Annotated in this window: 90 protein-coding genes and 1 pseudogene (2 of these 91 running past the window's edge); 46 read left to right on the forward strand and 45 right to left on the reverse strand. The window is 72.8% G+C overall.

The window, feature by feature from the left end:
* From ACFY9V_RS00865 to ACFY9V_RS00880, 4 genes are all read left to right on the forward strand, one after another.
* Positions 1 to 667: the 3' portion of a trypsin-like serine peptidase gene (locus ACFY9V_RS00865; protein ID WP_391158427.1), read on the forward strand. It extends 335 nt beyond the left edge of the window; the window shows 667 of its 1,002 coding nt (coding positions 336–1,002); its start codon lies off the left edge, out of view; it ends in the stop codon at positions 665 to 667.
* 249 nt (positions 668 to 916) lie between these two features.
* The gene (locus ACFY9V_RS00870) at positions 917 to 2,599 is read left to right on the forward strand and encodes an esterase-like activity of phytase family protein (protein ID WP_391158430.1); all 1,683 of its coding nucleotides are present in this window, start codon (positions 917 to 919) and stop codon (positions 2,597 to 2,599) included.
* Between the two features lie 294 nt (positions 2,600 to 2,893).
* Positions 2,894 to 3,268 carry a hypothetical protein gene (locus ACFY9V_RS00875; protein WP_391041696.1) on the forward strand — a complete coding sequence of 125 codons (375 nt, stop codon included), beginning with the start codon at positions 2,894 to 2,896 and terminating at the stop codon, positions 3,266 to 3,268.
* Positions 3,269 to 3,323: 55 nt separating this feature from the next.
* Positions 3,324 to 7,397: a hypothetical protein gene (locus ACFY9V_RS00880; RefSeq protein ID WP_391158433.1), complete on the forward strand. Its 4,074-nt coding sequence runs from the start codon at positions 3,324 to 3,326 to the stop codon at positions 7,395 to 7,397.
* Between the two features lie 27 nt (positions 7,398 to 7,424).
* Here ACFY9V_RS00880 and cas6e read toward each other — a convergent pair whose 3' ends face one another.
* Genes cas6e through ACFY9V_RS00905 form a run of 5 tightly spaced genes read right to left on the reverse strand, consistent with a single transcriptional unit; the run spans position 7,425 to position 12,523 of the window.
* Entirely contained in the window at positions 7,425 to 8,144 is a 720-nt protein-coding gene (gene cas6e, locus ACFY9V_RS00885) for a type I-E CRISPR-associated protein Cas6/Cse3/CasE (RefSeq protein WP_391041700.1), read from the reverse strand.
* Positions 8,141 to 8,989 carry a type I-E CRISPR-associated protein Cas5/CasD gene (gene cas5e, locus ACFY9V_RS00890; RefSeq protein ID WP_391158435.1) on the reverse strand — a complete coding sequence of 283 codons (849 nt, stop codon included), beginning with the start codon at positions 8,987 to 8,989 and terminating at the stop codon, positions 8,141 to 8,143. The genes cas6e and cas5e overlap by 4 nt, the downstream gene beginning before the upstream one ends.
* The gene (locus tag ACFY9V_RS00895; RefSeq protein WP_391158437.1) at positions 8,986 to 10,407 is read right to left on the reverse strand and encodes a type I-E CRISPR-associated protein Cas7/Cse4/CasC; all 1,422 of its coding nucleotides are present in this window, start codon (positions 10,405 to 10,407) and stop codon (positions 8,986 to 8,988) included. Before ACFY9V_RS00895 ends, cas5e begins: the two co-directional genes overlap by 4 nt.
* On the reverse strand, positions 10,404 to 11,015 hold the full coding sequence (gene casB, locus ACFY9V_RS00900; RefSeq protein ID WP_391158439.1) for a type I-E CRISPR-associated protein Cse2/CasB: 612 nt from the start codon (positions 11,013 to 11,015) through the stop codon (positions 10,404 to 10,406). The genes ACFY9V_RS00895 and casB overlap by 4 nt, the downstream gene beginning before the upstream one ends.
* Entirely contained in the window at positions 11,012 to 12,523 is a 1,512-nt protein-coding gene (locus ACFY9V_RS00905; protein ID WP_391158441.1) for a type I-E CRISPR-associated protein Cse1/CasA, read from the reverse strand. Before ACFY9V_RS00905 ends, casB begins: the two co-directional genes overlap by 4 nt.
* Before the next feature lie 150 nt (positions 12,524 to 12,673).
* Between ACFY9V_RS00905 and ACFY9V_RS00910 the strand changes: the two genes are divergently transcribed.
* On the forward strand, positions 12,674 to 13,525 hold the full coding sequence (locus ACFY9V_RS00910) for an HD domain-containing protein (protein WP_391158443.1): 852 nt from the start codon (positions 12,674 to 12,676) through the stop codon (positions 13,523 to 13,525).
* A 16-nt stretch (positions 13,526 to 13,541) separates the two neighbouring features.
* On the opposite strand, the gene ACFY9V_RS00915 is transcribed toward ACFY9V_RS00910, so the two are convergent.
* Both ACFY9V_RS00915 and ACFY9V_RS00920 read right to left on the reverse strand, forming a co-directional pair.
* Entirely contained in the window at positions 13,542 to 18,089 is a 4,548-nt protein-coding gene (locus ACFY9V_RS00915) for an AAA family ATPase (protein ID WP_391158446.1), read from the reverse strand.
* Positions 18,086 to 18,952 carry an alpha/beta fold hydrolase gene (locus ACFY9V_RS00920; protein WP_391158449.1) on the reverse strand — a complete coding sequence of 289 codons (867 nt, stop codon included), beginning with the start codon at positions 18,950 to 18,952 and terminating at the stop codon, positions 18,086 to 18,088. The genes ACFY9V_RS00915 and ACFY9V_RS00920 overlap by 4 nt, the downstream gene beginning before the upstream one ends.
* Positions 18,953 to 19,176: 224 nt before the next feature.
* On the opposite strand from ACFY9V_RS00920, the gene ACFY9V_RS00925 reads away from it, so the two are divergent.
* A complete protein-coding gene (locus ACFY9V_RS00925) occupies positions 19,177 to 20,142 on the forward strand; it encodes a DUF1152 domain-containing protein (RefSeq protein WP_355339939.1) in 966 nt (321 codons plus the stop codon).
* A gap of 169 nt (positions 20,143 to 20,311) precedes the next feature.
* On the opposite strand, the gene ACFY9V_RS00930 is transcribed toward ACFY9V_RS00925, so the two are convergent.
* From ACFY9V_RS00930 to ACFY9V_RS00940, 3 genes are all read right to left on the reverse strand, one after another.
* Entirely contained in the window at positions 20,312 to 20,743 is a 432-nt protein-coding gene (locus tag ACFY9V_RS00930) for a VOC family protein (protein ID WP_355339936.1), read from the reverse strand.
* A 100-nt stretch (positions 20,744 to 20,843) separates the two neighbouring features.
* Positions 20,844 to 21,836, reverse strand: coding sequence for a hypothetical protein (locus ACFY9V_RS00935; RefSeq protein ID WP_391158453.1), 993 nt, complete (start codon positions 21,834 to 21,836; stop codon positions 20,844 to 20,846).
* A gap of 254 nt (positions 21,837 to 22,090) precedes the next feature.
* On the reverse strand, positions 22,091 to 23,656 hold the full coding sequence (locus ACFY9V_RS00940; protein ID WP_391158455.1) for an MFS transporter: 1,566 nt from the start codon (positions 23,654 to 23,656) through the stop codon (positions 22,091 to 22,093).
* Positions 23,657 to 24,030: 374 nt separating this feature from the next.
* On the opposite strand from ACFY9V_RS00940, the gene ACFY9V_RS00945 reads away from it, so the two are divergent.
* The 3 genes from ACFY9V_RS00945 (at position 24,031) to ACFY9V_RS00955 (ending at position 26,651) form a co-directional block, all read left to right on the forward strand.
* The gene (locus ACFY9V_RS00945; RefSeq protein ID WP_391159533.1) at positions 24,031 to 24,681 is read left to right on the forward strand and encodes a TetR family transcriptional regulator; all 651 of its coding nucleotides are present in this window, start codon (positions 24,031 to 24,033) and stop codon (positions 24,679 to 24,681) included.
* 184 nt (positions 24,682 to 24,865) lie between these two features.
* Positions 24,866 to 25,792 carry a cysteine/serine endopeptidase inhibitor gene (locus tag ACFY9V_RS00950; protein WP_391158457.1) on the forward strand — a complete coding sequence of 309 codons (927 nt, stop codon included), beginning with the start codon at positions 24,866 to 24,868 and terminating at the stop codon, positions 25,790 to 25,792.
* A 268-nt stretch (positions 25,793 to 26,060) separates the two neighbouring features.
* Entirely contained in the window at positions 26,061 to 26,651 is a 591-nt protein-coding gene (locus ACFY9V_RS00955) for an exonuclease domain-containing protein (protein WP_391158460.1), read from the forward strand.
* A gap of 24 nt (positions 26,652 to 26,675) precedes the next feature.
* Here ACFY9V_RS00955 and ACFY9V_RS00960 read toward each other — a convergent pair whose 3' ends face one another.
* Both ACFY9V_RS00960 and ACFY9V_RS00965 read right to left on the reverse strand, forming a co-directional pair.
* Positions 26,676 to 27,794: a DNA glycosylase AlkZ-like family protein gene (locus tag ACFY9V_RS00960; protein WP_391158462.1), complete on the reverse strand. Its 1,119-nt coding sequence runs from the start codon at positions 27,792 to 27,794 to the stop codon at positions 26,676 to 26,678.
* A 9-nt stretch (positions 27,795 to 27,803) separates the two neighbouring features.
* Positions 27,804 to 28,226 carry a VOC family protein gene (locus ACFY9V_RS00965; protein WP_391158465.1) on the reverse strand — a complete coding sequence of 141 codons (423 nt, stop codon included), beginning with the start codon at positions 28,224 to 28,226 and terminating at the stop codon, positions 27,804 to 27,806.
* 120 nt (positions 28,227 to 28,346) lie between these two features.
* Between ACFY9V_RS00965 and ACFY9V_RS00970 the strand changes: the two genes are divergently transcribed.
* The 7 genes from ACFY9V_RS00970 (at position 28,347) to ACFY9V_RS01000 (ending at position 38,986) form a co-directional block, all read left to right on the forward strand.
* Positions 28,347 to 29,420 (forward strand): WYL domain-containing protein, encoded by a 1,074-nt coding sequence (locus ACFY9V_RS00970; RefSeq protein WP_391158467.1) that lies wholly within the window; start codon positions 28,347 to 28,349, stop codon positions 29,418 to 29,420.
* A 379-nt stretch (positions 29,421 to 29,799) separates the two neighbouring features.
* A complete protein-coding gene (locus ACFY9V_RS00975) occupies positions 29,800 to 30,399 on the forward strand; it encodes a hypothetical protein (RefSeq protein WP_391158469.1) in 600 nt (199 codons plus the stop codon).
* Complete coding sequence (locus tag ACFY9V_RS00980; protein ID WP_391158472.1) at positions 30,396 to 31,088, forward strand: Fic family protein; 693 nt, start codon at positions 30,396 to 30,398, stop codon at positions 31,086 to 31,088. The genes ACFY9V_RS00975 and ACFY9V_RS00980 overlap by 4 nt, the downstream gene beginning before the upstream one ends.
* A 318-nt stretch (positions 31,089 to 31,406) precedes the next feature.
* The gene (locus tag ACFY9V_RS00985; RefSeq protein ID WP_391158475.1) at positions 31,407 to 35,510 is read left to right on the forward strand and encodes a Pls/PosA family non-ribosomal peptide synthetase; all 4,104 of its coding nucleotides are present in this window, start codon (positions 31,407 to 31,409) and stop codon (positions 35,508 to 35,510) included.
* A 133-nt stretch (positions 35,511 to 35,643) separates the two neighbouring features.
* Entirely contained in the window at positions 35,644 to 36,999 is a 1,356-nt protein-coding gene (locus ACFY9V_RS00990) for a M1 family metallopeptidase (RefSeq protein ID WP_355339903.1), read from the forward strand.
* Between the two features lie 102 nt (positions 37,000 to 37,101).
* Positions 37,102 to 38,058, forward strand: coding sequence for an IS481 family transposase (locus tag ACFY9V_RS00995; RefSeq protein ID WP_391158477.1), 957 nt, complete (start codon positions 37,102 to 37,104; stop codon positions 38,056 to 38,058).
* A 115-nt stretch (positions 38,059 to 38,173) separates the two neighbouring features.
* The gene (locus ACFY9V_RS01000; RefSeq protein ID WP_391158478.1) at positions 38,174 to 38,986 is read left to right on the forward strand and encodes a maleylpyruvate isomerase family mycothiol-dependent enzyme; all 813 of its coding nucleotides are present in this window, start codon (positions 38,174 to 38,176) and stop codon (positions 38,984 to 38,986) included.
* A gap of 60 nt (positions 38,987 to 39,046) precedes the next feature.
* Here ACFY9V_RS01000 and ACFY9V_RS01005 read toward each other — a convergent pair whose 3' ends face one another.
* Together ACFY9V_RS01005 and ACFY9V_RS01010 are read right to left on the reverse strand one after the other, a co-directional pair.
* Complete coding sequence (locus tag ACFY9V_RS01005) at positions 39,047 to 39,754, reverse strand: response regulator (protein ID WP_391158480.1); 708 nt, start codon at positions 39,752 to 39,754, stop codon at positions 39,047 to 39,049.
* The gene (locus ACFY9V_RS01010; RefSeq protein WP_391158483.1) at positions 39,751 to 41,178 is read right to left on the reverse strand and encodes a histidine kinase; all 1,428 of its coding nucleotides are present in this window, start codon (positions 41,176 to 41,178) and stop codon (positions 39,751 to 39,753) included. The genes ACFY9V_RS01005 and ACFY9V_RS01010 overlap by 4 nt, the downstream gene beginning before the upstream one ends.
* Before the next feature lie 154 nt (positions 41,179 to 41,332).
* On the opposite strand from ACFY9V_RS01010, the gene ACFY9V_RS01015 reads away from it, so the two are divergent.
* Together ACFY9V_RS01015 and ACFY9V_RS01020 are read left to right on the forward strand one after the other, a co-directional pair.
* Positions 41,333 to 42,274 carry an ATP-binding cassette domain-containing protein gene (locus tag ACFY9V_RS01015; protein WP_391158486.1) on the forward strand — a complete coding sequence of 314 codons (942 nt, stop codon included), beginning with the start codon at positions 41,333 to 41,335 and terminating at the stop codon, positions 42,272 to 42,274.
* Positions 42,271 to 43,086: an ABC transporter permease gene (locus ACFY9V_RS01020; RefSeq protein WP_391041743.1), complete on the forward strand. Its 816-nt coding sequence runs from the start codon at positions 42,271 to 42,273 to the stop codon at positions 43,084 to 43,086. Before ACFY9V_RS01015 ends, ACFY9V_RS01020 begins: the two co-directional genes overlap by 4 nt.
* A 1,185-nt stretch (positions 43,087 to 44,271) precedes the next feature.
* Here ACFY9V_RS01020 and ACFY9V_RS01025 read toward each other — a convergent pair.
* Together ACFY9V_RS01025 and ACFY9V_RS01030 are read right to left on the reverse strand one after the other, a co-directional pair.
* Positions 44,272 to 44,781: a GNAT family N-acetyltransferase gene (locus ACFY9V_RS01025; protein ID WP_391158488.1), complete on the reverse strand. Its 510-nt coding sequence runs from the start codon at positions 44,779 to 44,781 to the stop codon at positions 44,272 to 44,274.
* 540 nt (positions 44,782 to 45,321) lie between these two features.
* The gene (locus tag ACFY9V_RS01030; protein ID WP_391158490.1) at positions 45,322 to 45,840 is read right to left on the reverse strand and encodes an ATP-binding protein; all 519 of its coding nucleotides are present in this window, start codon (positions 45,838 to 45,840) and stop codon (positions 45,322 to 45,324) included.
* Positions 45,841 to 46,069: 229 nt separating this feature from the next.
* On the opposite strand from ACFY9V_RS01030, the gene ACFY9V_RS01035 reads away from it, so the two are divergent.
* From ACFY9V_RS01035 to ACFY9V_RS01045, 3 genes are read left to right on the forward strand one after another with little or no spacing between them, the layout of a single operon-like run.
* Complete coding sequence (locus tag ACFY9V_RS01035; RefSeq protein ID WP_355339879.1) at positions 46,070 to 46,882, forward strand: helix-turn-helix transcriptional regulator; 813 nt, start codon at positions 46,070 to 46,072, stop codon at positions 46,880 to 46,882.
* A gap of 2 nt (positions 46,883 to 46,884) precedes the next feature.
* Positions 46,885 to 47,106: a DUF397 domain-containing protein gene (locus tag ACFY9V_RS01040; RefSeq protein WP_391158492.1), complete on the forward strand. Its 222-nt coding sequence runs from the start codon at positions 46,885 to 46,887 to the stop codon at positions 47,104 to 47,106.
* Between the two features lie 20 nt (positions 47,107 to 47,126).
* Positions 47,127 to 47,348 (forward strand): DUF397 domain-containing protein, encoded by a 222-nt coding sequence (locus tag ACFY9V_RS01045; protein WP_391158493.1) that lies wholly within the window; start codon positions 47,127 to 47,129, stop codon positions 47,346 to 47,348.
* Between the two features lie 39 nt (positions 47,349 to 47,387).
* Here ACFY9V_RS01045 and ACFY9V_RS01050 read toward each other — a convergent pair whose 3' ends face one another.
* Positions 47,388 to 47,966, reverse strand: coding sequence for a WHG domain-containing protein (locus ACFY9V_RS01050; protein WP_391041751.1), 579 nt, complete (start codon positions 47,964 to 47,966; stop codon positions 47,388 to 47,390).
* 97 nt (positions 47,967 to 48,063) lie between these two features.
* On the opposite strand from ACFY9V_RS01050, the gene ACFY9V_RS01055 reads away from it, so the two are divergent.
* Positions 48,064 to 48,510, forward strand: coding sequence for a DUF1772 domain-containing protein (locus tag ACFY9V_RS01055; protein WP_355339867.1), 447 nt, complete (start codon positions 48,064 to 48,066; stop codon positions 48,508 to 48,510).
* Positions 48,511 to 48,559: 49 nt separating this feature from the next.
* Here ACFY9V_RS01055 and ACFY9V_RS01060 read toward each other — a convergent pair whose 3' ends face one another.
* A complete protein-coding gene (locus tag ACFY9V_RS01060) occupies positions 48,560 to 48,970 on the reverse strand; it encodes a winged helix-turn-helix transcriptional regulator (RefSeq protein ID WP_391158496.1) in 411 nt (136 codons plus the stop codon).
* A 105-nt stretch (positions 48,971 to 49,075) separates the two neighbouring features.
* Between ACFY9V_RS01060 and ACFY9V_RS01065 the strand changes: the two genes are divergently transcribed.
* Entirely contained in the window at positions 49,076 to 49,927 is an 852-nt protein-coding gene (locus tag ACFY9V_RS01065; protein ID WP_391158499.1) for an NAD(P)H-binding protein, read from the forward strand.
* A gap of 15 nt (positions 49,928 to 49,942) precedes the next feature.
* Here the strand turns inward: ACFY9V_RS01065 and ACFY9V_RS01070 are convergent, their stop codons facing one another.
* Together ACFY9V_RS01070 and ACFY9V_RS01075 are read right to left on the reverse strand one after the other, a co-directional pair.
* Positions 49,943 to 50,749: a cytidylate kinase family protein gene (locus tag ACFY9V_RS01070; protein ID WP_391158500.1), complete on the reverse strand. Its 807-nt coding sequence runs from the start codon at positions 50,747 to 50,749 to the stop codon at positions 49,943 to 49,945.
* Between the two features lie 44 nt (positions 50,750 to 50,793).
* A complete protein-coding gene (locus ACFY9V_RS01075; protein ID WP_391041758.1) occupies positions 50,794 to 51,234 on the reverse strand; it encodes a VOC family protein in 441 nt (146 codons plus the stop codon).
* A gap of 269 nt (positions 51,235 to 51,503) precedes the next feature.
* Between ACFY9V_RS01075 and ACFY9V_RS01080 the strand changes: the two genes are divergently transcribed.
* Entirely contained in the window at positions 51,504 to 52,172 is a 669-nt protein-coding gene (locus tag ACFY9V_RS01080; RefSeq protein ID WP_391159535.1) for an SUMF1/EgtB/PvdO family nonheme iron enzyme, read from the forward strand.
* 514 nt (positions 52,173 to 52,686) lie between these two features.
* Here the strand turns inward: ACFY9V_RS01080 and ACFY9V_RS01085 are convergent.
* Complete coding sequence (locus ACFY9V_RS01085; protein ID WP_355339855.1) at positions 52,687 to 53,322, reverse strand: TetR/AcrR family transcriptional regulator; 636 nt, start codon at positions 53,320 to 53,322, stop codon at positions 52,687 to 52,689.
* Positions 53,323 to 53,444: 122 nt separating this feature from the next.
* On the opposite strand from ACFY9V_RS01085, the gene ACFY9V_RS01090 reads away from it, so the two are divergent.
* A complete protein-coding gene (locus ACFY9V_RS01090) occupies positions 53,445 to 54,110 on the forward strand; it encodes a redoxin domain-containing protein (protein WP_391158503.1) in 666 nt (221 codons plus the stop codon).
* 496 nt (positions 54,111 to 54,606) lie between these two features.
* Here the strand turns inward: ACFY9V_RS01090 and ACFY9V_RS01095 are convergent, their stop codons facing one another.
* Complete coding sequence (locus tag ACFY9V_RS01095; protein ID WP_391158507.1) at positions 54,607 to 57,162, reverse strand: lamin tail domain-containing protein; 2,556 nt, start codon at positions 57,160 to 57,162, stop codon at positions 54,607 to 54,609.
* On the opposite strand from ACFY9V_RS01095, the gene ACFY9V_RS01100 reads away from it, so the two are divergent.
* Both ACFY9V_RS01100 and ACFY9V_RS01105 read left to right on the forward strand, forming a co-directional pair.
* Positions 57,101 to 57,508, forward strand: a complete 408-nt coding sequence (locus ACFY9V_RS01100) for a hypothetical protein (protein ID WP_391159593.1) — start codon at positions 57,101 to 57,103, stop codon at positions 57,506 to 57,508. The two genes, ACFY9V_RS01095 and ACFY9V_RS01100, sit on opposite strands and share 62 nt — an antisense overlap.
* Positions 57,509 to 57,562: 54 nt before the next feature.
* The gene (locus ACFY9V_RS01105) at positions 57,563 to 58,696 is read left to right on the forward strand and encodes an N-acetylmuramoyl-L-alanine amidase (protein WP_355339846.1); all 1,134 of its coding nucleotides are present in this window, start codon (positions 57,563 to 57,565) and stop codon (positions 58,694 to 58,696) included.
* A 100-nt stretch (positions 58,697 to 58,796) separates the two neighbouring features.
* On the opposite strand, the gene ACFY9V_RS01110 is transcribed toward ACFY9V_RS01105, so the two are convergent.
* A complete protein-coding gene (locus ACFY9V_RS01110; protein ID WP_391158508.1) occupies positions 58,797 to 59,666 on the reverse strand; it encodes a hypothetical protein in 870 nt (289 codons plus the stop codon).
* 340 nt (positions 59,667 to 60,006) lie between these two features.
* Between ACFY9V_RS01110 and ACFY9V_RS01115 the strand changes: the two genes are divergently transcribed.
* The gene (locus tag ACFY9V_RS01115; RefSeq protein ID WP_391158510.1) at positions 60,007 to 63,498 is read left to right on the forward strand and encodes a phosphodiester glycosidase family protein; all 3,492 of its coding nucleotides are present in this window, start codon (positions 60,007 to 60,009) and stop codon (positions 63,496 to 63,498) included.
* 76 nt (positions 63,499 to 63,574) lie between these two features.
* On the opposite strand, the gene ACFY9V_RS01120 is transcribed toward ACFY9V_RS01115, so the two are convergent.
* Positions 63,575 to 63,895, reverse strand: a complete 321-nt coding sequence (locus tag ACFY9V_RS01120; RefSeq protein ID WP_391158514.1) for an SCO0607 family lipoprotein — start codon at positions 63,893 to 63,895, stop codon at positions 63,575 to 63,577.
* A 158-nt stretch (positions 63,896 to 64,053) separates the two neighbouring features.
* Between ACFY9V_RS01120 and ACFY9V_RS01125 the strand changes: the two genes are divergently transcribed.
* Positions 64,054 to 65,157 carry an LLM class flavin-dependent oxidoreductase gene (locus ACFY9V_RS01125; RefSeq protein ID WP_391158517.1) on the forward strand — a complete coding sequence of 368 codons (1,104 nt, stop codon included), beginning with the start codon at positions 64,054 to 64,056 and terminating at the stop codon, positions 65,155 to 65,157.
* 188 nt (positions 65,158 to 65,345) lie between these two features.
* On the opposite strand, the gene ACFY9V_RS01130 is transcribed toward ACFY9V_RS01125, so the two are convergent.
* The gene (locus ACFY9V_RS01130) at positions 65,346 to 66,050 is read right to left on the reverse strand and encodes an N-acetylmuramoyl-L-alanine amidase (RefSeq protein ID WP_391158520.1); all 705 of its coding nucleotides are present in this window, start codon (positions 66,048 to 66,050) and stop codon (positions 65,346 to 65,348) included.
* Between the two features lie 340 nt (positions 66,051 to 66,390).
* Here ACFY9V_RS01130 and ACFY9V_RS01135 point away from each other — a divergent pair, with 340 nt between their 5' ends.
* Positions 66,391 to 69,462: a glycosyl hydrolase gene (locus tag ACFY9V_RS01135; RefSeq protein WP_391158523.1), complete on the forward strand. Its 3,072-nt coding sequence runs from the start codon at positions 66,391 to 66,393 to the stop codon at positions 69,460 to 69,462.
* Between the two features lie 18 nt (positions 69,463 to 69,480).
* On the opposite strand, the gene ACFY9V_RS01140 is transcribed toward ACFY9V_RS01135, so the two are convergent.
* Together ACFY9V_RS01140 and ACFY9V_RS01145 are read right to left on the reverse strand one after the other, a co-directional pair.
* A complete protein-coding gene (locus tag ACFY9V_RS01140; protein WP_391158526.1) occupies positions 69,481 to 70,329 on the reverse strand; it encodes a hypothetical protein in 849 nt (282 codons plus the stop codon).
* Between the two features lie 34 nt (positions 70,330 to 70,363).
* Complete coding sequence (locus tag ACFY9V_RS01145; protein WP_391158529.1) at positions 70,364 to 72,187, reverse strand: protein kinase; 1,824 nt, start codon at positions 72,185 to 72,187, stop codon at positions 70,364 to 70,366.
* 427 nt (positions 72,188 to 72,614) lie between these two features.
* Here ACFY9V_RS01145 and ACFY9V_RS01150 point away from each other — a divergent pair, with 427 nt between their 5' ends.
* Positions 72,615 to 73,181 carry a Uma2 family endonuclease gene (locus ACFY9V_RS01150; protein ID WP_391159537.1) on the forward strand — a complete coding sequence of 189 codons (567 nt, stop codon included), beginning with the start codon at positions 72,615 to 72,617 and terminating at the stop codon, positions 73,179 to 73,181.
* A 15-nt stretch (positions 73,182 to 73,196) separates the two neighbouring features.
* Here ACFY9V_RS01150 and ACFY9V_RS01155 read toward each other — a convergent pair whose 3' ends face one another.
* Positions 73,197 to 73,733, reverse strand: a complete 537-nt coding sequence (locus tag ACFY9V_RS01155; RefSeq protein ID WP_391158532.1) for an NUDIX domain-containing protein — start codon at positions 73,731 to 73,733, stop codon at positions 73,197 to 73,199.
* Positions 73,734 to 73,792: 59 nt separating this feature from the next.
* Positions 73,793 to 75,127: a transcriptional regulator gene (locus tag ACFY9V_RS01160; RefSeq protein WP_391158535.1), complete on the reverse strand. Its 1,335-nt coding sequence runs from the start codon at positions 75,125 to 75,127 to the stop codon at positions 73,793 to 73,795.
* A gap of 299 nt (positions 75,128 to 75,426) precedes the next feature.
* On the opposite strand from ACFY9V_RS01160, the gene ACFY9V_RS01165 reads away from it, so the two are divergent.
* From ACFY9V_RS01165 to ACFY9V_RS01175, 3 genes are all read left to right on the forward strand, one after another.
* A complete protein-coding gene (locus ACFY9V_RS01165) occupies positions 75,427 to 75,954 on the forward strand; it encodes an ATP-binding protein (RefSeq protein WP_391158537.1) in 528 nt (175 codons plus the stop codon).
* A 198-nt stretch (positions 75,955 to 76,152) separates the two neighbouring features.
* A complete protein-coding gene (locus ACFY9V_RS01170) occupies positions 76,153 to 76,404 on the forward strand; it encodes a hypothetical protein (RefSeq protein WP_391158538.1) in 252 nt (83 codons plus the stop codon).
* 174 nt (positions 76,405 to 76,578) lie between these two features.
* Positions 76,579 to 77,403, forward strand: coding sequence for a phosphotransferase (locus ACFY9V_RS01175; RefSeq protein ID WP_391158540.1), 825 nt, complete (start codon positions 76,579 to 76,581; stop codon positions 77,401 to 77,403).
* Positions 77,404 to 77,473: 70 nt separating this feature from the next.
* On the opposite strand, the gene ACFY9V_RS01180 is transcribed toward ACFY9V_RS01175, so the two are convergent.
* Positions 77,474 to 79,660, reverse strand: coding sequence for an MMPL family transporter (locus tag ACFY9V_RS01180; protein ID WP_355339819.1), 2,187 nt, complete (start codon positions 79,658 to 79,660; stop codon positions 77,474 to 77,476).
* A 413-nt stretch (positions 79,661 to 80,073) separates the two neighbouring features.
* On the opposite strand from ACFY9V_RS01180, the gene ACFY9V_RS01185 reads away from it, so the two are divergent.
* Positions 80,074 to 80,652 carry a TetR family transcriptional regulator gene (locus ACFY9V_RS01185; protein WP_391041776.1) on the forward strand — a complete coding sequence of 193 codons (579 nt, stop codon included), beginning with the start codon at positions 80,074 to 80,076 and terminating at the stop codon, positions 80,650 to 80,652.
* A gap of 119 nt (positions 80,653 to 80,771) precedes the next feature.
* On the opposite strand, the gene ACFY9V_RS01190 is transcribed toward ACFY9V_RS01185, so the two are convergent.
* The 8 genes from ACFY9V_RS01190 to ACFY9V_RS01225 form a co-directional block, all read right to left on the reverse strand.
* Positions 80,772 to 81,533, reverse strand: coding sequence for a spermidine synthase (locus ACFY9V_RS01190; RefSeq protein ID WP_355339813.1), 762 nt, complete (start codon positions 81,531 to 81,533; stop codon positions 80,772 to 80,774).
* Positions 81,534 to 81,674: 141 nt separating this feature from the next.
* The gene (locus tag ACFY9V_RS01195) at positions 81,675 to 82,532 is read right to left on the reverse strand and encodes an NAD-dependent epimerase/dehydratase family protein (RefSeq protein WP_391158543.1); all 858 of its coding nucleotides are present in this window, start codon (positions 82,530 to 82,532) and stop codon (positions 81,675 to 81,677) included.
* 11 nt (positions 82,533 to 82,543) lie between these two features.
* A complete protein-coding gene (locus tag ACFY9V_RS01200; RefSeq protein WP_391158545.1) occupies positions 82,544 to 84,769 on the reverse strand; it encodes an FAD-dependent oxidoreductase in 2,226 nt (741 codons plus the stop codon).
* Positions 84,770 to 84,807: 38 nt separating this feature from the next.
* Positions 84,808 to 87,105 (reverse strand): hypothetical protein, encoded by a 2,298-nt coding sequence (locus tag ACFY9V_RS01205; RefSeq protein ID WP_391158548.1) that lies wholly within the window; start codon positions 87,103 to 87,105, stop codon positions 84,808 to 84,810.
* Between the two features lie 66 nt (positions 87,106 to 87,171).
* Positions 87,172 to 88,062, reverse strand: a complete 891-nt coding sequence (locus tag ACFY9V_RS01210; RefSeq protein ID WP_391158551.1) for an ABC transporter permease subunit — start codon at positions 88,060 to 88,062, stop codon at positions 87,172 to 87,174.
* Positions 88,059 to 89,009, reverse strand: a complete 951-nt coding sequence (locus tag ACFY9V_RS01215) for an ABC transporter permease subunit (protein ID WP_391041784.1) — start codon at positions 89,007 to 89,009, stop codon at positions 88,059 to 88,061. Before ACFY9V_RS01215 ends, ACFY9V_RS01210 begins: the two co-directional genes overlap by 4 nt.
* A 6-nt stretch (positions 89,010 to 89,015) precedes the next feature.
* Positions 89,016 to 90,419, reverse strand: a complete 1,404-nt coding sequence (locus ACFY9V_RS01220; protein ID WP_391158554.1) for an extracellular solute-binding protein — start codon at positions 90,417 to 90,419, stop codon at positions 89,016 to 89,018.
* Positions 90,420 to 90,548: 129 nt separating this feature from the next.
* On the reverse strand, positions 90,549 to 91,556 hold the full coding sequence (locus ACFY9V_RS01225) for a LacI family DNA-binding transcriptional regulator (RefSeq protein ID WP_355339792.1): 1,008 nt from the start codon (positions 91,554 to 91,556) through the stop codon (positions 90,549 to 90,551).
* Between the two features lie 251 nt (positions 91,557 to 91,807).
* Between ACFY9V_RS01225 and ACFY9V_RS01230 the strand changes: the two genes are divergently transcribed.
* Complete coding sequence (locus ACFY9V_RS01230) at positions 91,808 to 92,950, forward strand: mandelate racemase/muconate lactonizing enzyme family protein (RefSeq protein WP_355339789.1); 1,143 nt, start codon at positions 91,808 to 91,810, stop codon at positions 92,948 to 92,950.
* 37 nt (positions 92,951 to 92,987) lie between these two features.
* On the opposite strand, the gene ACFY9V_RS01235 is transcribed toward ACFY9V_RS01230, so the two are convergent.
* Positions 92,988 to 93,626 (reverse strand): NAD(P)-binding domain-containing protein, encoded by a 639-nt coding sequence (locus ACFY9V_RS01235; RefSeq protein WP_391158557.1) that lies wholly within the window; start codon positions 93,624 to 93,626, stop codon positions 92,988 to 92,990.
* Positions 93,627 to 93,821: 195 nt separating this feature from the next.
* Between ACFY9V_RS01235 and ACFY9V_RS01240 the strand changes: the two genes are divergently transcribed.
* Positions 93,822 to 94,280 (forward strand): winged helix-turn-helix transcriptional regulator, encoded by a 459-nt coding sequence (locus ACFY9V_RS01240; RefSeq protein ID WP_391158560.1) that lies wholly within the window; start codon positions 93,822 to 93,824, stop codon positions 94,278 to 94,280.
* Positions 94,281 to 94,383: 103 nt separating this feature from the next.
* Here ACFY9V_RS01240 and ACFY9V_RS01245 read toward each other — a convergent pair whose 3' ends face one another.
* The 3 genes from ACFY9V_RS01245 to ACFY9V_RS01255 all read right to left on the reverse strand — a co-directional run bounded on the left by ACFY9V_RS01245 (position 94,384) and on the right by ACFY9V_RS01255 (position 99,362).
* Entirely contained in the window at positions 94,384 to 95,358 is a 975-nt protein-coding gene (locus tag ACFY9V_RS01245) for an aldo/keto reductase (RefSeq protein ID WP_391158562.1), read from the reverse strand.
* Between the two features lie 48 nt (positions 95,359 to 95,406).
* Complete coding sequence (locus ACFY9V_RS01250) at positions 95,407 to 96,270, reverse strand: aldo/keto reductase (RefSeq protein WP_391158564.1); 864 nt, start codon at positions 96,268 to 96,270, stop codon at positions 95,407 to 95,409.
* 128 nt (positions 96,271 to 96,398) lie between these two features.
* Positions 96,399 to 99,362 carry a glycoside hydrolase family 3 C-terminal domain-containing protein gene (locus ACFY9V_RS01255; RefSeq protein WP_391158566.1) on the reverse strand — a complete coding sequence of 988 codons (2,964 nt, stop codon included), beginning with the start codon at positions 99,360 to 99,362 and terminating at the stop codon, positions 96,399 to 96,401.
* 387 nt (positions 99,363 to 99,749) lie between these two features.
* Between ACFY9V_RS01255 and ACFY9V_RS01260 the strand changes: the two genes are divergently transcribed.
* From ACFY9V_RS01260 to ACFY9V_RS01295, 8 genes are all read left to right on the forward strand, one after another.
* The gene (locus tag ACFY9V_RS01260) at positions 99,750 to 101,429 is read left to right on the forward strand and encodes an ABC transporter substrate-binding protein (protein WP_391158568.1); all 1,680 of its coding nucleotides are present in this window, start codon (positions 99,750 to 99,752) and stop codon (positions 101,427 to 101,429) included.
* A gap of 3 nt (positions 101,430 to 101,432) precedes the next feature.
* Complete coding sequence (locus tag ACFY9V_RS01265) at positions 101,433 to 102,470, forward strand: ABC transporter permease subunit (protein ID WP_355339769.1); 1,038 nt, start codon at positions 101,433 to 101,435, stop codon at positions 102,468 to 102,470.
* The gene (locus tag ACFY9V_RS01270) at positions 102,467 to 103,432 is read left to right on the forward strand and encodes a carbohydrate ABC transporter permease (RefSeq protein WP_355339766.1); all 966 of its coding nucleotides are present in this window, start codon (positions 102,467 to 102,469) and stop codon (positions 103,430 to 103,432) included. Before ACFY9V_RS01265 ends, ACFY9V_RS01270 begins: the two co-directional genes overlap by 4 nt.
* A 128-nt stretch (positions 103,433 to 103,560) precedes the next feature.
* Positions 103,561 to 104,592 (forward strand): LacI family DNA-binding transcriptional regulator, encoded by a 1,032-nt coding sequence (locus ACFY9V_RS01275; RefSeq protein ID WP_355339763.1) that lies wholly within the window; start codon positions 103,561 to 103,563, stop codon positions 104,590 to 104,592.
* A gap of 153 nt (positions 104,593 to 104,745) precedes the next feature.
* Complete coding sequence (locus ACFY9V_RS01280) at positions 104,746 to 106,779, forward strand: TIM-barrel domain-containing protein (protein WP_391158571.1); 2,034 nt, start codon at positions 104,746 to 104,748, stop codon at positions 106,777 to 106,779.
* Positions 106,776 to 108,818: a beta-galactosidase gene (locus ACFY9V_RS01285; protein ID WP_391158574.1), complete on the forward strand. Its 2,043-nt coding sequence runs from the start codon at positions 106,776 to 106,778 to the stop codon at positions 108,816 to 108,818. Before ACFY9V_RS01280 ends, ACFY9V_RS01285 begins: the two co-directional genes overlap by 4 nt.
* 726 nt (positions 108,819 to 109,544) lie before the next feature.
* Complete coding sequence (locus ACFY9V_RS01290) at positions 109,545 to 111,560, forward strand: protease pro-enzyme activation domain-containing protein (protein WP_391158576.1); 2,016 nt, start codon at positions 109,545 to 109,547, stop codon at positions 111,558 to 111,560.
* Positions 111,561 to 111,755: 195 nt separating this feature from the next.
* On the forward strand, positions 111,756 to 113,075 hold the full coding sequence (locus ACFY9V_RS01295) for a hypothetical protein (RefSeq protein WP_391158578.1): 1,320 nt from the start codon (positions 111,756 to 111,758) through the stop codon (positions 113,073 to 113,075).
* A 63-nt stretch (positions 113,076 to 113,138) separates the two neighbouring features.
* On the opposite strand, the gene ACFY9V_RS01300 is transcribed toward ACFY9V_RS01295, so the two are convergent.
* On the reverse strand, positions 113,139 to 114,425 hold the full coding sequence (locus ACFY9V_RS01300) for a penicillin-binding transpeptidase domain-containing protein (protein ID WP_391159539.1): 1,287 nt from the start codon (positions 114,423 to 114,425) through the stop codon (positions 113,139 to 113,141).
* A 27-nt stretch (positions 114,426 to 114,452) separates the two neighbouring features.
* Positions 114,453 to 114,912: pseudogene (locus ACFY9V_RS01305) on the reverse strand (transglycosylase domain-containing protein); the annotation flags it as partial.
* A gap of 61 nt (positions 114,913 to 114,973) precedes the next feature.
* Here ACFY9V_RS01305 and ACFY9V_RS01310 point away from each other — a divergent pair.
* Positions 114,974 to 115,108, forward strand: a complete 135-nt coding sequence (locus ACFY9V_RS01310; protein WP_391159595.1) for a hypothetical protein — start codon at positions 114,974 to 114,976, stop codon at positions 115,106 to 115,108.
* A 190-nt stretch (positions 115,109 to 115,298) separates the two neighbouring features.
* On the opposite strand, the gene ACFY9V_RS01315 is transcribed toward ACFY9V_RS01310, so the two are convergent.
* On the reverse strand, positions 115,299 to 115,343 hold the end of the coding sequence (locus tag ACFY9V_RS01315; RefSeq protein WP_391158581.1) for a SpoIIE family protein phosphatase. The gene runs 1,197 nt beyond the window's last position; only the last 45 of its 1,242 coding nucleotides appear in the window; the start codon falls outside the window, past its right edge — the gene reads right to left on this strand; the stop codon is at positions 115,299 to 115,301.

Here is a 115,343-nt window from a genome sequence, read left to right on the forward strand (position 1 = left end):
CGGCGGCGGCCTGATCAGCACGACCGCGGGCAAGGTGTTCTTCCAGAACTCCTCGGGCGGCACCTTCGCCTGTTCCGCGACCGTCGCCAACGCCGACAACAAGTCGGTGGTCCTCACCGCGGGCCACTGCATCGTCAACGCGGGCACGGGCGAGTCCTACCAGAACTGGGTCTTCATCCCCGGTTACAACCACGGCAACCGCCCGTTCGGCACCTTCTCCGCCCGCGTCCTGTACTGGTGGTCCGGCTATGTCTCGACGGCGGGCAACGCCAACTGGGACTTCGCCTACGCGGTGGTGAACACCGTCAACGGCCGTTCGCTGGTGGACACCGTGGGCGCCGAGGGCATCGCCTTCAACTCGCCGACCGGCCAGCACGTGCACTCCTTCGGCTACGGCGGCTCGGACGCCGAGGGCAACGGCGAGCAGCTCAACCACTGCGAGGGCACGGAGTATCCGGACGCCGGGCGCGGCGACTCCACGATGTGGGGCATCGACTGCGTGCAGACCGGGGGCTCCAGCGGCGGCGGCTTCCTGTCCAACTTCGACACGGGCGCGGGCACGGGGTACCTGGTCGGCAACATCAGCGTCAGCTCGGGCAACAACGAGTACCACCCGTACCTGGGCGACGAGGCCCTGACGACGTATCAGGCGGCGGGCGCGGCGTGACGCTGCCGCGGCACGGTCCCCGTGCGGCCTGACCCCGAGGCGGCCTGACGCTGGGGCGGCCTGACGCGGGGCGGTCTGTCTCTGGTACCGCCTGACGCGGGCGCGGGCCGGCACGGAAGTGGCTCCTGATGTGCGGGCGTTCGCGCCGGGCGGGGACCTCCCGTCCGGCGCGAGCGCGCACCGAGGCGTGAACCCGGCATTCACCTGACGTCGGCGCGCAGTTCACCGGTGACCGACAGGTTCAAGACCATGACATCACGCACTTCAGGACGCTTCTCCCGCAAGCGCACCCGGATCGTCGTCGCGATCGGCGCCACGCTCGTCGTGGTGGGTACGGGCACGGCCGCCGCCCACACCGCGGGCTGGCTCTCGGCTCCCTCGCACGACTTCGGCGCGACCGCCGACACCTTCTCCGGCCACGGCCAGGTCACCGGCAATGTGCTGCGGAACGACGTCGGCGCGACCGCGGTCGTACGGCACACGGACCCGAAGGACGGTACGGCGACGGTCGACGCGGACGGCTCGTTCACGTACACCCCGCGCCCCGGCTTCACGGGCACGGACACCTTCACGTACACGACGACCGACGCGGTACGGCTCTTCAAGGACACGCGGCGCGACGGGTCGGCGCTGCCGCCGCTCGCCACGGTCGCGGGGCCCGGCGGCACGACCACGCGCATCTCCGGTGAGGGCTACGGCTCCTCGCTCGCGCCGGTGCCGGGCAGGCCCGGGCACTTCTACGGCCTGACCGACCGCGGTCCGAACGCCGACGCCCCCGACGGCAACAAGTCCGAGATGCTGCTCGACTTCACGCCGCAGATCGGCGAGTTCCAGCTCGTGGACGGCAAGGCGAAGCTCCTCAAGCAGGTCACGCTGAAGGGCCCGAAGAGCCGGGGCGGCGTCCCCTACAGCGGGCGTCCGCCGCACGACACGAGCGAGACGATCGACGACGTCAACGCGACGAACGCCAACGGCGGCAAGCCCGTTCCCGTCGCCAGGGACCCGTACGGCTACGACTCCGAGGGCCTGGTCGCGCTGCGCGACGGCACCTTCTGGGTCTCCGACGAGTACGGCCCGTACATCACCCACTTCGACGCCGACGGCTACGAGTTGGGGCGGCTGACCCCGTACCGCGACAGCGCCGACAACGCCTTCCACAAGATCGTCGGCTACCTGCCGGCCGAACTCGCGTACCGCGTCAAGAACAAGGGCATGGAGGGGCTGACGGTCACGCCGGACGGCTCGACGCTGGTGGGCGTCATGCAGTCCGCGCTCCAGCAGCCCGACCTCGGCGGTACCAAGGCCGGGAATGTGGCGGCGACCCGGATCATCACCGTCGACCTCCGTAACTACAAGACCAAGCAGTACCTCTACCTGCTCGACAACCCGGCGACGACCGGCGCCGCGAACAGCGAGATCACCGCGCTGTCGAACACCACGTTCCTCGTCGACGAACGGGACGGAAACTACGAGCCGTTCGCCTCCAAGACGCTCTTCCAGGTCGACATCAACGGGGCCACCGACGTCAGCGGCCTGACCCTCGGCGGCAAGTCCCCCGAGGCGCTGGTCGGTACGGGCGGCACCAACGCGGCCCTCACCGCGCTCACGGCCGCGGGCGTCAACGTCGCCCAGAAGCAGCCCTATCTCAACGTCGGCACCCTGGTCAGCCAACTCGACCCCACCGGTGCCTTCTTCGCCCACGACAAGGTCGAGGGCGTCGCCACCGCCGACGCCGGGCGGACCCTCTACCTCTCCAACGACGACGACTTCGGCATCGACACCATCGCCGTGGACCCGGACGGCACCTGGACCGTCCACCAGAAGGTCCTCCCGCCCACGTCCAAGCCCGACAACGGCGAGATCCTGAAGGTCGACACCACCAAGCTCCCCGCGGTCCTCAAGACCGTGACGGTGACCGTCCGCGTGCGCTGACCCGCACCGGCATACGCCCATACGCCCGTACGCCCTCGGGCCGCCCGCTCGGGCAGAGCGGACGGCCCGGCGGCCCGGCGGCCGGACGAACGGTCGGCGGTCGGCGGTCGGCGGTCGGCGGTCGGCGGTCGGCGGTCGGCGGTCGGACGAACGCCCCAAGCGGAGCCCGGCGTTCTCCCTTGGCCGAACGGGATGTGCCGATACGATGACGGTCCGTGAGGCGGCCGGGGTCGGTGGGGGGCGGGCGGGGTGGATCCGTTGGTGTTGGCGGCGGGAACGACGCTGGTGAGTGCGATGGCCAGTGACGCCTGGGAGGACGCGCGGGCGACCGCGCTGGCGCTGTGGCGGCGCGTGCATCCCGAGCGAGTGGCCACCGTGGAGGCCGAGTTGGCCGAGGTCCGGACGGATGTGCTGGCCGCGCGGGACAGCGGGGACGCCGAGACGGAGACGCAGCTCGCCGCGGACTGGCAACGCAGATTGCAGCGCATGCTGGACGCGGACCCGGCGCTGGCCGCCGAACTGCGCCGCGTGCTGGACGAGTTGAGCCCGGCCGCGGCCCCGACGACGCCCGGGACGACGGTCACCCAGCGCGCCACCGTCTCCGGCCGCGGCAACCGCGTCTTCCAGGCGGGCGGCAGCATCCACCTCACCGATGCCCCCGACGCCTGACCCGGCCGGACCGGCCGGCACTCCCGCCACCGGCGGCCGAGCGGACGCCCGTTCGGTGGAACAGACCGCGACGGCGTCCGGCGACAGCCGGATCAACCAGGCGGGCGGCGATATCTACTACGCCGCCCGCGACTTGTTCATGTACGGCGCCCGCGGCCGGACCGACCGGCGCGCCGACGGTCCCGCGGGCGACGACGACCGGTGCCCGTACCCCGGCCTGGCCCCCTTCGGCGTCGACCAGGCGCAGTGGTACTTCGGGCGCGATCCCCTGATCACCGAGGTCGTCGCGCAACTGGAGGCGGGCGGACCGCTGGCGGTGGTCGGCCCTTCGGGGTCGGGCAAGTCGTCACTGCTCATGGCGGGTCTACGGCCCGCGCTGAGCGGCAACCGCTTTCCGGTGGAGGGTTCGCGGGACTGGCCGCAGCTCGTCCTGACGCCCACGGCGCACCCGCTCGCGGCACTGGCCGGGCAGCTGGCCGCCGCGACCGGCGAAGAGGCCGCCGCCGTACAGCAGGCGTTACGGACCGACCCCGGCGGCTACACCGACCGGCTCAGCGTCGCCCTGGCCGCGCGGGCCGGGGCGACCGGCGCACCGGTGCCCCGCCTCGTCGTGATCGTGGACCAGCTCGAAGAGCTGTTCACCCTCTGCACCGACGACACCGAGCGCCGCGCCTTCATCGACGCCGTCAGCCGTATGGCGCAGGAGCCCGCGCCGAGCCACGTGCCGAGCCCCTCGCCGAGCCACGTGTCGGGCCCCGCGCCTGGCCCCGCGCCCCACGGGACCCCGCCCCCGGTCCTGCTCGTCCTCGGCCTCCGCGCCGATTTCTACGGCCACGCCATCGCCCACCCGCGACTGCGCGCGGTACTCAGGGGCCGCCAGGTCCTGGTCGGGCCGATGACCGAGGACGAATTGCGCGCCGCGATCGTCGCGCCCGCCGAGGCGACCGGGCTGACGATGGAACCGGGCCTGGAAGAGCTGCTGTTGCGGGACCTCGGCGTCTTCCCCGACGACCCGACGGTCGGCGACCCCGACCCCGACGCGTGGTTCACCGCGGGCCGACTGCCGCTGCTGGCCCACGCGTTGCACATGACGTGGATACGGCGCAGCCGCAGTGCGCTGACCGTGGCGGACTACCAGGCCACCGGCGGAATCCGGCAGGCGATCTCCACGTCGGCCGAACGCGCCTACGCCGGACTGGACATGGCCGCCCGACAGGCGGCGGAGGCGCTGTTCCTGCGGCTCGTGCGCATCGGGCACGGCGCCGAGGACACCCGGCGGCGCGCGTCACTGGGCGAGTTGGCCACCGACGGCTCCGCGGCCTCGGCCACGGCCGCCGCGCTGACCGCGTTCAGCCGGGCACGGCTGCTCACCCTGGACGGCGCCCCGGAAGGCGGCGAACCGCACGGCGGCGAGCCGCACGGCGACGGGCCCGAGGACGAGAGCCGCGCCGCGGCCCGCGTCACCGTCCAGATCACCCACGAGGCGCTGATCCGCGCGTGGCCCCGCCTGCGCCGCTGGATCGACCGCGGCCGGGCGGACATCCTGGTGCGCCAGGAGCTGGAAGAGGCGGCACGGGCGTGGAGCGAGCACGGCGGCTCCGACAACGCCCTGCTGTTCCGGGGCAGTCGGCTGGAGCGCGCGACCACCGCCGCGACCTCCGCCCCCGACCATCTGAGCCCGGCGGCACGGAACTTCCTCGCCGCCTCGACCCAACAGGCCGCGCGGGCCGCGCGATTACGGCGCAATGTCATCGCCGTGCTCACCGCCCTGGTGCTGATCGCCTCCGGCACCGCCGTCTTCGCCTTCCAGCAGCGCGCGACCGCGCAGACGCAGCGGGACACCGCGCGCAAGGAGCGGGACACCGCCATCGCGGGCCAGGTCGCGATCGAGGCCGACCGCGTCCGCACCAGCGACCCGTCGCTCGCCGCCCTGCTCGACCTGGCCTCGTACCGGATGCGGCCGGACGACGACAAGTACACCAACCTCCTGTCCTGGGCGAACGGCCCGTTGGCGGCCCTGGTGCCGGGGGCGACGGGCGCGCCGGCCTTCAGCGGGGACGGCAGGCGGATGGCGACCAGGGCCGCGGACGGCTCGGTGACGGTGTGGGACAGCCGCGACCCCTCGCACCCGCGCCGCGTCGGGCGGGCCGTACCGGGCCTGAAGAGCGCCGCCGACGTGCGGTTGAGCCGGGACGGGCGACGGCTGGCGGTGTACGCGCCGCTCGCCCGCGACGCGTCCGAGGGCTCGGACGGGACGACGGCCGACAGCTCCGCCCCGCACCCCGTACTCGACCTGTGGGACGTGTCCGACCCGGCGCACTTCCGCCGCACCGGCAGCATGACGGGCACCGAGGACACCCGCATGGTCGCGTTCACCCCGGACGGACGGGAGTTCATCACCGCCGACGTGGGCGTCAACGGCGGGACCACGACGCTGTGGAACCTCACCGACCCCGCCCACCCGAAGCCCGGCGCCGAACGGCCGGGCGCGGCCGTCGCGTTGAGCCACGACGGACGCACCCTCGCGGTGTGGGAGGACGGCAACACCCTGCAACTCGTCGACGTCTCCGCGCCCGGCCGCTTCGAGGAACTGCTGCCGCAGGGCCTGCAAGTGGGCGCCACACTGACGCCCGACGTCGCCTTCTCCGCGGACGGCCGATGGCTGGCCACCGCGGGCGACCCCGGCGGCAACGGGGAGCCGAGCACCCTGTCCCCGGAGACGCTGCGCGTCTGGGACCTGACCGTCCGGACCCGGCCCGCCCTGCACAACGAGCACCAACTCCCGCGTGGGGCGGCTCTGTCCATGGCCATGCGGCCGGACGGCCAGGTGCTCGCGACCGCAGGGGACGACCGTACGGTCACGCTCTGGCGCGTCGCCGACACCGGCCTGGCGTCGTCCTCGCTGGAGGAGGAGTTCCCGCATCCGCTCGTCGCGATGTACGCGCCGCTGGGCGGACACACCGAGACCGTGGACGCCTTGGCGTTCTCCCCGGACGGGTCCGCCCTGGCCAGCGGCGACGGCTCCACCGTCCGGGTCTGGGACCTTCCGCCCGCGGTCGCGACCCCGGGCGGCGCCGTCGACTCGATCACCGTCCTGCCCGGCGACAGGACGCTGGTCGCCGGAGTCGACGACAACTCCTCCGTCCCGCACTCCGCCGTCGGGCTGTGGAATCTGACGAACGCCCGCGGTCCGACGCCGACCGGCCGGCCGACGCCCGGACCCGACGGCCGGACCTCGGTCTTCGCCGTCAGCCCCGACGGGCGCACCCTGGCGACGGCCGTGGCCGACATGGACGTCGCCGCGGACGGAACCACGATCGCGCTGTGGAGCCTCGCCGACCCGGCCCGCCCCGCGCCGCTGGGCGAGCCCTTCGGCGAACCCTCCGGCGCGTCGATCCGCAAGCTGTCGTTCACGGCGGACGGCAAGCGCCTGTGGTCCACCACCGCGCTCCACAGCAGCCTCTGGGACATCTCGGGCCCGGCCGGCCCCCGCCCCCTGGTCGCCGACTCACCGCTCCGGGGGAACCTGCTGGCCCTCGGCGCCGACGGGCGCCTCACCCTGACCGAGAACACCCCCGAGCCGTACCAGCTCTGGGACACCCGCGACGCCACCCGCCCGGCCGCGCTCGCCGCCATCCCCACCAGCGCCTACGGGGACTCCCGCTACGGCGCGTCGGCCGCCGCCTTCTCCGCCGACGGCCGCACGCTCGCCCTCTCCCACGACCGCACCCTGCGCCTGTGGGACGTCTCCGACCCGCACAGGCCCGCCGCCCTCGGCGGCCCGATGACCGGACACGGCGACCGGATCGAGTCCCTGGCCTTCGTCCCCCACACCTCGCTGCTGGCCAGCGCGAGCGCCGACAACACCGTCCGCCTCTGGGACGTCTCCGACCTCCACCACCCCGCGCCCAAGGGCCGCCCCCTGCCCGCCCCCGGCGCGGGCCCCCTCGCCCCCACCCACGACGGCCGCACCCTCATCACCTCCTCCGTCGCGGGCACCCTCCGCCGCTGGCCCCTCGCCCCCGACACCGCCGCGGCCCGCGTCTGCGCCGCCACCGCCAACGTCCTCACCGACGCGGTGTGGACCGCCCACTTCCCCGGCATTCCCTACCAACGGCCGTGCTCGTAAGGTCCGTTGGCCTGAACTTCGGTGCGCTCACCGCGTCAGCAGCAGCCCGCAGCCGTACGCGCGCGCGTGGCCGATGCCTTGGGTCATCGCGTCGACCAGGGCGGCCGGGTCGGTGACGGTCAGGGTGCCGCGGATCTCCGCGCGGGCGATGCGAAGGCCCTTGTGAGGGGCGGGACTTGTGACCGTGGGAAGCATGCGGACGGCCAGGGACTCCTCCTCGGCGGTGGCGCCGATCCGGGCGACGCCGTCGGGGGCCCTGCGGGGTTCGCCCGGCTGCTGGAACCGCCGGGCGAACCAGTGCCGTACGTGGTCGGGCCGGGTGTGGGCGGTGCGTTGACCTCGGCGGCGCTCGGGGGTGGGCGGCCCGGTCGGACGACTCTGAGTGGGGTTGACGACGGTGCGGAAGGTCAGGGAGTCCCCGGCGCGGATGGTGCGGTCGACGGTGATCACCCGCGGTGTCCCGGTGAGCGCGTCGCGGGGCACGCCCGCCCAGTCCCCCGGGACCCTGGACTGCACCACCAGCACGAGCGCCGCTGCCTTGAGATCGACGGACCAGGTCGACAACACCCCTGTCTGGGCGCGGGCGTCGGGGTCGCCGTCCGCGACCCAGCCGCGGAAGCCGCTCATCACGGTGCGGTGCATGTCCTGGGCGTCCACCAGCGACTTGGCGGTGTACGGGTGCCGGGCGTCCATGGTCAGGACGCTGTGCGTGGCGACGAATCGGGCGGCGGCGGGCGGATTGGTCACGGGATGACGTCCCATTCGGTGGCGTTCTCGTCGATGGTGACGCGGGTACGGGTCTCCCACCGCGTGGTGTGCGCGCGACGGTCCGCGTCGAAGGTGACCGGCTGATCCTGTACGGGAGTCGCCGTACCGTCCGGGTCCACCGCCTCGATCCATGCCCAGGGCCGCGGCGACGGCGGCGCCCCGACGCCCTGCGAAGGCAGCAGCGCGACGGACGCGAAGGCCTCCTCGACGGTCCCGGCGAGCAGCGGCCCGGCCAGTGTGCCGGACGGCGGGCACGACTTGCGGCCCAGCCACAGCAGGCGTTCCGGGCTCTCCAGCGCCGTCGCGACCGTCGCGAGGAAGGCCCGGTCCTGATGCTGGAGCGCGGCCACGAAAGCGGCGTCCGACACGTACCAGCGCTCGGTGACGAGCGCGCCCCGGGAGAGCTGCCGGGAGACCAGGGCACCCGATGACGGATCGGTGGTGACGTATTTCGGCGCCCCGTACCAGTCGGCGAGTTCGTGGTGGCCGAAGGCGGTGCCCCCGGCCTCCGCCATGGAGGTCGACAGCGCGGCGGCCCTGCGGTGGTCGGTGATGACGTCCCGCGGGCGGACGGGGTACCGGCCGGATCCGACGACGTGGTAGTCGCGTACCGGGGTGCCGGGGTGATCGGCGCGGACGCCGAACCGGACGGCGTGGAACTCGCCCAGGTCGTCGGCGCGTTCGTGGCCGAGGGCCGCGGCGCACAGACCGATCACGCCGGACTTCGTGGGGCGGCTGTGGGTGTCACGCCGGGAGAACCAGGAGACCACTCCCCAGGACTGGAGCGGAGCCGCGAGGCGGATGAGCAGGACGTGGCCGCTCACCCCGGCAGCTCCGCCGACTGCGACTGCGCCGACGACTTCGCCGACGACTCCGTCAGCTCCGTCAGCTCCGTCAGCTTCTCGACGGAGTCGACATCCGTGACGCCCAGCTCCTGGAGCACGGCGTGGACGGCCGGGTCGTACGTCAGGACGCGGCCCGCCGTGATGTCGTCGCGCCGCCGGAGGACGAACGCGTGGTGGGCGAGGAGGCGGCGTACGGCCAGTTCCCCGGCGGGCCCGCCCTCGGCGAGTTCGTCGACGGGCCGCTGGAAGGCCGACGCGTAGTTGAACGGCCGGTCGCCGTCGAAGGCGAGCACCAGGGCGGGCAACGACCCGGTGGACGCGGTCGAGTTCTTCTTGGCCTGCGGGAAGGCGTTGACGAAGGCGCTGACGAACTCCGCTTCCGCGGCGACGGACGCGGTCTCCGCGTCCTGCTCCGACATGCCCGCCGCGCGCAGGTTCTGCCGCAGTCTGCGCCGGTCGAGGACGGCGTGCCGGTAGAACGTGCCCGAGATCAGCGACTGGTAGCCGGTCATGCCCGCCCCCGAGTCGTCCGCCGAGTCGAGGAAGTCGAGCGCGTTGCTCTTGCGGGCGAGCTTGGCGTCATCGGCGGCGGCGTAGAAGTCGTCGGTCAACTCGGCTTCGTGGACGGTGAAGGCGTGGCCGCTCTGGATCGCGCCGTCGACGTTCGGCGAGTCCGGGATCTCGGCCAGGAAGCGGCCGTAGAGCGCGATGTCGATCGCGTCGCGGGGGGCCAGCGCGGTCAGGACCGCGGTCCTGGTGGCCTTGGGAAGCGCGGGCAGCTTGCCTCCGGCGGCGCCCGCCTCGTCAGGAGCCGTCCCGTCCGTGCCCGCTTCGTCCGCGCCCGCCTCCTCCGGCTGACCGCTCCCGCGCCGTCCCTTGGGCTTCTTGGCCGCTGCCGCCTGAGACTGGGCGAGGTACCGCTCCGCCCACGCGCCGACCGCCGCCCGGTCGGTGTGGATGTGGTCGGCGATCCGGTCACCCGCGTCAGCGGGCGCGAAGAGCAGCACCTTGGTCAGGTCGGCGACCGTGGGCTTGGCGGGATCGCCGAAGTTGAGGCCGACGGCCTGGAGGACGGCCCGCGCCGTGGGCAGCGCCTCCTCCCTCGTCCAGCCGTGCCGGGACTCCAGGGCTCGGGCGGTCACCAGGGCCCATTCGCGGGTACGGACGCCCATGGCGTGCCCGGCGAGCGGCCCTTCCTGGGCGTTCGCCCGGTCGCGGGAGTACACCCGCTCGGCGCGGCGGCGCGCCTGACTGGTGATCATGTGCCGTTCCACACCGCCGTAGACGATCGACTTGGGCGCGCCGTTCTCGTCCCTGACGGGGAGGACCGCGACCAGCGTCTCCAGCAGGTGCAGGGAGAGGAATTGGCGCCCGGTGAGGGCGACGGGGTTACTCACGAGGGCAGTTCCTTCGTCGTGACGGTCCTGGTGGTTCTGCTGCTCCTGGCGCCGGTGCCGGGCGACGGCGCGTGGAAGTCGACGGCCCAGTGGTACCGGATACGGGCCTGCCGGTCGGACCAGCGGGCGAGGTCGTCCGCGAGCTGTGCCCAGGACGGCGGCGGCTTGCCGCACGAGCGCAGCCGGGCGACGGTGTGCTGAAGGTGCCGCAGAGGGGGCCGGCGGCTGGAGACGACGCGGTCCATCAGCCTTCCGGCGCCCGCGTCGTCCGGCCCGTACCCGAGGCTGGTGCCGATCCTGCGGGCCGCGGTGCCCAGGCTCCCGTATCCCCACGACGGTTCGACGGCGCCCCGGTGGTAGACGGCGAAGAGGAAGGCCACCTGCTCGAACACCGCGCGGCGCGACGGGTCGAACCAGCCCGCCTCGATGTGGGCGTTCTGGCTGACCGTGGGGCGGCGCAGTTCGGCGAGCGTGCCGTTGTCGCGGCTCCGCACCAGGCCGACCAGCCAGCGGGTGAGCTGTTCGCTCCGCGCGCGGTCGCGCGCCTCCGTACCGGCGGCGCGCTCGGCGCCGTCGCGGTACGCGGTGCCCGGTATGTCGGCGGTCACTCGCGGTCCTCCTTCAGTTCGTCGGGGGCGGTGCGTCCGGTCAGGCCGCTCTCCAGGCACCGGACCGCCTGCGCCCGTGCCCGCATCCCGCGCGAGTTGGCGGGCAGCGAGTCGAGCCGGTTGCCCAGGAACCGCCGTGCGCAGTCCGCGAGTTCGGCCGCGTAGGCGACGAGCGCCGCGTCGACCCGCTCCTCGGTCCCGGCCGCCGTCGTCTCGTCCAGCAGCGTGTGGAAGGGCTCGGCCGTGTGGGCCCAGTGCTCCGGCCGCGCGTCGAACCGGGCGATCTGACGGTCCTTGTCGCCCGGTTTCGGGTTGGGGTACGTCACCGTCCAGGCGACGTAGGCCGCTTTGAAGAGCCAGGCCGCCACATGGTCGGCGATGAGCGAACCCCGCTCGGCCGCGTACCTCATGTCCCGCTCGCGGCCCGGCACGAAGGGGAACGTGTCCGACACCCAGGTGATGACCGTGGTCTGCTTCGCTATCAACCCGACGGCCCAGAGGCTGAGTCGACGGCCCCGCAGCAGGGCGAGGCGGTCGTAGAGGTCGGGTCCGTGCGTCCGGTCGGCGACGGCCGCGTACAGGGCGTGCGCCTCGCGCCACAACGCCTTGGTCGCGGAGGGCCGCAGCGGCTTGGCGTCGGCGCTCCCCGCGCCCTCCCCGTCGTAGACCGCGTCCTGCGTGCGGTGGTGGGCCAGTGGTTCGAGGAGTTCACCGGCCGCCATCAGGACGCGGTCGACAGCGGGAGTCCCGTCCTCGGTGACGGTCGGCCGCAGGAGGATCGAGCGTCCCAGAACGGTGTTCAGGTCGGCCGGTCCGTCGACCCGCCGCCCCGACGGCTTGGTCAGGAAGCCCCGCCGGGGCTCCGGCGCCACCGTCCAGGTCCGGTTGAAGCGGCCGGGGTCCTCGGCGGTCGGCACGAGATTGAGCCGCAGGGTGTCGCCGAGCGTCGTCCCCAGCGCGACGACCCGGATACGGGTGCTGAGGCGTCCTGCGGCCAGGTTGGTGAGCGTGGGACCGAGGGTTTCCTTGCCGGGCATACGGGCCCGGCCGCCGGGTCCGTACGCGTGCTGGGTGAGCATCGCGCGGAAGGCGGCGTCGGCGGGGAGCGGAGTGGGGTGTTCGAGGTGGTGGTGGTCGAAGAACTGGTTGTAGTCCCCCGCGTGCTCGATCACCAACTGGGCCGGTCCCGCGCCGTGTTCGTCGAGGTACGGGGCGAGGAGGGCGTTCTGCCCCAGCGGTTCTGTCGGGTGGAAGAGGTCCCAGTGCTCGTCGGGGCGGCCGTCCAGCCAGTCGGCGGCCCCGGTCAGCGGCGTGCCGTCGCGGACCCAGCCGAGCCACTCGTCACGGGTCGTCGGGCAGCGGGTGGAGGCGTAGCAGACGGCGAGGAGGTACTCCAGCAGGGCGACGGTCTCCCCTGCGGTCTTCGCCGAGACGGCGCGCAGACCGTCCGCGTGCCGCAGTGCGTGGACGAGGGTGACGCGAGTGCCGTGCCCCCGGGCGGTCAGCACCGGTACGCACGCCTGCCTTCTGGGGTCCCAGCGAGGACGTGACGGCCCCGGGGACGGTCGTAATTCGGCCAACGACACCTGATCCGTGCTCCGCTCTCCGCTGTGTCTGATGAGATGCGGCAGGACGCTAGCACGCTGAATGAGGGCAACGTGGGCCAACCAGGAGAACTCAACAACATTGCACATCAATGGTGTTGGGGCACGATCGATCTCTCGGAGCCGCACGGGTGGAATCCGCTCGTCGCCGAACTGGCCACCGCGGCCTGCGTGATGCTCGAACTCTGGGACCGGGTACTGAGCGAGCGCCAACGGGCCGAGCTCACGGACGCGTTCGCGGCCGACGACGCGCGGAGCGCCCGTACGGCCGCCGCCTTCCTGGCGGGGGTGAGCCGCCTCGGTCACGCCAACCCTTCACGGATGACCTCGTTCGGCGCGGGGCAGCGGCCCTCGGCGGCCCTCGACGCGGCGCGCGCGGCCTGGCGGACCCGGGCCCTGGAGGCGGGACTTCCCCTGCCGCCGCCCGGGGCCCCGAGCCGCCGGGCCGATCCGGAGCACGTCACGGCGGCGGTGCTGCCCCGGCTGACCGGCTGCGACTGCGCCGATCACGTCGACGGCGAGCAGTGCCGCGACCGCGACCACCAGGGCCTGTACGTGGCCGCGTACGCGCTGAACCGGCACGGCGCCGACGTCCTGCACTCCGACACCGTCGCCAAGGCGTACCGGGCGACCGGCGGACCCGCCTGGGACACGGTCAGGTGCGCGCTGGCGGACGACGTCGCCCGCGATGCGGGCCTCGGCGCGCGGACGGAGCTGGCGCGGCTGATCCGGCCGGCCGATCCCGTGCGCCTGACGGCTTTCGGCCGCCTGGTCTCGCAGAGCAACGCCCTTGCCCTCAGCGACACTTGCGGCGGCTTCGGGTCGCCCCACGACAGTCGGGAGGTGCTGTCGGAGCGGGCCCGGCGCCGCGCGCGCGAGGCGGTCGCCCGTATGCGGGTGGCCTGAACGGCACGTGCTGCGACTACCCCTCGGGCCGCGCCGCGCTCGGCGTCACCGCGCCGATTCCGGCCGGGCCGCCGAAGACGATCACGGGCTCGCGAGGGGCCGGGCTGTCGGTGGACGGCACGACGCCGAGGGACGTCAGGGCCGCCGCGGTGACCAGGCGCGTGACCTCTTCCCCGGCGGCCGGGTCCCAGAACCGCACGGTCGTGTCCGTGCGGCCGGTGCTCACCAGCAGGCGGCGGGAGCCGGGCGACCGTACGGCGTGGAGGGCGGATACGGGACCGTCGTGCCGGGTCGGCAGCGTGATCGGTTCCCGCTCCGGATCACCCGTCCACAGCCGTACGCAGCCGTCGGAACCACCGGCCGCCAGCAGCAACTCCCCTTCCCCGTCTGCCGGAAGGACCGCCAGGGACTCCACGGTGCCGATGTCTCCCGGCCATTCGGCGTGCGGTTCGCTGAACGGGCGGCACAGGCGCACGCCGCCGTCCTCGGAGGCCAGGGCGAGGACGCCGCCCGACAGCAGCGGCACGTACGTCAACGCGTGGACGGACCCGGTGTCTTCGCCGATGTGGAGCCACCCCAGCACCTGTCCGTTCGCCGGGTCGCAGTACACGACCGACCCATGGCGCGTCCCCACGGCCAGCACGGTCCGCCCGCTGTCGGCGAAGGAGGCGAAGGCGGTGGCGTGGTCGTCCCCGAAGATCCACGCGTTCATCATGCGCCAACGGCCCTCGCTCCAGACGCCGATGGCACCGTCCGGCAGTCCGGCGAAGACCATCGGGGAACCGCCGGGCGGCGCGTGGACGGCCAGGGCCGTCACCGGACCGTCAAGTCCGGTCCTGGGAAGGTCGATCGACCGGATGACCGCCCCCGTGGCCGCCGATCTCACGGTCAGGTTCCGGTCCGGGCCGACCTCGACGGTCCCGGAAGCGTCGCCGGGGCCGGGCAGTACCGCGAGCAGTGTCCCGTCGGCGCGCCGGACGGACCGCGCGAACCGCTCCGGGTGCCGCGCCCACGCCTCGGGGTTCCACACGCGCACGGTCCGGTCACCGGAGGCGGAGACCAGAAGCGGCACGCCGTCCCGACCGGGCACGACGGCCAGGCCCGTCACCCCGTCCGTGTGGTCGGCGGGGAACCGGCGTGCCTCCTCCCCCGTCTCGGGATTCCACAGGTGGACGGCGCCGTCGTCGGTGCCGAGCGCGAGCAGCGGCTCCGAGCCGGCGCGGAGGTACGGCGCGAGCACGGTCGCGGAGCGCCTGACCGTGCGGTCCCCGAATCCGGCGCCGGTCAGCGCGTCCCACAAGCCGACCGTCCCGCGCGTCCGGGAGGCCAGTGCCAGGAAGGGGCTCTCGCCCGTCCGGTCCCCGATCAGGGCCAGCGCGGCGATCTCGTCGTCATCCACCCGCACGGTGCACACCGGGCGGGTGGGGAAGCCCTGCGCGGCGGCCTGGACGATCTCGACGCGGCCCGCCCGTTGAACGGCCAGGAGTGTGGTGCCATCGGTGAGCGCCAAGGCCGCGAGCCCGAGCACCGAGGTCAACGAGTCGTCCCCGTACGCCCATTCGCCGCCGCGCGGCCCTCCGGTGAGCGGATCGCACAGCACGAGCCCCCTGGCCGTACCGATCGCCAGTCGGGGCGACCCGTACACGTCGCTGAAGGACACCATGGCCTGGACGGCCGAGGTGACCGGAAGTTGTCGCGTGGTGCCGCTCAACGGGTCGCAGATCCAGACGCCTTCATCGCAGCCGACCGCCAATTGCACCTCGGCTGATGGCTCTTCGGCATCGCTCACGACGGTCAGCGCCCGCGCGAAGCGGCCGTGTCCCGGGATCGGCGGTCCGACCGGGGTCACCGTGGCCGGGTCCCAGACCCGTACGGCCCCGTCGGCGTCGCCCACGGCGATCAGCGGTGTCCCGTCCCGGAGGGTGAAGGACACCAGGGAGCAGAGGTCCGCGTCCTGCCTCGCCAGGACGTTGCCCGGCACCGCGAGGTGGTTCCACACTGGCACGAGACGGCCGGCGGCCGGGCCGCCGCTGTCCCGTACCGCCGCCGGTTCCCTGCCCTCCAGCAGGGAGAAGCGCAGGCTGTCCGCGCGCGCGAGCGGAGGCGCGTCGGCCAGGAACGGCTCGATCCGTGCCCACGCGAACAGGCGCTCGGTGTCCGGGGCGTGCTCCGCGAGCAGCCCGAGAGCGCCCCGTACGTTCCCGCTCGTCTCGTGCGGCAGAAAGCCGTCGGTGACGACCCGGTCGTTCAGTACGCCTCCGGCCGCCGCGTGTTGCACCAGGTGGCGGCACACGTACGGGTACGGCAGCCCGGTCTTCCGCGCGTGAAGCGCGCTGAAGGCGGTGGCCAGTTGGCGGTGGGCCGCCCTGACGCCCGCCTCCGCCTCCTCGGACGTGCCGGGTTCCGCTTCCCCGGAGAGCAGCAGGCGCGGGTCCCCGCGCAGCACCTCGCTGATGCGCTCGTGGACCGGCCGGTAGACGTACTTGCCGTCCTCCACCCCCTTGGCCAGATATCCCTGGAGCGGACCTTCCTGCACCCGCCTGACCAGCGCCTCGGGCGCCGCGACCTCGCCTCGCGCCAACGCCTGTACGGCACACGGCCACACCTCGCCCCACGGAAGGCCGTCCCCTTGGGCGAACGCGGTCGCGCGCAGGACGTGCACGGCGGACCGGGCCGGTACGCCCGTGGCGCGCTCGACCGCCCTGAGATCCTGTCGCAGCAGCTCCTGGGTGCCCCTGCGCAGACCGCGCCGCCAGTCGGCGTCGTCGGGGCGGGGCAGCCGGTCCGGCGCCGCGAGCAGGGCTTCGGCGGCGAGGCGCGCGTCCAGGAAGGAGGGCGTCACTTCCTCCGCGACCGCGAGGGCGAGCCGTTCCAGGGCGCGGGGGTCCGGAGCCCGGCGGTCCGGAGCCCGGCGGTCCGGAGCGCGGGGGTCCGGAGCGCGGGGGGCCGGAGCGCGGGGGGCCGGGGGCGCCGAGGGGCCGGGACCTGTGGTGAACCGGGCCTTCAACAGCGCGCCCACGTACGCCGCGATGTCCTCGACGGTGTCGGCGTCGGTGTCCGTCCGCAGCGGTTCCCCGGCGTCCGTGGACCGAACGAGCAGACTCAGCAGATCAGCCGACCGGTCCACCGGCGGCCGGGGGCCGTCGCCGCCCGTGTCGGGGCGCGCGCTGCGCACGCCCAAGAGCAGTCGTACAGCGGGCAGTTCGTCGTCGGTCCACTGATGCGCCAGGCGGCGGACGAGGTCGGTGACGATCCTCGCGGGATGCTTGGCCTCGTCGATGCCGTCGATGACGATCGTCAGCGGACGGCCCTCCCGACGGGCGGTGACCAGTACGTGATCCAGCAGGTCGTCCAGGACGCCGACCCCCGAACCCCCGGTCGGCACCGTGCCGGTGAGCGCCGCGTAGAGCGCCGCCGCCAACTCGTCGGCGTCCGCGTTCCGCGCGAGCACCGCAGCGTCGACCGCCCCCACGGGCACCAGGAGACCGGGCGGAATGTCCTCGATGAGGGGCGCGTACGCCGGGTCCGCCCGGAACCCCGGGTCGCTGAGCGTCACGGCCCGGGCGAGCAGCGCGGACTTCCCCGATCCGGCCTCTCCGGTGACGACGAGCGTGCTCGCGTCTCCCGTCAGGAACCGGTTCAAGCGCCGTACGAGCCCGCTTCTGCCCGTGAAGTGCCAGCCGGGGCCGCCGTCCGACGGCCGGCCGGAGGCGCGGGAGAGCCAGTACGCGTCGAGGTCGGCGGCGCTCCAGGCGACGGCGCCGCGCGCGGGGCCGACGATGACGCGTTCGGGCGCGTAACCGGGGTTCGGGAGGCAGGGGCTGAGGTCCTGATGGTCGTCGCTGCTGATCAGCGCGTAGTTGGGCCAGAGGAACTGCACATCGAGCGAGACATCCCGCTTGCGCAGAACGCGCATCGCTTCGAAGAACTCCGCGAAGCTCAGGTGCGCGTTCGCGAACCCCGCCTCTTTTTCCTTGAAGTACGAGGAGACGGCTTGCAGGAGGCGCGTGAACTGCTGCGGACGCGGGGTCCCCGTCTCGTTGGCGGACGAGATGACCACGAGGGAGTTCAGGTTCCGCCGTGCGCTGTTCAAGGCTTCGAGCCGGCGTTGCAGGTCTTTGCGGAGGACACCGGAGTAGCAGGAGTCGACCATCACCAGGATGTGGTCGGAGTCGGAGTCCAGGACGCGCGCGATCAGGTCGCCGGTCTGGAACGCGGTCGCCGGGAGACGTCTCTCGTCGGAGTCGCGCAGCAGGAGGAAGTGGTCGTGCGACGGTCGGGTGACCCCGTGGCCGGTGACGTAGACCACGAGCGCGTGATCGTGGGCGGCCTCCTCCGGCCGCGCGTCGTCCAGGAATTCGCGCAGGTCGTAAACCGTGTCGAGCCGTTTCGGGCCGCGCCGTTCGAAGCGGCTCTCGCTCGGCGGTCTCTCGGCCCACCACTCCCGTACGACGGCGACTTGGGCGGCGATCCCTTCACGGAATTCGGGGTCGTCGTCCCGCTCCGATTCGGCGATCTCGATCAGCGATCGCCGGGCCGTTCGCGGAGCCGCGCCCCGGTTCACCGGCAGCCGTCCGCGATCACGCGTGCCACGGGGCCGGATTGGAGGTAGCGGGCGGCGCTGTGCGGGTCTCCGATGCCGTTGTTCACCCTTTCGTCGGTGATCCAGGGCCCCAGACCACCGAGTCCGCCGCCGCCGGTGACCACGTCCCCCGGGTCGAAGACATTGACCCACCCCGTACCGGCGGGCAGCCCCATGGGCTCACCGTCGGCGATGCCCAGTCCGCGCCGTACCGAGGGAACGGCCAAGGGGGAGCCGCACGTCAGGAGCGTACGCACCCCGGACGCGCGGTCGGGTGCGATCTCCTCCCGGCGCAGCAGGTCGTAGGCGATCACGCTGCCCAGCGAGTGCCCCACGACCACGGCGGTGTCCGCGTCGAACGCTTCCGCGACCAGGGCCCGGACCCGGGCAGCGAGACCGGGCTCGTACAGGTAGAAGCGCACCTCGCGCATCGCGCTCACGAAGAGCCTGCCGCCGCCTCGGGGGAAGCGCAGGTCGTACGCCATCACCAGGCGGGTGAGGCGCGCGGGCCAGAGCTGCGGCGGCCCGAGCGTCTGCGACTCCGACTCCCCGATCCGGTCGAGGTCTTCGCGGGGAACGACGTCCTCCAGCGCCCGGGTGACGAAGTCGGCCTCGCCGTCGCCCAGGGGGACTTCGCTGTCGAAGGGATCGTCGTCCGGGCCGAGGTGCTTGCCCGGACGGGCCAGGAGCCGTGTCCAGTGCGGCAGTTCGAGGGTGCCGGGCGGCAGTGTGGGCGCGCCCGCCGCGCCGAGGCCACGGTCGAGCGCCCCCGACCAGTCGCGCGTCAACTGCTCCTTGGACGTCCTGGACTGCCCGATCCCGTGCACCCCGACGATGCGCTTCACGCCCGTGACCCCCACCCCCAGTGCCTCTCGGTCAGGCGACGAGCGTAGTGCGGGGAGCGCCCTCGGGGAGGGCCGTCGCTGTCGCACCACGCGGTGCTGCGCCAGCGGCAACTGGCTTGACGCGTCGGGGATTCGGCCCGTCGCGCGGTGCGGGGCGCGGTGTCGGGTCATGACCCGCGGATGTCCTCAACGGCCGTGTGCCGCGCTCCTGTTACCGTCCCTGGGTGTACTCCCTTCATGAGCCAGCCCTGTTCACGCGGCTGCGCGACGCGCGGCGCGTGCTCGTCGCCGGCGCGGGCGGCGGCTTCGACGTCTACGCCGGACTGCCGCTGGCGCTCGCGCTGCGCGCCGAGGGCAAGGAAGTGCACCTGGCGAATCTGTCGTTCGCCGATCTGCACGGCCTGGACCTGGGCGTGTGGCTGGACCACGACGTGGCCGTCATCGGGCCCGACACCGTGGCCAGGGGTGACTACTTCCCCGAGCGGACGCTGGCGCGCTGGCTGGAGGGTCAGGGCCTCCCGTCCACCGTCCACGCCTTCGACCGGACGGGAGTCCAGCCGCTGCGAGCCGCGTACCGCGCGCTGATCGCCCACCTCGGCGGCGTCGACGCGATCGTCCTCGTCGACGGCGGCACCGACATCCTCATGCGCGGCGACGAGAGCGGACTCGGCACCCCCGAGGAGGACATGGCCAGCCTCGCCGCCGTCCGCGCGCTGGACGAGGTCCCCCAACGGCTCGTCGCCTGCCTCGGCTTCGGCGTGGACGCGTACCACGGGGTCAACCACGCCCTCGTACTGGAGAATCTGGCCGCTCTGGAGCGCGACGGCGCCTACCTCGGGGCCTTCTCCCTCTCCCCCGCCAGCCGCGAGGGCGCCCTCTACCTCGACGCCGTCGCCCACGCCCAGGCGTCCACGCCCGAGTACCCGAGCATCGTCCACGGCTCCATCGCCGCCGCCACCCGCGGCGACTTCGGCGACGTCCAGTTCACCGCCCGCACCAAGCGCAGCGAACTCTTCATCAACCCCCTCATGTCCCTCTACTTCTGCGTCGACGCCGTCGGCCTCGCCCGCCGCAACCTCTACCTCGACCGCATCGAGGACACCCACCTCACCCGCCAGATCAGCTCCGCCATCGAGCAGTTCCGCGACACCCTCCCCCGTCAACGCCCGCCCCGCACGTACCCCCACTGACCGGCATCCCGCCGGATCAAGACCCAGACCGTCCGCCCGCACCCGGGTCCTGCCACCCTCCGAGGGTGCCTCTCGTCCTCGATCATCGAGCCGGACGAGTACCGCGTCCCTGCGCTCCGGGTCGTCGATCTCCGGGCCGACGCCTCCGGCGCGGGTCCCCGCGAGCGCGTCAGTCGAGGCAGAACTCGTTGCCCTCGATGTCCTGCATCACGATGCACGAGTCGCTGCCGCCGTCGTACAGCAGCCGTACGCGCACCGCGCCGAGCGGGATCAGCCGCGCGCACTCGGCCTCCAGGGCGGCCAGCCGCTCCTCCCCCGCCAGGCCGGTGCCCACCCGTACGTCGAGGTGCACCCGGTTCTTGACGGCCTTCCCTTCGGGGACGCGCTGGAAGTACAGCCGGGGCCCCGCCCCCGAGGGGTCCACGCACGCGAACCACGACCCCCGCTCCTCCGGAGGCTGCGCGGCGTCGTACTCCCCCCACGTCCCGAATCCCTCCGGCGGCGCCGGCACCACGTACCCCAACACCTCGCACCAGAACCGCGCGACCCGCTCGGGCTCCGCGCAGTCGAAGGTCACCTGGATCTGCCGAATCGCCGCCATCACCCCACCCTAGCCGGGCCCCGCCCGACCCCTGGCCGGCCCGCCGACCCGGCGCGGCAAGCCAGGGCCCTTCGGGCCAGAGCCACCCGGGGACGGGAGGTCAGCCGGTGGCTTTCCAGTGGGTGTAAGGGGTGAGCATCTGGAAGGTGCGGGTGGGGCAGTAGAAGGAGCCGGCGGGGGAGTCGTAGTGGGTGTCGGCGTTGGCGGTGGAGGCGGGGGACCACGTGCCGTTGGTGCGGACGGCGATGTTGGCGGACTCGAAGGTGAGGTTGGCCATGTCGGCGCAGGAGGACGCCTGTCCGGAGGTGCCGACCGTGGAGTAGAGCTCTTCGATGTCCCAGCCGTCGGTGCGGCCGGACTGGTTGGCGCCGGACTGGGCGAAGAGGGTGTCCCACTGGCCGGTCGAGTAGTTGTAGAGGTCCGCGGACCAGGTGTTGGAGGCGGCGGAGGTCTTGACGACGCGGCCGGTGTAGGAGCCGGTGCCGCCGGTGTAGGTGGTGAGGAAGGAGCTGTTGATGGTGACGGAGGCGGCGAAGTTGACGCTGCGGCACCAGTCCCAGGCGGAGACCGAGCGGACGGTCCGCGTGTAGACGGTGACGAGTTCGACGCAGGAGCCGCCCGCCGGGTACATCGTCGGGGTGTAGATGGTGGTGCCGCTGTCGTGCACCGTGAGCTGGGTCGAGACGGACTGGGTGGCGCACGAACCGTCCGAGCCGGACAGCGACTTGAACGCCGTGCCCTGCGCCGGGTGGATGTCGAGCAGCGGCCGTACGACGGTGCCCGTGGCCGGGGAGGCCGTACCGAGCGGGCCCTTGGCCGCGATCCCGGACGGCGTCCCGTACTGCGAACGGTGCTGCCGCGTCAGTGAGTCGAGCTGGCGGTGGACCTCGGCCGCGGGCAGCGCCCCGCTGACGGTACGGCCGGAGACCGTCGCCGAGCCGCACGCGGGGGCGGCGGCGGCCACGGGGGACGGCGCGAGGGACGGCGCGGGCGACGAAGGGGCCGCCGCGGCCGTGCCCAGGCCGCAGCCCAGGGCCAGTGCCGCCGCGGTCACGAAAACGGTCGCCGTCGATTTCGGCTTCAGACTGCTCACGAGGCTTCTCGGACTTCTCACGCTGATGCGATCCTCTCGGAGGGCCGGGTGGTGCATGGGGCTCGCGTTACGCATGAGGTCATGCCCATGACAACCTGACCCGACCCGAAAGTGCCGTCTTCGGCCGGTAGTTGACCGTACGGTGGCGGGAAAGAGCCCGCCCCCGTACAGCCGAGCCACCGCGTGGCCGTACCCGTACGACCGGACCCCGTACGACCGCCGCCGTCCGGCCGTACCGTCCCCTCAGTCCCCCCTCAGTCCCCCGTCGGCACCAAGTCCCGCTCCACGGACGGGGATTCACGCCCCGGCGCCCCGGTCCGCCGCAGCACCGTCAGGGCGACGGCCACGGCCGCGACCAGCAGCGCCGCGCCCAGCGTCAGGCCGAACCCGTACCCGTCGGAGAGCGCACCGAGCGTCGCGCGTCCGCCCGTGCGGTGCTGCGCGGCGGTGCCCAGGGCGGCGAGGCCGAGGGAGGCGCCGATCTGGCGGGAGCTGTTGAGCAGGCCGGAGGCGGTGCCGGTCTCGTGGGGCGCGACGCCCGCCGTGGCGGTGGAGACGACCGGGCCGAGGCAGAGGCCGAAGCCGACGCTGGCGACGATCGAGGGGCCGAGGATGTCGGCGGCGAAGGACCCGTCGGCGCTGATCATGCCGAACCAGCCGAGCCCGACGGCCGTCAGGATGCCGCCGGTGACGAGCAGGGTGCGCGGCGGGAAGCGGTAGCCCAACTTGATGGCGAGCACGGAGCCGCCGATCAGGCCGAAGGTGAAGGGCAGGAACATCGCTCCGGTCAGCGCGGGCCCCTTGCCGAGGATGTCCTGGAGGTAGAGGGAGACGAAGTAGAAGGACGGCGTCATGGCGGCGCCGACCAGGAGGTTGAACGCGTTCGCGCCGGAGACCGAGCGGTTGGCGAACAGGCCGAGCCGGATGAGGGGTTCGCGGGCCGTGGTCCGCTCGACGGAGAGGAAGGCGGCCAGCAGGACGACGGCGACGGCGAGCGTCGAGAGGGTGGCGCCCGAGGTCCAGCCGTGCCGGTCGGTGCGGACGACGCCGAAGACCAGGAGCGTCATGCCCGCGGTGGCGAGTACGGCGCCGAGGACGTCGGGGCGGCCGGCGCGCGCGTTCGGCGCGGTCGCGGTGACCCCGCGCCAGGCAAGTGCCAGCGCGCACGCGGCCATTGGCACGTTGACCAGCATGACCCAGCGCCAGCTCGCGTACTGCGTGAGGAAACCGCCGATCACGACGCCGAAGGCGCCGCCCGCCGCGTTGACCGCGCTCCAGACGCCGAACGCCCTGACGCGCGCCCGGCCTTCGGGGAACGTCCCGGTCAGCAGCGCCAGCGCGGCGGGGGCGAGGGCGGCGGCGCCGATGCCCTGGACCGTGCGGGCGGCGACGAGTTGGGCGGGGTTCTGGGCGAGGCCGCCGCCGAGGGAGGCCAGGCCGAACAGGGCGAGCCCGAGCAGCAGCACCCGCTTGCGGCCGTAGCGGTCGGCCGCCTTGCCGCCGAGCAGGAGCAGGCCGCCGTACGTGAGGGCGTACGCGTGGATCACCCAGGTCAGGCCGACCGGGCCGAAGCCGAGGCCGGACGCGATCTGGGGCAGTCCGACGTTCACGACGGACACGTCGAGCGACACCATGAACTGGACGACGGCGACGACCGCGAGGGTCAGCCCCGGGCGGACGGCCGCCGGGGCCCCGCTCGGCGGGGCTGTCGGGGGCGCCGGGATGCCGGTGCCCCGGCCCGGACCCCCGCCCGGACCCCCTGCCGGACCTCCGCCCGGACCCCCCGGTTCGATCGGGCTGCTGCTCGGACTCTTCCTCATCCTCTTCCGCATCGCGGACTCCCCGTTTCTCGGCGTCGGCGCGCGCCGTCGCTCTCTGCCGCCTCGACTTTAGGAACGTGTTCCGAAAGTAGCACCGGATGTACCGGATGGGAATCGGGAGGGGGGCGGGGTACGCGGGGCGGGCACGGCGGCCGTACGCGGCCGGGGCGCGCTTCAGGGGTACGGACGGACCCTCGCGCAGGTCACGGCGTACGTCGTACGGCCCGTGCGCGGCGGCGCGGCATGATGGGCCCATGCCCCGACCGCCCACACAGCCCGCGTCGCCCCAGCCGTCCGAGCAGCCCGCGCCGTCCAAGCCGTCCAAGCGCGCAAGCGCCGCCCCCGCGCCGAACGGCCGCACCGGCCGCCCGCCCGTGACCTCCCGCGCGGAGATCCTCACGGCGACCCGTCGGCTCATCGACCGCGACGGCTGGGAGAAGCTGACGATCCGGCGGCTGGCCGCCGAGCTGGGCATCGGGCCGACGACGCTCTACCACCACATCCGGGACAAGGAAGACCTGCTCGTCCAGTTGCTCGAACACCACATCAGCCAGCTCGAACGCCCCGAACTCCCCGCCGATCCGCGCGACCGCGTCATCGCGTCCGCCACCGCGCTGCACGACGCGCTCGCCGCGTGGCCGTGGGCGGCGGAGGTGCTGACCACGGACGGTTTCGTCGGGCTGCTCGACGAATCGGCGCTGTGGATGGTCGAGGGCATCGTGTCCGGGGCGGACGAACACGGCTGTACGCAGGAGCAGTCCGTGCACGTCTTCCGCAGCATCTGGTACTACACGGTCGGCGAGATCCTGGTGCGCGCGCACTCCGTACAGTGGCCGAGCGGCGGCGAACCGCCCGTATTCCGCGAGACGTTCGACGCGGAGAAGGTGCCGCACCTGGCGGCCGTCAGCGGCCGGTGGCACGAACTGGCCCTACGGGACACGTATCGCGACGGGCTGCGGACGTTCGTGGACGGGTTGCTCGCGGCGGGCGCGCCGGGGGCTCGGGGGCCGGGCGGGGGCGCGTGACCCGTGCCCGGTGGGAGGGCATGACAACGACGTCCTGAACCGTTCGGTGTGCCGCCGCCTCACCACCGCACGGCGGCTTGTTCGCGTACTGTCAGCCCCGTACGCCAAGTACGCCCCGTACGCCCCGTGCTCAACGCCTTGCTCAGGCTCCCCCCACTCTGAACAGACGTAGAGGAGAGGTACATTGCGCGCTCCGCGAGGTGTCAGGCGAGGTATCAGGCGAAGCGTCAGGCGACGGATCGGCCGACGGGTCACGCGCCGCGTCACGCCCTGGCTCGGCGCCCTGGCGGGTGCCTCGGCGCTCGTGCTGCTCGCCGGCGGACCGGCCGTGGCCGCCGTGCCGGTCGGGCAGCCGATGAGCGGGTCGATGACGTACTACAACGACGTCGGGTACGGCGCGTGCGGGACGCGGATCGACGCGTCCACGCAGTATCTGGTCGCGGTGTCGTACCAGTGGTGGACCTCGGCCAACCCCAACAACGACCCTCTGTGCGGCGGGATTTCGGTCCAGGTCACGTACAACGGCAAGACGCTCACGGTGCCGGTGGCCGACAAGTGCCCGACGTGCGACGCGACGCACATCGACCTGAGCCAGCCCGCGTTCGCGGAGTTCGCGCCGCTCGGGACGGGTGTCGTCACCGGCATCACCTGGCAGTTCGTCTCCTCGAACGGCACTCCCCCGCCGCTCGCCGCGCCCACCGGCCTGCACGCGACCACCACCACCGACACCTCGGTCGCCCTGTCCTGGACCGGCGTCTCCGGCGCGGCCTCGTACACCGTCTACCGCGGCGGCGCCCAGGTCGGCACCACCGGCGGCACGTCCTTCACCGACACCGGCCTCACCGCGGGCACCGCCTACACCTACACGGTCGCCGCCGCCACCGCCTCCGGCACCGTCAGCCCCGCCTCGGCCCCCCTGTCCGCCACCACCACCGGCGGCGGCAGCGGCACCCCCGCCTGCCCCGCCCCCTGGAGCCCGTCCACCTCCTACGTCCCCGGCAACGCCGTCTCCTACAACGGCCACAAATTCACGGCGACTTACTACTCCACCAACGCCGTCCCCACCGACCCCTCCTCCTGGGCCGTCTGGACCGACAACGGCCCCTGCTGACACCCCAGTTGCCCGGCCCCTACGCCAGACATCCGGCCACCCCCCCCCGGATCCGCCGCCCGAAGCACCCTCCCGGGAACGTCCGCTTTGGGGTCAGTCCTGGATCAGGCCCCCGGTCAGGACCGGGGGCACGTGGCCTGTTGGGGGCGGAGGCGGCCGCCGGTGACGCGGACGCGGTAGAAGACGCCGACGCGTCCCCGTACCTCCCGGCCGAAGGCTGGTCGGGAAATGGTTCGGCGTCCGGCGGCTGGCTTCCTATGCTCGACGGATGAATTGGGGCGGGGAGTTGCTGAATGTCGTGGATGTCGAGGCGACGTGCTGGGACGGGCAGCCGCCGCCGGGGGCGGTGAGCGAGATCATCGAGATCGGGCTGACCGTGGTGGACCTGGCGGCCGGGGAGCGGGTGGGGCGGCACCGGTGGGTGGTGCGGCCGGTGCGGTCGCGGGTGAGCGCGTTCTGCACGGAGTTGACGGGGCTGACGCAGGCGGAGGTGGACCGCGGGGTGTCGTTCGCCGACGCCTGCGGGGAGTTGGCGCGGGAGCACCTGGCGGGGGCGCGGGTGTGGGCGAGTTGGGGGGACTACGACCGGCACCAGTTCACGCGGCAGTGCCGGGCGACGCAGGTCACGTACCCCTTCGGCAGGTCGCATGTGAACGCGAAGGCGGTGTTCACGCAAGGGTACGGGCTGCGCAAGCGGCCGGGGATGGCGGAGGCGCTGCGCGTGGCCGGGCTGCCGCTCGAAGGGCGGCACCACCGGGGCGAGGACGACGCCTGGAACATCGCCGCCCTCGTCCTCGACCTCGCGCGCGCCGACGCGTGGCCGACGCGCGAGGAGTCGTACGGACCGCAACAGCCTTAGACAAAGGGCGCGTTCAAGCCGCGCCTACGCGGTGCGGACCAGGTCGCTCTCCCCGTCCGTGAGGAAGGCCGCCAGGGCCCGGCCCTCGTCCATGGCCGCGTCGCGCTCCGCCCGCCGCAGCGGCCGGAGCGGGGTGACGGCGACGCCCCGCGCCTCCGCCGTCCACGTGGCGGCGACGCGGCCGTCGACCAGGACGACGCGCTGACCGGCGACGGACAGGCCGCGGTGGGCGTCGTCCACGATCCTGGTCCGGTCGGCGTAGCCGAGAAGGGCGTTGTCGAAGGCGGGCAGGAAGCGTACGGGCGCGGGGGTGCTCGGGTCGGGGCGCGGGGCGTCGGGGAGGTCGAGCAGTTCACGGCCCTGGGTGTCGCGGAAGGCGACGAGTTCGGGGCGTACGGCGGCGACCGCGGCGGGGAGCCCCGCGAGGCCGGACCAGGCGCGCAGGTCGGCGGTGGCGGCGGGGCCGTACGCGGCGAGGTAGCGGCGTACGAGCGCCTGTCCGACGAGGTCCTCCGCCGCGTCGTCGGCAGGCGGCGGGTCGATGTCGCGGCCGAGCCACGACGAGAGCAGGACGTTGCGGACACCCGCCTTCGTACGCCACAGGCCGCGCGGGGGCCGCTGCGCCATGGGGAGCAGGGCGGCGACGACGAGTTCGCCGAGGACGCGCCGGGGCGGGCCCGGCCAGCGGTCCGCGAGCGCCGCGACGATCTCGGCCATCGTGCGGGCCCCGCCGTCGGCCACGACGGCGCGGGCCGCCGCCGCCAGCGCGGCCAGGTCGATCCCGGCCAACTCGTCGCGGTACGTGCCCAGGACGCGCTGCCGCAGCATCGGATCGTGGCGGGCCCGCCAGGCGAGCGCGTCCTCGGCGGTGACGAGATGGACGGTACGGCGCATCAGATGGGTGCGCACCACCTCGCGCCCGGTCAACAGGCCGTCCAGCGCGGCGGGTTGGAAGCCGCGCAGCCGTGACCAGAGCCCGGTGAACGGCTCCTGCGGTTCCTGCGCCTGGACGCCGCCGAGGTGCGCGACGGCGTCCAGGACCGGCAGGTCCGAGCGCTCCAGCAGGAGTTGGCGGGCCAGGGTCGCCCGGTTCAGGGCGCGGCTGTCGAGCGGCGGCGTCACGTACGACGTCACGTGCGACATGACGAGGCGTCAGCCGCCGTACGGGGCAGTGACGTCCAGGACCCACACGACCCCGAAGCGGTCGGTGAGCATGCCGTACAGCGGCGCCCACTGCGCGGGCGCGAGCGGCTGCGCGACTGTCGAGCCGTCCGCCAGCTTCTCCCAGAGCGCGGTGATCTCCTCGGCGCTGTCGCCGCGCACCGAGACGAAGAAGGCGTTACGGCCCTGGTCCCAGGGCAGGTGCGACGGGACGTCGTACGCCATGACGTGGAAGCCGTCGTCGGACACGACCTCGCCCCACATGATCCAGTCGGCCTCGCTCTCGGCCTGTACGGCGCCGGCGTCCTTGTACGTGACGGCGGTGAGGCGCCCGCCGAGGACGGACGCGTAGAAGTCGAGCGCCGCGCGGGCCTCGCCCCGGAAATTCAGGTGGGTGGCGGTCGTGACGGACATGGGTGGCTCCTTGCGCTGTCGGGTTCGAACCTTCGTGACCTGCGTGTTTCCCGGTCTGCGACCCACCCTCGCACCCGTACAGGACAGTTTCTGTCCTGTACTCGGGAGAGAATCGGACGTATGCAGAAAACGTCGGCCCGGCTGCTCTCCCTCCTGTCCCTGCTCCAGACCCGCAGGGACTGGCCGGGCGGCGAGCTGGCGGAACGCCTGGACGTCAGCGCCCGTACGGTCCGCCGGGACGTGGACCGGCTGCGCGAGCTGGGCTATCCCATCGCGGCCTCCAAGGGCCCCGACGGCGGGTACCGGCTCGACTCCGGGGCGCGGCTACCGCCGCTGCTCTTCGACGACGACCAGGCCGTCGCCCTGGCCATCGCCCTGCGGATGGCCACGGGGGCGGGCGCGGGCATCGAGGAGGCAGCCGCCCGCGCGCTGGCGACCGTACGGCAGGTGATGCCGGCGCGGCTGCGGCACCGGATCGACGCCCTGGAGGTGACGGCCGTCCCGCCGCCCGGCGCCGCGACCGCCGACAGCGACGTCCTGACCGCGCTGGGCGCCGCCGTCCACGCCCGCGAGGTGCTGCGCTTCGACTACGCGGGCCCGCCGGAGCCCGAGGCCGGGGCCCCTGCGACTCCCGCCGCGCAGGAGCCCGGTGCCGCCGCCCGCACACACGAGCCCGGCTCCGCCGCCCCCCGCACACACGAGCCCGATTCCCCCGCCGCACCCCGCCGCGTCGAGCCCCACCACCTCGTCGCGCGCGGCGGGCGCTGGTACCTCCTGGCCTGGGACCTCGACCGCGCCGACTGGCGCACCTTCCGCGCCGACCGGATTCGCCCCCGCACCCCCACGGGACCCCGCTTCACCCCCCGCGACCTGCCCGGCGGCGACGTGGCCGCCTTCGTCACCGCCCGTTTCCGCGGCGCCGAGGCCCCCGCGCGGGGCGCGGCCGACTGGCCCTGCCGCGGCGTCGTCGTGCTCGACCTGCCCGCCTCCGCCGTCGCCCCCTACGCCCGCGACGGCCTCGTCGAACCCCTCACCGCCGACCGCTGCCGCCTCACCCTCGGCTCCTGGTCCTGGCCCGCGCTCGCCGCCGCCCTCGCCCAGTTCGACACCGCCGTCGAGGTCATCGGGCCGCCCGCGCTCAAGGACGCCTTCGCGACCCTCGCCCGGCGCTTCGCCGCCACCGCCGGTCAGTAGGCCCCCGGCGGCCGGAAAACCGGAGGCGGACACGGGCGCGAGCCGCGACACTGGACGGCTGTCCGCATCCCCGCCCGCACCCGCACCCCCGGAGCCCGCCACGTCAGCCGAGCAACCCGCCACACCCGCCGAGCAACCCGCCACACCCGCCGAGCAACCCGCCACACCCGCCGAGCAACCCGCCACACCGGCCGAGCAACCCGCCACGCCCGCCGAGCAACCCGCCACACCGGCCGAGCAACCCGCCACACCGCCCCCGTACCGCGTCCCCACCTGGCCAGAACTCGACCCGGAGCGCCACCCGTTCGCCTGGGACGACGCCGAGAAGGCGCGAGTCGAGGCGCTGGTCAGGGAGTTGGTGCCGCAGGTGCGGTCCGGCATGGCGGGCAAGTGGGCGCGGGAGCGCCGCTGCGTGCCGCGGATCACCGCGCTCTTCGTCGAGCGGTACGGCTCCTGGGCGCGGGAGTGGAACTGGAGCGTCGGCGAGGGCGACAACGACGGCGGTGTGGTCGGCAGTTGGTGCTGCGGGGCGCACTCGGTGACGACACCGGACGCGACCGCGGCCAAGGCCGTCGCCGCGCTGACCGAGTGGCGGGACTGGCTGGAGGAACTGGCTGAGCGCTTAAGGGAGTTGGCCCCGGCGCCGGACGCCTCCCCCGAGCAGCGCAGTTGGCACCTGGAACGCGCGGCGGTCCGGCTGGTCACCCGCGTCGTGGACCGTACGCAGGCGGAGAGCGGCTGGTACGGAACGTGCCGACTGGTGCTGGGGTGGTACCTCACCTCCTGCGGAATGGGTGACGCCGAGGCCACGGCCGTGGTCGACAGCGCCATCGGCGGACGCTTCACGAGCTGGGTCGCCCCGCCGTCCACGCTCGTCGACTCGGTCGGCGAGGATCTGGCCGTCGCCCTGACCGGCCGCCTCCCCTACCGCGACCACCGCGAGTACAGCCACCTCGAAGAGCGGCACGACGGCGGATGACGTCCACCGCGCCGCAGCCGCCCGGGGACTCGGCCGTTCCCGCGAGCGCGTACGGGACCGGCCCCGACGCGCTGGCGGCCTGGTGCCGCGTACGGCGGCGGGTCGACTGGACGGCCACCGGCGCCGACGACGTGACGGCAGGCCGGACCACCCCGGCCGTCGACGGCTTCGCCGCCTGGTGCGCGGGCCCCGTCCGGCGCCGCGACCCCGTCCGCGCCCGCCGCCTGCTGGCCGCGTACGAGGCGGCCCGCGCCGACGCCGTACGCGAAGTGCCCCTGACGTTCGGCCTGTTGGCCGGGTGGCAGCGGACCGTGCTCGGTGCGGACGAGGCGGCGTTCAGGACCGGGGACGCGTACGCGAAGGGCGGCCGGGAACGGTACGGGCTGAACTCGCGCACCCCGGCGGACTTCGCGGAGTGCCTGGCCGAAAGCGCGGACACCGCCGTGCCGTTGGCCGCGCGCGCCGCCCGGACGTATCTGGACGTGGCCTTCTTCCACCCCTTCGCCGACGGCAACGCCCGTTCCGCGCTGCTGGCGTTGACGTATGTGCTCGCCCGCGAAGGCGTCGTCCTGCGCGAGGTGGGTCCGCTCACGATCGCGCGTTACGCGGACGACGCGGCGGGAGCCGCCGATCTCGCCGTGCTCGTCGCGGTCCTCGCGCGACCGTCGGCGAGCCGGAGAACGGTCTGACCCCAGCCGTACATCTCCCGTACACCGCACGTTCGCCGCGATGACATCGCGCGGCCATCTCTTCGCGGCTCCTCGTGTGTGTTGCGGCACGTTCGGCCGCGTCGGCCAGGCGTCGGCGGGCGGGGCGGAAGGGACGGTCGCCGCGCAGGTCAGAGGGGGCGCGAGAGGGGGCGGAAACGCGTTCGAAACGCGGGTGGGCGCGGGGTCGCTCGGGAGGCGGCGCGGAAAGGCCGCCCGTAAGATTGGTCGGCTTGTCTTGCTTTGTACGCCTGAGCAGGGTGCCGGGCCCCCGGACGGGGGACGAGGGACGAGGAGCGCATGGATCTGAGCGTGGAGAGCGACCCGCTGCGGGATGTGGACCTGCTGCTGGGAGTGCTGGACGCGGCCGAACGGCCGAGCGTTCCGCACGCCCACTTCGCGGGAGGTACGGCCGCCGGGGCGCGGACGCTGCTGGACGTGCTCGACGCGACCGTCCTCGCGCACCCGCAGGAGCCCGCGCTGGACGACGGGCGCACCGCGCTGACGTACCGCGCGCTGGCCGCCGAGGTCGAGACGCTGCGGCGCGGGCTCGCGGCGGCCGGGATCGGGCCGGGCGACCGGGTCGGCGTCCGGGTCCCCTCGGGCAGCAACGACCTGTACGTCAGCATCCTGGCCGTGCTCGCGGCGGGCGCCGCCTACGTCCCGGTGGACGCCGAGGACCCGGACGAGCGGGCCGAGCTGGTCTTCGGCGAGGCGCGGGTGGCCGCCGTACTGGGCGCGGACCGCGCCCTCACCCTGACCGGCGCACCTCACGCGCCGACCGGCACCCCTCACGCCACCGCCCGGACCGGCACCCCTCACACCACCGCCGTGACCAGCACCCGTCACGCCACCACCGTGACCGGCACCCGTCACGCCACCACCCTGACCGGCACCCGTCACGCGCCGAACGACACGCCCGCGTCGAAAGCCCCGCGCCGCCCCTCCCCCGACGACGACGCCTGGATCATCTTCACCTCGGGCTCGACCGGCCGCCCCAAGGGCGTCGCGGTCACGCACCGCAACGCGGCGGCGTTCGTGGACGCCGAGGCCGCGCTGTTCCTCCAGGACGAGCCGATCGGTCCCGGCGACCGCGTGATGGCGAGCCTGTCGGTGGCCTTCGACGCCTCGTGCGAGGAGATGTGGCTGGCCTGGCGCAACGGCGCCTGCCTGGTCCCGGTCCCCCGCTCGCAGGTGCGCGGCGGCAGCGACCTCGGGCCGTGGCTGGCCGAGCAGGAGATCACGGTGGTCTCGACGGTGCCGACGCTGGCCGCGCTGTGGCCCGCCGAGGCGCTGAACGAGGTGCGGCTGCTGATCTTCGGCGGCGAGGCGTGCCCGCCGGAGCTGGTCGAGCGGCTGGTCACCGAGGGGCGCGAGGTCTGGAACACCTACGGCCCGACCGAGGCCACCGTCGTCGCCTGCGCGGCGCTGCTGACCGGCGAGGGCCCGGTACGGATCGGGCTGCCGCTGGACGGCTGGGAGCTGGCCGTGGTGGACGAGGCGGGCGAGCCGGTGCCGATGGGCGGCAGCGGCCAGCTCATCATCGGCGGCGTCGGCCTGGCCCGGTATCTCGACGCCGAGAAGGACGCGGAGAAGTACGCGCCGCTGGAGTCGATGGGCTGGGCGCGCGCGTACCGCAGCGGCGACCTCGTGCGCGCCGAGCCCGAGGGGCTGCTGTTCCTGGGCCGCGCCGACGAGCAGGTCAAGCTCGGCGGGCGCCGGATCGAGCTGGGCGAGGTGGACGCGGCGCTCCAGGCGCTGCCGGGCGTGGCGGGGGCAGCCGCCGCCGTACGCACGACCAGGCGCGGCAATCAGCTGCTGGTCGGTTACGTGGTGGCGGGCGAGGGCTGGGACCGGGCCGCGGCCGTCGCGGAGCTGTCCACGAAGCTGCCCGCCGCCCTCGTACCGCTGCTGGCGACCGTCCCCGGCCTGCCGACCCGCACCTCGGGGAAGGTGGACAGGGCCGCGCTGCCCTGGCCGCTGCCGGAGTCGGCGGGCCCCGCGCCCGGCGAGGAGGCCGCCGAGCCGCTGCGCGGCACCGAGGCGTGGGTGGCCGAGCAGTGGACCGAAGTCCTCGGTGTGCCGGTGGTCGAGGCGCGCGACGACTTCTTCGCGATCGGCGGCGGCAGTCTGGCCGCGGCCCAGCTCACGACGCTGCTGCGGACCCGCTTCCCGTCGGTGGCCGTCGTCGACATCTACCAGGCGCCGACCGTGCGGAAGCTGGCCAGGATGCTGGACCGTTCCGTACGGGACGACCGCCCGGCCCGCGAGATCGCGCCGGTGCCCGCCCGCGCCAAGGCCGTCCAACTGCTCGCGCTGCTGCCGCTGTTCGCGCTGACCGGGCTGCGCTGGACGACCGGGCTGCTGGCGCTGGGCAACACGCTGGCCTGGACCGGCCACTACCCGTGGGCGCCCACCGCGTCCTGGTGGCTGGTCGCCGCCGGGGCCGTCCTGCTCTTCAGCCCGCCCGGCCGCCTCGCGCTGGCCGCGGCCGGGGCCCGGCTGCTGCTGCGCGGGCTGACCCCCGGCAGCTATCCGCGCGGCGGCGGCGTCCACCTGCGGCTGTGGGCGGCCGAGCGGCTGGCCGAGGCGACCGGCGCGACCTCGCTGTCCGGGGCCTGGCTGATCCGGTACGGCCGGGCGCTCGGCGCGCGGATCGGCCCGGACGTGGACCTGCACTCGCTGCCGCCGGTCACCGGCATGCTCAAGCTCGGCCGGGGCTGCGCGGTCGAGGCCGAGGTCGACCTCGCCGGGTACTGGCTGGACGGCGACCGGCTCGAGGTCGGCCCGGTGAAGGTCGGCTCCGGCGCCGTCGTCGGCACCCGCAGCACACTCCTGCCGGGCGCCAGGATCGGCAAGCGCGCGCAGATCACGGCCGGGTCCAGCGTCACCGGGCAGGTGCCGACCGGGCAGAGCTGGGCGGGCGCGCCCGCCGTCAAGGTCGGTAAGGCCGAGCGGCGCTGGCCCAAGCAGCGGCCCGCGCGCCGGGCCCGCTGGGCGGCGGCGTACGGCGCGAGCGGCGTCGGCGTGACGCTGCTGCCGCTGATCGCCGGGCTCGCGGCGCTGGCCGTCGCGGCCTGCCTGGTGCCCGCCCACAGCGGTCTCGGCGCCGCCGCGCGGGGCGCGCTCATCGCGCTCGTCCCCGCCACCCTCGCCTTCGCGCTGGTGTACGCGGCGCTGCTGATCGCCGCCGTCCGGCTGCTGAGCCTGGGCCTGCGGCCCGGCTGGCACCCGCTGCACAGCCGCGTCGGCTGGCAGTCCTGGACGGTCATCCAGCTCATGGACGCCGCCCGCGACAAGCTCTTCCCGCTGTACGCGGGCCTGATCACGCCCGTGTGGCTGCGGGCGCTCGGCATGAAGGTCGGCAGCGGCGCCGAGGTCTCCACGGTGCTGGCGATGCCGAGCCTCACCACCGTCGGCGACGGCGCGTTCCTCGCCGACGACGTCCTCGTCGCCCCGTACCAACTCGGCGGCGGCTGGCTGCGGATCGGCGCGGCCGAGATCGGCGAGCGCGCGTTCCTCGGCAATTCGGGGATGACGGCGCCGGGGCGCGCCGTCCCGGACCGCGGCCTGGTCGGGGTGCTGTCGGCGACGCCGAAGAAGGCCAAGGAGGGCCGCTCGTACCTGGGCATGCCGCCGGTACGGCTGCCGCGCACGGCCGACGACGCCGACCAGAGCCTGACGTACGCGCCGCCGGTACGGCTGGTGTGGGCGCGCGGGCTGGTCGAGGTCTGCCGCCTGGTGCCGGTGCTGGCCTCCGCCGCGCTGGCCGTACTCGTCCTGGCCGTGCTGGCCCGGCTGGCCCGCGACGCGGGCGTCCTGGCGGTGGCGCTGCTGTCGGGGCCGGTGCTGCTGGCCGCGGGCGGCGCCGCCGCGCTGGTGTCGATCGCCGCGAAGTGGCTGCTCGTGGGCCGCTTCCGGGCGGTCGAGCGCCCGCTGTGGAGCGGTTTCGTGTGGCGCAACGAGCTGGCCGACACCTTCGTGGAGGTGCTGGCCGTGCCGTGGCTGGTCGGCGCGGTGCCCGGCACCGCCGTGATGAGCCTGTGGCTGCGCGGGCTCGGCGCGCACATCGGCCGGGGCGTGTGGTGCGAGAGTTACTGGCTGCCCGAGGCCGACCTCGTCACCCTGGAGGACGGCGTCAGCGTCAACCGCGGCTGCGTCCTTCAGACCCACCTCTTCCACGACCGGATCATGCGCATGGATACGGTGGTGCTCCGCACGGGCGCGACCCTCGGTCCCGGTGGCATCGTGCTGCCCGGCAGCGAGATCGGCGCCCGCAGCACCCTGGGGCCCGCGTCCCTGGTGATGCGCGCCGAGTCCATCCCCGCGGACAGCCGCTGGCTGGGGAATCCGGCCGAGGTGTGGTTCGAGGAGGAGCCGCCCGCGCGGCGGGGCGAGGCGTGAGAGGTCGTCCGCGGCCGGGCGGGGGCGGACGCGGTCCGTCGGGCGGCGCGCCACGTGCCGGCGCGCCGGCACGTGTGCCCGGCCCGTCCGGGGGAACGACCAGGCCGTACGGGGGTGCGGCCCGGTGGGAACGATGAGCGAGGAACCGTTGAGCCAGAAGCGAGCAGCCGGGCCGGGGGCGGCGGACCCGTACTTCCCCGCGCACGGCGACAGCCGTTACGGCGTCCACCGGTACGAACTGGCCCTGGACTACCGGCCCGCGTCCAACCGGCTGCGCGGCACGGCGCGGCTCAGCGCGGTCGCGGGCGGCGCGCCGCTGCGTGAATTCGCCCTGGACCTGGCCGACTTCAGGCTCCAGCGGGTCGTGGTCGACGGGCGGCCCGCGCACTACACGCACCGGGCGGGACGGCTGCGCGTACGGCCCGCGAAGCCGGTCGAGGCGGGCGCGGCCTTCACCGTCGAGGTGGCCTACACCGGCAACCCGCAGCCCATCAACAGCCAGTGGGGCGGCCTGGGCTGGGAGGAGCTGACCGACGGCGCGCTGGTGGCGAGCCAGCCGGTCGGCGCGCCGTCCTGGTACCCGTGCAACGACCGGCCCGCGGACAAGGCGTCGTACCAGATCGCGGTCACCGCGCCGTCCGCGTACACCGTGGTCGTCGGCGGGCGGCTGCTGTCCAGGACCACCAAGGCCAGCAGCACCACGTGGGTCTACGAGCAGGCGGCGCCCACGTCCAGCTATCTGGTGACGGTGTCGATCGGCCGCTACGAGACGGTCCAGCTCACCGGCGGCGCCTCGCTGTTCGCACCGCGCCGCCCGGTACCGCAGACCGGTTACGTACCGGCGGGGCTGCGCGGCGAATTCGCCGTCGACTTCGAGCGGCAGACCCGCATGATGGACTTCTTCGAGGACGTCTTCGGTCCGTATCCGTTCGGCGAGTACGCGGTGGTCGTCGCCGACGAGGAGCTGGACGTGCCGGTGGAGGCGCAAGGCATGGCCACCTTCGGCACCAACCACCTGGGGGGCAGGCGGCATTGGGAACGGCTGGTCGCCCACGAGCTGGCCCACCAGTGGTTCGGCAACAGCCTGTCCATCGGCGACTGGCGGCACATCTGGCTCAATGAGGGCTTCGCCAAATACGCCGAGTGGCTGTGGTCGGAGCACACCGGCGGCCCGCTCGCCGCCGCGCACGCCGCCACCGCCCACGACCGCCTCTCCCGGCTCCCGCAGGACCTGCGCCTGGGCGACCCGGGACGCCGTCTGATGTTCGACGACCGCCTCTACCAGCGCGGCGGCCTCACCGTCCACGCCCTGCGACTGGCCCTCGGCGAGGGCGCGTTCTTCCGGATGCTCAAGGCGTGGACGACCATAAACCGCCACTCGACGGTGGTCACGGCCGACCTCGCCGCGCACGCGGCGCGCTACAGCGCCGACTCGCTCGACCCGCTCTTCACCGCCTGGGTCCACCGCACACCGCTGCCCCGGCTCTAGGTGTATTGATCACGAGCGTTGTTGACATGTGCCGGTGCTTGATCATGGCGAAGACCTCCGGTGTGGTGGAGCTGTCTAGGAACGCACCGCACGGAGGTCTTCGTGTCCCACCGTAATGCCCGGCTGACCGTTCACGGCAGACGGATCCTCGTCGAGCGTGTCCGCTCGGGCCGCCCGGTGGCGCATGTCGCAGCCGAGATGGGGATCTCGCGGACCACGGCCCACAAGTGGGTCAGGCGGTGGCGGGCCGAGGGCGAAGCCGGTCTGCACGACCGCTCCAGCCGGCCGCACAGGACACCGCACCGCACCCCGGCCGCGGTCGAGGCCCGCGTGTGCGAGCTGCGCCAGGCCCGCAAGCTCGGGCCGGCCCGGATCGGCCCGGTCCTGGGCATGCCCGCCTCGACCGTGCACCGGGTCCTGGTCCGCCACGGCCTGAACCGCCTGGCATACATCGACCGGCCCACCGGCGACATCATCCGCCGCTACGAACGCGACCGCCCCGGCGAACTGATCCACATCGACGTCAAGAAACCCGGCCGGATCCCCGACGGCGGCGGCTGGCGCACCCGCGGCCGCCAGGCCACCCGGGCCGGGAGACCGGGTGCCGGCTTCGACTACATCCACTCCGCCGTCGACGACCACACACGCCTGGCCTACAGCGAAGTCCACCCCGACGAGAAAGCCGCCACCTGCGCAGACTTCCTCCGCCGCGCAGCAGCCTTCTTCGCCACCACCGGCATCACCCGCATCGAACGCGTCCTGACCGACAACGCCTGGTCCTACCGCAAAAGCGCCCTGTGGAAGCAGGCCCTGACCGACCTCGGCGCGACCGGCAAACTCACCCGCCCCTACCGCCCGCAGACCAACGGCAAGGTCGAACGCTTCAACCGCACCCTGCTCGACGAATGGGCCTACCAACAGCCCTACACCACCAACGACCAGCGGACCGCAGCCCTGGCAGACTTCCTCCACACCTACAACCACCACCGCACCCACACCGCACTCGGCGGCCAGCCACCCATCACCCGCGTCAACAACCCTCCAGGTCAATACACCTAGGGCGTGTCCGCCGGGGGGCCGGGCGCGGGCGGGGAGCAGGGAGCCGCGGTCGTGGGCCGCGTCGCGCGACGCGCACCCTGGACAGAAGCGGCGGGCTCGGTCACTCTTCTGCACCATGACGGTACCCAGCCCCCTGGTCAGCGCGGACTCGCCGCTGTCCGTGGCCGTCCCGGCCGTCGCCGAGCGGATCGCGGCGCTGCTGCGGTCGCCCTCGGACATGGCCGTGCCGATTCCCGGCGCGCGGTGGACGGTTGGGGAGGCGGCGGCGCATCTGATGCTGGCCAACGCCCTGATGGCGGACCTCGCCGCCGGGCGCGAGCGGTCGTACGGCGACGGGACGCCGGGCGGCCTGGCCGCTGCCAACACCGCGTCCCTGGAAGCCTTTACCGAGCGCGACCCGGCGATCCTGGCGGCCGGGATCGTCCGGCACGCGCGGGCGTTCACGGACACGGCGCCGTCCAGGGAGCCGGACGCCCAACTGGCCACCCCGATGGGCCCCATGGACCTCGGCCACCTCGGCGCGTATCTGCTCGCCCACATGCTCGGACACGGCTACGACATCGCCGTCGCCCTCCGCCGCCCCCACATGGTCAGCCCCCAACGGGCCCTGCTCACCGTCCCGTTCCTCATGACGGCCATGCCCCGCGTCGTCGAACCCCGCACCGCCGCCGGGCACACCGCCTGCTACGACCTCCGCCTGCGCGGCGGCCCCCGCTTCACGGCCACCTTCACCGACGGGGCCCTCGCCGTGACCGACGCCCCGCCGCGCCGCCCCGACTGCACGATCGTCACCGAGCCCGTCACCTTCCTCCTCATCGCCCTCGGCCGCCGCACCACCACGAACGCGCTCGCGCGCGGCGCGATCCTGGCCTGGGGCCGCAGGCCCTGGCTCGCGCCGCGCTTCCCGACGCTGTTCACGGCGCCCTGAGCCGGAGTCTTTGAGCCGGGGTCTTTGAGCCGGGGTGCCGACTCCGTGCTCAGGCAGCGCTCAGGCCGTGCCGACGAGGCCCGACTCGTACGCGATGATGACCAGCTGGACCCGGTCGCGGGCGTCCAGCTTCGTGAGCAGGCGGGAGATGTACGTCTTGACGGTCGCGCCGCTGATGAAGAGCTCGGCGGCGATCTCGGCGTTGGCGCGGCCGAGGCCCACGAGGGTGAGGATCTGGCGTTCGCGGTCGGTGACGGCGGCCAGCCGCGCGGGAGCGTGTGCGTCCACCGGCCCCGCGGGCGGCGGCTGTTGGGCGAAGTGCGCGATCAGGCGGCGCGTGACGGCCGGGGCGATGAGGCCGTCGCCCGCCGCCACGACGCGGATCGCGGCCAGGATGTCGTCCAGCGCCATGTCCTTGACCAGGAACCCGGACGCGCCCGCGCGCAACGCCCCGTAGACGTGGTCGTCCTGGTCGAAGGTCGTCAGCACGAGGACGCGCGGGACCGCGGTCGCGTACACCGGGTCCTCGGTGATCCGGCGCGTCGCCTCGATGCCGTCCATGCCGGGCATGCGGATGTCCATGACGACGACGTCCGGCCGCAGTTCGGCGCTCAGCCGTACGGCGTCCTCGCCCGTACCCGCCTCGCCGACCACCGCGAGGTCCGGCGCGTCGGTGATGATCATGTCGAGGGAGGCGCGGACGAGGGGCTGGTCGTCGACGAGGAGGACGCGCACGGGGACCGCAGGTCCGGCGGCGTCGGCGGTCATCGGACGGGCTCCGCGACCGGCATACACGTGAACGTCCCCGCGTCGGGAGCTGGTTGGGCCTCCTGGGGCGGAACCGGCAGCCGGGCCGTCACGCGGAAGCCGCCGTCCGGGCGCGGCTGCGCCGAGAAGTCGCCGTGCAGCAGTCCGACGCGCTCGCGCATGCCGACGATGCCGTAGCCGCCGCGTGCCGGGGCCCGTACGCCGTGCGTCGTCGTACGCGCCGGGTGCGGCTCCGGGTCCGCGCCCGGGTTGCTGACCTCGACGGCCAGCTCCGCCGCACGGAAGTCGATGGTCACCGCGCAGGACCGCGCGCCCGCGTGCCGTACGACGTTCGTCACCGCCTCCTGGACGATGCGGTACGCCGACAGCTCGATCTCCGGCGGGAGTTGGCGCCGTACGCCGGACCAGGTCACGTCCACGCGCACGCCCGCGGCCGTCGTGGTCTCGGCGAGCCGGGGCACGTCGGCGATTCCCGGCGCGGGGGCGGGCCGTACGGCCTCGCGCGTACCGTCTCCGCCCGCGTGGGCGCCGCCCGCGTGCGCGCCGCGCCCGGTCGCGCCCGTCCCGGCAGAGCCGTTCCCCTGCGCGCTGTTCGCGTCCGCGCCGTTCCCGTCCGTGCCGTTCCCGTCCGCGCCGTTCCCGTCCGCCTCGCGCAGGGCGCCGAGCATGCGGCGCAGCCCGGTCAGCGTCTCCCGCCCCGCCGTCTCGATCTCGCCGAGCGCGGCGCGGGCGCGGTCCGGCTGGGTGTCGAAGACCTGCCGCGCCGCACCGGCCTGGAGCGCGACGATCCCGATGGTGTGCGCGACTATGTCGTGCAACTCCCGTGCGATCCGCAGGCGTTCGGACGTGATCGCCCGTTCCGTCGCCTCCGCGCGCAACGCCTCCGCGTGCGCGTGGCGCTGCCACACCGCGTTGCCGACCAGCCACACGATCGCCGTCGTGAGCGCGGCCGTCAGCGTCGTCGTCGCGTCGGTCTCGTAGCCGAGCAGCGCGCGACCGCCCGAGTAGCCGACCAGCGTGGCCAGCGCCAGCACGCCCGCCGTCGCCGACGTGCGCAGCGGCTGCGTCGCCGCCAGATAGCAGACCGCCACGTCCACCGCGAGGAACTGCAACAGCGGGATGTCCCCCACCGCCATGGCCAACACCGAGCAGACGGTCCCGGTGAGCAGCAGGCACAGGGCGGGGAGCGGGCGGCGCTCGCGGCGCGCGGCGGCCAGGACGAGGACGGCCGCGAGGACTTCGTCCAACTGGTTGCCGAGGCTCAGGTCGAGGACGCTGAGGCCGCGGGTCTGCGTCTGCTCGAAGACGGTGTACGCGGTGACCGCGAACCAGATCAGCGCCATCCACGTACCCGGCCGTACGCGGGAGAGGCGTTTGAGCGGTGAGTGGGTGAAGTCCATGCTCAGCTCCCTGCCCAGGTCCATGCTCCGAGCGTAACGACCGTCCCCCACCTGGGCATTCACCCGGGGACGTAAGCCCGTGGGCGTACGGCGGGGCGGACCGTTCCGCGACCGGCGGACAGGGGACGTCCTCCGGCGGCCGATGACCCCGCGCCGCTCCGGACGGCAGCGTGGTCCCGTGATCGAAGTCAGCCATCTCACCAAGCGCTACGGCCGGACCACCGCCGTCAACGACCTGTCCTTCACCGTCCGCCCCGGCCACGTCACCGGCTTCCTCGGCCCCAACGGCTCGGGCAAGAGCACCACTTTGCGGATGCTCGTCGGCCTGCACGCCCCCACTGGCGGCACCGCGACCATCAACGGCCACGACTTCCGGACCCGCCGCCGGGGCCTGCGCCACGTCGGCGCGCTGCTCGACGCGGGCGACGCGCACGGCGGGCGCACCGCGTACGACCATCTCCGCTTCCTGGCCCGCAGCAACGCCGTTCCGCGCGGCCGGATCGACACCGTCCTGCGCGAGGTCGGTCTCGGCGACGCCGCCGGCCGGCGCATCGGCGGTTTCTCGCTCGGCATGCGGCAACGGCTCGGCATCGCGGGCGCGTTGCTCGGCGATCCGCCGGTGCTGCTCTTCGACGAGCCGCTGAACGGGCTCGACCCCGAGGGCGTGCTCTTCGTCCGGGCGCTGTTCAGACGGCTGGCCGCCGAGGGGCGCACCGTCTTCGTCAGCAGCCACCTCATGACGGAGATGGAGCACACCGCCGACCGGCTCGTCGTCCTCGGCCGGGGTCGACTCCTCGCCGACGAGAGCGTTTCCGCCTTCGCCGCGCGCGGCGCGCGGCAGCGCGGACAGGTCGTCGAGGTCCGCGCCGACGACCCCGCGGGGCTGGTGACCGCGCTCACGCGAGCGGGCGCCCGGGTGACGCAGGCGCCGGACGGCCTGCTCACGGTGACGGCTGCCGAAGGCTCCGGGATGGACGCCGTGAGGATCGCGGGGATCGCCGTGGAGAGCGGCATCCTCATCCACCAACTGACGACACGGAACGGCTCGTTGGAGCAGGCGTTCATGGAACTGACAGGTACGAGCGTGGAGTACGCGGCGGAGTCGGGAGAGCGGTCATGAGTACGGAATCCGGCCTTCTCGAACCCGCGCCCCGCTTCTGGGACTTGCTGGCGGCGGAGTGGATCAAACTGTGGTCGCTGCGGTCCATCCCGTGGTTCGTGCTGCTCAGCGCCCTGGCCGCGGTCGGCGTGAACGCCAACGCCGCGCGCGCCGCCCGCGCGCACTGGCACTCAGGGCCGCCCCCGTTCACCGCGCACGGCGCCCTGCAAGAGGCGTTCAGCCGTCCCGCCGCCGCCTGGGTCCTGCTGGCCATGGGCGCGGTGGGCGCCATCGCGATCCTCAGCGAACAGACCACCGGCCTGCTCCGTACGACGTTCTGCGCCGTCCCCGCCCGCCGGGAGGTCATGACCGCCAAGGTCCTGGTCGTGACGGCGGTCGCCGCCGTCTTCGGCGTCCTCACCGTCGCCGCCTCCGTCTGGTGCGACGCGGCCATTTTGTACGGCCGTTACACCGGCGTCCCCCTCACCGACCCCGTCGCCCTCCGCATCACCGCCGCCTCCGCCGTGCTCGCCCCGCTCGGCGCCCTCATCGGCCTCGGGCTCGGCGCCGTCATCCGCCACAGCGTCGCCACCATGGTCACGCTGTTCCTTCTCGCCTTCATCCTCCCCGTCTCCATCACCGACCGCACCCACCTCAGCGCCACTCTCACCCACGCGCTCCCCTTCAACGCCTGGTACCGCCTCACCCTCCCCATCGCCATCCTCCACGCCCCCTACCCCTCCACCATCCCCGGCGCCTGGCTCACCTTCGCCGCCTGGGCCGCCGCCCCCGCCCTCCTCGTCCTCCTGACGGTCCCCCGCCGCGACCAATAACGCCGCCCCGGCGGGGGCTGCGCTTCGCCTTGACCTCGCCGTCGGGGGGCGGCGGGCCCGGGCGGGGGGCGCGCCGGGGTGGAGGGGGCCGGGACGGCGGGCGCGCCGGGGCGGCGGGGGGGCCGGGGCGCCGGGCGCGCCGGGGCGGCGGGGCGAGGTCGGCGACGGTGGGCCGTCGCGGCGGCGTCCGGGGGGCATCTCCGCGTGCGGGGGGGGCAGGGCGCTGGTGCGCCGGGACCTGGAAGCGGCCGGGGGGTCATCCCCGCGTGCGCGGGGAGCGGCAGGACGCGCCCCGGCCGCTGGTCCGCGTGCGGGGGGCATCCCCGCGTGCGCGGGGGGCAGCCCGTAACCGAAGAGGCCGAGCACGACGACCGAGGGTCATCCCCCTTGAGCGCGGGGGCAGGGGCCTACTGCCCCACCGTTCCCCGGCCGCCAGGGGTCATCCCCGCGTGCGCGGGGGCAGCATGCGCCCGGGTGTGGACGCGGGTGCCGAGGTTCGGGTCATCCCCGCCTGCGCGGGGGCAGGGTCTCGTGGGGCCGGAGACGTGGCGCCGCCTGGGGTCATCCCCGCGTGGGGGGGCAGGTAGATGCTCAGCGCCAGCGAGCCGTCCTGCCGGGGTCATCCCCACGTGCGCGGGCGAGGGGAGCGCTTGTACCGGGCGCGGTCGCCGAACTGGACGGGGTCATCCCCGCGTGGGCGGGGGGCGGTTCCTGTTCAACGCGGCCACGACCGCCCCGCAGGGTTCATCCCCGCGTGCGCGGGGGCAGCCCTCATCTGGGAGGCGATATCCGCCTGGGTCGGGGTCATGCCCGCGTGCGCGGGGGGGCGGGCCAGTTCGGCGCTCTCGGCCTGCGTCGCGGCCGGGTCATCCCCGCGTGCGCGGTGGCGTGGGGGTTTGTCGGCGGGTGGGGGCGGAGTTCATCAGGTGGCGGGGGTCGGGCAAATGCGGCGACCCGGCGCGCGTGGAGACGGTCCGCGTACAGCGGAGAGCTGAGGCGAGTGACCCGCCCCTACGGCGTGGGCGGGGAGCGGCTGAGGTCGTCACGAGGTTCGTGGAGCGGGCCGGGGCCCTGGTCGACGCGCGCCTCGGCAGCCGCCGTCCCGGCTGACGCGGGGTCACGACGCGCGGTGCCGTCGCCGCGCGATACGCGATGGCGCGGCCGTCAGTAGATGACGGCGACCGCTCACAAGGCGCGCCGCATGCAGACCAGTTGCTCCCGCTCGTCCCACGAGTCGGTGACGGTGAAGCCGAGCCGTTCGTACAGCGCGATGGCCCCGGTCCGCCACTTCCACACCGAGAGCCGGACCGTATCCGCGCCGTTCTCCGCCGCCTGCGCGAACGCCGCGCCGAGCAGGGCGGACGCGACGCCCCGGCCACGGAACTCGGCTTCGGTCCAGAGCCTCTTGACCTCGGAGTGCCCGTGGTCCGGACGCGTCACCACCACGCAGCCCACGGCGGCGTCCCCCACGAGCGCCACCAGCACGACATCGTCGGCGAACGCGCTCCGAGGGTCGGTGATCTCCGCCCGGTACCGATCCGGCAGCCCGTCCACCCCCGCGACCGGCTCCCCCTTCTCGGCCTCGGTCCGCAGGTGGTAGGCCGCCAGCAGCCCGGCCAGCCCGGCCAGCCCGTCCCCGGCCGAAGGTGCCTGGTCCGGCCACCGGACGACGGCGACCTCAGGTTGATCACTCATGCCGCCAGCATCACACGGGGCGCCCTTTCGTCCGCACCCACCCCGTATCGACCGTCAGCGGCCTCGACGCACGCAGTCGAGCCTCCGACGTGCCCCGCTCCCCTCCGCGACCGCAGCTCCCGCCGTACGCCCCGCACCGCCCGGTCGGAGAAACGGGAGGCCCTACGCCCCCTCCAGCGTCGGTGAGTCCCGACGAGCGGTCATCCCCGCAGGCGCGGGGACCGCCCCTGGGTAACGGTGTGGTGGACGACCACGCCGGGATCATCCCCACGCGGGCGGGGAGCGGAAGATCGCCGCATCGAAGCCGAAGCGGCCGATGGGGTCATCCCCGCGTGTGCGGGGAGCGGCAGGACGCGCCCCGGCCGCTGGCCCGCGTGCGGGGGTCATCCCCGCGTACGCGGGGAAATGGCTTGCTGACGTGCGGAGTTGCCGGGCGCAGAGCCCGGGTTGAACCAGGTGCAAAGGGTCGGGCAGAGGCGGCGAACCGCGTCGCGACGAGGCCGCCCGCGTACAGGGTAGGGCCGAGGATGCGGTGGGGACTCAGCGGGCGGGGCCCGGCACCGCAGAGTCGCCCCACGGCGCAGGCGCAGGCGCAGACGCAGGGGCCGGGACGAGGGCCCAGACGACCTTGCCGGGGGCGCCGACGCGCGGGGCGACACCCCAGCGGCCATGGGTGACGGCGTCCACGAGGAGGAGCCCGCGCCCGCGTTCGGCGGCAAGATCAGGGGTGGGGGCGTCGAGGAGGACGGGTAAGGAACCGCCGGCGGCGTCGTGGACTTCGAGGAGCAGGCCGTCGGCGAGCCGATGGGCGCTGACGCCGAACTGCTTGCCGGGAACGTGCCCGTGGCGCTGGGCGTTGGCGGCGAGTTCGGCGAGGACGAGGCAGGCGGCCTCGGCCACGTCGCGTTCGGCCCGCCACGCGGCAAGGGTTCGCATCAGCGAGTGACGGGCGCGCCGTACTCCCAACGCCGTTGGGGGCCACAGCTCTTGTGGATCGGTGTACGGCTGCGGGGGCGGCGGCGCGCCACCGCCCTTCGCCTCTACGGCAACTCCCGACATAGCGCCTTACCGTCTCTCCGTGCGTGATCGAATTCTCACTTTCCGTACACAAGCGTGAGGCGGGAGCCATACGATCGCCAGGGGTCGGCCGTTGACCCCGCGAACAGCAAGGGGTACGGGCCCGGGTACGTGGCCGCCGCCGCGAAACCCGCAGGCGGAGCTGCCAATCGGCGCTGGCCACAGGCTCGTTGCCCACGACGGAGGCAAGGCGAAAGGAACGGGCGCTCGGATGATCGACGGAGCCGAGGACGAACTCAGCCCACGCGCGATGCTCGCGGCCGAACTCACCAGACAGCGGGAGCGCGCCGGTTGGACGCTGGCCGAACTCGCCGATCGTTCCAAGTACGACCCGTCGTATCTCCAACGGCTGGAGAAGGGCGTCCGGCTCGGCTCCCTCGACGCCATCGACGCGCTCGACCGGCTGTACGGAACCGGTGACCTGCTCAGCAAGTTGTGGCGTGCCGCCAAGCGCGAGGCGGGGCAGAGCCGGTTCCAGGGCTTTGTGGACTTGGAGGCGGAGGCGACGAGCATCCAGGAGTTCGCCGTCAGCACGGTTCCCGGACTCCTACAGACCCCTGGATACGCCGAGGCGCTGCTGCGCACGCGCGGGCCGAAGAGCGAAGAGTTGCTGACGCAACAGGTCACCGCCCGCATCGCCCGGCAGGACCGTCTCATCGATGCGAAGCCACTGAACTACCGGGGCTTGCTTGACGAGTCGGTCCTTCGAAGGCCACCCCGTGACGCGGGCGTGTGGACCGAGCAGTTGGAGCGTCTGGTGTCGGCCGCCGAACAGCCGAACATCGTTCTGCAAGTGGTGCCGTTCTCCGTCGGACTGCACAACCTCCTGACCAGTCCGCTTCAGCTTCTCTGGCTCCCCAGCGGGCGGACGGTCGCCTACGTGGAGAGCAGTTGGACCGGCCACCTCGTAGAGGAAACGGAGGAGGTGGACCACCTGCGCTTGTCCTACGATCGACTTCGGGACTCCGCGCTGTCGCCCACCGAGTCCTTGGACATACTCCGATCCGCACTGGAGGACCACTAGTCATGCAGAGCACCGGACTGAATCTGAGCGCCGCCAAGTGGCGCAAGTCGTCCTACAGCGGCGGCGCGGAGCCGGACAGTTGCATTGAGGTCGCCGACAACTTCCCCGGCACCGTCCCCGTACGCGACTCCAAAGACCCCCACGGCCCCGCCCTCACCTTCTCCCCCGACGCCTGGTCCGCCTTCATCGACGCCGTGAAGTCCGGCCAACTCCCCACCGTCTGAACGTCCGAGGACCAGTGATCATGCCAAGCACCGGACCGAACCTGAGCGCCGCCGAGTGGCGCAAGTCGTCCTACAGCGGCGGGGCGGACCCGGACAGTTGCGTCGAGGTCGCCGACAACTTCCCCGGCACCGTCCCCGTACGCGACAGCAAAGACCCCCACGGCCCCGCCCTCACCTTCCCCACCGCCTCCTGGTCCGCCTTCATCGACGCCGTGAAGTCCGGCCAACTCCCCACCGCCTAGCGGTCCGCCCCGGCGCGGGGTCGGGGCGGGGCCGGGGCGTCAGAGGACGGCGAGGCGGTCGACCAGCAGCTCGGTTCTGCGTTCGGTGTCCCCCGGCGGGAGCCGCCCGGCACGGGTCAGGGTGGCGAGTCCGTGCAGGGACGCCCAGAACAGCTCGGTGAACAGCCCCGGGTGGACGCCGTCCCCGGCCACCTCGCCAAGGGTCTCCAGCAGAGCGGCGAAGGCGTCCTTCAGGGGCTCCGGCGTGTCCTCGTGCGCGAAGGCGAGGCCGCCGTCGAGGTTGAACATGGCGTCGTAGACCGCCGGGTTGCGTTCGGCGAAGTCCAGGTAGGTGCGGGCGAGGGTGGTGACCCGGGCGCGCGGGTCGTCCACGGCGGAGGTCGCGGCCCGTATCGCCACGGCCATCTCGGCGGCGCCCTGGAGGGCGACGGCGCCGATGATCTCGCGCTTCCCCCGGAAGTGGCTGTAGAGGACGGGCTGGCTGTACTCGATGCGCTCGGCGAGGCGGCGCGTGGTGACCGCGTCCCAGCCCTGGCGCTCGGCGAGTTCGCGGGCCGTGGCCACGATGAGGCGTTCGCGGCCCGCCCGTTCGCGCTCCTTGCGTTCCTGTACCGACATGACTCGATTCTAGCACCGCTAGACAATCGAGCGGTAGCAGGTCTAGCGTTGAACCAACGGCTAGCAACGCTAGATCCTGATCTCCGGGAGGGTCACCATGCTCAACGCACTTGAGGTCATCACCACCGTGGTCGTCGGCGTGATGGTGGGGGTGGAGTTCTCCGTCGCCTTCGTCATGAACCCGATCTTCAACGCGCTCCCCGACGACAGCGGCCAGCTCGCCCGCGCCCACGGGGGTCGCATGCTCGGCGCCGTGATGCCGTTCTGGTACATCGGCTCGCTCGTCCTCGCCGCCGTCTGGGCCGTCGCCGGACGGCACCACGACGGTGTCGGCCTCGTCATCACCGGTGCCGCGCTGCTGATCGTCAGCGTGATCATGTCGATCCTGCTGCTCGTCCCCATCAACAACCAGAGCAAGACCTGGACCCCCGAGAATCGGCCCGCCGACTGGAAGCAGCAGATGAATCGCTGGGACCGCTTTCACTACGTCCGCGTCGCCGTCATCATCGCCGCCTTCGCCTTCCTGGCCGCCGCCCTCCTCTGACCGGGCCGCCCCGCCCCCGCCCGGGCGCATGCGCGCGCCGTGTCGGCGGTCAGCGGCGAGGGGACCAGGACGGGGTGGAGCCGCCTTCGGGGACGGGCGAGGGCGGCGGGAGGCGGCGGGTGATGCGGTCGAAGAGGTCGGTGAGGGGCTCGCCGATGTCGCGGCCGAAGTCGGTGAGGCCGTAGGTGACTTGGGGAGGAGTCGTCGGCTCGACCGCCCGCCAGATCAGGCCGTCCTGGACCAGGGCGCGCAAGGTCTGCGCCAGCATCTTCTCGCTGATGCCCCGGATGCTGTCGCGCAGCTCGTAGAACCGGAGGTCGTTGGTCCGCAAGGAGATCAGCACCCAGATGCCCCACCGGCTGGTCACGTGGTCGACCATGTCGCGCGCGGGGCAGTCGGTGTGAAACACCTCATACCGAGGGTCCGCCGCGACCGGCTTCAGCTGCACGCCTTCCTCCATGCCCGGAGCTTACCTCGGGGTATGTCCTTACGGAAAGTAAGCCCGGCTCCTAGCGTCAATCCCCGTAGCCACAACGGATAACGCAGCAGGAACGAGGAGCCGAACATGATCGTGGTGACCGGTGCGACCGGAAACGTGGGCCGGCCTTTGACGCAGGCGCTGGCCGAGGCGGGCGAGCAGGTGACGGCGGTGTCGCGGCGACCCCCGACCGGCTCGGTGCAACTGCCGCACGGCGTAAGCCACTTGTCGGCCGACCTGGCCGAACCGGCGAGCCTGAAAGCGGCGTTGGACGGAGCGAAGGCGCTGTTCCTGCTCCTGTCCGGCGACTTGCACGCCCCCGAAGCCAGGCCCGCCGACCTCATCGCCCTCGCCGCGGCCCACGGCGTACGCCGGGTCGTCCTGCTGTCCTCGCAGGGCGTGTCGACCAGGCCGCTCGACCCGTCGCGGGTCGCGATGCGCGCGGTGGAGGACGCGTTGCGCGGCTCCGGCCTGGACTGGGCGATCGTACGACCGGGCGGCTTCGCGTCCAACGCCCTGGCCTGGGCGGAGTCCGTGCGTACGGAGCGGACGGTCGCCGCGCCCTTCGGCGACGTGGGGGTTCCGGTCGTCGACCCGGCCGACATCGCCGAGGTCGCGGCGGCCTGCCTCCTGGACGACCCGCACAGCGGCGGGGTGTACGAGCTGACCGGGCCCGAGGTCATCACTCCACGTCAGCAGGCCGCTGCCATCGCCGCCGCGCTCGACTCGCCCGTACGGTTCCACGAACTCACCCGCGACGAGGCCCGGTTGGCGATGACCCGCTTCGTACCGGCCGAACTCGCCGACGACACCCTCGACATCCTCTCCGCCCCGCGTCCGGCCGAGTTGGCCATCAGCCCGGACGTCCAGCGCGTCCTCGGCCGCGCCCCGCGCCCCTTCCGCGACTGGGTCACCCGTAACATCGCCGCCTTCCGCTGAGGCGCCGAGTCCCGGTCAGCCCGGCCTGACCTCCCAACTCGGGTTCTGGAGGCGGGTGTTGTGGACGGTGATGTCGGCGTGGTCGGCGGGGTGGGCCGTGGCGGCGTAGAGCCGCTGGGCGGGGAGGTAGCGGTCGCGCCAGGACCGTTCGATCTCGGCGGCGGCCGTCAGCGCCGCGTCCCGGCTCCGGGCGGCGGCCGTCAGTGCCGCGTCTCGGCTCCGGGCCCGGTCCACCGTCTGCTCGAAGGGGACGGACACGAGGACGCGCAGGTCCCACCGGTCGAGGAGTTCGGGGCGCAGGAGGAAGACGCCGTCGAAGAGGAGTACGGCGTCCGCCGGGGCGGTCGCGGCCGGTGGCGACAGCGCGGTGTCGGTCTGCGCGTCGTAGGCCGTCGTTCGGAACCTCCGGTCTCCGCCAGGTCCCAGCGGGTCGAGCAGGAACCGGCACAGCGCGGCGCGGTCGTGGGCGTCGAAGTAGCAGCCTTCGGCGGTGTACCGGCCGCGCCGGTAGCGCTGTGCGCGCGGGACGAGGAAGTCGTCCACCGTCGCCCGGATGACCTCGCGGCCCCGCGTCCGCAGCACGACGGCGAGTTCGTCGGCCAGGGTCGTCTTCCCCGCGGCCGGCGGCCCGTCGACCGCGACCCGCACCGGGTGCCTTGTCGTGACTGCCCCAGCCGTGACCGCCCCGGCCACCCCGGCCACCCCGGCTGCCCCGGCCGTGACCGCCCCGGCCACCCCGGCTGCCCCGGCCGTGACCGCCCCGGCCGCCCCGACCGCCTCCGCCAGCCGATCGATGAGCTCCTGACGGGTGCCCTGCTCCATCGCCGCCCCTCCCCACGTGAGGGGCGGGCGGATGCCGTCCCCGGTCAGCCTCCCGCCGAGGCCGCGGCAACGCAGAACTCATTGCCCTCGGGGTCGGCCATCACCACATGGTGCCCCTCGAACTCCTCCAGGACGACCCCGCCCGCCTTCACCAGCCGCTCGGACTCCGCCTCGATCCGTGCCCACCGCTCGTCGGGGCTGCCGTGTCCCGGCACCCGGACGTCGATGTGGAGCCGGTTCTTGGCGGTCTTCGGCTCGGGGACCTTGAGGATGCAGAACCGGGGGCCGACGCCGTCGGGATCGCAGAGCCACGCGCCGTCGTCCGCGGAGTCGTCCTCCGGAAGGTCGAACTGCGCCAGCCACTCCTCACGGGTCGTGAAGGGAGCGGGCGGCGGCTCGTCCACATACCCCAGGGCCGTCTTCCAGAACGTGGCGAGGAGTTTCGCGTCCGCGCAATCAAGGGTCAGATCGATTCTTGCTGCCATGACAGGACCGTAACGCGCACCTCGGACAATCGCGGCCGACGCGGACGAGGGCCGACCGCGACTACCTCGACTTCCGGGGAGGGGGTCTTCCCCGCATTACGCGGGGGCGGCGGAGGGGCTGACCTGGGGGATTGTCGGCGGGTGGGGGTGGGTTCGGCAAGGTCGCGGGGGCGGGCGAATGGGGCGGGTGGCCGCCTGGTGGGGGACGGTGCCGACGGGCCGTGGGGGCGTATACGGGGTGGTCGGTAGGGTGGCCGGCTGTGGAGGACATGGTGGGGGTCCCGGCGGGACGGGTGACGGTGTCGGACCGGCGGACGCAGAAGAGCTGGCAGGTCGAGGTCGCGGGGTTCGAGATGGCGGCGGTGCCGGTGACGCAGGAGGCGTACGCGGAGGTCACCGGCCGGAGGCCGAGCAGTGTGGAGGGCGGGCGGCTGCCGGTGGAGGGGGTTTCGTGGTGGGACGCGGCGGAGTTCTGCGACGCCCTGTCGCGACGGGAGGGGCTGACGCCCGCGTACGCGTTGGACCGTGAGGCCGAGCGGGCGGAGTGGGACGAGACGGCGGACGGTTACCGGCTGCCGACCGAGGCCGAGTGGGAGTACGCCTGCCGGGCGGGGACGACGGGGCCGAGGTACGGGCAGCTCGACGCCGTCGCCTGGCACCAGGGGAACTCGGACGGGCGTACGCACCCCGTCGGCGGCAAGGAGCCCAACGCCTTCGGCCTGTACGACATGTTGGGCAACGTGTGGAACTGGTGCTGGGACGTCTACGACGCCGAGGTGTACGGGACCTACCGGGTGCTGCGCGGCGGCGGCTGGGCCGACGAGCACTGGAGCTGCCGCGCGTCCGTGCGGCGCCGCAGCCATCCGACGTTCGGAATCGACGACGTGGGGTTCCGCGTCGCACGTTCTACGCTGCCGCCGTCGCCGCCCCGGCCGTAAGGACCGTAAGGGTCGCAGGACGATCGACCTCCACGGTCGCCCACGTCCGGACACGCATCGCCGTTCCCCCAACGCACGGCCTTGGGGCCGGGGTCATCCCCGCACGCGCGGGGAGCAGATGCCCTCGGGGCTGGCCTGCGTGCCGTACGCGGGGTCATCCCCTTGCGCGGGGAGCAGCAGTGCAGGTCACCGCCGACGACGTCGACACCGGGGTCATCCCCGCTTGCGCGGGGAGCAGGCTCGCTGACGTGCGGGGTTATCAGGGGGCAGGGGCCGATTGAACCAACTGTCGAGGATCGGGCGAATAGGGCAAGCGGCTCCTGAAGGCGGGCCGCACGGCCCCGAGCACAGGATATGGCCGCGGCAGGCGGCCGCAGGGGCCAAGGCTGGACCGAGCGTCAAGACGTTGGTGCGGGCGACTCACGGGGGCTGGGCCCAAACAATCAGCGTGGGGTGAACCGCAGTTCGTTCCGCCGCACCGAGGCGGCGGGGGCGCCCGGAGTTCCGTCGGACGTCATCCGGCGCGCTGGCCGAAGGTGACGCCGGGGCTGAGGCTCAGGGCCAGGACAGTGTCGAGTGCGGTCTCCAGCGGAAGGCTGTCCCGCTGGATCTGGGCGAGCAGGAGTGCGCCCTGCAAGGCGCAGAGGAGGGTGACGGCCAGGTCGTCCGGATCGATGCCGGGCCGGAGGCGCCCGGCGGCGTGCAGGGCGGCCAGCCCTTGGCCGATGACGGTGGACCAGCGGCCGAACCCGACCGAGACCCGAGCGCGGGCCCGCGCGTCGCTCTCGGCGAGCTGACCGCCGAGGGACCCGAGCGGGCAGCCGCCCCGGCCGTCGAGGCGTCCGGCCTCGGCGACGACGAGGTCGCGCCAGGCGCGCAGCCCCTCGACCGTGTCGAGCCCCGCCTGCTCGGTGGTGGTGACGATGGCGTCGGCCTGGCGGTCGATCACCGCCTGCACGAGCGCTTCCTTGTCGGCGAAGTAGTGGTAGAGCTGCGAGCCGCTGACCTGGGCCGCGGCCTTGACGTCTTCGAGGGTGGCGCCCGCGACGCCGCGTTCGTGAACGAGTTCGGCGGCGGCGTCGACGATACGGGCCCGGGTCCGCAGCCCCTTGGGCGTCAGCTTGGCCGTCGGGCGCGTATCGGTAGCCATGACGCCACGCTAACACCGTTTTGGACTTGAGAACCCATTTTTTGGACGCGAGAGTGGAATCTGCGACCCAGAAATCACTGGGCCCATCGCAGCACGAATCGCAGCACGCAAGGGGCGCTCTCATGAACGACATCGCAACCCCGGTCGCCGACCGGGCCGCCGAGGTCCAGGCGCAGGCCGCCGGGCGGCTGCCCGCCGAGGTCGGAACCGCCTTCGAGAACGAGAGGCGGCGGCTGATGGCGGCCGGTGTCCCGGACGGCGTCGCCGGTCCGGGCACCGCCATGCCCGACGGCGACCTTCTGGACGCGACCGGTCGGCCGACGAGCCTTTCGGCCGTACGGGCGGGGCGCCCGGCCGTCGTCGTCTTCTACCGGGGCGTCTGGTGCCCGTACTGCAACCTGACCTTGCGCACCTACCAGGAGGCCCTGGTCGACCAACTCCGAGCGCGGGGCGTCGCCCTGATCGCGCTCAGCCCGCAGAAGCCGGACGGCTCGCTGACGATGACCGAGAAGCTCGGCCTGTCGTACGCCGTACTGTCGGACCCGGGGAACCAGATCGCCGCGCAGCTCGGCATCGTCTTCACCCTCGCCGACAGCGCGCAGGACGCCCAGGCGTCCCTCGGCGTCCGCCTCACCGACGTCAACGCCGACGGGTCCGCCGCTCTCCCGCTCGCCACGACCGTCCTCGTCGGCGCCGACGGCTCCATCCGCTGGATCGACGTCCACCCCGATTACACGACGCGGTCGGAACCCGCCGAGATCCTTGCCGCCGTCGCGGCCCTCGAATAGCCCTCGGCGGAGCCGCGCCCTGAGCAAACACGTCATCCCCGCACGCGCGGGGGGCCGCCATGCGCGGGGCACAGCGCCAAGTAGCCCCCGGGGCCATCCCCGCACGCCGCGGGGTGCACGACGCCCTGGAGAAGACCGTCACCAAGCACATGGGCTCATCCCCGCACGCGCGGGGGGGGGCAGTTCGGTGACGGCATCGGCGAACTGCTGGGACCGGGGGTCATCCCCGCACGCGCGGGGGGGCAGATGCTGTGGCCCGCGTAGCTGGCACGGGCTGGGGGGTCATCCCCGCACGCGCGGGGGGCGGTCTCGCTGACGTGCATGTTCAGCAGTGGGGGGAGGCGGATGGAACCAACCATCAAGGATCGGGCAAACGGGGCGAATCGCCGCGCGGTGGGAGTGCGTGCCGGGGCTGGGTACAGGGTACGGCGGGGTGGCGCCGCGTGTGGGGGGACGGGAGAGGCCGGGCGGGGGGCCCGGCCTCTCTTGGCGGGGGTCAGGACAGGAAGGTCTCGCAACGGCCGCCGACGTTGGTGTTGTTGCCGGTGCCGGGGTGGGCGGTGTCGAGGCCGGGGCCGCAGTCGAAGGTGTCGTTGCCGGTGGTGGACCGGACGGTGTCGGAACCGCCGCCCGCCGAGACGACGTTGTTGCCGCCGCCCGCGTCGATACGGTCGTCGCCCCCACCCGTCGTGATCTGGTCGTTGCCGCTGCCCGCGAGGACCACATTGGCGCCGTCGCCCGTGGAGACGACGTTGTTGCCGCCGCCCGCGTCGGTGTACGAAGGGCCGGTGCCCGGCAGGGAGATGCGGTCGTTGCCCGCGCCGGTCAGGACGCAGTCGCTTCCGCCGCCGCCGTCGACGGTGTCGTTGCCGCCGCGGCCGAGGATGAGGTCGTTGCCGGGGGTGCCGGTGAGGCGGTCGTTGCCGGGGGTGCCGAGGATGACGTCCTGGATGTCGACGCCGGTGCAGGGGCCGAAGGTGACGGAGCCGGCGTGGCGGATGCCGGTGAGGCCGGTGGGGGTCTCGGTGTAGGTGAGGGAGGCGCCGCGGGCGACGGTCGCGGGGACCGGGGCGAGGACGGCGGGCTCGCCGTCGACCGTACGCACGGTGGTCGTGCGGCCGGAGCCGGTGATCTCGTAGGAGCCGCGCCCGAGGGAGAGCGTGGCCGCGCCGCCGGTCAACTGGACCTGGGCGGGGGCGGATCCAGGGCCGACGTACACCAGCACGCCCGCGGGGTCGCGGGCGTCGGAGACCAGGACCGTACGGCCGCCGGTGGCGACGACACGGCCGGAGGTGGTGCCGCCGAGGGCCACGTCGGAGAAGCCGTTCAGGGGCAGGAAGGCGCCGCCCGCCGCGCAGGCGATCGTGCCGCCGCGCAACGCGTGCCCGCCGTCGTCGCTGTCGTCGGACCAGAAGACCGGCTTGCGGCCGTCGACGCACTCGGAGCGCGGGGCGAAGGCGAAGCCCTCGTTGTTGAGGTTGGGCATCGCGGCCGGGCGCTCGTAGAGGCCGGTGGCGGCGAAGTCACCGTTGGCGCCCACGGCGAAGGTCGCCGTACGGCCGTTGCAGGTGTCGTCGCACACGGCCCACAACTGGTCGGCCTCGGCGTCGAACTGGAGCTCCATGACGCTCGGGAAGCCGCTGGCGAAAGCGGCGACGCGGGTGAAGCCGCTGCCGGACTGGTCGAGGGCGTACGCGTAGACGCTGCCGTTGCCTTCGAGGCCGACGAAGAAGAGGCCGTCACCGTGGTCGGGGTAGGCGGCCGGGGAGTACGCGGCGCCCGTGTGCTGGTCGCGGAAGCCGTGCGAGGTCAGGTAGCTGTCGGGCACCCAAGTGATGCCCTCAAGGCCGCTGTTGGCGCCGACCGGCGGCAGGTCCGCGGTCAGATTCCACTCGCGGGTGGCGCGCAGCGCGCCGGACCCCGTGCCGGGCGGGTCGAAGCGCAGCACCTCGGGACGGCTCACGCCGCTGACCGCGTTGTCGCGCTCGGTCGAGACGAAGACGCCGCCGGAAGGGCCCGCGCCCGTCAGGGCGACCCCCTCGGCGTCGGGGTCACCGGTCCCGTCCGGGTAGCGCAGCGCCTTGCCCGCGCTCCACCCGTCGGCGGTGTCCGGCGCCCACTTGGCGCCGTCCCACTCCAGCCGGTACAGCGTGGAGGGGCCGTTCCTGACCGCCCACAGCACACCGGGAGTCGGCCCGCCTGAGCCCTCGTACGCCAGGCCGCTCAGGTTCGTACCGAAGACGTTCGCGTCGTCGACCGTGGTCACCGAGGAGCCGCCCGGCCACGGGGAGGCCGCGACCTGACCGGCGCACGCGTTGGCCGCGCCCTTCGTGGAGGCGGCCGTCGTCGCGAAGTCGCCCGTGCCGTCGGGGCAACGCCCGTACGTGGTCGCCGCGTGGGCGGTCCAGGAGTACGCGTCGATCAGCGTCGTGCCGTCCGGCAGGAAGAGGCGGGCGGAGTCGGCGCCGCCGAGACCGAAGGCCGACTCGACGTCGAGGGCGAGGAAACCGCCCGGCGCGACCGACGTACCGGCGGGGACCGTGAAGACGTGGGAGTCGTCGTTGTCCTTGACGAGCCAGCCCGATATGTCCACGGACACGGGACTTGTGTTGGTCAACTCGACCCAGTCGCCGGGCGTTCCGCCATTGGACTCGACCTCATTGATTCTCACGGCCGACGAGGGCGCTCCGCAGTCGTTCGCGGCGCCCTTGGAGGAGGCGGTCGTGGTGACGAAAGCGCCGGTGCCGTCGGGGCAACGGCCGTATGTGGTCGCCGCGTGGGCGGTCCAGGAGTACGCGTCCACCAAGGTCACGCCGTCGGGCAGGAAAAGCCGCGCGGAATCCGCGCTTCCCAGCCCGAAGACGGGGTCGACGTCGAGCGCGAGAAAACCGCCGGGCGCGATCGACGTACCGGCGGCAATCGTGAACACATGGGAGTCGTCATTGTCCTTGACGAGCCAACCCGACACATCAACAGCAATCGCACCCGAATTGACCAACTCGACCCAGTCGCCCGGCGTTCCGCCATTGGACTCGACCTCATTGATTTTCACGGCGGAAGGCGCCGCGTCGGCCGTCGGCGAAACAGTCGGTGAAACGGTCGGCGAACCGGCCGGCGAAACCGCCGAGGCGGCGGACGAGGACGCGAGGAAAAAGGGAATCGCGGTCAGGAACGCGACGCCCAGAGTGATTGACGCACGCCATCTCTTATGCAAGGTTTGCAAGGCTGTGGGTCCCTCTTCGGTCGGCACGGCGGGAAATGAGCAGGGGTCCCGCGAAGCCTCCGGCAGCCCGGCGAATGGCGGGCGAACCGCGGGCGAACGCCAGGTGAGCCTTCGGTTCCCCACCGAGCATCACGATCTTGAAACAATTCTGGTCAGACATCAGAAGGCTCAATAGTCTCCGGGTGCACGGCAGTTAACAGTGACTGCCACGTTCCTCGGGGAGCATGCATTGGCCATACACGAGCACGAGGTCGACCGTCGCACGTTGTTCAGAGTCGGCCTGGGCGGAGCGGTCGCCGCCGTCGTCGGTACCGAACTGGCCTTGCCCGGAGCGGCCGTCGCCGCGCCGTCGCCGCAATTCCCGTGGATCATCGACTGCGACACATGGGGCGCCCGGCCGCCGTCCAGCCCGATCCAGATCACGGGCAACACCACGAACAAGATCATCCTGCACCACATGGCGTTCCCCAACGTCACGGACTACTCGCGCGCCCACGCGGTCCAGCTCGCCAAGGACTGCCAGGACCTGCACATGGACACCAACGGCTGGGCCGACACCGGCCAGCACTTCACCGTCAGCCGCGGCGGCTACGTCATGGAGGGCAGGCACCGCAGCCTGGAGACGCTGGTCACCGGGGAACACCAGGTCACGGCCGCGCACTGCCCCGGTGAGAACGGCAACGCGATCGGCATCGAGAACGAGGGCACGTACATCACGGAGACGCCGCCGCGCGCGCTGCTCGACTCCCTGGTGGAGCTGTGCGTCGCCGTGTGCAGGCAGTTCGACCTGCACGCCTGGGACATCTTCGGGCACTGGGACTTCCGGCTCGGCACCGAGTGTCCCGGCGCCGCCTTCTACGCGCAGTTCCCGACGATCCGCTCGCGCGTCCTGACCCAGATGCGCACGCCCCGGCGGGACATCCCCGCGCGCCGCTGGCCGGACATCTGGCGGTTCGTGGACAGCCAGGTCGTCGGGGTCGCGCAGTACCTGCTCAACAACGCCGGGTACACCGCGCTGACGCCCAACGGCGTCTTCGGCACCGACATGAACGCCGTGGTCGCCGACTTCCAGACCACGCACGGCATTCCGGTCACGCCCGACGCCACTTTCGACACCGCCACGTGGGAAGCGCTGGCGCCCGTACTCGACAAGCACGCCACCGGGCTGCCGGTGAGCGGCCTCCAGTCGATCCTGGCCCTCAAGGGCTTCGCCGGTGTCACGGTCAACGGCACCTTCGACCACGCCACCCAGAAGGCCGTCCAGGACCTCCAGCGGCTGCACGGCCTGCGCCCCAACGGCAAGGTCGACCTGAGCACGTGGTGTGCCGCGGTCGGCGGGTCGGTCCGCGAGGCCTTCTGTTAGCCCGCGCCATACGGGTGCGGTGCACCTGATCTTTTAGGGGCGTTGGAGCCGCCGTCGGGGCGGAGCCAACGCCCCTACGGGGCACGTCCCGGCCGGGGTCTTACGGCAGGCAGAGGATCAGGATGCACAGGCCCTGGTGCGCGGGCGGCGTCGTCGGGGACGTGCTCGGCGGCGCGGGGTCGGCGGGGGTGGTGGCCGGGGGCGCCGTCGTCGTCGTGCCGGGGCCCGCGGGGGTGTCGGCGGCGGTGCCGGTGCCGGTGTTCACGGCTTGGGTGCCGGTCGACGGGGGCGTCGAAGGAGCCGTCGAGGCGGACGGGGCCGGGCCGGTGGCCGGGGAAGTGGCGGGCAGCGGGGCCGTACCGGCGTTGGTGGCGGCCGGGTGGGTCGCCTGGGTCGTGGGGAGCGCCGGGGTACGGGTGTGCCGCTGGGTGGCGGGCGCGGCGGCGTGCGGGCCCGACGTCGGGTCCGTGGCCTGCGCGTTGTCGGTGCGCAGCGTCACCGGCGTCACGGTGTCGTACGACGAGGACGCCGTCGTGCCCCGGCCGGAGCCGTGGTTCTGCATGGACGCGACGGTCACGCCGCCGCCGAAGAGGGCCACCGCCGTGGCGACGCCCGCACGGCGCCGGTTCTTCTTCCACCGCTCCAACTGCCGTCGCCGGGCGGCGCGTCCGCCCTGCAAGCGGGGCACGAGCGAGGAGGGCCCGAGGACGGACGCCGTCCCCTCCTCGTCAGCCGCAGCCGAAGCCGCGGCGCCAGCCGAAGCCGCAGGGGCGGCCACCGCCACAGGGGCGGCCGGGAAGACGGAGGGCTCCGGTATGTACGCGGCGGGCTCGTACGGAGCCGGGTCCGCGTACGACGCCGGGTCCGCGTACGAGACCGGTGCCGCGTCCGTCTCCGGCGCGTAGGCGCCGCAACCCGGGCACACCAGCGCCCCGTTGACGGAGCGGCGGCACGTGTAGCAGTAATCCATTCGTGGTCTTTCTCCGCTGGCTTCGCGGCCGAGGGTGGGCCGCAGGGATGTCCACGTCCCCCGCGAAGGGGCAGCCCGACCGAAACTAACAGCTGTAACGGGAGGGGTTGCAAGCGACCTGTGTGTTTTTTGAAAAGCCGCGCCGCCTCCTGGGCGGCAATATCCCGACGTGCCCGCCAAATGCGGACGTTCCGCACTCGCGTCAACGACGTGAAGTGCGGCAGGCGGCGCCGCCCACGGTGCCGTTCGGGCGCAATCCGCCCGCGCACCGGCAACCCGATGTCCTCACCTACGTTTTCGTTCATCTCATCGACGGTAAAAACCCATAGCGTGATGCGCCATGGAGAATCAGCAAACCAGTGCCGCCTCGGGGATAACGCGACGCGGCCTCATCGTCGGCGCCGTCGCCGCCGGACTCACCGCGACCGCCGGAACCGCGAGCGCGCAAACGAGCCGACAGGGCACATCGGGACAGGCCGGGAGCACACCGGCGTTCACTCCGCCGGAATCGGCGAAATACCCCGGTTACGCCGAATACAAGCCGCCGAATTACCAGTTGGCCGTTCCGGGGGAATCCCTCGTGGCGGGCCGCGCGGACTACCCGGTCGCGCCGGGTATCGTCCTCACCTCCTTCGACACATTCGGCCGCACCGGCTGGACGCGGGTCCATGTGCTCAACGCCGATCTCGGCAACGCGTCGGTCGGCGTGGACCTCGTCGCGGACAAGGTGAGCGATCCGCGTCCGCTCGCCCAGGCGGCGAACGCGCAGCACGCCGTGGCCGCCGTCAACGGCGACTATTTCGACATCACCGAGACCTTCGCGGCCGAGGGCCCGGAAATCCAGGACGGCACACTCCGCAAGGGCACGAACAAGACGGCGACTGTCGCGGCGATCGGCGCCGACCGGGTGGCCCGGCTGGCCGACCTGGTGCTCACCGGTACGGTCACGGTCGCCGGGACGCGACGGCCGCTCACCGCCCTCAACTCGCCCTCGGTGCCCGCCGACGGCGTCGCCGCGTACACCCCGAAGTGGGGCGCCGGGCGCCGCACGCTCATCCAGGACGCGGGCCCGTACACCGAACTCGTCGTCGCGGGCGGGAAGATCACCGCCGTCAACGCCCGACTCACCGACACCGCGGTGCCGGACGGCGGCCTCGTCGTGCTCGGCCGGGGCGCGGCGGCGGCCCAACTGGCCGCCGCCAAGCCCGGCGACGCCGTCACCGTCGACTTCGCGCCGCGGACGAACGCGCCCGTCGCACTGCGCACCGCGCTCGGCAGCGGCGAGGTGCTGGTGCGCGGCGGCACGGCGATCGACTTCCCGCCGAGCACCGGCAACGACGCGGCCAAGCCGCGCACCGCCATCGCGTGGCTGGACGGCGGCCACCGCCTGCTGCTCGTCGCGATCGACGGCTCGGCCAACTTCTCCGCCGGGCTCAGCTTCGACGACACCGCCAAGCTGCTGGTGCGGCTCGGCGCCACCGAGGCGTTCATGCTCGACGGCGGCGGCTCCACCGAGATCGTCGCCCGCAGGCCCGGCGACACCGGGGCCGGAGTCGTCAACACCCCCTCGGACGGCGGCGAGCGGCCCGTGCCCAACGGCGTCGGCCTCTTCGCCGCCCGCAAGGGCTCGGGCCGGCTGCGCGGCCTCGACGTACGCCCGCGCGCCGACCGCGTCGTGCCGGGGCTGACCGTGGACGTCGCGGCGGCGGGCTACGACGAGACGTGGGCGCCGGTGCCGATCGACGAACACCGCGACCCCGTACGGTGGTCGGCCTCGCCCGGCTCCCTCGGCACCGCGCGCGACGGCGTCTTCCGCGCCAGGAAGCCCGGCGCGGGAACGCTGCGCGCCCGGTCCGGGGACGCGGACGGCGCGCACGAACTGCGGGTCCTCGGCGACCTGCACCGGCTGGCGTTCACCGAGCGGGCCGTCACCATCGACCCCGGCGCGACCGCGTCGGTCAGCCTGACCGGATACGACGCGGACGGTTTCGACGCGCCCGTCGCGCCGCGTGACGTCCGACTCGCCTACGACAAGGCCCTGATCACGGTGGCCGCGCAGCCGGACGGCAGCCTCCGGATCACCGGTGACGCGGGCGCGGTCGGCAAGGCCACCGTCCTGACGGCGACCGTGGGGGGCGTGACGGCCCGGCTGCCGGTGACGGTCGGCCTGGTCGACGTGTCGCTGGCCGAGTTCGAGCCGGCCGAGAACTGGACGGCGCTGGCCGCGCGGGGCACGGCGTCGGTCGCCTTCGTCGCCGCCCCCGACCGGCCGGGCGCGGCGGCCGACAACCACGCGCTGCGGCTCACGTACGACTTCACCGGGCAGACGAGTACGTCGGCGGCGTACGCGGTGGCCGGCGGCGGTCCGATCACGCTGCCCACGGGCACGAAGCGGATCGCGCTGTGGGTCAACGGCGACGGCAACAACCACTGGCTGCGCTGCATGATGTACTCGCAGGGCACCACCAATGTGCCGTTCACGCTCGCGCTGACCGTGGACTGGACGGGGTGGCGGCGGGTCGTCGGGGACCTCCCCGCCGGGTACTCGGAGCCGGTCACGCTGCTGCGGATCTACATCGCGGAGACGTCGCAGACCAACAAGAACGCGGGGCGGCTCGACTTCGACGGGCTCGCCGCGCAGGTCGGGCAGCAGCCGGACACCTCGCAGGCCCCGCAGCCCGACCCGTACGTCGTCGAGCAGGGCGGACTGCCGGACCGGCGGTGGACCTTCGCGGTCCTGTCCGACCTGCACGTCAGCGCGGCGGCCGGGCTCGACTCCTTCTCCGGGCGGCAGGCGGTGACCGCGCTCGGCCAGGCCGTCGCGACCCGGCCGGACTTCCTGCTGATCAACGGCGACTTCGTGGACAACAACAACCCCGAGGACTTCGCACTCGCCAACGGGCTGCTGCGCGACCACGTACCGGCCGGGCTGCCGGTGTACTGGACGCCCGGCAACCACGAGGCGGGGCTGTCCGCGACCGGCGGCCTCGACGCGTTCCTCGCCGTGACCGGCCGCCCCAACCGGCAGGTCTTCGACCACAAGGGGACCCGTTTCATCCTGCTGGACTCGCACACCGGCGACATGCGGACCTCAGACTGGGACCAAGTGCCGCTGCTCCAGGCCGAGTTGGCGAAGGCGGCCAGGGACCGGTCGGTGACCGGTGTCGTGCTGTCCTTCCACCACCCCTTGCGGGACCCCTCGGGCGCGGGCGCCTCACAGCTCGCCGACCAACTGGAGGCCGGGCTCCTCCAGAAGTGGCTGGCCGACTTCCGGGAGACCTCCGGCAAGCCGGTCGCGCTCTTCACCGGCCACGCGCACACCGCGTCGGTCACGCGGACCGACGGCGTCCTGGAGGTCACCACCCCGGCCGTGGGCAAGACGCCCTACAGCTCGCCCGACCAGGGCGGCTTCTTCGGCTGGATGCACGTCGGCGTCGACCCCAGGCCCGCGCGCGTCCGGGCCGGGCAGCCGAGCCCGCGGACCCGCGAGTGGCTGCGGGCCGAGAGCCGCCCGGTCATCGACGGGATCGAGCTGACGGCGGACGGTCCCGTGCCCGTCGGCACGTCGGCCGCTCTGGCGGCCACCGGCATCACCAGCGAGTTCGGGCTGCGCTTTCCGCTGCGCTACCCCGCCACGGTGGTCTGGTCGGGGTCCGCGGGCGTCCTGGTCACCGACTCGCCCTCCGAGGCCAAGGCCGCCAAGCGCCGTCCCGGGACCCTCGCGGTCCTGGACCCGACGACCGCCACGCTCACCGCGCTGCGGCGCGGCACGGTCACGGTGACGGTCGCCTCGGGCGGCCTGACGGCGTCGGCGACGGTGACGCTGAAGTAGCCGCTACGTACCCGCGTACGCCGATCCGTACGCGGGCCCGGCACGCCTTGTGAGGTCCCGCCCCCGCGGCGGGGCCTCACTTCACCTCGTTGCCGTCGGCGTCCAGGGAGTGCTCCTGCCAGTACTTGTCCCACTTGTCGTCCACGTGCCGGGGGACCTTGCCCTTCGGGTAGCGCACGAAGCCCTTCGGCGGCTCCTCCTTGTCCGACACGCAGGCCCCGCCGCCCGCCGGGGGCCCGACCGACGCCACCGGGTACTCCCCGCCCGAGCACATCGCGTCCTGCATGCTGCACGCAGAGCCGAGCCCCATGAAGGCGACGCCCGCGAGGGACAGTCCGATCAGGGTGAGCCGGGGGCCGGCGGGAATCCGGGGCCGACGGGGATGGTTGGTCTGCACGGCGCTGCCGCCTCTCGCGTAGGTGATCTTCGCTCCTGGACCAGTGTGGCCGCGCGGATGTGTCCGAATCATCCGTGCTCGTACTCAGGTCGCGGTGGGTACGGAGTGCGGGGGCGGCGGGCGGGCGTGAGTATGGACGGAAACGTGGGAGGCGTGCTGTGCCGCTGGAATCCGAGCCGTTGCGGAAGCTGGGCTTCCTGACCATCGGGCTGTTCGACGAGGCCGATCCCCGGCGGGGGCACGAGTCGACGCTGGAGATCATCGAGCTGGGCGAACGGCTCGGCTTCGACAGCGCGTGGGTGCGGCACCGGCACCTCCAGTACGGGATCTCCTCGCCGGTCGCCGTGCTGGCGGCGGCGAGCCAGCGCACCCGCAGGATCGAGCTGGGCACCGCCGTCATCCCGCTGGGCTGGGAGAATCCGCTGCGGCTGGCCGAAGATCTGGCGACGGTCGACATCCTGTCCGGCGGACGGCTCAACCCCGGCGTCAGCGTCGGGCCGCCCACGCACTTCGAGCAGGTCGGGCCCGCGCTCTACCCGGACACCGCCGACGCCGAGGACTTCGGCTACCCGCGCGTCCGGCGGCTGCTGGACTTCGTACGCGGCGAGCGCGCCACCGACTTCAGCGGCGTCGAGGGCATCGAGGTCTTCTCCGACCGCGTCCAGCCGCACTCCCCCGGCCTCGGCGGCCGTCTCTGGTACGGCGGCGCGAGCCTGCGGTCGGCGCGGTGGGCGGGCGAGAACGGCATGAATTTCCTGACGAGCAGCGTCGTCAAGGCGGAGGAGCCGGAGAAGCCGGAGAAGGCGGCGAAGGCGGCGGAGTCGGAGAATCCGGCGGCGGCCGAGGCGGCGGTGACGGGCCCGGCGCCGGACTTCGCCGACATCCAGCTCTCCCACATCAGGACCTTCCGCGCCCACCACCCCGACGGCGACCGCGCCCGCGTCTCGCAGGACCTCGTCGTCATCCCCACCGACAGCGCCACGCCCGCGCAGCGCGCCCGCTACGAGGAGTACGCCCGCAAGCGCCTCCCGCGCACCACGGCTCCGCAGGGCCCGGCGCGCATGCTCTTCTCCCCCGACTTCGTCGGCCCCTCGGCCCAGCTCGCCGAACGCCTCCACGCCCACGCCGCCTTCCGCGAGATCGACGAGGTCGCCTTCGCCCTGCCTTTCACCTTCGCCCACGAGGACTACGTCCAGATCCTCACCGACCTCGCCGGCGCCCTGGGCCCGGCCCTGGGCTGGCGCCCGGTTCAGTCCTCGTAGCCGTGCCTCGACAGCCGTGCCTCGACAGCGGGGCCGCGGTACGGGACGCGTGGGCGGCCTGCCAGGTGTCGAGGACTCGGCGGCCTCCTGGGCGTCCGCGCGGGCCCGGCGCGGCGCCGAACCCGGAGGTCCGCACGGCGCGGCGCCGAACCCGCGCGGGCCCGGCGCCGCACCGGGCGGACCCGCCGCTACATCCGGGACGCCACGTCCGACCGGAGCTGCGGCAGCATCGCGTAGAGCTTGTCGCCGGGGCACTCGGTGACGTTGAAGTCCCGGTGCCCGAAGATCTGCGTCGGCGCGAGGCCGTACTTGTAGCAGATGTACGAGCAGAGGCTGACGAGGCTGGCGTAGAGGATCGACGGCGGCGCGACCGAGGTGTACGTGCCGTTGTTCTCGATGCCGATGCCCTGCGTGTTCTGGCCGACGGTGTGGGCGCCGACGACCATGTTGCTGCCCGCGAGCAGCCGTTCCAGGCTGCGGTGGCGGCCCTCCATGATGATGCCGGTCCGGCTGATGGTGAAGTGGTTGCCGGTGTCGATCCAGCCGTTGGTGTCCATGTGCAGGTCCTGGATCTCGTGCGCGATGGCGAACGAGCCGGACGTGCCGGAGTCGGCGGTGTTCGCGAACGCGGTGTGGTGCACGACGATCTTGTTGGGGTTGTTCCCGGCCAGGCTGACCGGGGAGGACGGCGGGCGGGCGCCCCACGCCGTGGTGTCGAACATGTTGGGCTCGGGGACGATCCGCGCGGCGGAGGCGGAGGCGGGCGCGGCGCCGACGATCACGGCTCCCGCGCTCGCGCCGAGCACGGCGGCCGAGGCGAGGAAGCGGCGGCGGGACAGGGCGGCGCGGGACTGGGCGGTGCGGGGCATGGCGAAGTGCTCAGGGACCGACATGTGTGCTCCCGTGGTGGGGGTGAGGGAGAGCGTCAAATTCCGTGCGGGCAGCTGTCGTTGGAACTTAATGCCAAGTAACCACCGCAGAACAGAGTGCGGATGAAACTTTCCTCCATACGGCGGAGCGTGACGCGGTGCCGGGCGCGGGGCGGACACGGGGCGGGGCGCGCGGCGGACGGGCGCGCGCCACGGGTTCCGCCCTCGGCCCCGCGGCATGCATTTCCCCGCCCGATTGAATCTGTTCAATGAATCCGGCAAGTCCACCCCCTTGACGTCTGACGATTCTCGGCCATAGCGTCCGCCCGGAACTTAAAACGTTTCATACGAGGAGACGCGCACCATGACCGACGACGCCAGCCACGCCGACGACAGCCGCCCGGACACCGGTGTCGGCCGCCGCCGCGTCCTCCAGGCCGGAGCCGCCGCGGGCGCGGCCCTCACGTGGGGCGCGGCCACCGGCACCGCGCACGCGGCCGAAGGAGCGAGAGCGGCGGGCAGCGCCTCCGCGCACCCGGCCCCGTGCCGACCCGGCGCCCCCGGCTCCGCCTCCTGGTTCAGCGCCCCGCCCGCCCCCGTCCGGCCCAAATTCCGCTGGTGGTGGCCGGACGGGCTGGTCGAGCCCGCCGAGATCCGCCGCGAGATCGACCAGATCGCGGACGCCGGTTTCGGCGGCGTCGAGATCGCCGCGGTCCACCACAGCGTGGACGACCCGGCCGTCCTGGACACCGCGCACCACGGCTGGGGCAGCGCGAGCTGGGTCGCCGGGATGGAGGCCGCGCTGGAGCAGGCCGACCGCCGCGGCCTGACCGTCGACCTCACCGCGGGCCCCGCCTGGCCGACCGCCGTCCCCACGATCACCCCGGACAGCCCGGCCGCCGTACAGGAACTCGCCTACGGTGTCGCCGCGTTGGCCGCCGGGGCCCGTTACGAGGGACCCGTCCCCGCCCCCGTCGTCGCCGCCGACCCGGCCGCCGCGAAGGCCACGCTGCTCGCCGTGCAGGCGGTCCGTGTCGACACCGCCAACAGCACCCGCAAGGAGACCGGCCTCGACCCGGCCACCCTGGTGGACCTCACGCGCACGGTCACCAACGGCGCCGTCACCTGGACCGCGCCCGACGACGGCGGGTCCTGGCTGCTCTTCGCCCACTGGCTGCGCGGCACCGGCCAGACCCCCGAGGCGGGGCCGCACACCGCGCCGACCGCGTACGTCGTGGACCACTTCAGCCCCGCCGGCACCCGCGCGATCACCGACTTCTGGGAGTCGGACCTGCTGACCCGCCCGGTGCGCCGGCTGATCGCCCGCGCGGGCGGCGCCCTCTTCGAGGACTCCATCGAGCTGGAGTCGCGCGCCCTGCTGTGGACCCCGGCGCTGCCCGCCGAATTCGCCCGCCGCCGCGGCTACGACCTGCTGCCGTACCTGCCCGCGCTGCTGCTCAACAAGAGCAACCAGGTCTACGCGTACGGCGCCGCGCTGACCGTCCGCGTACGCCACGACTTCTGGCAGACGGTCTCCGAGCTGTACAACACCCACCACGTCACCGCGATCAAGAAGTGGGCGAGCACCTTCGGACTGAAGCTGCGCGCGCAGCCGTACGGGCTCCAGACCGACGCCATCGCGACCGCCGCGCTCCTGGACATCCCCGAGGGCGAGTCGCTGGGCTTCAAGAACCTGGACGACTACCGGTGCCTGGCCGGCGGGCGGGACATGGCGGGCAGCACCATTCTGTCCTGCGAGTCGGGCGCGTACACCGGCGGCGCGTACAGCACCACCTGGCAGAAGTTCCTGCGCACGATGGGCGGCGCGTACGCGGCCGGGGTCAACCAGACGGTGATCCACGGCTTCTCGTACGCGGCCCTGCCCGGCGTGGCCTGGCCGGGATACGCGGCCTTCACCCCGTACCACGGCGGTGTCGGCTACGGGGAGTCGTGGGGGCCGCGGCATCCGACGTGGCGTCACATCGCCGACACGTCGGGCTACTTGGCCCGTGTGCACCAGGTCCTGCAAGCGGGGAAGCCGCGCCAGGACGTGGCGATCTTCCGGCAGACCGGCTACACCGCGACCGGCATCGGCGCGTCCTGGTTCACCTCGACCGGCATACCGCTGGGCTGGAACCACCAGTTCATCAGCGAGCCGCTGCTGAGCCTGCCGTCGGCGCGGGTGACCAACGGGGTGCTGGCGGCGGGCGGACCCGCGTACCGCGCCCTGTTCGTGGAGGCCGACTTCTTCGCCGGGTCCACCTGCACGCTGCCGGTCGAAGTCGCCGAGAAATTCCTGGCGTTCACCAAGGCCGGGCTGCCGATCGTGCTGCTCGGCGACTGGAGCACCGCGACCGTCCCCGGCCTGGACACCGGCGGGCAGGACGCCCGACTGCGCGCGGTGCTGGCCCAGTTGCTGGCCCAGCCGCGCGTCCGGCAGATCACCGACAAGACCGCGGTGGGCGCCGCGCTCGCCGACCTCGGCGTGACACCGCTCGTCTCGTACGCGACCAGTTCCACGCTGCTCAACGCCCACCGGTACGCGGACGGCGTCGACTACTTCTACTTCTGCAACGGCAAGCACGCCGAGACGGTCAAGCCGCCGGTCGCCGCCGTCGACCACGAGGTGACCCTGCGCCGGGGCAGCACCCGCCACGTCCCGTACCTGCTGGACCTGTGGACCGGACGCGTGCGGCGGATCGGCACGTACACCGAGACCGGCGACACGGTCACGCTGCGCGTCGCGCTCCAGCCCGGCGAGACCATGGTCGTCGCGCTCGGCGTGCCCGGCCTGTTCGGCGACCGCACGGGCAGCGGCCCGCACGCGGTGTCCACCACCGCGGACACCGTGCTCTTCGCCGACGGGCGGCTGACCGTACGCGGCTCCGCCGACGGCGAGTACGTCACCGAACTGTCCCAAGGCCGCCGCACGGTGCGCAGCCGGATCTCCGGCGTGCCGCAGCCCACCCAGCTCACGGGCTGGCGGCTGGACGTCGAGGACTGGCAGCCGGGCGCCACCGCCACCGAGACGAGGGTCGTGCGCCGCGCGCTCACCCTCGACGCGCTCGCCGCCTGGCCCGACATCCCCGCGCTCGCCGACGTCTCCGGCATCGGCCGCTACCGCACCACCGTCCGCCTCGGCCGCGCCTGGACCGGCGGCCACGGCGCGCTGCTCGACCTCGGCACGGTCTACGACACCTGCCGCGTGACGGTCAACGGCCACCGCCTCGACCCCGTCGACCACATCAACCCCGTGGTGGACCTGGGCGGTTGGCTGCGCCAGGGCGACAACACCATCGAGGTCGAGGTGGCCACCACCCTCGGCAACCGGCTGCGCGTCAGCGATCCGGGCGTCTACGGCGGATCGCCGCGCCAGCCGTACGGCCTGGTCGGTCCGGTGCGGCTGCTCCCGTACGGGGAGGCGCGGATCGGCTGACCGCGCGCGTCAACGGCCTCAGGAGCAGCGGTAGGTGAAGGTGTACGACCCCGACTGCCGCTGCGGGGAGAGCACTTCGAGGGTCGCGGTCGCCTGGAGCGTGCCGCGGCCGTCGAAGGACCACAGCAGCACGACATCCGTACTGCGCCGCCCCTTCGCCACCCGCTGCCGCAACTCGTCGGACAGCGTGCCGTCGCTGCGCCGCCACCGGTAGCGCACCGTTCCCGCGTCCCCGCTGGTCCGCAGCGTGCCCACCACCTTCGCCGTACTGTGGCAGCCCTGGACGGCGGTGTCGTTGCGGACGCTGACGCCGTCGACCTTCACCGAGCCCGGCCAGTGCTGCCACAGCAGATACGCCACCACCCCGAGCAGCACCAGCAGCGCGAGCAGCCAGCCGCCCAACGCCCTTTTCCGGCGCGGCTCTTCGGGCGGCAGCACCGGCTCCCCCGGCCGCACGGTGCCGTGCCACACGGCGGCGGTCCGCTCCGTACCGACGGACGGCTCGGGCCCTTCGGGCACCCCGGGCCCGAAGCGGCGCAGCCCGGGCGCGAAGGTCTCCGCCTCCGGGACCTCGCTGGACCAGGAGTCGGGGTCGAGTACGGTCGCGCCGTCCGGCTCCTCGGTGCCGCCCGCACGGCCCCCGGCGCTCGCGCCGCCTGTACCGCGCGCGCCGTCCGTATCGCTCGCGCCGCCCGTACCGCTCGCGCCGTCCGTATCGCTCGCGCCGCCGAAGCCGAGGTCGCTGAGCCGGAAGGTGCCGTCGTCCGGCGCGGCGGGGGCGGGGGCGGGGGCGGGGGCGGCCTGCGGCCGGGTGCTGAAGTGCAGGCGTGGGTCACGGCTCTGGTCGCGGTCACGGTCGTGCGGCATGGGCGGGTTCCTTGGCGGAGGGCCGAAGTGCGGGTCAGCAGGCGTCGATCGTCTGTGAGGAGCCGTTCCCCTTGCCCGCGGCGGGCGTCGAGGAGACGGTGAGCGTCCAGCCGGGGAAGCGGCTGAAGCCGAACGCGTGAGTGTAGGACTGGGTGGAGGACGTCTCGCCCCTGGGGATCGGGTACGACTCGGTGACCGCTCCCGACACGAGTCCCGACGCCGTGGTGTGCGCCCAGGTGAGGACCAAGGTGCCGTCGTCGGCTCCGTTGCCCTGCACGGTGACCGCCGCGACCGCCGTGTGCCCGGCGCCCGCGCTACAGATGAACCGCACGATGGCGACCGAGTCCACGACCAGCGCGGGCGGCGTCGTCGTGGTCGGCGGTGTCGTCGGCGGCGTCGTGGGCGCCGTGGTGGGGGGCGTCGATGTCGGCGCCGATGTCGTCGGGGGATCGACCGGCGCCGTCGTCGTCGTACCGCTCGGTGAGGCGCTGTCCGAGGCGGACGGGGACGGGGACGCGGACCCCGATGCCGAGGGGGACGCGGACGGGGAACCGGACGCCGGGGTGGCGGTCGCGGGGGCGACGGGCTGGCCGGAGACCAGGGAGGTCAGGGCCGAGGGGGTCGAGGCGGCGGTGACCTCGTCGGAGGGACCGTCGCCGCCGGTGGCCACCGCGGTCACGACGAGCCCGGTGGATATCAGGACGGCCGCGACCGCGCCCGCCACCAGTTTGGCGCGCCGCCCGAAGCGGGCCGGGCGTACCGGGCGGTGCCGCTCCAGCGCGACCAGGGCGTCGCCCGGTGCCGCCGCGCCCGGAGTCGGCGCGGGGGCCGCGCCGGAGGCGACGCCCGCCCCCTGCCCGAGCTGCGTGTGCGCGAAGGCCGTCGTCCCCGAGGCGGCGCTGCCGCCGCCGAACGGCAGCAGCAGCGGCAACAGGGCCACGAGCGCGGCGAGTTTGCGCTGCCCGCGCTCCTCCCAGTCCTCGCCGTACGCGGCGCCCGCCACCGCCTGGAGCTCCGCGACGAATTCGGCCGCGCTCTGCGGGCGTTCCTGCGGGGTCTTGCCCAGACCGCGGGTGACCAGACCGCGCACCGGCTCCGGCACCCGCTCGTCGGGGATGGGCGCTTCGGCGTGCTGCACGGCCAGTTCGAACATCGTCGGGCCGGAGTACGGCTTGCTGCCGGTCAGGCACTCGTAGAAGGTCGCGGTGGCCGCGTACACGTCGGTCGCCGGGGTGGCGGGGCCGCCCGCCCACTGCTCGGGCGCCATGTACGACGGCGTGCCCGCGACCGCGCCCGTCTCGCCGCTGCGCACCGCGACGCCGAAGTCCACCAGTTTGGACACGCCGTCCGTGGTGACCAGCACGTTCGCGGGCTTGTAGTCGCGGTGCACCACCCCCGCCGCGTGCGCGGCGGCCAGGCCGAGCAGCGAGCCCTTCAGCACCGCGAGCGCCGGTTCCGGATCGGTCGCGCCCTCCTGCCGCAGCAGCGCGTGCAGCGCGATGCCGTCGACCAGCTCCATCACGATCGCGGCGTTCCCGCCGTCCTCCACGTACTCGTAGAAGCGCGCGATGTACGGCGAGTGCAGGCCGCCGAGGAGTTCCGCCTCGGCGCGGAAGGCGGTTCGAAAGCGCGGGTCGCCGCCGAGGGGTCCCGCGAGGTACTTGACCGCCACCGCCGTCCCCGTGGCGACGTGCGTGGCCAGCACGACCCGGCCGGACGCGCCCGCGCCGAGGTCACGTTCGTGTCTGTACCCGGGCACGCTCCACAGCCCGTCCCCGCCCCCGCCGCCGTGGCCCGTGCCGCCGTAGCCCTTGGCCGGGTCGTACGCCGGTCTGCCGGAGCCGTCGTTTCCGTCCATCGTGTGCCGTCCCCCTCATCCGCCCCTGCCCGCCCCCCGGCGGCCGTCGCCGCGCTCACGCGCGCTCATAGGCGTCGACGCAGATTACTGCGACCGGGGTTCCCCGGCACCCCCTGGCGGACGGCGGAAGGGCGGCGGCGGGTCGAGACGGTAGCCGTGGCCGCGCAGGGTGGTGACAGTGGGCATGCGGGGGACGGTGGGGGCCGTGGCGGCGGTGCGGGTCGGGCCGCAGTTCGCGACGGGCGATCCGGTGGAACCGCCGCCGGGGCAGTGCGACGGGCGGCTCGGCGTCTACGACGAGACGTTGCGGCTGCGGACCGGCAGCGGACCGGCCGCCGCCGATACGGCGACCCGCCGCGCGCATATCGGGACAGTAGGCTGGGCCGAACAGCGTCAGGCCCGTCGAGCAGGTGCAGGGGGGTACGCCATGAGCGCGGAGATGGTCGCGCCCGCATGGATGCACGCTCCGATCACTTCCGAGCAGTACGCCTCCTGGTCGGAGGAGCAGTGCGCCGGGATCGAGATCGTGGACGGGATGGTCGTCGTGGGCCCCAGCGGGTCCAAGCGGCACAACCGCCTGGCGAGGATTCTGGCGAACGGGCTGGACGCCGCCTCCGGGGCGGACTGGAACGCGGACACGGACTTCGACGTGCGGCTCCAGGACGTGCCGCTGAGCAACCGCCGCCCGGACGTCGTCGTCTACCGCGCGGACACCATCGACGTCACGCCGACCCGGCCCGAGCACGTACTGCTGGTGGTCGAGGTGGTCTCACCGGGCTCCGAGACCACCGACCGCATCGTGAAGGTCGACCAGTACGCGAAGGCCGGCATCCCCTTCTACTGGCGCGTCGAACAGACCGCCACGGGCGTCCCGTTGGTCTACACGTACGTCCTCGACCCCGCGGGCACGGCCTACCGCGACGGTGACGTGTTCACCGGCACGGTGAAGGCCGTGGTCCCCTTCGCCGCAGAGATCGACCTCGGCTCGGTCTGACCGGCGGTGCCGGACTCACGTGGTGGCGTGCATGTGGTGGAGCAGAAGGAGAGCGGCGACGGCGTTCGCCGAGTGGATCTCGCCGCGCTCGATCAGGGTCGGGACCGAGGACAGGGGGACCCATTCGCGGCGCTCGGACTCGAAGTCGTCCTCGGGGTGGCCGATGTGTTCCGCGGTGGTGGACCAGTAGACGTGGTGGCGGCCGTCGGTGAGGCCGTTGGAGGGCTCGACGGTCAGCAGGTGGCGGAGGGGGCCGGGGCGCCAGCCGGTTTCCTCGAGCATTTCGCGGGCGGCCGCGGCTTCGACGTCCTCACCGTGCTCGACGACACCGGCGGCCAGTTCCCAGCCCCAACTGTCGGTGATGAAGCGGTGGCGCCACAGCAGGAGGGCTTCACCGGCTTCGTTGACGGTGGTGGCCAGGGCGACCGGCCGCTGGCGGATGAGGTAATGATCGAGATGACGGCCGTCGGGCAGCTCGACGTCGGCGAGGTTGAGGGTCAGCCAGGGGTTCTCGTAGACGGTCCTCTCACCGTGGTTCTTCCACACCGACACGTGCGTACTCCGTCCCTGGATACCGGCTCAGCGTCTCGGACGCTACCGCACCCGCCCGGTCACAGCGGCAGTGAGAGCGAGGCGTCGATCTGCTCGACTGCGTCCCGTGCGGTGGCTGAGCCGTGGTCGGCGAGCAGGCCGCGCAGGCGGACGAAGCGGTCGCGCAGGCGCTGTGATTCCTGGCCCTGGGCGAGGGTGAGGGCGGTGAGGCTGTGGGCGGCGGCCTGCTCGGGGTTGCCGCGACCGAGGTCGGCGGTGGCGAGCGTGGCCAGACGGTGCACGGAACCGCGCGCGTGCGCCTGGGCGCGTACGGCTTCGGCAGCGTAGGTCTGGGCGGGGGTCCAGTCGCGCAGGCTGATAAGGGCTTCGGCGAGCTGGGCCTCGACCAGGCCCGGCTGGACGTAACCGAGTTCGGCGGGCTCCTCGGCGGAGCGGATACGGGTGGCGGCGGCTTCGGCGAGGAGCATGCAGCGGTGCGCGGCTGCCTGGTCGCCCATGCGGGAGAACGCCTTGGCCTGCATCGCGTACAGGTCGGTCGCCAGCGCGGGCGACATATCGGCGCCCGCGCTACGGAGGCCGGCCTCCGCGAAGGCGACCGCCTGCCGGAAGTCCCGCATGAAGACAGCCTGGTTGACCAGGAGCGCTATCACGTAGCCGCCGAACGCCCGGTCACCGGAGGCTTTTGCGAGGCGGAGCGCTTGGTGGAAGTAGCGCTGCGCGAGGCCCTGCGCGTCGGAGTCGTACGCGCAGATCCCGGCGACCGCGACCAGGCCGCCCACCGCGCGATGCAGGTCGCGGCCGGTGGCGTCGGTGTACGCACCGCGAACCAAGCGGGAGGTGTGGTCCGCCAGGAACCGTACGACCCGGCCTCGGGTGGCGACGCCGCCGACTTGGCGGTACATGGCCTCGTAGTGACGCCGGGCCACTCGCAGCGCATCGATGTCCGCGCGGCCGACGTGAACGTTGCCTGCGCGGGAGACGTCGAGGTCGTCGGGCGGGTTCTCCCACTCCCACACCGGCCCGATCGCCGCCATGCCGGTGATGAGCGGGGCGCGCTTGACGTCCTCACGGTCCTGGCCGTCTCCCCGCCACAGCGCGGTCGAGCGTTCGATGAAGCCCGCCAACGGGGCGGCGGGTTCGGCAGTAGCCGGGTTCCCCATGCCGATGGCGTCGAGGCTGACCGGCCGGCCGAGGCGTGCGGCGAGTACGTCGCAGATCAGATCCGGTACGACACCGCGCGGTCGTTGCCCGCGCAGCCAGCGGATCACCGAGGCGTGGTCGTAGCGCATCTCCTTGCCCCGAACACGGCCTGCGGCGTTCACGCGGGTGGCCAGACCGACCCGTGACATTCCGGCCTCGTCGAGCAAGGCGTCCAACAGCGTGTTTGGCTCCATGTGACCCTCGCATCACTCAGTGCAGCGAGCGTAGCCAATTCGCCTTCACACAGTGTGTGTTCGCACCCTCCGCGCTCAGGCCCCGTACACACTCCCGCCCGAGCGGTGGACGGCTGAACCTCTTCTCAGGGCCGCGTGGCCGTCGCCAGGCGCGCAGGCTCCGACGGATTTCACGGCGGATTACTGCCTCCCCTCGCCCCTCGATGAAAGGTCGACATGACATGCATTGCCCCACCCCATCGAGCTCATCGGACTCATCGGGTGCGACACCACCGGGTGTCCGCCTTCGGCGATCGGCGGTGAAGAACGGCGTCCATGCCATGCCGTACGGATTTCTGGTACCGGCTGACGAAGCAGAAGTCGCAGCGGCCCGGCGTACGGTCGTCAAGGTCGTCCGTGGCTGGGAAGTGCCGCTTCTGGACGAGACGTTCGACAACCTGGCGCTGCTGACGACCGAGGTGGTCACCAATGCCGTACGCCACACGCGGGCCGCTTGCGCCGTAGCCGTGCGGTGGACCGGCAGCCGGGTGCGTGTCGAGGTCACGGATGTCGACTCGCGACGGCCGGTCCCACGCGAGGGATCCGCCGGCGCGGAGGACGGTCGAGGTCTGCTCCTGGTCGCATCGCTGTCCGCCGCCTGGGACAGCGAAGCGCTACCGGCCGGAAAAGTCGTCTGGTTCGAAGTCGGCGACGAGTTCGCGGAGCAGGAGACCGGTCAGCCGACGGTCTGCTTACCAAGCCGGACGCCGGGCTTCACGGAGGCGGATCGGATCGTGCGCCGACGGCATGCCTTCGCCCTCTCCGGCGCGGTAGGGGCGCGGCCGTGAACCATTGTGGACACCCCACGTCGGTACCGGGACGGACCGGAACGGCGGCACCTCCTCGCACACCCTCCGCGCGGTGGGTGTGCGATCGCACAACACCTCTCAGCGATACCGCGCTGTGCGAGCTGCTCGCCCTGGCGACGGAAAGCACGCACACCCTCCAGGACGCGGAGCATTGGGTGCGCTGCGCGCAGGAGCGGCATGGACCGGACATCCCTTCACATGGGGCTGGTCATGGACCCCCGCGGTCTCCCCCAGGGTGCCGTCTGGCTGCGGTGGGTGGACGGATCCCCCTACTCGGCCCTCGCCGTATTGCCCGACTGCCCGACCGCGTCCCCGGACGGAATGGACGGGTGCTGCGAGTTCGACGGGCACAGCGGCGGCCACAGTTGGGAGTTGGCCGACGCGGTCGACCAGGAGACCGCGGCGGAGGCGCAGGACGGCACGGGCTGAACGGTCCGAGCCCGTCACGTCGGGAAAGGAGGTGAGGGACATGGTCGTGCCGAATTGCGATCACGAGTGGGTCGGATGGTCGGGCAAGATTCGCTGCCGGAAGTGCGGGGCGACGCAGTAGCGTGTTCGGCCCCGAAGCGGTCGCCTCGGGGACCTTTCGTCGGAGGTGCCCGGATGCCACGTACCGAATGGGACGCGCTGCCGTCCGCCGTACGGGTAGCGGTGGGTGGGTACGTGGGGGCGGTGACGGGTTGGGTGCCGGTGGCGGAGGGGCTGACGTGCCAGACCGCCGCCGTACTGGCCACCGCGGACGGGCGGGTGTTCGTCAAGGGCGTTCCGGTCTCGGACACGGACGGGGTTGTCGGCCAGGACTGGGAAGTCGCGGCGAATCCGCTGGTCGCCGGGGTGGCACCGTTGTTGCTGGCCCGGGTGACGGTCGCCGGGTGGGATGTGCTGGTATTCGAGTACATCGACGGTCGGCACGCCGACCTCACCCCGGGCTCCGCCGACACGGCACTGGTCGCGCGGGCGCTGGCGCGTATGCAGGAGGTGACCGCGGACGGCTTGGCGCCGCGGTTGGGTGACCGCTACGCGCACGTTCTGTCGGATGACGAGCAACTGCTGCTGGCCGGGGACGCGTTGCTGCACACGGATACCAATCCCCACAATCTGCTGATCGGCGCGAGCGGCGCGCGCGTCGTGGACTGGGCCATGGTCGCTTCAGGGCCCGCCTGGGTGGACGTGGCGCTCACCGCGGTGCGGTTGATGGAAGCCGGTTGGCCGGACGAGGCCGCTGTGGCCTGGGCCGGGCGGTTCCCGTCCTGGCGGAGCGCCGACCCCGTGGCCGTGGCCGCGCTCGTCGCGGGCGTCTGCCGGGACTGGGAGGCACGTCTCGGACCCGACGCCGCGCGGCCGAGCAACTTGCGGTATCAGGCGCTGCTCGGCACTGCGGCGGGAACGCGGGCTCGGCGTTTCGCTCGGGACGACGGTGGGGGGTGAGCCCGCCGTCGGCTCGGTCTGAACCGCGGAGCGGCCGGGGTCAGGGCGGGTCAGGTCAGGTCAGGGCGGGTCAGGTCAGGCGGCCGGATTTCAGTTCGTGTTCGAGGCGTTGGCCCTCGATGTCGGGGTCGGGGATGTATGTGGAGAACCACTGGGGGTGGTACCAGACCTTGGAGCGGACGATGGCGAGGACGGCGGGGACGAGGGTGAGGCGGACGACGAAGGCGTCGAGGAAGACGCCGGCGGCGAAGCTGAAGCCGATGGCCTTGATGGTGGGGTCGTCGGTGAACATGAAGGCGACGAAGATGAAGAACATGATGAGGGCCGCGGCGGTGACGACGCGGGCGGACAGGCCGGTGCCGCGCTGGACGGCCCGGCGGGCGTCGCCGTTCTTCGTGTACTCCTCCTTGATGCGGGAGACGACGAAGACCTCGTAGTCGCTGGACAGGCCGAAGATGATGGCCAGCATGATGATCGGCAGGAAGCTGATCGTCTCGGTCGGCGTGATGCCGAAGATCCGCTGGCCCCAGCCCCATTGGAAGGTCGCCACCTGGGCGCCGAGGGCCGCGGCCATCGACAGCAGGAAGCCGAGGATGGACTTGATCGGCACCAGGATGGTGCGGAAGGCGAAGGTCAGCAGGATGAAGGCCAGGCCGACCACGACGATCAGGAAGACCGGCAGCGCGCTGGACAGTTTGGCCGAGACGTCGATGTTGGAGGCCGTGGTGCCGCCGACGAGGATGTCGGTGCCGGTCTGACCTTCGAGCTGCTGCCGGTCGTCGCGCAGGGTGTGCACGAGGTCGGCGGTGGCGGGGTCGTTCGGCCCGGTCTTGGGGATCACGCGGATCAGCGAGACCCCGTTCTTGGAGGCCAGCGGCGTCACCTTGACGACGCCCGGCACCTTGGTGAGCCGCGCCGCGATGGCCGCGGTGTCCGCCGGGCTGCTGGTGTTCTGCGCGACGATCAGCAGCGCGCCGTTGAAACCGGCGCCGAAGCCCTCGGTGGTGAGGTCGTACGCCTTGCGCTGGGTGGTGCTCTTCGGCTGGGAGGCGCTGCTGGGCAGGCCGAGCCGGATGTCGAGGGCGGGGATGGCCAGCACGCCGAGCAGGGCGACGCCGCCGATGAGTACGAGGATGCGGTGGCGTACGACGAAGCGGGCCCAGCGGGCGCCGTTGGGGCTGTCCGGGTCGGCGGCCGAACGGCGGGCGACCCGCTCCGCGCGGGCGCCGAGCCAGGGCAGCCGGGTGAATGTGGCAACCTTGGTCCCGGCGAAGCCGAGCATCGCGGGCAGCAGGGTCAGCGCGATGAGCAGCGCGACGGCGACCGAGGCCGCGGCGGCCAGACCCATGACGGTGAGGAACGGGATGCCGACGACGGTGAGCCCGCACAGCGCGATGATCACGGTGAGCGCGGCGAAGACGACGGAGCTGCCCGCCGTGCCCATGGCCAGCGGCACGGACTCCTCGGGCGTCATGCCGTTGAGCAGGTTCGTACGGTGCCGGGACAGGATGAACAGGCCGTAGTCGATGCCGCAGGAGAGCCCGAGCATCAGCGCGACGGTGGTGGAGGCCGAGGCGATGGTGACCACGGACGCGACGGCCGTGATGGCCATCAGCGTGGTGACGACGCCGATGATCGCGCCCAGGATCGGCATGCCCGCCGCGGCGAACGCCCCGAAGGTGATCATCAGGATGAAGAAGGCGACGATCAGGCCGATGAGTTCGGGCAGCTCGGAGATCACCTGCCGCCAGCCCGGATAGACGCTGCCGTTGTACTCGACCTGGACGCCGTCCGCCCGTACGGGCTTCATCGCGTCGTTGAACAGGTCGAGGTTGGCGTCCTTGACGTCGGTGGCCGCCGCCGACCACTGCACCTGGCCGAGCGCGATCTTGTCGTCCTGCGAGACGAGCTTGCCCTGGAACGGGTCGACGACGTTGGAGACCTGAGGGACCGTCCGCAGCTTGGTCATGGCCGACTCGATCACCTTCATGGTGGCCGGGTCGGTGACCTTCCTGCTGCCCTGGGTCGTCGCGAAGACGATGGTGCTCTGGCCGCCGCTGAAGGCGGGCAGCTTGGCGGACAGGACGTCGGACGCGTTCTGCGCCTCGGTGCCGGGGATCGTGAAGTTGTCGTTGGTCTTCCCGCCGCTGATCTGGGCGGCGGCGATGGCGACCACGGCCGCCACCAGCCACAACGCCAGGACCAGCCGTCGGCGCCGGAAGGCGAGCCGGGCGAGTCGGTACAAATAGCTTGACATGGGTACATATCTCCACGGCCGGTTCGGGTAGCGCACGCCGAGCCTGACGTTAAGCATTCACTAGCCGCAGGTCAAGTAAATCGCTTGCCAACGTATGGTGAGTCGCTGGACATCGGCAGGTGAGTCACTAGTCTTTGGCTGGCGAGTGACCGGGCCTCGGCCGGTGATCCGGCACGCCCGCGACCCGCACCTGGCCGGTGATCCGGCACGCCCGCAACGGTCCCCGGCCGGTGATACGGCACGCCCGCGACCAGCACCCGGCCGGTGAGACGGGCCGCCCACGACCGGCCCGCGACCGGCCCGCGACCGGCCCCCGAGGGGGCCGTGACCCGCCGGACGACCGGCTTCCGGGCCCCCGGCGGCTTGTATGCTGCGGTGCGGTCCTCGCGGCCCACGAAGGAGGAGCAAGAACCATGCCGACGCCTGCCAAGGGCATGTCCACCCGTGCGGCGCAGGCCGAGCAGACCAGGCAGCAGATCCTGGACACCGCCCAGCGGCTCTTCCTCGAACTCGGCTACAACGCCACCTCGCTCCAGATGATCGCCGACGAGCTGGGCCTGACGAAGGCCGCCGTCTACTACCACTTCCGCGCGAAGGGCGACATCCTGCACGCGGCGATGCAGCCCGGCATGCGCCGGATGGAGACGCTGCTGGACGACGCCGACGCGATGCGGGGCCGGCGGGCGCGCATCGAGCACGTGGTCAACGGCTTCGCCGAATTCCTCGTCACCAACCGGCACTACGCCGTGATGGCCTCCACCGATCCGGACGCGCGGCACACCACCAAGAACCACGAAGAGGTGGCCGCACTGCACCGGCGCGGCCTCACCCTCTTCTACGGCGAGCAGCCGACACCCGCCGAACGCATCGCCTACAGCACCGCCCTCCTCGCCCCGGAGACCCTGCCGCTCCTCGCCGACCTCTCCGACGAGGAGCTGGGGGAAGCGCTACGGACGACGATGCTGCGGATTCTGCGGGTGCCGAGGTCGTAGCGCCCGCACGTCGGTCCGCGCGGGTGCGCGAGCCGGAGTTCCAGGACCGTGTGGCCGCCGAGACCCGCGCCTTCCTGACCACGGCGCCTGCCTGACGGCCCGTCAGCACGGCGCCGACGTCAGGACGCCGTGCGCGCCACGTAGATCGTGTTGGTCGCCTCGCCGTCCTGGAGCGGGTTGGGGAAGGTGACGACGTGGGCCTCGGCCGTGGCGAAGGTCTCGCGGAGGGTGGCGGTGAAGGGGTCGTCCGGCGGGTCGTTGGACCACAGGGCGAAGACGCCGCCGGGGTGGAGGTGGGCGGCCAGCCGCCGCAGGCCGTCCGGGCGGTAGAGGGCGGCGTGCCGGGGGTGGAGGACGTGGGCGGGCGAGTGGTCGACGTCCAGGAGCACGGCGTGGAAGCGGCGGCCGGGCGTCTCGGGGTCGAGCCCGTCGGCGTCGGCGGCCAGGGCGAAGAAGTCGCCGTGCACGAAGCGGCAGCGCGGGTCGGCCGTCAACTCCGCGCCCAGCGGCACCAGATGCTCCCGGTGCCAGCCGATCACCTCGGCGAGCGCGTCGATGACGACCAGCGACCGTACGCGCGCGTCCTCCAGCGCCGCGCGCGCGGTGTAGCCGAGGCCGAGCCCGCCGACGGCGACATCCGCGTACGAGTCCCCTCCATCGTCCCCATCCCCGTCCCCGTCCCCGTCCCCGTCCGGGAGTTCGGCCAGGCCGAGCCGGGACAGCGCGATCTCACCGGCGGTGAACAAGCTCGACATCAGGAACTCGTCGCCGAGTTTGACCTCGTGCACGTCCTCGCCGGTCGCCACGTCCCGCCGTCGCCGCAGGCTGATCTCGCCCATCGGCGTCGGACGCCAGTCGATCTCCTCGAAGCGACGGCTCACGTGCTTTTCCTCCGGCCCGACGGCAGCGTTGTACGGGCCAAGGTAGCGGCCCGCGCGGCCTCCGCCTCACCAGCCGTCAACCGCCAGCCCGACCGCGCGGCCGACCGGGCGCCGTCCGGGCACCGACCGGCCGGTGTCACCTCACCCGTCGATCAGGCGTTCCGCCGTGAACCCGAACAGCCGCCGCGCCGCCGCCGTGTCGACCGGTGCCGTACGGCCGGGCAGCGGACGCAGTACGCGGGTCGTCGGGTGGAAGCGGCGCATCAACTCCTCGGTGGGGAAGGGCACCAGGATCTCGGGCGCGCACACGTGCACGACATGCGCGCCGGGTTCCGTCACCCGCAGGGCCAGCAGCGCGGCCCGCGCCGCGTCGCCGACCTCCAGATACGTCCACAAGTCCCGCGCGCCGTAAGCCGGTTGCTCGGTGACCCGCGCCGCGTGCGCCCGCAGCCGCTCCTCGAAGCCGCCGACGTACGGGTAGCGCAGGCAGACCACGCTCATGGCGTGCCGACGCGCCATCATGGCGGCGGTCACCTCGTCCACCTGCTTGGACAGCCCGTACGGGTCCTCGACCTGGCCGGGCATGGCGGCGTCCACGGGGACGTACGGCGGGTGCGGGGCGGGGTCGCCGGTCCAGGGCAGTCCCGTGACCCCCCACGAACTGGCCAGTGCCACGTGCCGCACCCCGGCCCGCCCGGCCTCCTCCAGTACGGAGAAGGTGGCGAGCGTGTTGCCGCTGAACACCTCCTGCGGCGTGTTGCGTTCGGGCGTCGGGATCGCCGCCAGGTGGACGACCGCGTCGGCGCCGTCCAGGGACCTGCGGACGGTCTCCGGGTCGGCCGCGTCGCCGGTCACGACCAGCCGCGCGCCGAGCCGGCCCAGGTCGCCGGGGTCGTCGAGGACCAGCGCGTTCGCCTCGACGCCGCGCTCGGCGAGCAGCGCGAGGACCGCCCGCCCGATCCGCCCGGCCGCCCCGGTGACCAGCACCCTTGTGACCACCGCCAACTCCCTTACCTGTAGGCCCGTACGGCGACGACATGCGCGGACGCGGCGCCGTTGGTCGCCTCGATGACGATCCGCACCGCGCGGGCGGTGACCGGCTCCTCCAGGACGTGGACCCGACGGCGGCGCCGGTTGGCCGTCACGCGGTCCACCACCCGCCAGTCGGCCCCGGCCGCGTCGCGCACCTCCACCCGATAGTCCCGTACCAGCGTCGGGAGCGTGTCGAAGGGGGTCCTGTGGTGGTGCAGATTGATCAGGTCCTCGTTGACGTCGTCGTCCGCGACGACCTCGATCCGGCGCAGCGCGACCGGCTCGTCCCACGCCAACTCCAGCCATTCCCGCGCGCCTTCGCGCACCGGCTCCGAGACCCACAGGTGCGGGCCCGCGTACGGCCGGGCGTATCCGTCGACCGCCTTGGCGGGCGCGAACGCGGCCGTCTCGCCCGCCCGCAGGCAGAAGGTCCGCCGCAGCAGGCCGGAGTCCGTCCACTCGCGCAGCGGCTGCGGCGACTCGTCCTGCGGTCGCAGCGGCACCCGCGTGAAGCACAGCACGCCGGGCGTCGGCCGGTCGGCGACGCGCAGCGCGAGCGCCGGGTCGGCGCGGACGACGACGAAGGCGTTGCGCGGGGTGTCCGGCGCCCACTCCAGGCCGGTCTTGACCCACTGGCCGCGCCCTGCGGCGACCGGGACCGACACCGAGCCGACCAGGCGGCGCGGCACGTAGTTCTGCCCCAGCTCCGGGTCGTACAGCTCGACGGTCAGCACGGTGTCGCGCTCGGCGTCCAGGAGCAGTTCGAGGCCGGTGAGCGCGGGGTCGGCCGGGAGGACGAGGCCCGCGTCGGCGGTCAGCGGCCAGGTGGCGTCGGAGGTCTCGACGGTCAGGTCCGCCAGGGTGCTGGACGCCGTCGCCGTCGCCCGCAGCGCCAGGTCGTCCGGGTCGTCGGAGGCGAGCCCGATCACCGAGGCGTCCTCGCGGAGCAACGCCCGGTGCAGCGACGCCACTTCCAGCTCGCGCGGGGAGATCCCGGCGTCCGCGCACAGCGCCGCCGCCGTGCCCGCCGCCTGCCCGATCGTCGCGCAGGTGGCCATCACCCGCGTCGAGCCGAAGGCCACGTGGCTGGCGGAGATGTTCCGCCCGGCGAAGAGCAGATTGGCGGTGTTCACCGAGTACAGGCTGCGGTACGGGATGTGGTAAATGCCGTCCGCGTAGCGCTGTTTGGCGCCCGCCTCGGTGGCGTACATGCCCTGCGGCGGGTGCAGGTCGATGGACCAGCCGCCGAAGGCGACGCGGTCGGCGAATTCGGTCTGGCCGAGGATGTCGCCCTGGTGGAGGACGTAGTCGCCGAGGAAGCGCCGGTATTCGCGCTTGCCGGGCAGCGAGCCGACCCACTCCAGCGTCATGGTCTCGGCGTCGAACTCGCCGGAGTTCTTGATGTGGTCCCAGATGCCGTAGATGACCGACCACAGCTCGTCGCGGATGCGCTCGTTGTCGTGGACGGTGTCCAGTTCGCCGCCGAACTCGATCCACCAGTACGCGCAGCCGTTGTCGCCCGCCTTGATGATGCGGCGCTGCGGGATGGACGTCGTGGTGATGTCCTTGGCGAAGTCCGGCGGCACGTACTTGACGGGGCGGCCGGCGTCCTTGGTGTAGAACAGCAGCGTCGAGCCGAGCGTGATGTCGTCGGCCGTCTCAGGCGCCCACGGCTCGTCGTACTCCGCGCGCGCCTCGCGGCCGATGCGGTGCCTGGCCCCGGCCAGGTAGCCGATCAGACCGTCGCCCGTGCAGTCGAGGAACACCTCGCTCTCGAAGCGGACGCGCCGCTCGGAGCCCATGGTCCAGCCGGTCAGCGCGGTGATCCGGCGCGCGTCGTCGGGACCTTCGGCGTCGACCTCGCGCACATCGGTGTTGAGGTACAGCGTGATGTTGGGCTCGGCGCGCACGGCGTCGAGCACCACGGTGTCCCAGTAGTACGGGTTCCCGTCCGGGTTGCGGTACTGGTTCTCGACGAACAGCTCGCCCATGATGCCGCCCTCGCGGGCGTGGTGGTTCTTGCCGTGCCCGGTGGCACCGCAGACCCACACGCGGACCTCGCTGCTCGAATTGCCGCCGAGCACCGGCCTGTTGTTGACCAGCGCCACGGTCCGGCCCAGCCGGGCGGCGGCGACGGCCGCGCAGACCCCGGCCAGGCCGCCGCCGACGACGGTGATGTCGTGCCGTGCGGTGTCGTTCCTCATGACGTCCTCATGACTCTTCTCGGCCCCTCATGACGTGCTTACTTCCAGTCGGGGTTGGCGGCGAGGCCGTAGTAGACGCGCGGCGCTCCGTCCAGGGTGAGCGTGACCTTCCCGCCGGCCGCGTTCAACGTCCGCTCCTCGCCGACGCAGTTGAGTTCCCGCACCGTCCCGGCCACGGTCCCGGAGTGCGCGACGACCTGCGTCTTCGTCGGCCACGGGTCGGTCCACGGCTCGGGCGAGGCGTACCAGGAGCCGGCGCCGTGGTCGGCGTTGAGGACGTAGCCGTCCTTGCGGGTCCACAGGATCGACACCGGGCCCGAGGGCGTGGTGAACAGCAGCCCCTTCACGTCCGCGTCGGCGAAGACCAACGGCCGTACGTACGTGGCCTGGTCGAGGACGCGCGCGGCCGTCGCGTACGCCAGCAGCGACGGCTTGGCGCTGGTGTCGCGGTGCATCATGCCGCAGTGGAACTCGACGTTGTCCGGGTCGGCCTCCTGCGGGTGGTGGATCGTCGAGTCGTGCAACTGGTACCAGTTGACGCCGCGTACGCCCTCGGACTTGGCCAGCGCCAGGCTCAGCAGCACGTTCTCGGCGGCGTGCCGGTAGGTGTCCTGCCACCAGGAGTTGGGCTTGGTCGGGGCGTACGCCTCGGACATCCACAGCTCCTTCGGCCCGTACTCGGCGATGATCTCCTTGGCCTTGCGCAGCGCGCCGAGGAAGTTCCAGTAGGTGCCGGTGGTGCCCTCCACCCAGTCGTCGGGCGAAGGGGCGTAGTCGGGGGTGAAGTTGCCGCGCCCCGGGTGGAAGGCGAAGGCGTCGATGAGGTCCCAGCCGCCCGCCTGCTGGAACTTCTCGGTCCACACGTAGTCCATGCCGCCGAGGCCCGCGTTCATGACCTTCATCGTGGAACCGGCCGCCGCCAGCCGGTCGGTGACCTGCTTCAGCCCGTCGCTGACGTACGACTCGACGCCCCGGCCCTCCATCCAGGGGGCGTTCACCTCGTTGCCGACCTCGAAGTACTCCGCGGCGGCGGCGGTCGCCTTCGCGGTGTTGGTGTCGGCCCAGGCGGCGATCTGGTCCGCGCTGCCGCCGATCGGGATGCCGCTCAGCTCCACGTTGTGGTGGATGCCGTGGGCGTCGAGGGTCGCGGTGTCGATGCCGGGCGCGCCCGCGTAGGCGATCCTGATCCGCTTCACGCCGATCAGCTTCAGCAGCGCCAGCACGTCGGCCTGGCTCGGCTTGAGCAGCCAGGGGTAGTTGGCGAGGCCGAACATCGACTCGCCGCCCGCCTGGTAGGCGAAGTCGGGCAGCACCGACAGGTTGGTCCTGGCGAGCGCGGAGTCGGCGCCGCTCACGGCGCTGACCTCGGTGAAGACGATGCCGTGCGCGGGGGCGGCGACCGGGAAGGAGGCGTCCCAGGCGGTGCCCGCGGCGACGGTCTGCGAGACGGTGCCGCCCGCGATCTGCGTGCCCGCGAAGTCCCGCGCCCACCACGTCACGGTGACCGGCTTGGCCGCCGGACCGCCGTTGACGACCTGCGCCTTGAGCGTCATCGTCTGCCCGGCGGTCTTGTAGAGGTTGAACGGCTGGTCGGTCCACACCTCCACGCCCAGCGGCCTGCCCGCCGCCAGCACCCCGGCGCCTCGCGGGCGCAGCCCGCCGAGGACGAAGTCCACCGTCGTGGCGGCGGTGTCCGTGCCCGTAGCGGCGCCGGGGGCGTGCAGCCATGTGGCCGTCGTATAGGTGGAGTTGCTGGCGGCCAGGCAGAAGGAGCCCCGGGTGTCGGACCAGGTCTCGGTGTACGCGGCGCCCGCGTTAACCTCGTACGGGATGCCGCCGCGCGGGTCCTTCGTCCAGGTGGTCAGCGCCTCGTACGACTCGGCCGCGCTCGGCGTCTGGACGGTGCGGGCGACCATGAAGCCGGTGGGCGTCAGGGTGGTGGAGCCGCCGACCTCCCAGGACATGTGGGCCTTGTGCGCGGTGACGTCGAAGGTGCCGCGCACCGTGACGCCGGACGCGCCGCTGCCCATGGTGTACGTGATCCGCACGGCGGGGCGGCCGTCGGGCAGCGTGACCTGCGTCGGCGTGCCGCCGTAGGTGCGCTGCTGGCCGAGGACGCTGTCCTTGATCATGAAGTGGCTGATCAGGACGCGGGCGGTGCCCGAGCCGTCGCTGATCAGGACGCTGCCGTCGCTCTGGCCGACGAGCGTGATGCCGTCGGCGGAGACGGTGACCGCGCCCGCGGCGTGCGCGTTCTGGGCGGCGACGGCCGGGAGCAGCGCGGCCCCGGTGGCGACGGCCGTGCCCTGGAGGAATGTGCGGCGTGCGACTGGCATGGAGGTGCCTCTCTCTTGTCCCGAAGAGAAGGTGCGTGGATGAAGCGGGGGGGGGTGCGGGGGTACTCAGCCCTTGACGCCGGTGAAGCCGAGCCCGGCGACGATGTACTTCTGGCCGACGGCGAAGAACAGGATCGGCGGCGCGACGGCGAGCACCATGGCCGCGATGAGCTGGTCCTGCGGTGCCTGGGTGGCGAGTTGGGCGAGGGCGACGCTGATCGGCTGCTTCTCCGGATCGGTGAGCGCGACCAGCGGCCAGATGAAGTCCTTCCAACTGTGCATGACCGCGAGGAGGCTGATCACGGCGAGCACCGGCCTGCTCATCGGCAGCACGATCCTGGTGAGCAGTTGCCAGGTGTTCGCCCCGTCGACCCGTGCCGCGTCGAAGAGTTCCTTCGGCAGCGCGTCGAAGAACTGCTTGGCGAGCAGCACCGTGAAGCCGTTGGTCCCGGCGGGCAGCCAGATCGCCCAGTACGTGTCGCCGAGGTTGAGGTGCAGCAGCGGCAGGTCGATGACGGTCATGAAGAGGCTGACCATGTTCACCGTGTACGGCACGAACATCGTGGCCAGGATCGCGCCGTAGACGGCCTTGCCGAAGCGCGGCTTGAGGACCGACAGCGCGAAGCCCGCCGTCGCGGAGACGAAGAGCTGTACGAACCACGATCCGCCGACCACCAGGAAGGTGTTCATCAGATAGCGGCCGACGCTCAGGTCGGTGTACGCGGTGGCGAAGTTGCCCAGCCGCGGCCGGTCGGGCCACAACGCCAGCGGGTGGTTGGTGAGTTCGGTGGGCGCGGACACCGCGCCCTTGACCATCCAGTACAGCGGTCCGATGCCGATGAGCAGCAGCAGGATCAGCGTCAGCGCCTGGACGGAGCGGACGGCCGCCCGTACGCCGGGCCGCCGCCGGTCGTGGGCGGAGACGAAGGTGGTGAGGGATTCGCTCAGCAGGGTCATGACGTGCTCCAGCCGCGGGTGGCGCGCAGATACACCCCGGACAGCAGGCCCAGCGCGAGCACCATCAGGAAGGAGAGCGCGGCGGCCTGGCCGTACTCGCCGTCCTGGAAGGCGTAGCGGAAGATCAGCAGCAGTACGGTCAGCGTCGCGTTGTCGGGGCCGCCGCCGGTGAAGACGTACGGCTCGGTGAAGACCTGCACGGTGTTGATGAGCTGGACCAGCAGCAACAGGCCGATGACCGAGCGCAGTTGGGGCAGCATGATGTGCCAGATCCGGCGCCAGACGCCCGCGCCGTCCACCTCGGCGGCCTCGTACAGCTCGCCGGGGATGCCGACCATCGCGGCCAGGTAGATCAGCACGGCGCCGCCCATCCCGGCCCAGGTGGCCTCCAGGACCAGCGAGAGCATCGCGGTGTCGGAGGACTCCAGCCAGGTGTACGGGCCGAGGCCGACCTTGCCGAGCGCGGTGTTGAACAGGCCGCTGCCCGGGTCGTAGAACCACTTCCACAGCAGGATCGCGACCACGGGCGGGATGACGACCGGCAGATAGACCAGGAAGCGGTACACCCCCGCGCCGCGCCGTACCGTCGACATCACCGCGGCCAGGATCAGCGGCGCGGGGAACCCGATCAGCAGACCGAGGCCGACGAAGAACAGGGTGTTGCCGACGGCGGTGCCGAGCAGCGGATCGTCGAAGACCGCGCGGAAGTTGTCGAAGCCGACCCAGACGGCGGGATCGACGAGATTGGTCCGCTGGAAGCTCAGCAGCAGGCTGCGGACGATCGGCCACCAGGCGAACAGCCCGAAGACCAGCACGGCCGGGAGCAGGAACAGCCAGGCCGTGATCTGCTTGCGCGCGGCGGTCCCGCCGCGGCGGCGGCCCGCGCTCCCCTTGGCGGGGGCGACGGGTGCGGGCGCGGCGCGCCGGGAGTGGGTGAGCAGGCTCATGAACGGCTACTTCTGGGTGGACTGGTCGGTGGCGAGCTTGGCGTTGACGTCCTTCTCCGCCTTCGCGAGCAGCGCGTCGACGTCCGCGCCGCGGTCGGTGAGCACCGCCTGCACGACCGGGTCGAGCGCGGTGTACAGCGTCTGCGCCTCGTACGGCGGCTCGGGCTTGAGGTCGAGCGTGCCCAGCCCCTGGGTGTACGGCGCGAAGTTGTCGAGCTTGACGTTCACGTACGGCTTGATCGCCGCGTTGATCTCGGTCTGCCGCGCGGTGTCGAAGACCGGCAACGTCGGTACGCCGACCGCCGACTTGGGGTCGGCCGCCAGCGCCTTGGCCTGGGCCGCGGCGGCTTCGGTGCTGTACTGCGGCTCGGCGTAGGCGAAGGTCAGCCACTTCACGGCGGCCGCCGCGTGCTTGGTGTCGGCGGACTTGGGCACCATGTAGATGTCGCCGCCGGTCAGGGTCGCGTTGCCGCCGGACTGCGGCATCGAGGCGACGCCGAAGTCGTCGGTGTTCTCCATGCCGAACTGCGTCTTGGCCAGCCGGTAGGTGCCGGGGCTGCCCATGAACATCCCGACCTGTCCGGCCGCGAACTGCTTGATGACGTCGTTCTGGTTGTTCAGCAGATTCCGCCCGAGCGATTTGTCGCTCCAGCGCATGTCCTTGAGCAGGCCGAGCGCCTTCTTCGTGGCCTCGCCGGTGAGGGTCGCGGTGTACGTGTCGCCCTGCCGCTGTTCGAGGTCGCCGCCGAACGCGTAGGAGAGCATGGCGAGTTGCCAGCCGCCCTGGTTGTCCTTGGACTCCTGGACGAAGCCCGCCCTGCCGGTCTTCGCGGCGATCGCCTTGGCGTCGGCGCGGACCTCGTCCCACGTCGTGGGCGGCTTGTCGGGGTCGAGCCCGGCGGCCTTGAACAGCGCGCGGTTGTAGACCAGGCCCTGGGCGTAAGGATTCTGCGGGACGCCGTAGACCTGGCCCGCGCTGTCGCTCAGCGGCTTGAGGACCTGCGGGTTGAACTCCTTAAAGTGGTCCCAGGACTGGAGCTGGCCGCTGATCGACTGCACCTGCTTCTGCTGGATCAGCCGCTGCGGCTCGGTGAGCGGGACCTTGATGACGTCCTCGACGTTGCCGCCGGCGAGCTTGGCGGAGAAGGTCAGCGGGTCGAAGACGGTGGTGGAGCCCTTGACCTTGATGCCGGGGTTGGCCTTCTCGAAGTCGGCGACCTGCTGCTTGAAGAGGGTCAGCGCGGCCTTGTCGGTGGCGGGCGGCATGCCCTGGACGCGGAGGGTGAGGTCGCCGCCGCCGTCGCCGCCGCCGGACTTGCTCGGGGTGACGGCGGAACAGGCCGTGAGGGCCACGGACACGGCTATGGCGGTGCAGCCGAGCAGGGCCGCATTACGGGATTGTCTGGACATTTCGTCTCCACGGAGGGCAGGGTGAGGTCGGTGCGGGGTGCCTTGCTGTGAATGGGGGGACGCGGTTCCCGGGGCGGGTCGCGCCGATGTGCGCCGTGGCGGCCGGTGGCCGCGGGTACGGCGGGTGACTCAGCGGCCCGGCGCGGGCCCGGTGGAGGCGCGGGGGACCAGCCGGGAGCCGATCTCCACGAAGGGGGTGGCCCGCGGGTCGGCGGGCGCGTCGGCACGCGCCGCGCCGTGGCCCGCGATCGTCTCCAGGAGCAGGTCGGCCGCCCGGGTGGCGACCTCCTCCGGGTCGATCCTGATGGTGGTGAGGCTGGGGGTGGAGACGGACGCGAGCAGGGTGTCGTCGATGCCGATGACGCTGACGTCACCGGGCACGCTCACGCCGAGGCTCGCCATCTGGTGCAGGACGCCGAGGGCGACGAGGTCGTTGTGGGCGAGCACGGCCGTCGCGCCGTGCGCGGCGACCAGCGTGGCGGCCAGCACGCCCGTCTCGAACCGCGGCTCGTAGGGCCCGAGTTCGACGAAGGAGACGTCCTGCGCCTCGAAGGACTCGTGGATGGACTTGCCGCGGCTCAGCTCGTCCCGTGAGGCGTTGATGAACACGCACCGGCGGTGGCCGTACGCGCGCAGGTGCTCCACGGCCTGCGCGATCCCGGCCGACAGCGAGATCCGTACCTCGGGGATGCCGGGCACATGGCGGTTGACGACCACCAGCGGCATCTGGTCGGCCAGTTCGCCCAGCCGGTCCTCGGTGAGCGTGGACGCCCACAGCACCAGGCCGTCGACCCGCTTGGAGACCGCCGCGATCGTCTCCAGCTCGTCGGCCTCGCGCTCGTCGCTGTCGGCGACCAGCACGGTGTAGCCGAGCCGCCGGGCGCGGGCCTGCATCGCCTTGACGATCGGCGGGAAGAACGGGTTGGCGATGTCGGGGATGATCAGCCCGAGCGTGCCCGTGCCGCCGCCGCGCAGGCTGCGCGCCGCCGGGTTCGGCGCGTAACCGAGCTTCGCCGCGGCCTCCAGGATGCGCTGCCGGGTCTTCGGCTGCACCTGGTCGGGCGCCGTGAAGGCGCGGGAGACCGTCGACACCGATACGCCCGCGGCGCTCGCCACCTCCCGGATCGTGATTGCCACGGACCGCCTCCTCGCGTCGCTGCTGCCGGATGCCGTGGATCTTTGCGAACGTTCCCGGAGGTGTCAAGAGTGTTACCGCAATGAAAATCTCCAGTGCAGCAGGGTCTTGCGGATCAGGGCGGTCCTTGCGGATGATGCGTTCTCAGCAAGCATGATGAAGTTGCGGGAACGTTTTCATAGCGGCTCACCGGCCGCGGACGGCGCCGCGCACAGTGCCTCACTCGCGGGGGCCTCACTCACGGAGGAGCGGGATGAAGATCACCGGCCTGGAAGTGCTGACCCTCCCCGACCACGGCGACAGCATGATGCTGGTGGTGGTCGACACCGACGAGGGCATCCACGGCCTGGGCGAGGTCGGCATCAGATCCCGGCAGCGGGCGGTCGCGGGCGGCCTCGAACACCTCGCGGAGCTGATCGTCGGCGAGGACCCGCGGCGCATAGAGCACCTGTGGCAGGTAATGTTCCGCCGCGGCTTCTTCCCCGCCGACCGCATCATCGGCGCCGCCATCGCCGCCGTGGACGTCGCCCTGTGGGACATCCGCGGCAAGGCGCTCGGCGTGCCGGTGCACGACCTGCTCGGCGGACGCGTACGGGACTGGGTCCCGGCGTACGTGCACGTCGGCGACGACTACCACGACCGCGAGCGATTCCTCGACCGCTGCCGGGAGTTGGTCGCCGAGGGCTGGCGGCATGTGCGCTTCTCCGCGCCGCACGACGTGGACGACGTCCTCGACGCCCGGCGCTGCCTGCGCGATTCGGTGAGCCTGTTCCACGCGGTGCGGGACGCGCTCGGCGACGAGATCGAGCTGATCCTGGACGTGCACACCCGGCTCGACCCGCCCGAGGCGGTCACCCTGTGCCGCGAGATCGAGGCGGCCCGACCGTACTTCGTCGAGGACCCGCTGCGCAGCGAGAACCCCGAGAGCTACCGGATGCTGCGCGCGCGGACCGGCGTACCGCTGGCGGCGGGCGAACAGTACGGCTCCAAATGGGAGTTCAGGACCCTGATCGAGGAGGAGCTGATCGACTACGCCCGCGTCGACATCGGGGTGGCGGCCGGGCTGACCGAGGCGAAGAAGATCGCCGCGATGGCGGAGACCCACCACATCAAGCTCGCCACCCACAATCCGCTGGGTCCGGTCACCGCCGCGTCCTCGCTCCAACTCAACCTGGCCTGCCCGAATGTGGCGATCCAGGAGCACCAGACGGACCCCGAGCCCGCCATCGCCGCGCTCTTCCCCACCCGTCCGGCCATCTCCCCCGGCCGCGTCACGCCGACCGACGCGCCGGGCCTCGGCGTCACCCTCGACCGCGACGCCGCCCGCGCCCACCGCGCCACGACGACCGAGCGGCCCCATCTGCGCACGCCGGACGGCGCCTTCACCAACTGGTAGCCGGATCAGGGCACGTCGGACGCGGATTCGACGGGCGTTACGCGACCGGGGACGGGACGACCGGGACGGCCGCGTTGGGGTCGTGGCCCGCGAAGGCCAGGGTGATGACGAAGCCCGCGACCTCCTCGACCTGGCGGGCGCGGTCCAGTCCGCCGAGGACGGCCGGGGTCGCGGCCACGTCCCGGACGAGGCGGGCGACCACGTCCAGCGCGGCCGGGTCGTCGCCGCAGATCGGGACGGTGACGGTCGGCCCGACGGGGTCGGTCCACTGGGTGGAGGGGAAGAGGTGGAACGCCTTGACCACATGCGCGCCGGGGGCGCGGGCGGCGACGCGCCCGGCCATGGACTCGGCGGGTCCCGTGAGCAGGACTCCGGCGCCGTGCGCCACCGCGTTCGTGGGGTCGATCAGCGGCGTCCCGGCCAGCAGTCCCTCGGCCGCGCCCGCCGCGCCCAGCATGTCCTCCGCGCCGTCCCACGCGACGGCGAGCAACACCGCGTCCCGCCCGCTGACGGCCGTCCGGGGCGCGACGGCCCGCGTGCCGCGGCCCAGCGCCTCGGCGAGCGCCGCCGCCTTGGCCGTCGAGCGCCCCGCGACCACCACCTCGTGCCCGGCGCGCAGCCAGCCCTCGCCCAGCGCCCGCGCCAGCGTTCCCGTACCGAGAATCCCGATCCGCATCCTTCGCTCCCTCGACCGTGCCCTGTGCCGTGGCCCGCGCCGCGCCCGTGGCCTGTGCCGTGACCAGCGCCTTGACCCGCGCTGCGACCAGTCCCCGCCCGGCGCCGTGACCAGCGGCGATCGTCTGACGGATACGGTAGGGAAGCCGATACGCACCGGCCGGTGCGCGAGGGACGGACCATGATGGGTGGCGCGATGAGCCCTCACGAGAGCCCCGACGAGACGCGCGAGAGCCCCGGCGCGCACTGCTACGAACGGGTCGCCGACTGCCGGCTGCGCGCGGCCACCGACCTGTTCGCCCACACCTGGGACCCGGTCGTGCTCGCGGCGCTGCGCACGGGCCCGCGCCGCCGCCGCGCGCTGCGCGCCGCGATCGGCGGGATCAGCGACAAGGTCCTGACCGAGACGCTGCACCGGCTGCTCGGGAACGGCCTGGTGGGCCGCCGGGCGTACGCGGAGGCGCCGCCGCGCGTCGAGTACGGGCTGACCGCGCTGGGCGAGAGCCTGGTCGACGGCCCGATGCGGGCGCTCGGCCGCTGGGCCCTCGACCACGGCGACGAACTCCTCGACGCCCAGGAGGCGGCGCATACGGCGGCGGATGCAGCGGCGCATACGGCGGCGCGCGAAGCGGCGCGGGGCGCCGAGGAGTGGTGAGCAGTCGGTGAGCGGTGATGAGCGGTGCGTCGCGGTGGCTCGCCGTGGTTCACGGTGGCTCGCCGTGGCTCGCCGTGCCTCGCGGTGGTGAGGCGACAGCCCGCTACGACGCGTAGAAGTTCCGCTGCCAGCGGTGCTTGGCGAGGATCGCGAGCTGCTCGTCGGTCAGCGGCGTCCCGTCGCTGACCGCGGTGTTGCGCTCGACATTGCGCACCGACCGCATGCCGGGGATGACGGTGGAGACGGCCGGCGCGCTGAGGACGTAGCGCAGGGCGGTCTCGGCGATGGCGTCGGGGGCGATGCCCAGGTCGTCCACGATCGCCCGGACGCGCTGCTCGACCTGGGCCGGGCGGTCGCCGCGGAAGTAGCGGTTGCGGAAGTCGCCCTCGGGGAAGGTCGTACCGGCCGTGACCGCGCCGGTCAGACCGCCCTCGTCGAGCGCGACGCGGACGATCACGCCGACGCCGTGCTCCTGGCAGGCGGGCAGCAGCGACTCGGCGGGCGTCTGCTCGAAGATGTTGTAGATGACCTGGACGGTGTCCACGACACCGCTGCGGACCAGCGCCAGCGAGTTGTCCGTCTCGTGGTCGTTGATCGAGACGCCGAACAGCCGGATCTTGCCCTGCTGCTTGAGGTCGGCGACGGTCTCCAGCCAGTCGCCCCTGCCGACCCACTCGTCCCACCAGACGTGGAACTGGAGCACGTCGAAGTGGTCGAGGCCGCTGGCGCGCAGGCTGGTCTCCAGGCTGGCGCGGATGTGCTCGCCGGAGAACGCCTCTTCCGCGGTCACCCCGGCGGGCGCGGGCCATGTGCCGTTGCCCGGCGGGACCTTGGTGGCGACCAGGATCTCGTCACCGGCCGCCGCCCGCTCGCGGACGACCCGGCCGACGATGCGCTCGCTCTCGCCGTAGCCGCGGGCGGTGTCGATGAGGTTCACGCCGAGGTCGACGGCCCGGTGCAGGGCGCGCACCGACTCGTCCTCGGTCGCGCCCACCCACGCCCCCTCGCCGATGCCCCAGGCGCCGTAGCCGATCTCCGACACGGACAGGCCGCTGCGGCCCAGTTCGCGGTAACGCACAGACTTCCTCTTCTCGGGGTTGCGGAATGCGAAGGCGCGGGCGGACCGTCAGCCGGCGGCGCTGAGCCGGGCGATCTCGTCGGCGTCCAGGGTGAGTTCGGCGGCGGCGACCGAGTCGCGGATGGTCTCGGGGCGGCTGGAGCCGGGGATCGGGACGACGACCGGGGACAGCGCGAGCAGCCAGGCCAGGCAGACCTGCTGCGGGCTGACGCCGTGCGCGGCGGCGACCTTGGCGAACTCCCCGTAGGAGGAGCCGAGTTCACCGGCGTGGGCGATACCGCCGAGCGGGCTCCACGGCAGGAAGGCGATGCCCAGCTCGTCGCAGAGCGTCAACTCCGGCTCGCTGGAGCGATACGCGGGCGAGAACTGGTTCTGCACCGACACCAGGCGCCCGCCCAGGATCTCCTGGGACAGCCGGATACGGTCCGGGCTCGCGTTGGAGATGCCCGCCATCCGGATCTTGCCCGCGTCCAGCAGCTCGGCGAGCGCGCCGACCGACTCCTCGTACGGCACGGCGGGGTCGGGCCGGTGGAACTGGTGGAGGCCGATCGCCTCGACCCCGAGCCGCCGCAGCGACGCCTCGCACGCCGCCTTGATGTGCTCGGGCCTGCCGTCCAGCGTCCACGAACCGTCGCCCGGCCGCAGGTGGCCGCCCTTGGTCGCGACCAGCACGCCGTCGCTGTCGCCGCCGTACGAGGCCAGCGCCTTCGCGATCAGCGACTCGTTGTGCCCGACCTCGTCGGCGTGCCAGTGGTACGCGTCCGCGGTGTCGATCAGGGTCACCCCGGCGTCGAGCGCCGCGTGGATCGTCGCGACGGAACGTGCCTCCTCCGGGCGCCCCTCGATCGACATGGGCATCCCGCCCAGCCCGATCGCGCTGACCTCGACGGCACCGATACGACGGCTCTGCATGGTTTCGCGCCTCTCTCATTCCACCTACGACGACAACGGACCTCCAGCTTCACCCGTGGGGCGGGCAGTCGTCCAATAGAAGAAAGCGAACGAATTAAGAAGCGCGGCCGTTCAATGCGCGCCGTGGCTCATTCCGCGAAGGTGAACCCGGCCAGCAGCGCGTCTCCGGTCAGTGTCCAGGTCAGCGTGTGCGGGCCGGGGCCGGGCGGGGCGGACAGCGGCGCGGTCAGCTCCGTCCAGGTGTGCCGGTCGGCGGTCGGCGGCGGGGTGAAGGCGGCCAGCGGCGCGCCGTCGCAGCGCAGCTCGATCCGGGACGGTACGGCGCAGGACCCGCCCTCGGCCGCCGGACGGCTGACCTCGACCGCGACCGTACGCGCCCCGGTCAGGCCGACGTCCCGGAAGACCGCGGTGGCCGGTTCCCCCGGCGCCGCGGGGCCGACCGCGTCACCGGAGACGGGGCCCGCGTCCAGCAGCCGCAGCCCCGTACAGGCGTCGAAGTCCACGGCCGCCACGCGCACTCCAACCGCCCTACGGGGAGCGGGAGTCGGGCCGGTGACCTCCAGCCGGGCGGTCGCGGCGACGTCCTGGACCCCGCGCGCCACGAGGACGTCGTACGCGCCCGGGTCCACGGTGAAGGCGCCGGTCCCGACGTCCCAGTGCGCGAGCGCGTCGGCGGGCACCTCGACGCTCACCTCGCGCCGCTCGCCCGGCGCGAGCCGCACCTTGCGGAAGGCGGCGAGCCGCAGCAGCGGCGCGTCGTAACGGGCGTCCACCGCACGGGTGTAGAGCTGCACGGTCTCGGTGCCCGCGCGCTCCCCGGTGTTGACGACGGTCACCGTCGCCGTCACCGGCTCGCCCGGCGCGATCCGCGCCGCCGACAGCCGCAGGTCCTCGTAGCCGAACGTGGTGTACGACAGGCCGTGCCCGAACCCGTAGAGCGCGGGCGCCCGGTGGTACTGGTACGTCCAGCCCGCCGTGATGATGTCGTAGTCCAGCGGCGGCGGGAGCGGGTCGCCGCCGCGGTACCAGGTCTGCGGCAGCCGCCCGGTCGGCTCGCTCGCGCCGAGCAGCACCGCCGCCAGCGCCCGGCCGCTCTCCTGCCCGCCGTGCGCGGTCCACAGCACCGCGGGCACCCGCTCCTGCGCCCAGTCGAGCGCGTACGGATAACTGCTGGTCACGGCCAGTACGGTGCGCGGCTGCGCGGCGGCGACCGCCCGCAGCAGCGCGTCCTGCGCGGGCGGCAGGGCGGTGTCGGGGCGGTCCTGCGTCTCACGGCCGTTGATCAGCGGGTCGTTGCCGAGGACGACGACGGCGGTGTCGGCCGCCGCGGCAGCGGCCCGCGCCTGCGCGATCCCGTCGCGTACGACCGTACGGCGCCAACTCTCGCCCTCCGCGGGGGTGTCGGCGCTCACCGTCACGCGCCCGGTCGCCCCGTCCACGGCCGCGTACCGGCCGCTGTGCACATGCCGCAGCAGCTCCGTACCGTCCGCCCGCTCCTCAAGGCGGAAGGTCTCCTGGACGTCCCAGCCGTTGGGCAGCGTCTGATCCGCCGTCAACACCCTTTGCCCGCAAGCGTTTTCGTCACCGCCGCTGGGAACACCCCCGTCGCGCGCGGTCAGATAGCGGCCGGTGCGGGCGCTGCGCAGGGTCAGCACACCGCCGCCCCAGTCGAAGACGTCGAAGCAGAAGTCGTCGGCCGGGACCTCGGCCGCCGGGGCCGCGAGCAGCAGCGGTCCCGCCGGGTCGCCGGCGGGCACCGACAGCGCGCCGTCCGACGAGGTGGCGTGCAGGGCGATCCGGTCGACGCCCTCGACCACGGCGGTCACCTCGTCGCCGCGCGCGGCCAGCGCGGCCGTCAGCCCGTCGGCGGCCGTGATCCGGTACGGCATCGTGCCGCTGTACCAGTCCTCGAAGAGGGTGTCCGCGAGCGGCCCGATCACCGCGACCTTGTGCGATGCCCCCGCGACCGGCTCCAGCGGCAGCGTCCCGTCGTTCTTCAGCAGCACCACCGCCTCCGTGGCCGCGCGCAGGGCGAGTTCGCGGTGCGCGGGCGAGTCGACGGCGTCCCAGCCGATGGCCGCGTACGGGTCGCGCTCCGGGTCGAACTCGCCGAGCCGGAAGCGGATCGCGAGCTGCCGCCGTACCGCGCGCGTCACGTCGTCCTCGTCGATCAGCCCGCGCCGCAGCGCCTCCTGGAGGCGGCCGACGGTGACGGCGGAGTCCTCGCCGTGGTCGGTGAAGCTGTCGACCCCGGCGCGCAGCGCCGCCGCGTGCGACTCGGCGTGGTCGGTGAAGTAGTGCTCGGGGTCGACCAGATTGCTCGGCGCCTCGGCGTCGCTGACCACGAACAGCTCGTGCCCGGTGGGCGCGGCCCAGCGCCGCAGCTCCGACTCGATCAGCGGACTGACGTGGCAGGGACGGCCGTTGACCAGGTTGTACGCGAGCATCGCGCCGGTCGCGGCGCCCGAGGCGACGGCCGGGCGGAAGGCGGCGAGGTCGTACTCGTGCAGCACGCGCGGGCGCAGCCCCGAGGAGGTGACGCAGCGGTCGTCCTCGTTGTTGTAGGCGAGGAAGTGCTTGAGGATCGGGGCCGTGCGCAGGTGCTCGGGGTCGTCGCCCGCCATGCCGCGGCAGTAGGCGTCGCCCAGGCGCGCGGTGAGCAGCGGGTCCTCCGCGTAGCCCTCCTCGTTGCGCCCCCAGCGCGGGTCGCGGAGCAGATTCACCACCGGCGCCCACGCCTGGAGGCTGATCGGCCCGGCGCCGATGGGCGCGGCCCTGTGGTGGTGGAAGGCGCGCTGCTCGACGGAGACGGCCGTCGCGACCGCGTGCGTCAGCTCCTCGTCCCAGGTGGCGCCCAGGCCCACGGCCTGCGGAAAGGTGGTGGCGGTGCCGAGCCACGCGACGCCGTGCAGCGCCTCGGTGCCGGTGCGGAAGGCGGCGATGCCCAGCCGGGGCACGGCCGGGGCGTACTGGTGCAGCAGCGCCACGCGTTCGTCGGGGGTGAGCCTGCCGAGCAGGTCCTCGACCCGTTCGCGCAGCGGCAGTTCCGCGTCGCGGAAGGGCGGCCGGTCGTGCACGGGCGTCGTACTCACTGAGGCAAACCCCTTGGGCCGGTGACGTGGTGAAGCGCTTCGCCGAAGCTGACACGCCGCCGACGAGGGTGTCAACGGGTCGCACACAACCTCCGTCCGGCGCACCGCTGTCGAATTCATCGAACGCCCTGACCAGGGCAGGGATGATGTCCGCAGGACCGTACGGGGCCGGAATCCGCCCGCCGGACAGTCGCGTCAGAACTCTTGTCGGAACCGAAACACGTGGTTACTGTCGCCGACACATCGAAGCGCTTCGACAGTCCTCTTCGACACTCTCCCCGGCGCCTCGCCCCCTCCACGCGGCACCGGCACGGCAAAACGGCTCCCACGGCACGCACCCTCGGCGTCCCCCCGGATCGGACCACCCCACACGGCGAAGGACCCACCATGACCAGCCAGTTGAACCGCAGAACCTTTGTGAGCGCGGCGGCGGCGACAGCCGGAGCCGCGGCGCTGTCCCCGCTGCTGACCGCCTGCGGAAGCGGGTCGAGCAGCAAGGGTGGCACCAGCAGCAAGAGCGGACTGAAGGCGGCGCTGCCGCAGTTCACCGCGAGCCGCTCGGTCACGGCGGACATCCCGGCGGTGCCGGGCGCCGCGGGCACCGCCACCGACCCCGGCTTCCTGACCTACCCGGCGAGCCCGGTGAAGACGGTCGACGGCGTGCCGGGCAAGGGCGGCAGCTACACCGCCGTCACCCCGCTGTGGGGCACCATCCCGGAGCCGGGCAACTCCTTCTACCAGGCCATGAGCAAGGCCCTCGGCGTGACGCTGACGATGAAGCCCGCCGACGGCAACCACTACGACACCGCCATCCCCACCATGACCGCGGCCAAGAAGCTGCCGGACTGGATCCAGCTCCCCACCTGGTGGAACGCCAACTTCAACGTCGGCAAGCTGGCCGGCACCCAACTGGCCGACCTCACGCCGTACCTGGCGGGCGACGCGGTCAAGGACTACCCGAACCTCGCCGCGATCCCGACCGGCGCCTGGCAGGCCGGGGTGTGGGAGGACAAGCTCTACGGCATCCCGTCCTTCTCCAGCGGCTTCGTCGTCGCGGGCACCACCTACCACCGGGCCGACATCCTCCAGGCCAAGGGCATCAACCCGGACGAGATCTCCTCGGCCGCCGATCTCCTCGCGCTCGGCAAGGAGTTGACGAATGCCAAGGGCGGCGTGTGGGCCTTCGACGACCTGTGGACGTATCTCTCCCCGTTCTGGGGCGTGCCCAACAAGTGGACGGTCAAGGACGGCAAGCTGGTCCACAAGTACGAGGGCCAGGAGCTGCTGGAGGCGCTGGACTGGCACTACAAGCTCGCCAAGTCCGGCTACATGCACCCGGACGCGCTCGCGGGCAACACCAACGACGGCAAGAACCGGTTCTACGCGGGCAAGGTCGTCGTCACCGGTGACGGCACCGGCGCGTGGAACCTCGCCGACGCGCAGGCGGGCACGGCGGCCGATCCGAAGTACCGGCGCGGCGCGTTCAAGGTCTTCGCCGCCGACGGCACGTCGAAGCCCGGCATCTTCCTCGGCAACTCCACCAGCCTGATGAGCTATCTGAACATCAAGCTGTCGAAGGACCGGATCAAGGAGCTGCTGGCGGTCGCCAACTACCTGGCCGCGCCCTACGGTTCCGCCGAGTACACGATGGTCAACTACGGCGCCGAGGGCGTCCACTACACGATGGACAACGGCACGCCCACCTTCACCGACGAGGGCAAGAAGGACGTCCAGCAGCAGACGTACCCGTTCCTGGCCACCTGCTCCGCGGTGATCAGCAACCCGGGCGCCCCGCAGGTGACCAAGGACTACGCGGCCTGGCAGGCGGCAGCGGCGGCGACCGCGTACAAGCCGGTGTTCTGGAATATGAACATCACCGTGCCGCAGCGCTTCGCGACCGCCGACGCGGGCCAGGCCGTCGAGGACACCATCAAGGACTGCTACCACGGCAAGAAGAAGGTCTCCGACGTGCAGGCCGCGATCTCCTCGTGGAAGAGCAGCGGCGGCACGCGGTTGACGACGTGGATGCAGACGAACGTGCTCGACAAGTACGGCTCGGGGCAGTAGGCGGTGGCCGCGATCATCACCGGGAAGGCGGACGGGACACCGGGGAAGCCGGGCGCCGCGGACGGGGACACCGGCAAGGGCGCACGCGACGGCAAGAAGGGCTCACGCGAGGCCAAGAGCACGGCGCACGGCGGCCTGACCTGGCGCGTGCGGCTGCGCCGCGACAAGTCGCTGCTGCTGATGACCCTTCCGGCCGTCGCGCTGCTGCTGGTCTTCAACTACGCGCCGCTGTTCGGCCTGGTCACCGCCTTCGAGTACTACGACCCGCTGGTCGGCGTCCGCAACAGCGACTTCGCGGGCCTGGAGCAGTTCCGGCAGCTCTTCCACGACCCGCTGTTCTGGGGCGCGTTGCGCAACACGCTCTTCCTCAGCTCCGTCCAGATCGTCCTCTTCTTCCCGGTGCCGATCGCGCTCGCCCTGATGCTCAACACCGTGATCAGCGAACGGCTGCGGAATTTCGTGCAGTCCATCGTCTATCTGCCGCACTTCTTCTCCTGGGTGCTGACGATCACCGTCTTCCAGCAGATGCTCGGCGGCGCGGGCGTGCTCAACCAGTTCCTGCGCCGGCACTCGATCGGCACCTGGGACGTGATGACCGACCCGCACACCTTCGCGCTGCTCATCACCTCGCAGGCGGTGTGGAAGGAGGCGGGCTGGGGCATCATCGTCTTCCTCGCGGCGCTCGCGGCCATCGACCAGAACCAGTACGAGGCCGCGGCCGTCGACGGCGCGGGCCGGTGGCGCCGGATGTGGCACATCACGCTGCCCGGCATGCGCGGGGTGATCGTGCTGATGCTCGTGCTGCGGCTCGGCAACGCGCTGACCGTCGGCTTCGAGCAGTTCCTGATCCAGCGCGGCGCGGTCGGCCACGACGCGGCCGACGTCCTGGACACCTTCTCCTTCTATTACGGCATCGCCACCAACAACTACAGCTACGGCGCCGCCGCCGGTCTGTTCAAGAGCGTCATCTCGCTGCTGCTGATCTGGGGCGCGAACCGGCTGGCGCACTCCTTCGGCGAGGACGGGTTGTACCGCAGATGACCGACACACTGACTGTGGGCGGCGACCGCGCCGGCCGTACGCGGAACCCCCGCGCGCGCAAGGGCCCGCAGCGCCCGTCGTGGGAGGAGGCGCCGGGCGTCGCCGGGCAGACCTTCAAGGGCGCCACCTTGGCCCTGGTCGTGGCGGCCGTCCTGGTGCCGCTGTGGATCGTGGCGCTGACCAGCCTCTCCACGCCGGGCGCGATCGGCCGCGCGGGCGGCCTGGTGATCTGGCCGGACGGGGTGACGCTCAACGCCTACCGGCTGATGCTGGAGAACGGCGCGGTCACCCGCGCCCTGCTGGTCAGCCTCGGCGTCACGGGCGTCGGCACCGCGATCTCGATGGTGGTCTCCGTGCTGTGCGCATACGGCCTGTCGCGCTCCGGGTCGCTCGGCCACCGGGCGATCCTGATGGTGCTGATCGTCACCATGTTCGTCAGCGGCGGCCTGATCCCGACGTACCTCGTCGTCACCGGCCTCGGCGGCTACGGCCAGTACTGGGCGCTGATCCTGCCCAGCGCGATCTCCGTGTTCAACATCCTCGTGCTGCGCGCCTTCTACTCCGGCACCTCCGCGGAGCTCATCGACGCGGCGCGGATGGACGGCGCGAACGACTGGCGCATCCTGTGGTCGGTCGTGCTGCCCACCTCGCGGGCCGTGACCGCCGTCGTCACGCTCTTCTACGCGGTCGGATACTGGAACTCCTTCTTCAATGTCATGCTCTACATGCCCACGGACAGCCCCAAGTGGCCGTTGCAGTACGTGCTGCTGGAGTACGTCAACTACGGGATGAACATGCCGGGTTCGGTCAACAGCGGCTTCGGCACCGCGCACGCGCAGACCGCGCCGCTGTCGCTCCAGATGGCCGTCGTGGTGCTCACCCTCGTACCGATCCTGATGGTCTACCCCTTCATGCAGAAGCACTTCAAGACCGGCGTGCTGACCGGAGCGGTCAAGGGATGAGCGGTCAGGGCACGGACGGTCACGGGATGAGCGGGCACGGGATGAGCGGGCACGGAATGAGCGGTCGGGGCACGGGTGAACGTACGCAGGGGACCGCGGGGCCGCCACCACGACAGGAGCAGCACAGCATGATGGGAAGCACCTCCGCCGTGACCATCGCCGAAGTGGCCAAGCACGCCGGGGTGTCGTCGAGCACGGTCAGCTATGTCATCAGCGGCAAGCGCTCGATCTCCGAGGCGACCAGGCGCCGGGTCGAGGCGGCCATCAGGGAGTTGGGCTACCACCCCAACGCGGGCGCGCGGGCGCTGGCGGGCAAGCGGTCGCACATCATCGCGCTGATGGTGCCGCTGCACACCGACGTCTACGTGCCGATCATGATGGAGATCGCCATCGCGGTGACCATGGCCGCGCGCGGCTTCGGCTACGACGTGCTGCTGATCACCAACGACGAGGGCCCGGACGGGGTGCGGCGGGTCGCGGCCAGCGGCCTGGCCGACGGCGTGATCCTGATGGACGTCGAGCTGGACGACGACCGCATCCCCGTCCTGCGGGCGCAGAACACGCACGCCGCGCTGATCGGACTGCCCGCCGACGCCACCGGACTGTCGTGCGTGGACCACGACTTCGCGGCGGCGGGCGCGCTGTGCGCCGACCACCTGGCCGACCTCGGCCACCGCGACGTGGCCTTCATCGGCTACAGCCCGGCGGTCTACCGGCGGCACGCGGGTTACGCGGAGCGGACGCTGACCGGCTTCCGTACGAGGTCGGCCGAGCGCGGGCTGCGGATCGTGCACCGGCCGTGCGACGGGACGTACGAGAGCACGGCGGGCGCCTTCACCCGCGTCCTCGCCGACCGGCCGGAGACCACCGGCTTCGTCGTGCAGAACGAGGGCGCGATCGGGCCGCTGCTGAGCCTGCTGCGGGCGGCCGGGCGGATCGTGCCCGAGGACGCCTCGGTGGTGGCGCTGTGCCCCGAGCCGCTGGCCGACCAGTACTCGCCGCGGCTGACCGCCGTCACCGGGCCCGCGCAGGATCTGGGACGGCGTGCGGTGGAGCTGGTCATGCGGCGGATCGAGGGCGCGGACGCCGACGAAGTCGCCCTGCTCACACCTCTGTTGACCACACGCGAGAGCACGGGCCCGGCCCCGCACCGCGACTGAGCCCCGCTTCCCCCCGGTAGCGCCGCTTTCCCTACCCCCCGCTTCCCCCAATAGCGCCGCTTCCCGACCCCCCGCTTCCCCCCGGTGACGCCGCTTCCCTACCCCCGCACGCCCGTTTCCGCCCTCGCACAGACACGTCAGGAGAGCCACCGCATGGCAGAGCACTTCCGCATCCGCGAGCACGCCCTCGAATGGCGGGCCAGGGGTGAGACGTTGCGGGTCGAGGCGTGGGGCCCGGACGCGGTCCGGGTGCGGTCCGCGCCCGCCGGGGAGATCGTCGAGGATCTGCCCGGCGCGCTGGACGCGCCGCCGCCCGGCGCCACCACCGCGATCACCGTGCACGGCGACTCGGCGACCCTCGTCAACGGCGCGCTGACCGTACGGATCGACGCCTGCGCCGAGGGCCGGCTGACCCCGGAACTGCCCGCCGCGGCGGGCCGGTTGACCTTTGAGCGCACCGACGACGGCGAAGAGCTGCTGGCCGAGGAGCCGCCGCACTTCTGGTGGCCGGGCCCGCGCCTCTACACGGCCACCGGCAACGGCTACCACCGCCTGGAGCAGCGCTTCCGCGCGTACGCGGACGAGCGCTGCTACGGCCTGGGCCAGCACGGACACGGACTCTTCGACCAGAAGGGCGCGGTCCTCGACCTCGTGCAGCGCAACGGCGAGGTGACCGTGCCGCTGCTGATCTCCAGCCGCGGCTACGGCCTGCTGTGGAACTCCCCGGCGGTCGGCCGGGTCGAGCTGGGCGTCACCGGCACCCGCTGGGTCGCCGACAGCGCCCGGCAGATCGACTACTGGTTCACCGCGGGCGACCCCGGCGCGATCCTGCGCCGGTACGCCGACGCCACCGGCCACAGTCCCGAACTCCCGGACTGGGCCACGGGTTTCTGGCAGTGCAAGCTGCGCTACCGCACACAGGAGGAGCTGCTGGAGGTCGCCCGCGAGTACCGCCGCCGCGAGCTGCCGCTGTCCGTCATCGTCTGCGACTTCTTCCACTGGACGCACCTGGGCGACTGGCGCTTCGACCCGGCGGAGTGGCCGGACCCGGCCGCGATGGTCCGCGAACTCGACTCCATGGGGGTGAAGTTGATGGTCTCGGTGTGGCCGTCGGTCAGCCCGGCCAGCGAGAACCACGCGCCGATGTGGGACCGCGGGCTGCTGATCGGCACCGAGTACGGCCCGCTCGCGCACGCCGACTGGCCGGACAAGGGCCTCGGCGCGTACGCGGCGCAGGTCGCCTTCTACGACGCCACGCACCCCGAGGCCCGCGCGTACGTGTGGGAGAAGCTGGCCGCCAACTACCTGGCGCACGGCGTCTCGGTGTTCTGGCTGGACGCCGACGAACCGGAGCTGAAGCCCAACTACCCCGCCAATCTGCGCTTCCACGCGGGGCCCGGGCTCGAAGTCGCCAACCTCTACCCGCGCGAGCACGCGCGCATGGTGCACGACGGGCTGCGCGCGGCCGGGCACAGCGAGGTGCTGACCCTCAACCGCTCCTCGTGGGCGGGCGCCCAGCGCTACGGCGCCGCCCTGTGGTCGGGCGACATCGGCACCGACTTCGCGTCGCTGCGCGCCCAGATCACCGCCGGGCTCAATGTGATGCTCTCCGGCATCCCCTGGTGGACCACCGACATCGGCGGCTTCCACGGCGGCGACCCCGACGACCCCGCCTACCGCGAGGTGCTGGTCCGCTGGTTCCAGTACGGCGCCTTCTGCCCGCTGTTCCGCCTGCACGGCTTCCGCGGCCCGGAACAGGTCCTGGAGCCGGGCATGACCGGCCTGCCCAACGAGGTCTGGTCCTACGGCGGGCGGGCGTACGCGGTCCTGGCGTCGTATCTGCGGCTGCGCGAGCGGCTGCGGCCGTACATCGCCGAGCAGATGCGGGTGACGGCCCGCAGCGGGGTGCCGCCGATGCGGCCGCTGCTGCTGGAGTTCCCCGACGACCAGGACGCGTGGGGCATCCGCGACGCCTTCCTGCTCGGGCCCGACCTGCTGGTGGCGCCGGTCACCGAGGCGGGCGCGGTCACGCGGGAGGTCTACCTCCCGGCGGGCGCGCGGTGGACGGACGCGTGGACGGGCGAGGAGCACGACGGCGGCCGTACGGTGACGGCCGCGGCGCCGCTCGACCGCATTCCGCTGTTCCTGCGGGACGGCGCGCGGCTGCCGATCGCGGAGCCGAGGTGAGCCCTTCCCAGGACGCCGTCCCCGACTCCCGCGCCGATCCGGCCGGTTGGCTGACCGCCCGGCTCGGCGGCCCCGCCTTCGGCGGCGACTACAACCCCGAGCAGTTCGCCGACGACCCGGCCGTACGGCGCGAGGACGAGGAGCTGATGCGGCGGGCCGGGGTGAATCTGGTGACGCTGAACGTCTTCGGCTGGTCGGAGCTCGAACCGGAGCCGGGGCGCTACGACTTCGCGCCGCTGGACGCCCGGCTGGAGCGGCTGCACGCCGCGGGCGTGGCCGTGGACCTGGCCACGCCCACCGCGCAGCCGCCGCCGTGGTTCGGCCTCGCGCACCCCGACGCGCTGCCCGTCACCCCCGACGGCACCCGGCTGACCCACGGCAGCCGCGACACGTACTGCCTGGCCGCGCCCGCCTACCGGCAGGCCGCCCGCGCCGTCGCCGACGCGCTGGCGGCCCGGTACGGCGAGCACCCGGCGGTCGCGCTGTGGCACGTGCACAACGAGTACGCGACCGTCTGCCACTGCGAGCACGCCGCCGACGCCTTCCGGCGCTGGCTGCGCGAGCGGTACGGCACCCTGGAGGCCGTCAACCGGGCCTGGGGCACCGCCTTTTGGAGCCAGCGCTACGGCGCGTGGGAGCAGATCCAGCCGCCGCGCGCCACGCAGTGGCGGCCCAACCCCGGCCAGGTGCTGGACTTCCGGCGCTTCTGGTCGGACCTCGCGCTGACCGCCTACCGCGAGCAGCGCGACGCGATCCGGGCGCACAGCCGGGTGCCGGTCACCACCAACGTGATGCTGCCCGGCTACCAGGTGCTCGACCTGTGGGCGTTCGGCCGCGAGGTCGACCTGGTGGGCGTGGACCACTACCCGGACGCGCCGGGCCTGGACGCCGCCGCCGACACCGCCTTCGGCGCGGACCGGGCGCGCTCCTTCGGCGGCGGCAGGCCGTGGCTGCTGATCGAGCAGGCCACCAGCACCGTCTACGCGGGCGACCTCGTCCTGCCCAAGGAGCCGGGCGACATCCTGCGGCACTCGCTGAGCCACATCGCGCGCGGCTCGGAGGGCGTGCTGTTCTTCCAGTGGCGGCAGTCACCGGCCGGGGCCGAGATCTGGCACTCCGCGATGGTCCCGCACGCGGGGCCGGACACCCGGATCTTCCGCGAGACCGTCGAAACCGGCCGCGCCGTGGCCGCGCTGGCCGAGGTGACCGGCTCGACCGTACGGGCGCGGGCGGCCGTCCTGCACGACCCGGACGTGTGGTGGGCGCTGGACACCCCCGTCCTGCCCACGCCGGAACTCCCGTACCTGCCCGCACTCAAGCGCGCCCACCGCGCCCTGTGGGACGCCGGGATCACCACCGACTTCGCGCACCCGTCCGCCGACCTGTCCGCGTACCGGCTCGTTCTCGCCCCCAGCCTGCACCTGGTCTCCGAGGAGTCCGCCGCCGCGCTCACCGCCTACGTCGAGGGCGGCGGCACCCTGCTGGTCGAGTGCTTCAGCGGCGCCGTCGACCCCCACTACCGCGCGTGGCCCGGCGGGGCGCCGGGCCCGTTGCGGCCACTGCTCGGCCTGCGCGCCGAGGAGTTCCGCCCCCTGCCGTCCGGCGCCGCCGTCCCCCTGACCGACGGCGGCGCCGGCACCACCTGGACCGAGGCGCTGCTGCTGGAGGGCGCGACGGCCGAAATCGGTTACGCGGAAGGGCCGTTGACCGGCCGGGCCGCCGTCACCCGGCACGCCCACGGCCGGGGCACCGCCTGGTACGCCTCCACCCGGCTGTCCCCCGCCTCGTACACCGCGCTGATCGGCGGCTTGATACGGGCCTGCGGCGCGGAGCCCGAACTCCCCGGTCTTCCGGCGGGCGTCGAGGCGGTCCGCCGCCACAGCGACGACGGCCGCGCGTACCTCTTCCTCCTCAACCACTCCCCGGCCGAGGTCCGCGTCCCCGTGCGGGGCCACGATCTCCTGAGATCCCGCGCCCTTCCTTCCGAGGGCGCCGTCCTGCCGCCCGCGAGCGCCGTGGTCGTCCGCGAGGAGGGCTGAGGGGACCGCCCCGCCGGCTCGGGGACGGGCACGGAACGTGACCCCGGCATCACCCGAACGAGTGAACGCTTCTCGGTCATCCTGGGGTGGTCACGCAACCGGCTCTTCCCGAAGGGCGTCCCCTCCTGCGCAACAGGTGTGACGCTTGGGGTGGGAAGGGGGTCGGGCGTGGACACGGTGATTGTGCAGTTGCCCGAGGAATCCGAGGCACGGTGGGGAGAGGAACCGGCCGGGCGGCGCCCGAGGCTGCTGCGGCTCGGCCCCGGCGAGACGGCCGAGTTCGGGCGCGGGGGCTCCCCCGTGCGGACGGGTCCGGCCGGACGCCCACCACCGTAGGCACGGCCCGGCGGGCCCGCTCCTGACAGATGACAGGGACGGCGGAACGCACCCGCGCCGCACCGGGACCCGCGGGGCCGCGGGCCGGACGCGCGTATACCCCGGCCGTCCGACGTGATCGCGCCAGCCCTTATGCGGCCCGAGACCCGGCATATGACCTAAGCCCGCCGAAATCCCCGCCCGGTGGTTAAAGGTCCAGCTAAGGACGGCTGTTCGGCATTCCCAGCGTCCGGAAGTGGCGTGCACACTACAGCCGTCGCCCGTCAAAAGCGTGCAACACGCAGCTATCGCACCACGATCCAGGTCTCGTCCTTGTCCTGTTCCTGACCTCACGTTGGAGTCGTCATCAACGACATACAAAAACCCCGTGTCGCACGGGCCCGCGCAGCGGTGGTCGCGGCGGCCTCGCTGGCCATGGTGTCCGGGTCCCTGATCCTCGCCATGCCCTCGCAGGCCAGCGGCCCCGCGCCCGCGGCCAAGACCATCGCGCAGAGCCACCCGGACTGGGCCACCGCCTCCGCCGACCAGGGCTCGGTCGCGGCGAACACCGAGATCACCGGCACCGTGTACCTGGCGGGCCATGACGCCGCGGGCCTGACGAAGTACGCGACGGCCGTGTCCGACCCGAGCAACGCGAGCTACGGCGAGTTCCTGAGCCCGGCCGCGTACAAGGCGCGCTTCGGCGCCACCAAGGCGCAGGTCTCCGCGGTCCGGAAGTGGGCGGCCGACTCCGGCCTGAAGGTCGTGAGCACCTCCGACCACGCGATCACCGTCAAGGGCACCAACGCGGCGGTCACCAAGGCGTTCGGCACCGGCATCCACCAGTACCGCGTCTCGGGCACGCTGCGGCACGCCCCGGCCCGTGACGTCGTGGTCCCCGCGTCCGTCTCCTCCGCGATCCTCGGCGTGACGGGCTTCACCACGCCCGGCGCCAACGTCGCCAAGCCGAACTCGCACCGCGTCGACGACACCGCGGCCCGCTCCGCCGCGACCCCGGCCAGGAGCGGCAAGCCCGACGCCGGACTGCCGACCACCGCGACCTGCTCCGACTACTGGGGCCAGAAGATCGCCAAGGGCGCGCCGGCCGGATACACCACGTCCGACGTGCCGTTCGACCAGTGCTCGTTCTACCCCTCGCAGCTCCGCAAGGCGTACGGCATCACCGCCTCGGGACTGACCGGCAAGGGCGCGACGATCGCGATCGTGGACGCGTACGGCAGCTCCACCATGCTGGCGGACGCCAACCAGTACGCGACCGCGCACGGTGACAAGGCGTTCAGGTCCGGCCAGTACAGCGAGGTCGTCGACCCGTCGCAGTGGACCAACCAGGACCTGTGCGGCGGCCCCGAGGGCTGGGCGCCGGAAGAGGCGCTGGACGTCGAGATGGCGCACGGCCTCGCGCCCGACGCCAAGGTCGTCTACGTGGGCGCCAACTCCTGCGACGACAACGACCTGCTGGGCGCCATCAGCACCATCGTCGACAACCACCTGGCCGATGTCGTCTCCAACTCGTGGGGCGAGATCATGCACACCACGGACGACGCCGACGTCACCTCGTCGCTGATCGCCGCCTACGAGCAGGTCTTCAAGCAGGCCGCCGTCGAGGGCATCACCATCGGCTTCTCCGCGGGCGACTGCGGCGACAGCAGCCCGCTGGCCGCCGCGACCGGCGTCAACTGCCAGCCCGACACCTCGCGCGCGCAGGCCAACTGGCCCGACTCCGACCCGTGGGTGACCTCGGTCGGCGGCACCGCGCTCGGTCTGAAGGACAAGAGCGGCGCGTACGGCTTCGAGACCGACATGGGCACGCTGCGCTCCAACCTGTCGGCCGACGGCAAGAGCTGGACCCCCGCTCCCCCGGCCCCGTTCTACTTCGGCGGTGGCGGCGGCACCAGCGAGGACTTCGCACAGCCCGCGTACCAGCGCGGCGTCGTGCCCGGCTCGCTGTCGCACACGCTGATGACCGGCGCGAAGAGCCGTACGGCCCAGCGCGTCACGCCGGACGTCTCGATGAACGGTGACCTGTACACCTCGGTCCTCGTCGGCATCTCCGACGGCGCCCCGTACAGCGAGGGCGGCTACGGCGGCACCAGCGTCTCGGCGCCGGAATTCGCCGCGGTCCAGGCCGACGCCATCCAGGCCAGGCACCACGCCATCGGCTTCGCCAACCCGGCGATCTACGCCCGCGCCGGGCTGTTCAAGGACGTCGTGGACCAGAACGCCGCCCACCACCACAAGGCCCCGCTGAGCAACGTCGCCGACTTCGGCCTGGTCAACGGCACCCTCGCCGTGCGCCTCGCCGCCTTCGGCGAGGACACCTCGCTCAACGCGGTCCGCGGCTTCGACAACGCGACCGGTGTCGGCTCCCCGACCCTGTCCTACCTCCGCTCCTTCGGCCGCCGCTGACCGATCTCCCGAAGGGCCCGGCGGAGCGACCCTCCGCCGGGCCCTTCGGCATTCCCCGCCGCCGCCGATTCCGCCGTATCGGCTGTGACAGGACGCCCCGAACGCGCGTCTGCATACACAGCAAGGCGGTCAATACTGGCGCCGGACGTGTGCGGTGCCGGTGGGGAGCAAGGGGCGACGGTGAAATTAGCGGCGATGCGGTCGTGGGTCAGGCAGCGGCCGAAGGCGGCGGTGGCGGGGGCGTCGGCGGTGGGCGCCGCGGGAGTGGCGGTCGCGCTGGTCGCGACGCTGACCGGCGGAGGCGCAGGCGGGGACGGCGGCGGCAAGGCGGACGACGCGGCGGCGCGGTCGCGGGCGACGCCCACCAGCCGCGCGCCGAGCCCGAGGACGGCGCGGCCACCGACGGGGACGCCGACACCGACGCCGACCGTCACCGAGACGAAGGGTCCGATCGGCGACGGGTCCACCGCGTACACCGGCCCGCAGCCGCACCAGCCGAAGCCGGAGAAGCTCAAGCCGGGCGAGAAACCGCCGCAGTTCGTGGTGTTCTCCTGGGACGGCGCGCTGGAGAACGACGACCATCTGTTCTCGCGCTTCCGGGAGTTGGCCAAGGAGAACAACGCGAACATGACGTTCTTCCTGTCCGGCATCTACCTGGTCCCGGACGCGAAGCGGTCGCTCTACCACCCGCCCCGGCACGCGGCCGGGACGTCCGCGATCGACTTCCCGACCGACGCGCACATCAAGGAGACGCTGGAGCAACTGCGGCTGGCCTGGCAGGACGGGGACGAGATCGGGACGCACTTCAACGGGCACTTCTGCGCGCCCGACGCGGGCGGCGGCGGCACATGGAGCACCGCGGACTGGCGCAAGGAGATCGCCCAGGCGTACTCGTTCGTGGAGCACTGGAAGACGAACACCGGCTTCACCGACCTCCCGCCGCTGCCCTTCGACTACGGCCGTGAGCTGGTCGGCGGGCGCGCGCCGTGCCTGGAGGGGCAGAAAAATCTGCTGCCCGCGGCCAAGGCGCTGGGCTGGCGGTACGACGCCAGTTCGCCCGGCGACTTCCAGCTCTGGCCCGCCAAGTCGGGCGGGGTGTGGAACTTCCCGCTGGAGCTGATGCCCTACCCCGGCAAGGACTTCCAGGTCCTGTCGATGGACTTCAACTTCCTCTACAACCAGTCGGGCGGCGAGCAGACCCAGGGCGACCCGGCGAAGTTCCCGGCCTGGGAGCGCGAGACCCGGCAGGGCTATCTGAACGGCTTCGAGCGCGTCTACAACGGCAACCGGGCGCCGCTGTTCATCGGCAACCACTTCGAGACGTGGAACGGCGGCATCTACATGCAGGCCATCGAGGACGTGGTGAAGGACGTCTGCCACCGGGGCGGGGTGCGCTGCGTGTCGTTCAAGGAGCTGTCCGACTGGCTGGACGTCCAGGACCCGGCGGTGCTGGCCGAATTGCGCGGCCTCGACCCGAGCGAGTCGCCGGACTGGACGACGTTTCCCGCCAAGTAGCCGGGCCTGGCGGAGAGATCAGGGAACCGGCGGCCGGGCCCCGCGCCGAGGGGCCCGGCCCGCTCAGCCGGCCACCGCCACGTACCGCGTCCAGATGTCGACGGGATACGTGCTGCCGAACTCCTTCGTGGCCTTCGACGGCCCGCCGGTCCCGGCCAGCGGCAGCAACTCCTGCGTCTTCGGGTCGAGTCGGAAGACGGCGACCGACGTCGCCACCGCCGCGGCCCGCGCCCCCCTCGGCGGGTAGCCGACGTACCAGGCCGACAGGTCCCCGGCCGCCGTGCCCGTCTTGCCCGCCAGCTCCGTCCTGCCCGCGAGCCCGCCGCCTGCCCTCACCGCGCGGCGCGCGGTCCCGCCGGTCACCGCGTCCTTGAGCGCCTCGTCCACCTCGCCCGCGACCTTCGGGGTGAACGGGTGCGTGACAGCGGGCTGTTCGATGTCCACGCGCTGCCCGTCGCGGGTGACCTTGAGCACGGAGTACGGATCGGTGTGCGCGCCCGCGGCGGCGAAGGTGCCGTACGCGCTCGCCACCCGGATCGGGCTCGGGGTGACGCCGGTGCCGGTGGCGAAGGCGGGCACCTGCTCGCCGAAACCGCGCGGCAGCAGCCCGGCGTCGACGGACGCCTTCCGCACCCGGTCCAGGCCGACGTCCATGCCGAGTTGGGTGATCGGGCCGTTGACGGAGTCCGCCACCGCCTGCCGCAGGCTGATCCGCCCCCAGGACTTCCCGCCGTCGTTGCGGCTCTTCACGATCGTGCCGTCCCGGCTCCAGTACGGCCCCTCGGGCGTCCGTATCGGCACCTTGTCGTCGCCGTCGTAGACCGAGTCGGGGGTGACGGGCGTACGCGGCGCGCCGCGGGTGAGCAGCGCGCCGTCCCGCAGTCCGGCCGCGTAGACGAACGGCGCGTAGGCCGTACCGACCGGCACGATCGTGATGTTGGCGTCGTCGAAGCCCTGCTCGATGTAGTCGGGGCCGCCGTAGAGCGCGACGATCCGGCCGTCGGTGGCGACGGACGCGGCGCCGACGCGGACGTTCCGGTCGGCGGTCCTCGCCTTCGGTGCGAGGCCCGCGGTCTCGTGCCGCACGGCCTCGGCCAGGGCGTCGACGCGCGGGCGCTCGAAGGTCGTGTAGATCTGGTAGCCGCCCAGGTCGAAGCGCGCGTCGGAGATGTCGCCGTGCGCGGACACGTACGCCCGCGCGGTGTCGACGAGATAGCCGGTCTGCCCGCTCAATCCCGCGGGTTTCGGCGGCGCCTTGGGCTCGGGGAAGACGGTGTACGCGGCGCGCTCGGCGCGCGAGAGCTGACCGGTCTTCACCATCCGGTCCAGCACCCACTTCCAACGGGCCACCGCCCGTTGGTGGTTGGCCGGGCTGATCGCGGGGTCGTAGAGCGCGGCGCCCTTGAGCAGCGTGGCCAGGAAGGCCCCCTCGCCGGCGTTGAGCTGGGAGACGTCCTTGCCGTAGTACGCCTTGGCGGCGCTGCACGCCGTACGTACCGCGCCCGAACCAGGCGGTGTTGAGGTAGCCGTCGAGGATCTGCCTCTTGCTCATCTTCTGGTCCAGCTTCACCGAGATGAACATCTCGGTGATCTTGCGGGAGAGCGTCTGGTTCTGGTTGAGGTAGACGTTCTTCACGTACTGCTGGGTGATGGTGGAGCCGCCCTGGGTGTCGCCGCCGGTCACCATGGTGGCGACGGCCCGGCCGATGCCCTTCGGCGAGACGCCGTGGTCGGAGTAGAAGGAGGCGTTCTCGGCGGCCAGCACCGCCCACTGCACGCTCGTGGGTATCCGGTCCAGCGGCATCGCCTGCCGGTCCACCGGGCCCACCCGCGCCATCTCGGTGCCGTCGGCCCAGTAGTAGACGTTGTCCTGCTGCGTGGCGAATTCATTGAGGTCGGTGGGTATCCGGGTCCGCGCGTACGCCACTCCCACCACGGCGGTCAGCGTCACCAGCACCCACAGCGCCAGCAGCGACGCCTGGCGAAGCGACGGCACCCACCGCCGTATCCCGCGCCGCCCCGGCCGTGGATAGCGCGGCCGCAACACACGGGCCACGCGTTTCGCACGGGTCACGCGTACCGCGCGTACCGCGCCTCGGCCCAACCGCCTTAACTTCAGCCACTTTTTCCCCAACACCCCCGGAAGCTAAGGCCGGTTGTGGACCGCCCGAGGGCGGGACCGCCACAGTTCTGTAACAGCGGCGGGGCCCGGGGGCCACCGGATCAGGAGGGCAGGCGGCGCGCGCGGGGGTGGAGGCGGGCGGCGAG

It is taken from the genome of Streptomyces sp. NPDC008317 (assembly GCF_042955955.1).
Classification (GTDB): domain Bacteria; phylum Actinomycetota; class Actinomycetes; order Streptomycetales; family Streptomycetaceae; genus Actinacidiphila.

What these genes read in the sequence shown, in the direction of transcription:
- ACFY9V_RS00870 (WP_391158430.1), top strand. Translation starts at nt 917, where the DNA reads ATGACATCACGCACTTCAGGACGCTTCTCCCGCAAGCGCACCCGGATC.
- ACFY9V_RS00875 (WP_391041696.1), top strand. Translation starts at nt 2,894, where the DNA reads ATGGCCAGTGACGCCTGGGAGGACGCGCGGGCGACCGCGCTGGCGCTG.
- ACFY9V_RS00930 (WP_355339936.1), bottom strand. Translation starts at nt 20,743, where the DNA reads ATGGCGGCGATTCGGCAGATCCAGGTGACCTTCGACTGCGCGGAGCCC.
- ACFY9V_RS00940 (WP_391158455.1), bottom strand. Translation starts at nt 23,656, where the DNA reads ATGAGGAAGAGTCCGAGCAGCAGCCCGATCGAACCGGGGGGTCCGGGC.
- ACFY9V_RS00955 (WP_391158460.1), top strand. Translation starts at nt 26,061, where the DNA reads ATGAATTGGGGCGGGGAGTTGCTGAATGTCGTGGATGTCGAGGCGACG.
- ACFY9V_RS00960 (WP_391158462.1), bottom strand. Translation starts at nt 27,794, where the DNA reads ATGTCGCACGTGACGTCGTACGTGACGCCGCCGCTCGACAGCCGCGCC.
- ACFY9V_RS00965 (WP_391158465.1), bottom strand. Translation starts at nt 28,226, where the DNA reads ATGTCCGTCACGACCGCCACCCACCTGAATTTCCGGGGCGAGGCCCGC.
- ACFY9V_RS00970 (WP_391158467.1), top strand. Translation starts at nt 28,347, where the DNA reads ATGCAGAAAACGTCGGCCCGGCTGCTCTCCCTCCTGTCCCTGCTCCAG.
- ACFY9V_RS00975 (WP_391158469.1), top strand. Translation starts at nt 29,800, where the DNA reads ATGGCGGGCAAGTGGGCGCGGGAGCGCCGCTGCGTGCCGCGGATCACC.
- ACFY9V_RS00980 (WP_391158472.1), top strand. Translation starts at nt 30,396, where the DNA reads ATGACGTCCACCGCGCCGCAGCCGCCCGGGGACTCGGCCGTTCCCGCG.
- ACFY9V_RS00985 (WP_391158475.1), top strand. Translation starts at nt 31,407, where the DNA reads ATGGATCTGAGCGTGGAGAGCGACCCGCTGCGGGATGTGGACCTGCTG.
- ACFY9V_RS00990 (WP_355339903.1), top strand. Translation starts at nt 35,644, where the DNA reads ATGAGCGAGGAACCGTTGAGCCAGAAGCGAGCAGCCGGGCCGGGGGCG.
- ACFY9V_RS01000 (WP_391158478.1), top strand. Translation starts at nt 38,174, where the DNA reads ATGACGGTACCCAGCCCCCTGGTCAGCGCGGACTCGCCGCTGTCCGTG.
- ACFY9V_RS01005 (WP_391158480.1), bottom strand. Translation starts at nt 39,754, where the DNA reads ATGACCGCCGACGCCGCCGGACCTGCGGTCCCCGTGCGCGTCCTCCTC.
- ACFY9V_RS01010 (WP_391158483.1), bottom strand. Translation starts at nt 41,178, where the DNA reads ATGGACCTGGGCAGGGAGCTGAGCATGGACTTCACCCACTCACCGCTC.
- ACFY9V_RS01020 (WP_391041743.1), top strand. Translation starts at nt 42,271, where the DNA reads ATGAGTACGGAATCCGGCCTTCTCGAACCCGCGCCCCGCTTCTGGGAC.
- ACFY9V_RS01025 (WP_391158488.1), bottom strand. Translation starts at nt 44,781, where the DNA reads ATGAGTGATCAACCTGAGGTCGCCGTCGTCCGGTGGCCGGACCAGGCA.
- ACFY9V_RS01030 (WP_391158490.1), bottom strand. Translation starts at nt 45,840, where the DNA reads ATGTCGGGAGTTGCCGTAGAGGCGAAGGGCGGTGGCGCGCCGCCGCCC.
- ACFY9V_RS01035 (WP_355339879.1), top strand. Translation starts at nt 46,070, where the DNA reads ATGATCGACGGAGCCGAGGACGAACTCAGCCCACGCGCGATGCTCGCG.
- ACFY9V_RS01040 (WP_391158492.1), top strand. Translation starts at nt 46,885, where the DNA reads ATGCAGAGCACCGGACTGAATCTGAGCGCCGCCAAGTGGCGCAAGTCG.
- ACFY9V_RS01045 (WP_391158493.1), top strand. Translation starts at nt 47,127, where the DNA reads ATGCCAAGCACCGGACCGAACCTGAGCGCCGCCGAGTGGCGCAAGTCG.
- ACFY9V_RS01050 (WP_391041751.1), bottom strand. Translation starts at nt 47,966, where the DNA reads ATGTCGGTACAGGAACGCAAGGAGCGCGAACGGGCGGGCCGCGAACGC.
- ACFY9V_RS01055 (WP_355339867.1), top strand. Translation starts at nt 48,064, where the DNA reads ATGCTCAACGCACTTGAGGTCATCACCACCGTGGTCGTCGGCGTGATG.
- ACFY9V_RS01060 (WP_391158496.1), bottom strand. Translation starts at nt 48,970, where the DNA reads ATGGAGGAAGGCGTGCAGCTGAAGCCGGTCGCGGCGGACCCTCGGTAT.
- ACFY9V_RS01065 (WP_391158499.1), top strand. Translation starts at nt 49,076, where the DNA reads ATGATCGTGGTGACCGGTGCGACCGGAAACGTGGGCCGGCCTTTGACG.
- ACFY9V_RS01070 (WP_391158500.1), bottom strand. Translation starts at nt 50,749, where the DNA reads ATGGAGCAGGGCACCCGTCAGGAGCTCATCGATCGGCTGGCGGAGGCG.
- ACFY9V_RS01075 (WP_391041758.1), bottom strand. Translation starts at nt 51,234, where the DNA reads ATGGCAGCAAGAATCGATCTGACCCTTGATTGCGCGGACGCGAAACTC.
- ACFY9V_RS01080 (WP_391159535.1), top strand. Translation starts at nt 51,504, where the DNA reads ATGGTGGGGGTCCCGGCGGGACGGGTGACGGTGTCGGACCGGCGGACG.
- ACFY9V_RS01085 (WP_355339855.1), bottom strand. Translation starts at nt 53,322, where the DNA reads ATGGCTACCGATACGCGCCCGACGGCCAAGCTGACGCCCAAGGGGCTG.
- ACFY9V_RS01090 (WP_391158503.1), top strand. Translation starts at nt 53,445, where the DNA reads ATGAACGACATCGCAACCCCGGTCGCCGACCGGGCCGCCGAGGTCCAG.
- ACFY9V_RS01110 (WP_391158508.1), bottom strand. Translation starts at nt 59,666, where the DNA reads ATGGATTACTGCTACACGTGCCGCCGCTCCGTCAACGGGGCGCTGGTG.
- ACFY9V_RS01115 (WP_391158510.1), top strand. Translation starts at nt 60,007, where the DNA reads ATGGAGAATCAGCAAACCAGTGCCGCCTCGGGGATAACGCGACGCGGC.
- ACFY9V_RS01130 (WP_391158520.1), bottom strand. Translation starts at nt 66,050, where the DNA reads ATGTCGGTCCCTGAGCACTTCGCCATGCCCCGCACCGCCCAGTCCCGC.
- ACFY9V_RS01135 (WP_391158523.1), top strand. Translation starts at nt 66,391, where the DNA reads ATGACCGACGACGCCAGCCACGCCGACGACAGCCGCCCGGACACCGGT.
- ACFY9V_RS01140 (WP_391158526.1), bottom strand. Translation starts at nt 70,329, where the DNA reads ATGCCGCACGACCGTGACCGCGACCAGAGCCGTGACCCACGCCTGCAC.
- ACFY9V_RS01145 (WP_391158529.1), bottom strand. Translation starts at nt 72,187, where the DNA reads ATGGACGGAAACGACGGCTCCGGCAGACCGGCGTACGACCCGGCCAAG.
- ACFY9V_RS01150 (WP_391159537.1), top strand. Translation starts at nt 72,615, where the DNA reads ATGAGCGCGGAGATGGTCGCGCCCGCATGGATGCACGCTCCGATCACT.
- ACFY9V_RS01160 (WP_391158535.1), bottom strand. Translation starts at nt 75,127, where the DNA reads ATGGAGCCAAACACGCTGTTGGACGCCTTGCTCGACGAGGCCGGAATG.
- ACFY9V_RS01170 (WP_391158538.1), top strand. Translation starts at nt 76,153, where the DNA reads ATGGACCGGACATCCCTTCACATGGGGCTGGTCATGGACCCCCGCGGT.
- ACFY9V_RS01175 (WP_391158540.1), top strand. Translation starts at nt 76,579, where the DNA reads ATGCCACGTACCGAATGGGACGCGCTGCCGTCCGCCGTACGGGTAGCG.
- ACFY9V_RS01180 (WP_355339819.1), bottom strand. Translation starts at nt 79,660, where the DNA reads ATGTCAAGCTATTTGTACCGACTCGCCCGGCTCGCCTTCCGGCGCCGA.
- ACFY9V_RS01185 (WP_391041776.1), top strand. Translation starts at nt 80,074, where the DNA reads ATGCCGACGCCTGCCAAGGGCATGTCCACCCGTGCGGCGCAGGCCGAG.
- ACFY9V_RS01200 (WP_391158545.1), bottom strand. Translation starts at nt 84,769, where the DNA reads ATGAGGAACGACACCGCACGGCACGACATCACCGTCGTCGGCGGCGGC.
- ACFY9V_RS01205 (WP_391158548.1), bottom strand. Translation starts at nt 87,105, where the DNA reads ATGCCAGTCGCACGCCGCACATTCCTCCAGGGCACGGCCGTCGCCACC.
- ACFY9V_RS01210 (WP_391158551.1), bottom strand. Translation starts at nt 88,062, where the DNA reads ATGACCCTGCTGAGCGAATCCCTCACCACCTTCGTCTCCGCCCACGAC.
- ACFY9V_RS01215 (WP_391041784.1), bottom strand. Translation starts at nt 89,009, where the DNA reads ATGAGCCTGCTCACCCACTCCCGGCGCGCCGCGCCCGCACCCGTCGCC.
- ACFY9V_RS01220 (WP_391158554.1), bottom strand. Translation starts at nt 90,419, where the DNA reads ATGTCCAGACAATCCCGTAATGCGGCCCTGCTCGGCTGCACCGCCATA.
- ACFY9V_RS01230 (WP_355339789.1), top strand. Translation starts at nt 91,808, where the DNA reads ATGAAGATCACCGGCCTGGAAGTGCTGACCCTCCCCGACCACGGCGAC.
- ACFY9V_RS01235 (WP_391158557.1), bottom strand. Translation starts at nt 93,626, where the DNA reads ATGCGGATCGGGATTCTCGGTACGGGAACGCTGGCGCGGGCGCTGGGC.
- ACFY9V_RS01240 (WP_391158560.1), top strand. Translation starts at nt 93,822, where the DNA reads ATGAGCCCTCACGAGAGCCCCGACGAGACGCGCGAGAGCCCCGGCGCG.
- ACFY9V_RS01250 (WP_391158564.1), bottom strand. Translation starts at nt 96,270, where the DNA reads ATGCAGAGCCGTCGTATCGGTGCCGTCGAGGTCAGCGCGATCGGGCTG.
- ACFY9V_RS01260 (WP_391158568.1), top strand. Translation starts at nt 99,750, where the DNA reads ATGACCAGCCAGTTGAACCGCAGAACCTTTGTGAGCGCGGCGGCGGCG.
- ACFY9V_RS01270 (WP_355339766.1), top strand. Translation starts at nt 102,467, where the DNA reads ATGACCGACACACTGACTGTGGGCGGCGACCGCGCCGGCCGTACGCGG.
- ACFY9V_RS01275 (WP_355339763.1), top strand. Translation starts at nt 103,561, where the DNA reads ATGATGGGAAGCACCTCCGCCGTGACCATCGCCGAAGTGGCCAAGCAC.
- ACFY9V_RS01280 (WP_391158571.1), top strand. Translation starts at nt 104,746, where the DNA reads ATGGCAGAGCACTTCCGCATCCGCGAGCACGCCCTCGAATGGCGGGCC.
- ACFY9V_RS01295 (WP_391158578.1), top strand. Translation starts at nt 111,756, where the DNA reads ATGCGGTCGTGGGTCAGGCAGCGGCCGAAGGCGGCGGTGGCGGGGGCG.